This is a genomic window from Streptomyces sp. NRRL F-2580 (assembly GCF_000720115.1).
Taxonomy (GTDB): domain Bacteria; phylum Actinomycetota; class Actinomycetes; order Streptomycetales; family Streptomycetaceae; genus Streptomyces.
The window spans coordinates 55,273-167,614 of the sequence record NZ_JOIR01000001.1 but is presented as its reverse complement, the minus strand read 5'-3'; the positions used below and the strand labels follow the sequence as shown (position 1 = coordinate 167,614).

Genomic DNA, 112,342 nt, shown 5'->3' with positions numbered 1-112,342 from the left:
CTCGCGGAGCTGGAGGAGCCGGTGGCGGCCGGGCTGCTGACAGACACCGGCGGCTCCCTGCGCTTTCGCCACCCGGCGCTGCGGCTGGCGTTGTACGCCGAGACCCCCGGGGCCCTGCGCGCCGCCCTGCACCAGGACGCCGCGCGGGCCTTCGCCGACGCGGGCCTGGATCCGGCCCGGACCGCCGGACAGCTGGTGCGCGGCGGCCGGCTGGCCCCGTGGGCGGTGCGCTGGCTGGCGGACTCGGCGCCGGCGCTGATCGCCGGGGCGCCGGGCGCGGCGGCCGAGCTGCTGGAGCGGGCCATCGCACAGGGCGACCCGCGGAAGCGGGAGACCCGCGACGCGCTGGAGGAGCGGCTGGCGGACGCGGCGCTGATGCTGCGCCGCCCCGGGGCGGTGGACCTCCTCGGCGCGCTCCGCGCCCGGACCACGGACCCGGACCGGCGGGCCGCGGTGGACTTCAAACGGGTCTCCGCGCTGATGATCCAGGGCGACATGGCCCGCTCCCTGGCGGTCACCGAGCGGTCTTGAAGCCCCGCCGGCGATTGGGGCTCGGGGGCCGCGGGCAGGCCCCCCGGGTACGGGCGTGGCCCCCGGGCCGCCCGTGGTGGACGGGCCCGGGGGCCACGGACGACATACGGCCTAGCTCCAGCTGGCGTGCAGCGGCTTGCCCTCGGCGTAGCCGGCCGCGGACTGGATGCCGACGACCGCCTTCTCCTCGAACTCCGCCAGCGAGCCCGCCCCGGCGTACGTGCACGAGGAGCGGACACCGGCGATGATCGAGTCGATCAGGTCCTCGACGCCCGGACGCGCCGGGTCGAGGAACATCCGCGAGGTGGAGATGCCCTCCTCGAACAGGCCCTTGCGGGCACGGTCGTAGGCCGACTCCTCGCTCGTGCGGTTCTGCACCGCACGCGCCGAGGCCATGCCGAACGACTCCTTGTAGAGGCGGCCGTCGGCGGACTGCTGGAGGTCGCCCGGGGACTCGTACGTACCGGCGAACCAGGAGCCGATCATCACATTGGACGCACCGGCGGCCAGCGCCATCGCCACGTCGCGCGGGTGACGGACGCCGCCGTCGGCCCAGACGTGCTTGCCGTGCTTCTTCGCCTCGGCCGCGCACTCCAGCACTGCGGAGAACTGCGGGCGGCCCACGCCGGTCATCATGCGGGTGGTGCACATGGCGCCGGGGCCCACACCGACCTTGATGATGTCGGCGCCGGCGTCGATGAGGTCCTTGACGCCTTCGGCGGCGACGATGTTGCCGGCCACGATCGGGACCTGCGGGTCCAGCGCGCGGACGGCCTTGATCGCGTTGATCATCGATTCCTGGTGGCCGTGCGCCGTGTCGATGACGAGCGTGTCCACGCCCGCGTCGAGCAGCTGCTTGGCCTTGGCCACGAAGTCGCCGTTGATGCCGACGGCGGCCGCGATGCGCAGCTTGCCGTTGGCGTCGGTCGCCGGGGTGTACAGGGTGGCGCGCAGGGCGCCCTTGCGGGTGAGGATGCCGACGAGCTTGCCGTCCTTGTCGACGGCCGGGGCCAGCTTGCGGTGGCCGGCGTCGAGCCTGTTGAAGGCCTCGCGGGGGTCGATGTCGGCGTCGAGGAGGAGCAGCTCCTTCGACATGACCTCGGAGAGCTGGGTGAAGCGGTCGACACCGGTCAGGTCGTGCTCGGTGACGACGCCCACCGGGCGGCCCTCGCCGTCGACGACGACACCGGCGCCGTGGGCGCGCTTGGGCAGCAGGGACAGCGCGTCGGCGACCGTCTGGGTGGGTGCCAGCGTGATCGGGGTGTCGAGCACGTGGTGGCGGGTCTTCACCCAGGAGATGACGTCGGTGACGATCTCGATCGGGATGTCCTGCGGGATGACGACGATGCCGCCGCGGCGGGCGACGGTCTCGGCCATCCGGCGGCCCGCGATGGCGGTCATGTTCGCCACGACCAGCGGAATGGTGGTGCCGGTGCCGTCGGGCGAGGAGAGGTCCACGCCCTGGCGGGAACCGACCGCGGAGCGGCTCGGAACCATGAACACATCGTCGTACGTCAGGTCGTACGGCGGCTTCGAGTCATTGAGGAAACGCACGTGCTGAACATCCCAGTCGATCGGAGGTACCCCGACGGGTCAGCCGAGGAAACGCACGTACTTCATTCTCCCACGACCTGGCGTTCACACGGTCCGGGCCGATCGTCCAGGACATACCGGGCCCCGTCGTTCTTTCCTACGGGACCATGGTCCCGGCCGGCCTGGACGACCCCTCCAGCCGTCTGTCGCGTTCGGCGTGGGTGCGTGTCTGCGTTGGGCATCCGCGACTTCGAGGGCCGCTCCTTCCGCGGCTGGCACCACCACGCCACCCTCGCGAGCGTGGCCCACGCCGCCAGACTGCTCGGCACCCGGCCCCAGCTCCCCGACGGATACCCCGCGCCCGCCCGCCCCGCCGTCACCCGGCCGGCCGCCCCCGCGGCCCGGCCCCGCCCCGGCCCGGCCGGCGACCCCGGCCGTACTGCCGCCGCGCCCGTACCTCCCCGGCCAGACCCCGCGCCGCGAGTACATCCGCTGATGCTTGACATAGCCGACGAGCTACGCGCGTGGTGTGCCGCGCGGCGGGAATTCGCGCTGGCCACCGTGGTGGCGGTCAGCGGGAGCGCCCCGCGCGGCCCCGGCGCCTCCCTCGCCGTCGACGACCGGGGCACCGCCCTCGGCTCGATCTCCGGGGGCTGCGTGGAATCCGCCGCGCACGAGCTGTGCCTCGACGCGATCGCCTCCGGTGAAGGCGGCCTGCACCGCTTCGGCTACAGCGACGACGACGCCTTCGCGGTGGGCCTGACCTGCGGGGGAGTCCTGGACGTGCTGGTCACCCCGGTGCGCGGACTCGACCCCGTGCGGCCCGTGCTCGGCTCGGTGCTCGACGCCGCCGCGGTGGGGAGCCGCGCCGCGCTCGCCCGGGTGGTCTCCGGCCCGCCCCGCCAGCTCGGCCGGGCGCTCGCCGTCCACGCCGACGGCTCCTACGAGGGCGGGCTCGCCGGCGGCCCCGCCCTGGACCGGGCCGCCGCCGGGCGGGTACGGGCCCTGCTGCTGGCCGGGCGCACCGGCACCGGCGAGGACAAGGAGGTCCCGGCCCGGTTCATGTTCACGTTCATCGGCGCCCGCCCGCACACCGACTGGCTCGCCGGCGTCGTGGACCGGGACGAGTACGGCTTCGTCCTCACCGGCTCGGACCTGATCGCGAACGGTGGGGAACTCCCGGCCGAGTGGAGCCTGGAGCGGGCCCCCTACCCGCTGGAGACGAGCGTCCCCGGCGTCTTCGCGGCGGGCGACGTCCGCGCCCACTCGGTCAAGCGGGTCGCCTCGGGCGTGGGCGAGGGCGCGATGGCCGTCTCCCTGATCCACCGCTACCGCTCGATGGGCTGAGAGCGAACGTCCGAGCCCTTGCGATCAAGAAGGTATCGGATGCAACGTTGATTACATGATTACAGCTGAACAGAGCGAACAGCTCCGCGCGTGGTTCGCCGAGCGCCTGCCGGTGGACGTCTACGAGTCCCTCCTCTCGGTCACGGCCGACCGCGAGGAGATCACGGTCGTCGGCGTCATACCGGCGACCGAGTCGGTCAAGGAGTTCCGCGAACGCACCCGCGAACAGCGCATCGAGGTGGCCCGCGAGGCCGAGTCCCTCTACCGCCGCAAGGTCGCCTGGGGCGTACGGGTGGGTGAGGAGACGACGCTCTTCACCCACCTCGCCGTCCCGGTGATGACCCGCCTGCGCCAGTCCGAACGCCAGGTCCTCGACACCCTGGTCGCCGGCGGGGTCGCCCGCAGCCGGGCCGACGCCCTGGCCTGGTGCGTCCGCCTCGTCGGACGCAACACCGACACCTGGCTGACGGAACTGCGCGACTCCCTGGACAAGGTCCGCCAGGTCCGTGAGCAGGGCCCGGACGTCTCCGGCGAGACCGACTCCAGGAAGTCCGGGTCCGAATGACCGATCGGCCCCACTCCGGCGCATGATCGCGTAAGGCTGGCCGAGACCACCACCCAGGGAGAGGCACTCACCCATGACCACCACCGTCGAATACATCCGCTACCGGATCGCATTGGACGACCAGCCGGCCTTCGAGGACGCGTACGCCCGAGCCGCCGAGGCCCTGGCCGCGTCACCCGAGTGCATCGACTACGAACTGGCCCGGTGCGAGGAGGAGAAGGAGCGCTACATCCTGCGCATCCGCTGGACCTCGATCGAGGCCCACCTGGGCGGATTCCGCAAGGGCGAGCACTTCCCGGCGTTCTTCAGCGCGATCCGTCCGTACGTGACGGCCATCGAGGAGATGCAGCACTACCTCGTGACGGGCGTCGTGGGCACGGGAAAGGCCGCCGGATAGCCATGAGCACCACACCCACCATCTACGAGTGGATGGGCGGCGCGGAGGCGATGAACCGTCTCACCGACGCCTTCTACGCCCACGCGCTGCAGGACGAGATCCTGGCCCCGGTCTTCGCCGGCATGGACTCGGAGCACCCGCAGCACGTCGCGATCTGGCTGTCGGAGGTCTTCGGCGGCCCGTCGGACTACACCGCCCACCACGGCGGCCACCGGCACATGGCCACCAAGCACCTGGGCCGCGGGATCACCGAGAAGCAACGCCGCCGCTGGGTGGACCTGCTGATGGACACGGCCGACGAGGTCGGCCTCCCGACGGACCCGGAGTTCCGCGGGGTCTTCGCCTACTACATCGAGTGGGGCACCCGCATGGCCCTGATCTACTCGGGCCCCAACCCACCCCCGGTGGACGCGGCCAAGATCCCGGTCTGGTCCTGGGGCCAGACCCCACCGTGGATCCCGAAGACGGACTGAGCACACCTGAACGAGAAGGAACCGGGGCTCCGCCCGATCCAGCCCCTCCGGCGTTCGAGGCGCGGAGCCCCGATCCTTCAGCCCCGCCGGCGCTTAGGGCCCGGCATCCGCCGAGCCCCGGCAGCCGGGCCGGCCTCGGCCTCGGCCTCGGCCAGCAGCACGGTGAGCCCCGGCCCACCCTCCTGCTCCCGCCAGAAGTCCACGGCCTCCTCCAGCACCTCCACCAACGTCTCCCACTCGCCGGGCCGCGCGGCGGCATAGCCACGCCACGAGGTCACCGCCACCAGCCGCCCCGCGGCTTGCGGCAGCCACGACAGGTCCCGCATCGCGTCGGCCAACGCGTCCCAGTTCCCGCCGACCCACTCCGGCAGCCGCAGCGCGACCCCGCACCGCCGCATCAGCTCCGCCTTGCCCAGTACGCCGTCCAGGTCCAGCCGTACGGTCGTCCAGCCGGCGGCATCGGCCGCCGCGAGCGCGGGGGCGAGCGGCTGCGGGTCCAGGCTCATCGGAGAACCGCCTTGAAGGTGTCGTAGTGGTCGTCCGTGTAGAAGAACTCCCCACCCTCACCCGTCACGATCCGCCGGGCCCCGCGGTCCCGCTCCCCGGGCGTCCGCACCGTGAACTCGTGGTAGTAGCCGCGCTTCTGCCGGGGCAGGGCCTTCTCGAAGTTCCCGAAGACGGTGCCGTCCTGCCGGTACGGATACGGCCCGCCCTTGTCGATGAGCGCGAGCACGTCCCGGGCCTGCTGCGGCAGCGCGTCGGCCCGTACGGTGGCCATCCCCTTCGCCCACGCGGGAGCGGTACTACTGCCGGGACCGACCCCGCGGGCACTGGCGCTGGCGCTGGCCGCGGCGGGCGCGGGCTTCTGCCCGCCACAGCCCACCGCGCCGACCAGCGCGGCACAGAGGAACACGGCCCCAAGCAAACGCAGCAACGATCGGGGCACGTTCCGAAAGATCATGCACCGATCGTGCCAAATATCCGATTCGCTCGCGAATCGCCCGGTGGCCTCAGAGTGCGGCCATCTTGGTGTAGGGACTCAGGATTCGCTTCTGGACCGAACCGAAGTCAACGAGAACAGCGATCCCCTCCTCGATTCCGACGACACGGCCGAGGCCGTGCTCATCGTGAGTGACCCGGTCGCCGACGTTGAACTGCCGGATGGGCTGTTCCACGGGGGCCTTGAACGGGCTGGACGGCAAATGGCGGCGAGGTACTGCTGACTTTGTCATTGGAACCAGTATGCGCCCAGCAGGCCGCCGCGCGGTCCGCCGTTCGGATCTCAATTCCGGCACCATCCGCGCCGGCCGCCGCGACGAAGCGCCGATCCGCCGCTACAGGTCGTCGGGATCGGCCCGCTCCAGCGCGGGCCGCAGTCCGGGGGCCGACTCGGTCAGCAGGTAGTCGGCCACCGCCGTGTCCGTGACCAGGCTGGTCACCAGCCCGGACCGGAGCACCGCCCCGATCGCGGAGGCCTTGCGCAGCCCGCCCGCGATGGCCACGACCTCCGGGATCCGCCGCAGCCGGTCCGCCTCGACGGTGATGCACCGCTCGCCGAGGTCCCGGCCGACCCGCCGACCCTCGGAGTCGAACAGGTGCGCGGACATCTCGGCCGCGACGCCGAGCGAGGCGTAGTGGGCCCGCTCCTCGTCGGTCAGCATGTCGTGGACGGTGGAGATGCCCGTCTCCCACGACCCGATGGAGACGGCCGCGACCGTCACCTTGTCGAAGTACTCGAAGGCGCGCGCGATCCCGGTCTGGCTGCGCAGCGCGGCCGCCGTCGCCGGGTCGGGCAGCAGCATCGGCGCGTAGATCGGGTGCGCGTCGCCCCCCGAGACCTGGGCGGCCCTGCGCACGGCCTCGACCGAACCGCGCTCGGCGGTCCCCGCGTCGTAGACGCCGGTCAGCTGGACCACGGTGCACTGCGGCAGCCGGTGCAGGGAGGCGGCCATGTGAATGGTCGACCGCCCCCACGCCAGGCCCAGTACGTCGCCCTCGTTGACCAGTTCGCCCAGCAGATCGGCGGCGACCGCGCCCAGGTTCTCCGGGTCGGGCGCGTCCTCGGTGGCGTCGGCGGGCGACTCCACCACGACGGCGTGCCGGAGCCCGTACCGGGCCCTGAGCGCGTCCGAACGCTCCGCGTCGAGTTCGGCCGGTACCCGGATCTCGATCCGTACGAGGTCACGCTCCAGGGCGGTCTCCAGGACCCGGGCCACCTTGAAGCGGCTCACGCCGAACTCCTCGGCGATCTGGATCTTGGATTTGCCCTCGAGGTAGAAACGGCGCGCCATGGCCGCCGCCTGCACCAGCTCCGCGGGTCCCATCCGCAGGGCTGACCGTCCCGCCGACATTGCAGACACCGCGTTCTCCTCACTGCTGTTCACACTCTCGTGTTCACACTCTCGACTCGCCGTTCATCCTGTCAGATCCGACGGCCGTTGATCAGCCTGGACAGCTCCCGTTCACCGAGCTGTTCATCAACCCTTGGCTCAGTGGTCGCAAGCCCACGGCGCCGCGGCGATCGCCGCACCCGCCTGCTCACGCAGCGTGCGTACGGCGGCGGCCGGATCGACCGCGCCGTAGACCGCGCTGCCCGCCACGAACACGTCGGCGCCGGCCTCGGCACAGCGTTCGATGGTCGAGGCCGAGACCCCGCCGTCGACCTGCAGCCACAGCTCCAGGCCGTGCTTGGAGATCAGCTCCCGGGTCCGGCGGATCTTGGGGAGCATGATGTCGAGAAAGGGCTGGCCGCCGAAGCCGGGCTCGACCGTCATGATCAGCAGCATGTCGAGCTCGGGGAGGATGTCCTCGTACTGTTCGATGGGCGTCGCGGGCTTGAGCGCCATCGACGCCCGCGCCCCCTTGGCCCGGATCTCCCGCGCGAGGCGCACGGGCGCCGCCGCGGCCTCGGCGTGGAAGGTGACCGAACCCGCACCGGCCTCCACGTACTGCGGGGCCCAGCGGTCCGGGTTCTCGATCATCAGGTGGAGGTCCAGCGGAATGTCCGTGGCCCGGCTCAGGGACTCCACGACGGGCATGCCGAGGGTGAGGTTCGGGACGAAATGGTTGTCCATGACGTCGACATGCAGCCAGTCGGCCCCCTCGACGGCCCTCGCCTCCTCGGCGAGTCGGGCGAAGTCGGCGGACAGGATGCTGGGATAAATCTGCGCGGCCATGCCCCAAGCCTGCCATGCCTACGGCCGGTTCCGGCCACGACCCCGCAAGTCAGGACGAGCGTAGCAACGCTTAACCCATCCCGGAGGATGCTTCACCCGCCCTTAAGGGCCGGCGGGACCGGAACCCGGTCCCGCCGGCTGTCACGCGTCGGCGGAGGCCGGACCGTTGGCGGGTGTCGTCACCGCGACGCGCACCGCTCCGGTGGTCGAGGTCGCGACCTGCGCGACCGTGCGGTCTCCGGGGTGGCCGGCGACGACGGCCGGGGTGCCCTCGACCGTCGGTACCCGGCGCACGGTCCACCCCGCGCTCTGGAAGAACGTCTGCGCGCGCGCGACGGCGGCCACCCTCTCGCCCTCCGGCAGCGGCTCGGTCGACCAGGTGTGGTGGACCGAGGCGCCCGACTCGTCCCGGACCGTGCTGAGGCCTTCCCCGGGCTGCGTGGGCGCCGATCCAGCCTGCAGCGCGTCGTAGATCCGGCTGGAGTGGGCGAGGGCCCGGCGCGTGGCGGGATCGTCGGGCGACGGGGCCTCGTACGCGGCGGGACCGGCCGGGGCCGCCCCCGAGGCCTTGGTCTTGCCCGGCGGGAGGAAGCAGGGCGAGATCACCTTGAGGGTCGCTAGGCCCTCGCCCTTGGCGCGGTCCAGAACCCCGGTGATCCCTTCCATCCAGAAGTCGTCCGGCTCCGTACGCATGCTCACCCAGGGGAAGGGGCCCGACATGTCCTCCTCGTTCGACGAGTTGTACTTGTAGCCCTGCTTCAGCCAGGCGTCCCGCGCCTGCAGCACCAGGTTCTTGGCCTCGGACCCCGGAACACCGGTGAGCTTGTAGAAGAGGGTGACCTGCAGTCGGTCGTCCGGGCCGTGATCGTCCCTGGCGATGCAGGGGCCGACGGTCGCGGGGCCGAAACGCTCCAGCGTCGGCTGGGGCGACATGACGTCCACCGCCTGGTGGATGATCTCTTCCGCCCGGTCGGTCGCTTGCTGCTCGTTCATCGTGACCTGCTTCGCCGTCTCTCCGTCGTCTTCCTGTGTCCCGCACGCGGTCACCGTGACCGTCAAGGCGAGCAGTGCAGCAGCTGAGAATGCCTTGCGTGGATTCACGGCTGTCCTCCTGTGACGATCCTTGCCAGGCTTCTGAGGGGCTTGTCGTCCCAGTACTGGGAGTGCGCCGGCATCATTTCCCAGTCCTCGAGCGGCCACTTGCCGTCGGGGACCTCGAAGACCTGGCCCCCGAAGTCATCGCTGGTCGGGTCGGTTCCGTGGACGATCGTGTGGTCGTCGAAGGAGTCCCACCAAGCCTTCGGGCTGAGCGGGTCCCGGGCCGTCGGCGGGGCGAGGTTGATGAGGTCGTGGTCGGACGTGGCCGCGAAGACCCGGTCCGGTGGGATGTTCAGGTCCTTCGCGTGGTCCACTCCCACGCCCGGACTGCCCACCATGATGGCGTTGTCGACCGGCAGGTCGATGTGCATGCTCATCGTCTCGCCCACCACCAGGGACCCGTAGCTGTGCCCGAGGAGCGTCTGGTTCACGCCGCCCTCGCGGTGGTTGGCTTCCTCGATCCCCTGGATGAAGTTGCCGAGCGGCTCCTTGGCGTTGTCCGCCCACCTGGTCTCCGTCGCATCGGTCGCGATGCCCTGCGGGGCGTCGTAACCGAGCCAGACGATCGAGGCCGTCTTCCGGGAGCCGTCGGTGGCTTCCGCTTGTGCCTGGAGACGCTCGGCCCGGCCGATGTCCCCGTCGATGGACTTCAGCTCGGCGAACGTCCCGGGCACGTACGTCACCACGTTGTCGGCGGTGTCCGGATTTCCGATGGAGACGATGGCGCGCCCCATGTCCTTGCCGTCGAAGCCGAGGAGATAGGGGCGGCTGCTCTCGCTCGTGTAGGTGTCGAATCGTTTCTGTATGGCGTCCATGCCCTTGGTGCCGTCCTCGATCTCCTTCCTCTTCTCCTCCCACTTCTTCCACTCGTCCGTCGGGACCATCGCGCCCTTCACCTCACGGCCCGTGATGGGGCTGATGTAGGGCTTGTAGTGCTCCGGCTCCTTCTTGAGCCAGGCGTCGTACTCCACCTGCTTGGCGCCGCGCTGTTCCGCGAGGACGATGCGGTTCGCGTCGTCGCGTACGGCGGAAGGGAGGCCGTCGAGCGCTCCGATGCTCGCGGGGTGCATGGAGACGTAGGCCTCGCGCTGTTCCTCGGTGAGGCCCTTCCACCAGTTGGCGTTGTCCTGGGGCCAGTCGTTCTTGGGCGGTGGCTTGATCGTGTGGAGGTACCCGTCGGCCGCCCCGCGCACGCCGTCCGTGTCCGACGTGACGTCCTTCCAGTCGCTGCCGGACACGGTCAGGTCGTCGTCGGCCTTGAGGGCCCGTATCTTCGGCTCCCACTTGGCGTCCGCGTCCGTGGCTTCCTTGAGCGCGTCGGCGATGCGGTTCGCGTACCCCATCGCCTTGCCGTAGTTCGGGTTCGGGTGGATGTTCGCCGCCTGGCGTTCCAGGGCGTCGGAGGTCTCGTTCCCTCCCGCGCTCCCGGTCACGGTGCCGCCCTCCGTGGCCTTCTCTGCGCCCGGCTTCTGTCCGGCGGGGAACGCGACCGAGCCGTCGTCGTTCACCTTGCAGCCGTCCGCCTGTGCGTCGGCGATCGCCGCCTCCAGCTTCCGCTTGGCGGCCGCCATGTCGTAAGCGAACCCGTTGAGCGCGGTGCTGATCACACCGCATTCGGTCTGCGCGTAGTGGAAGTTCTTCACCAGGGCCTGGAGCTGTTTCTGCGCGGCGTCCGCCGCCTCGCCCTTCAGCGACTTGCGCATGCCCGTGGCGACCGTGTTCTCGATGTGCTCCCTGGCCGCCTGGGCCGAGTTGCCGAGGGTGCGGTAGCCGTCGGCCGCTTCCTCGAACTCGGACGGCTTGAAGGCCTTGAGGGTGGCGTAGTCCATCGCGCCGTCACCGACCCTTGGCCTGGCCGCCGACGGCGTCCGTGTCCGCGTACGTGTGGTTCAGCCTGTCCATCTCCGCCTGGACGCCCTCGTCGGTCGTCAGCACGTCGCGGCCCACCTGGTCCAGGACACCCTGGAGCGCGCCGCACCGCTCGCTGACGCTCTCGGCGTACTTCTTCCAGGAGTCGTAGACGTCCTTGTGCGCGGCCGCGCTCAGACACCCGGCGGTCGAGCCGATGCCGGTCTGCCCGTTCTCTAGCTTGGTGAGCGCGGTGCCGAGGGTCGGGCGGAGGGAGCCCACGCCCTCGGCGGCCGTGGTCCACGCCTTCTTGCTGGACTGGAGGCCTCCCGTCACGGCGCTCGGGCCGCCGGTGCCGGGATCGGAGGGCACATGGTTGAGCCTCATGCCCACGTGCCCCTCGCCCTCACCGGCCTTGATCTGTTCCCACTCGTCCCACGCCATGCGCGCAGCCCCCGTTGTCCCGTTGATCACACCAGCCGGGAACACTACATCGCACCGAGGCACGGCTCATGAGTACCCGTACCTAGGCGCCCGCCCCTCTCGGGGGTCGGGGAATCGGGGCCCGGCGCTACGCCGTGCGCCTCAGCAGTGCCAGGTACATCGCGTCCGTTCCGTGCAGGTGGGGCCACAGCTGGACGTCCGGGCCGTCGCCCAGACCCGGTACGCCCGACATGAACGGCCGCGCGTCGATCAGCTCCGCCGACACCGGCGAGGCTCCCGCGCCGCGCCCCTTCAGGACGTCGTCCACGACGACCCGGGTCTCGGCCAGGTGCGGCGAGCACGTCGCGTAGCCCACGACGCCGCCCACCCGCACCGCCGACAGCGCTTCGCGCAGCAGTCCGCGCTGGAGCGGCGCGAAGCCCTCCAGGTCCTGCGGGCGGCGGCGCCAGCGGGCCTCCGGGCGACGGCGGAGCGCGCCCAGGCCCGTGCAGGGGACGTCCATCAGGACGCGGTCGAAGGAGCCCGGCCGCCACGGCGGACGGGTGCCGTCCGCCGTGATGACCTGGTAGGGGCCCGGGTTGCCCGCGAGGGCGCGCTCCACGAGCCGCGCCCGGTGCGGCTGCTTCTCCGAGGCGAGCAGGAAGGCTCCGCGCTGCGCGGCGAGCGCGGCGAGCAGCGCCGCCTTGCCGCCGGGGCCCGCGCAGCCGTCGAGCCAGCGCTCGTCGCTGCCTTCGACCGGCACCGCCGCCAGGGCCATCGCCACCAGCTGGCTGCCCTCGTCCTGCACTCCGGCGCGGCCCTCGCGCACCGCCTCCAGCGCGCCGGGCTCGCCGCCCTCGGCCATCCGGACGGCGTACGGCGACCAGCGCCCGGGCAGCGCCGAGTCCTCGCCGACCGCGTCCAGCAGCTCCTGCGGGGTGGACCGGCCGGGGCGGGCGACCAGGGTCACCTCGGGCCGCTCGTTGTCGGCCTCCAGCAGGTCCTCGATGCCGGCGCGGCCGCCGCCCAGCGCGTCCCACAGGGCGCTGACGATCCACCGGGGGTGCGAGTGGTACACCGCGAGGTGTTCCTCGGCGTCGTCCTCGTACGGCGGTGCGACCCGCTCCAGCCAGCCGTCCAGATCGTGCGCGGCGATCTTCCGCAGCACGGCGTTCACGAACTTGGCGCGCCCGTCCCCGAGCACCACCCGGGCCAGCTCCACGCTCGCGGAGACCGCGGCGTGCGTGGGGATGCGGGTGCCGAGCAGCTGGTGCGCGCCGAGCGAGAGCACGTCGAGCACCGGCGGGTCCACCTCCCGCAGCGGCCGGTCGATGCACGCCTTGATGACGGCGTCGTAGGTGCCCTGCCGGCGCAGCGTCCCGTAGACCAGCTCGGTGGCCAGTGCCGCGTCGCGTGCCTGGAAGCTCTCGTCCTGGCGGGCCTTCTTCAGCAGCGGCGGCAGGACGAGGTTCGCGTAGGCGTCGCGCTCGCCCACCGCCCGCAGCACCTCGAAGGCCAGCATCCGGACGGGGTCCTTCTGGGGCCGCCGGTGCGGCTTGGCCTGCCGCTGGCCTGCGGGGTTGCGACGGGGACGGGGCTGTTCGCTCACGTGAAAGGTGCTCCGGGTTTACGAGGTGCTGCGGTCATGAGGTGCTGCGGTCACGAGGTGCTGCGGTCACGGGGTGCAAGGGCGGCGGGCGACCGCCCCGGCGGGGCGTCGGCCCGTACGGTCCCGGGTCCCGCGCCGCCGCGAGGACGGCGCGGCCGGATTCGGCTCGGCTGGATTCAGCCTACGTCGGCCCCGCCGAGCCGCTCGCCGGGCGCGATCCGCACCCCGCGGGCCCAGTCTGCGGCGCGCATCGGCTTCTTGCCCTGGGGCTGCACCCACAGCAGCTCCACGGCGTGCGAGCCGGTGCCCACGTGGACGTGGTTCTTGGCCGGGGCGAGCTCGCCGGGCGCCAGGTCGGTGCGGTCGGCCACCGGGCCCAGCGAGATCAGCTTGAGCCGCTCCCCGCGGAAGACGGTCCAGGCGCCCGGGGCCGGCGTGCAGCCGCGCACCACGCGGTCGGCGCGCATCGCGGGGGCCGTCCAGTCGAGGCGGGCGTCCTCGACGGTGATCTTGGGCGCGAGGGAGATGCCGTCGGCGGGCTGCGCGACGGCGCGCAGGGTGCCGTCCTCGATGCCGTCCATGGTGGCGGCCAGCAGCCCGGAGCCGGCGAAGGCCAGCCGTGTGAGCAGGTCGCCGCTGGTGTCGGTCGGGCGGATCTCCTCGGTGAGGATGCCGTAGACCGGGCCGGAGTCCAGGCCCTCCTCGATGAGGAAGGTGGACGCGCCGGTGACCTGGTCGCCCGCCATGATCGAGTGCTGGACGGGCGCGGCGCCGCGCCAGGCGGGCAGCAGCGAGAAGTGCAGGTTGACCCATCCGTGCTTGGGGATGTCGAGGGCGCTCTTGGGGAGCAGGGCCCCGTAGGCGACCACCGGGCAGCAGTCCGGGGCGATCTCGCGCAGCCGGGCCTGGAAGTCGGGGTCGCGCGGCCGTGCGGGCTTGAGGACCTCGATGCCCGCTTCCTCGGCGCGCTCGGCGACCGGGCTGGCGACGAGCCGGCGGCCGCGGCCGGCCGGTGCGTCGGGCCGGGTGACGACGGCGGCGACCTCGTGCCGCCCGGAGGCGATCAGGGCGTCCAGGGCGGGTACGGCGACCTCGGGGGTGCCTGCGAAGACGAGCTTCACTGGGTCCTACCTCGCTATCTCGGCTGTCAGCAGCGCACCAGTCTATGGGGCGGGCGCCCGGGGGCCGCCCGAAGGTCGTCCGGCTCGGGTCCGCCCGGCGCTCACCATGGATCACCTGCGCCGTGAGGGGGCGTACGCACACGCGCGCGCCTCTCGCATATGCCGACACGCCCCCACAGCGTGACCTGGGCGACGGGTGGCGCGTTGGTCAAGAGAGATTGACCAAAACGGGCCGCGTGTGAACGGTGTCTGCGGCCCGATCCGCCCTTCAGCACCGGTTCGAGAGGCTTCTTCATGGCCGACCACGCCACCCACGACGCCCAAGCCCGGGCCAGCCTGCACCTCCTGGTACGGGACATCGAGCGGGTTCGCCGGCAGGTGGATGCCCTGCGTACGCTCACCGCCCAGCTCGGCAACGTGTACCGCCCGCGCCGCTCCGGTCCCTCCACGGGCTTCGTCGTCTACGGCCGGGCACCCGCGCCCACCGTCCGCCTCGCGCAGGAGCTGCGGGACAGCGTCGAGACACTGGTCACCGCCGCGGTGGACTTCGACCGCTCGCTCGGTTTCTCGTGGGACGCGGTCGGTTCGGCGCTCGGCGTCACCAAGCAGGCCGTGCACCGCCGCTACGGCGCCCGGCGGGCGCAGTCCGCCGAGTCCGCGGAGCCGCTGGCCGAGGGCACGACCACCCGGACCATGGGGCCGCTGCCCACCGTGCCGGCCGCCCGCTCCGTGCCGCCGCAGCCGGTGCGCGAGGAGGCCCAGGCGGCGGCCGGGGGGAACCCGGGCCGGAGCCTCGGGGAGGCCCCGCGCTCCCCCGCCTTCCCCGGTCCGCGCAACGGCTGACCTCGTGTCCTGCCGCCGGGACGCCGACCCCCGACGGCCGGCCGCCGCCGCTCGCCGCGCCTGAATCCGCCCCCGGCGGGACGACCCAGCGTCTCCCGCCGGGGGCTTCCGCGTGTGCTGCCCGTCCGGTCAGCCGATGTCCGGCGGGTCGATCCGGACCCGCACCGCGTCGGCCGCCGCGACGCCCCGTGCCATCCGGGCCGCCTGCGCGGTCTTCAGGGCGGCCGCCAGGGCCGCGCCGCTGCCCGGCGGGACGCGGACCAGCGCCCGCTCGCCCGGGGACCGCTCCCCGCGCCGCCCCGGTATCGGGACCGGGCCCAGGATCTCCGCGTCCGGCGGCAGCCCGGCGCCGGCCAGGAAGGCCTCCACCGCCTCGCCCCGCCCGGCCACGGCCGCCATCCGCGAGACCGGCGGGAAGCCGAGCTGGGCCCGCTCCGCGAGCTCCCGGACGGCGTGGCCCACCGGGTCCCACCGTACGAGCGCCTGGACCGGCCGCAGCGTCGGCTCGGCGACCACCACGACCTGCCCGTCGCCCCGGACGAGCGAGGCGGCCGTGATCCACCGCCGCAGCGCGTCCTCGCCCGCGCGCAGGTCGGGCCGGGTCAGCATGGCCCAGCCGTCGAGGAGCAGCGCGGCCGCGTACCCGGCGCCGGCCGCCACCGGCTCGGCGCCCGGCGTGCACACCACCAGCGCCGGCCGGTCCGGCACCTCGTCGAGCACGTGGTCGCGCCCGGAAGTCCGTACGGGCACGGCCGGGAAGGCCCGGCCCAGCTCCTCGGCCGTCCGCCGGGCGCCGACCACCTGGGCGCGCAGCCGGAACGAGCCGCACTCCTCGCAGTGCCAGGCCGGCTCGGCGCGCCCGCACCACCCGCACTGCAGGTCCCGCTCGTCGGGGGCCTCCAGGGGGCCCGCGCAGACCGAGCAGCGGGCGGGGGTCCGGCAGCGCTCGCACGCCAGTCGCGGGACGTAGCCCCGCCGGGGCACCTGGACGAGCACGGGCCCGGTCTTCAGCCCCTCCCGTACGGTCTCCCACGCCAGGCTCGGCAGTCGCGCGGCGCGGGCGGCCTCGTCGCGGGCGAGCAGCTCGTCGCCCACGGTCCGGATCCGGGGGGCGCAGGCCCGTACCGTCTCGCGGCTCGCGACGAGCGGCCGGGCCCAGCCCGACTCGACCAGCTGCGCCGCCTCCACGGTGCAGCTCGTGCTCCCGGCCAGGAAGGCGCAGCCGTCGCTGACCGCGCGCAGTTCCAGCACCTCCCGGACGTGCGGGAAGGGGGCGTTGTCGTCGCTGTGGCTGGAGTCGCCGTCGTCCCAGACGGCGACCAGTCCGAGGTCCCGTACGGGGGCGAACATCGCCGCCCGGGTCCCGATGACGGCGCGCACCGAGCCCCGGTTCACGGCGAGCCACTGGCGGTAGCGCTTCTCGGGTCCGGACTCGGCGGTCAGCAGCGCGTGCCGTCCCTCGCCGAGCAGGGCGGTCAGCGCCTGGTCGACCCGGGCGGCGGTGCGCCCGTCGGGGACCACGGCGAGGGCGCCGCGCCCGGAGGCGAGGGTGGCGGCCATGGCGCGGGCGAGTTCGTCGGCCCAGCCGGGGCCGGGCAGGGCGGTCCACACGGCGCGGGGGGCGGCTCCGGTGGCCAGGGCCCGCAGGAAGGCGGGCCCGGCGCCGTACCGCTCCCAGCCGGCGGGCTCGGGCGCGGCGGGCGGGGGCAGCGGCTCCGGCGAGGGCTTGGCCTCGGCCTTGGCGCTCCGCGCGGGCAGGGCGAGCTGGAGCACGTCGGCGAGGCTGCCCGCGTACCGGTCGGCGACGGCCCGGGCGAGGGCGAGCATGCGGGGGCTGAGGACCACCTCGGGCGAGACCACCTGGGCGAGCGCGGCGAGCGCCCCGTTGTAGTCGGACTCGGCGCGGCGCTCGACGATGAACCCGTCGATGAGGCTGCCGCCCTCGCGGCGGCCCCCGCGTACGTGGTGGGAGCCGGCGCCGAAGCGGACGCGGACGCGGACGCCGGGCTGGGCGGCCTCGGAGAGCTCGGCGGGCACGGCGTAGTCGAAGGTCCTGTCGAGGTGGAGCACGCCCTTGTTCACGAGGACCCGGGCGACCGGCAGTTCCTCGGCCAGGGCGGCCCCCCGCCAGGTGCGCGGCTTCGCCTTGGGCGCCTTGGCCTTCGCCTCGGCGACCATCTCCCGGATCAGTGCGAGCTGCTCCGGCTGGGAATCGTTCGCGCTGCTCACATCAGCATTCTTACCAAACCCCACCGACAGCCACGGCATGCGAACGGCCCCGGACCAGGAGGTCCGGGGCCGAGCGCCTACGAGCGGTGGTGCTTACAGACCGGCGGCCGTGCGCAGCGCGTCGACGCGGTCGGTGCGCTCCCAGGTGAAGTCCGGCAGCTCACGGCCGAAGTGGCCGTAGGCGGCGGTCTGCGCGTAGATCGGGCGCAGCAGGTCCAGGTCGCGGATGATCGCGGCCGGGCGCAGGTCGAAGACCTCGCCGATCGCGTCCTCGATCTTCTGGACCTCGACCTTGGCGGTGCCGAAGGTCTCGACGAAGAGACCGACGGGCTCTGCCTTGCCGATGGCGTACGCGACCTGGACCTCGCAGCGCGAGGCGAGGCCGGCGGCCACGACGTTCTTGGCGACCCAGCGCATGGCGTAGGCGGCGGAGCGGTCGACCTTGGACGGGTCCTTGCCGGAGAACGCGCCGCCGCCGTGGCGGGCCATGCCGCCGTAGGTGTCGATGATGATCTTGCGGCCGGTCAGGCCGGCGTCGCCCATCGGGCCGCCGATCTCGAAACGGCCGGTCGGGTTGACCAGCAGGCGGTAGCCCTCGGTGTCGAGCTTGATGCCGTCCTCGACGAGCTGGGCCAGCACGTGCTCGACGACGAACTCGCGGATGTCCGGAGCGAGCAGCGAGTCCAGGTCGATGTCCGAGGCGTGCTGCGAGGAGACCACGACGGTGTCCAGGCGCACGGCCTTGTCGCCGTCGTACTCGATGGTGACCTGGGTCTTGCCGTCGGGGCGCAGGTACGGGATGGTCCCGTTCTTGCGGACCTCGGAGAGCCGCTTGGACAGCCGGTGCGCGATGTGGATCGGGAGCGGCATGAGCTCGGGGGTCTCGTCGCAGGCGTAGCCGAACATCAGGCCCTGGTCGCCCGCGCCCTGCTTGTCGAGCTCGTCCTCGTCGCCCTCGACCCGCTTCTCGTAGGCGGTGTCGACGCCCTGCGCGATGTCAGGGGACTGGGCACCGATGGACACCGACACGCCGCACGAGGCGCCGTCGAAGCCCTTCTTCGAGGAGTCGTAGCCGATCTCGAGGATCTTCTCCCGGACGAGCTGCGCGATCGGCGCGTAGGCCTTCGTCGTCACCTCGCCCGCGATGTGCACGAGACCGGTGGTGATGAGGGTCTCCACGGCCACGCGCGAGGTCGGGTCCTCGGAGAGGAGCGCGTCGAGGATCGTGTCGCTGATCTGGTCAGCGATCTTGTCGGGGTGGCCCTCGGTCACGGACTCCGAGGTAAACAGACGACGGGACACAACGCTCCCTGGGGTTGCAGCGGCTGCTGGCTGATCATTTGGCGGAACCACACCGGGGGCTGCGCCCGATCACGTTCCTGGTGCAGTTTATCGGTCGCCACCGTTTCCGGGACCACCCGTCTCGCCTTATGGGAGCCGTGTGACCTGCGGCACCTCATTCTGACCCACGGAGGTGACCAGGAGAAGGGCAATCGGCTCAAGCGCGTCGCGGCGCCAGCCGGACGGACACCTGGTCCCAAATGACCTCGGCCAGGGCTTCCTTCGGTCCATAGGGGACCTGGATCTCCGACCCCTCAGAGGCCAGGATGACGGCTTCGTTCTCCTCGGAACCGAAGGTGCGGGCTTCGCCGACCTCGTTCACGACGAGAAGATCACATCCCTTGCGCAGGAGCTTGGCCCGGCCGTTGGCGAGGACGTCGTCGGTCTCCGCGGCGAACCCCACCACGACCTGCCCGTCCCGGGCCCGGTCGGCCGAGATCTCCGCCAGAACGTCCGGATTGCGCACGAGGGCGACCGGCGCGGGGTCCTGCCCGTCCTTCTTCTTGATCTTCCCGCCCGCGTACTCGGCGGGCCGGAAGTCGGCCACGGCGGCGGCCATCACCACGACGTCGGCGTCCGCCGCCGCCTTGAGCACGGCCTCCCGCAGCTGGACCGCCGTCCCCACCCGTACGACGTCCGCCCCGGCCGGGTCGGCCAGCGCGGTGTTGGCCGCCACCAGGGTGACGCGGGCCCCGCGGGCGACGGCCGTACGGGCGAGCGCGTAGCCCTGCTTGCCGGAGGAGCGGTTGCCGAGGAAGCGGACCGGGTCCAGCGGTTCCCGCGTGCCGCCCGCGCTGATCACCACGTGCCGCCCCACGAGGTCCGGCTCGTCCACCCCGCGCGCCAGGACCCTGCGGCACACCTCGTAGATCTCCGCCGGGTCGGGCAGCCGCCCCTTGCCGGTGTCCTTGCCGGTGAGCCGGCCGACCGCGGGCTCGATGACGAGGGCGCCGCGCCGGCGCAGGGTGGCCACGTTCTCCTGGGTGGCCGGGTGCTCCCACATCTCGGTGTGCATGGCGGGGGCGAAGACCACCGGACATCGGGCGGTCAGCAGCGTGTTCGTGAGGAGGTCGTCGGCGAGCCCGTGGGCGGCCTTGGCCAGCAGGTCGGCGGTCGCCGGGGCGACGACGACGAGGTCGGCGGACTGCCCGATGCGCACGTGCGGCACCTCGTGGACGGACTCCCACACCTCGGTGGAGGCCGGGTTCCCGGACAGGGCGGCCCAGGTCGCCTCGCCGACGAAGTTCAGGGAGGCCGCGGTGGGCACCACCCGCACATCGTGGCCGGACTCTGTCAGCAGGCGGAGCAGCTCGCACGACTTGTAGGCGGCGATCCCGCCGCTGACCCCCAGCACGACCTTCGGCTTACCCACCACGCACTCCCCTTCGAGCCTTGTCCACGTTCACCGTCGCTCCCCATGACACACCACAGGCCCGGCAGATGTTCTGCCGGGCCTGTGGTGAAAGGATTTCTCGCGCCTTACTGGGCCGGGGCCTCGATGGCCTCGGAGGTCAGCAGACCCGCGTTGATCTCGCGCAGCGCGATCGAAAGCGGCTTCTCGTGGACGTGGGTGTCCACCAGCGGGCCGACGTACTCCAGCAGGCCCTCACCGAGCTGCGAGTAGTACGCGTTGATCTGACGCGCGCGCTTGGCCGCGTAGATCACGAGGCTGTACTTCGAGTCGGTAGCCTCGAGCAGCTCGTCGATCGGCGGGTTGATGATGCCCTCGGGCGCAGTGATGGAAGAGGACACGCTCTACCTTCCGAAGAATGTGGGAAAGATCGAATCGATCACGATTCGTTCGATCATGAAAAATCGACCAACGAATCAGACGACTTCCATCAAGGCTAGCAGCTCACGCGCCACGTCCTCGACGGAGGTGTTGACCAGGGTGGTGTCGAACTCCGACTCGGCAGCGAGCTCGATCTTGGCGGAGGCGAGCCGGCGCTCGATCACCTCGGCCGATTCGGTGCCGCGGCCGGTGAGCCGGCGGACCAGTTCGTCCCAGCTCGGCGGGGCCAGGAAGACGAGCTGGGCGTCGGACATGGACTCGCGGACGAGCCGTGCCCCCTGGAGATCGATCTCCAGCAGTACCGGCTCGCCGTTGTCCAGGCGCTCCAGTACCGCGCCGCGCGGTGTGCCGTAGCGGTTGCCCGCGAACTCGGCCCACTCCAGCAGCTCGCCGTTGGCGATCAGCTTGTCGAACTCGTCGTCATTGACGAAGAAGTAGTGGACTCCGTGTCGCTCACCGGGCCGCGGCTTGCGGGTGGTGGCCGACACCGAGAGCCATACCTCGGGGTGAACCTTGCGCATATGCGCGACGACCGTGCTCTTGCCGACCCCTGAGGGGCCGGAGAGCACGGTCAGCCGCGGACGAACCTCTGCTGCCATAGAGCGATTATCCAGGTTCTCGGGACTGCCTGAGAACGCCGGGAGAACTTCAGTCGACGCCTCAGGCGCCGGTGCTGCCGAACTCGCGCTCCAGAGAGGCGATCTGGTTGGAACCGAGACCTCGGACACGCCGGGACTCGGAGATGCCGAGACGCTCCATGATCTGCTTGGCGCGCACCTTGCCCACGCCAGGCAGCGACTCCAGCAGGGCGGAGACCTTCATCTTGCCGATGACGTCGTTCTCCTGGCCCGTCTTGATGACCTCTTGGAGCGAGGCGCCGGAGTGCTTGAGTCGATTCTTGACCTCGGCCCGCTCCCGGCGAGCCGCGGCGGCCTTTTCGAGCGCGGCTGCGCGCTGTTCAGGGGTAAGGGGCGGAAGAGCCACGCCTACGTCACCTCGGATGTCGAACTGTCGGATACGGACCGGTGGGCAGCCCGAAGGCACCACACCTGGCGAGCTCCCGAACAGCGATCGAAACGCGTTCGCTGCACGTTCACTCTGCTCGGAGACTAGCGGCCAACACCGCTCCAGTCAGCGAGAACGGACGAAAAGTCCTGGTCAGCCTCCACTGAACCGTACATCACGGACAAAATACCTCTGTTTTGTCCGATGAAGAGCGTTCGGGTTTCGCCAAGAAGCGCGAGAGGCCGCGCCGCGAGGGACGCGGGCGGCCTCCACGGGCGGACGATTACGCGGAAACGGCCTCGCCGATCTCGTCGGCGAACCGGCGCGCCGAGTCGCGCAGCGCCGTGACGTCCGGACCGTGCTTCAGGACGCCCCGCGACACGTTCGGGACGACGTTGCGCACGGCCTTGCCGAACACCGCCGGAAGGTCCGCCGCCGTCGCCCCCTGCGCGCCGATGCCGGGGGCCAGCAACGGCCCGTTGATGTCCAGGTCGAAGGAGGACAGGTCGCCGAGCGTGGCACCGACCACCGCGCCGAAGGACCCCATCGGGGAGGCGTCCGCGTTCTCCGCCGCCAGGTGCGCCAGCATCGTCGCGCCGATGGTCCGGCCGTCCTCCCGGACCGCCCGCTGGACCTCCGCGCCCTCCGGGTTCGAGGTCAGGGCGAGCACGAACAGGCCGGCGCCCGAGGCGCGGGCCAGTTCCACCGCGGGCTTCAGGGAGCCGTAGCCCAGGTAGGGGGAGACCGTCAGCGCGTCCGAGAACAGCGGCGAGGCCGGGTCCAGGAAGGCCGAGGCGTACGCGGCCATGGTCGAGCCGATGTCGCCCCGCTTGGCGTCCATCACGACCAGGGTCCCGGCCGCCCGGGCGTCCGCGACGGTCCGCTCCAGGACGGCCACGCCCTTCGAGCCGAACCGCTCGAAGAAGGCCGCCTGAGGCTTGAAGACCGCCACCGACTCCGCGAGCGCCTCCACGACGGTGCGGGAGAACCGCTCCAGGCCCGCGATGTCGTCGGACAGGCCCCACTGGGCCAGCAGCTCGGCGTGCGGGTCGATGCCCACGCACAGCGGGCCGCGGGTGTCCATCGCCTGGCGCAGGCGGGTGCCGAACGGGGTCACAGGGCTCACTTCGCGGCCTTTCGGGTCTCGGCGCCCACCGCTTCGGCGAGCGTCGCGTACGGGCTGAGGGCCAGGCGCGCGGCCAGGCCCTTGTGGATGGCGCGGGCGTAGCAGGGGCCCTCGTAGATGAAGGCGCTGTAGCCCTGGATCAGCGTGGCCCCGGCCAGGATCCGCTGCCAGGCGTCCTCGGCGTTCTCGATGCCGCCGACCCCGACCAGGACCAGCCGGTCCCCCACGCGGGCGTACAGGCGGCGCAGGACCTCCAGCGAGCGCTCCTTGACCGGGGCGCCGGACAGTCCGCCCGTCTCCTTCACGAGGGACGGGGAGGACTTCAGACCGAGGCCCTCCCGCGCGATGGTGGTGTTCGTCGCGATGATGCCGTCGAGGCCCAGCTCCAGGGCCAGGTCGGCGACCGCGTCGACGTCCTCGTCGGCCAGGTCGGGGGCGATCTTGACCAGCAACGGGACCCGGCGGTCGGTCACGGTGCGGTCCGCGGCCTCCCGTACGGCCGTGAGCAGCGGGCGCAGCGACTCGGTGGCCTGGAGGTTGCGCAGGCCCGGGGTGTTCGGCGAGGAGACGTTCACGACGAGGTAGTCGGCGTGGCGGGCGAGCCGCTCGGTGGAGGCGACGTAGTCCGCCACCGCCTCCTCCTCCGGCACGACCTTCGTCTTGCCGATGTTGACGCCGACGACCGTCCTGAAGACGGGCCGGCGGGCCGCCAGGCGGTCCGCGACGGCCGCGGAGCCCTCGTTGTTGAAGCCCATCCGGTTGATCAGCGCGCGGTCCGGCACGAGGCGGAACAGCCGCTTCTTGGGGTTGCCGGGCTGCGGCTCGGCCGTGACCGTGCCGATCTCGACGTGGTCGAAGCCGAGCATCGACATGCCGTCGATGGCCACGGCGTTCTTGTCGAAGCCGGCCGCGAGGCCGAAGGGGCCGTGCATGCGCAGGCCGAGGGCCTCGGTGCGGAGCTCCTTGTGGCGGGGGGCGAGGTAGGCCGCGACGAAGGTGCGCAGCACGGGGGTGCGGGCGGCGAGGCGGATCCAGCGGAAGGCCGTGTAGTGGGCCTTCTCCGGGTCCATCCGCTTGAAGACCAGGTTGAAGAAGAGTTCGTACATCGTCGAGAGGATCCCTCTGCGCTCATGGAAAGGGGGACACCCGTCGTGAAACCGGTGTCCCCCCTCCCGTTTCCGGGCTGTACGGGCTGCTTAGTCGCGGGCCGCGGTCAGGTGCTCCGCGTGCTCCTGGAGGGAGCGCACGCCCACGTCGCCGCGGTTGAGCGCGTCGATGCCCTGGACGGCCGCGGCGAGTGCCTGGACCGTGGTGAGGCACGGGACGCTGCGGGCCACGGCCGCCGTGCGGATCTCGTAGCCGTCGAGGCGGCCGCCGGTGCCGTACGGGGTGTTGACGATCAGGTCGACCTGGCCGTCGTGGATCAGCTGGACGATGGTCTTCTCGCCGTTCGGGCCCTCGCCCTCGCTGAGCTTGCGCACCACGGTGGCGTTGATGCCGTTGCGGCGCAGCACCTCGGCGGTGCCGGAGGTGGCCATCAGCTCGAAGCCGTGGGCGACGAGCTCGCGCGCCGGGAAGATCATCGAGCGCTTGTCGCGGTTGGCGACGGAGATGAACGCCCGGCCCTTGGTGGGCAGCGGGCCGTAGGCGCCGGCCTGCGACTTGGCGTAGGCGGTGCCGAAGACGGCGTCGATGCCCATGACCTCGCCGGTGGAGCGCATCTCCGGGCCGAGGACGGTGTCCACGCCGCGGCCGTGGATGTCGCGGAAGCGCGACCACGGCATGACGGCTTCCTTGACGGAGATCGGCGCGTCGATCGGCAGGGTGCCGCCGTCGCCGGTCCTCGGCAGCAGGCCCTCCTCGCGCAGCTCGGCGATGGTGGTGCCGAGCGAGATGCGGGCGGCGGCCTTCGCGAGCGGGACGGCGGTGGCCTTCGAGGTGAAGGGGACGGTCCGGGAGGCGCGCGGGTTGGCCTCCAGGACGTAGAGGATGTCGCCCGCCATCGCGAACTGGATGTTGATCAGGCCGCGGACGCCGACGCCCTTGGCGATGGCCTCCGTGGAGGCGCGCAGGCGCTTGATGTCGTAGCCGCCGAGGGTGATCGGGGGCAGTGCGCAGGCCGAGTCGCCGGAGTGGATGCCGGCTTCCTCGATGTGCTCCATGACGCCGCCGAGGTAGAGCTCGTGGCCGTCGTAGAGGGCGTCGACGTCGATCTCGATCGCGTCGTCGAGGAAGCGGTCGACCAGCACGGGGCGGGTCGGGGAGATCTCGGTGGACTCGGCGATGTACGACTCGAGGCGGGCCTCGTCGTAGACGATCTCCATGCCGCGGCCGCCGAGCACGTAGGACGGGCGGACGAGGACCGGGTAGCCGATCTCGTCGGCGATGGCCTTCGCGCCCGTGAACGTGGTGGCGGTGCCGTGCTTGGGGGCCGGCAGACCGGCCTCGGCGAGGACCTGGCCGAAGGCCCCGCGGTCCTCGGCGGCGTGGATCGCCTCCGGGGAGGTGCCGACGACGGGCACGCCGTTGTCCTTGAGCGCCTGGGCGAGACCCAGGGGGGTCTGGCCGCCGAGCTGGACGATGACACCGGCGATGGGGCCGGCCAGCGACTCCGCGTGGACGATCTCCAGCACGTCTTCGAGCGTCAGAGGCTCGAAGTACAGGCGGTCGGAGGTGTCGTAGTCCGTGGAGACGGTCTCCGGGTTGCAGTTGACCATCACGGTCTCGAAGCCGGCGTCGCTGAGCGCGAAGGAGGCGTGGACGCAGGAGTAGTCGAACTCGATGCCCTGGCCGATGCGGTTCGGGCCGGAGCCCAGGATGATCACCGCGGGCCTGGTGCGGGGCGCGACCTCGGACTCCTCGTCGTACGAGGAGTAGAAGTACGGGGTCTTCGCGGCGAACTCGGCGGCGCAGGTGTCGACCGTCTTGTAGACCGGGCGGACGCCGAGGGCGTGGCGGACCTCGCGGACGACGTCCTCGCGCAGGCCGCGGATCTCGGCGATCTGGGCGTCGGAGAAGCCGTGGCGCTTGGCCTCGGCGAGCAGCTCGGGGTGGAGCTTGTCGGCCGCGGTCAGCTCGTCCGCGATCTCCTTGATGAGGAAGAGCTGGTCGACGAACCAGGGGTCGATCTTCGTGAACTCGAAGACCTCCTCCTGGGTGGCGCCGGCGCGGATGGCCTGCATGACGGTGTTGATGCGGCCGTCGGTCGGGCGGACCGCGGTGCGCAGCAGCTCTTCCTTGTCGCCCGGGTCGCCGACGAAGGTGAACTGCGAGCCCTTCTTCTCCAGGGAGCGCAGGGCCTTCTGGAGCGCCTCGGTGAAGTTGCGGCCGATGGCCATGGCCTCGCCGACCGACTTCATGGTGGTGGTGAGGGTGGCGTCGGCGAGCGGGAACTTCTCGAAGGCGAAGCGCGGGGCCTTGACGACGACGTAGTCGAGGGACGGCTCGAAGGAGGCCGGTGTCTTCTCGGTGATGTCGTTGGGGACCTCGTCGAGCGTGTAGCCGATGGCCAGCTTGGCGGCGATCTTGGCGATCGGGAAGCCGGTGGCCTTGGAGGCGAGCGCCGAGGAGCGCGAGACGCGCGGGTTCATCTCGATGACGATGACGCGGCCGTCGGCCGGGTCGATCGCGAACTGGATGTTGCAGCCGCCGGTGTCGACGCCGACCTCGCGGATGATCGCGATGCCGATGTCGCGCAGCCGCTGGTACTCGCGGTCGGTCAGCGTCATCGCCGGGGCGACGGTGATGGAGTCGCCGGTGTGGACGCCCATCGGGTCGAAGTTCTCGATGGAGCAGACGACGACCACGTTGTCCTTGGTGTCGCGCATCAGCTCCAGCTCGTACTCCTTCCAGCCGAGGATGGACTCCTCCAGGAGCACCTCGGTGGTCGGGGAGAGCGTCAGGCCCTGGCCGGCGATGCGGCGCAGCTCTTCCTCGTCGTGGGCGAAGCCGGAGCCGGCGCCGCCCATGGTGAAGGAGGGGCGGACGACGACGGGGTAGCCGCCGAGGGTCTCGACGCCCGCGATCACGTCGTCCATCGAGTGGCAGATGACCGAGCGGGCGGACTCGCCGTAACCGATCTTGGCCTTGACGGCCTCGACGACGCCCTTGAAGAGGTCGCGGTCCTCGCCCTTGTTGATGGCCTCGACGTTGGCGCCGATGAGCTCGACGCCGTACTTCTCCAGCACACCCTGCTCGTGCATGGAGATCGCGGTGTTGAGCGCGGTCTGGCCGCCGAGGGTCGGGAGCAGCGCGTCGGGGCGCTCCTTCGCGATGATCTTCTCGACGAACTCGGGGGTGATCGGCTCGACGTACGTGGCGTCGGCGATCTCCGGGTCGGTCATGATCGTCGCGGGGTTGGAGTTGACCAGGATGACCCGCAGGCCCTCGGCCTTGAGGATGCGGCAGGCCTGGGTGCCGGAGTAGTCGAACTCGGCGGCCTGTCCGATGACGATCGGGCCGGAGCCGATGACCAGGACGGACTGGATATCGGTGCGCTTAGGCACGCTCGGCCTCCATCAGGGATACGAAACGGTCGAAGAGGTACGCGGCGTCGTGCGGGCCGGCGGCAGCTTCGGGGTGGTACTGGACGGAGAAGGCCGGCTGGTCGAGCAGCTGGAGGCCTTCGACGACCTGGTCGTTCAGGCAGACGTGGGAGACCTCGGCGCGGCCGTAGGCGGTCTCCGAGACCTTGTCGAGGGGCGCGTCAACGGCGAAGCCGTGGTTGTGCGCGGTGACCTCGACCTTGCCGGTGGTGCGGTCCTGCACCGGCTGGTTGATGCCGCGGTGGCCGTACTTCAGCTTGTAGGTGCCGAAGCCGAGCGCGCGGCCCAGGATCTGGTTGCCGAAGCAGATGCCGAAGAGCGGCGTCTTGCGCTCCAGCACGCCCTGCATGACGGCGACGGGGCCGTCGGCGGTGGCCGGGTCGCCCGGGCCGTTGGAGAAGAACACGCCGTCCGGGTCGACCGCGTACACGTCCTCGACGGTGGCGGTGGCGGGCAGCACGTGCACCTCGATGCCGCGCTCGGCCATCCGGTGCGGGGTCATGCCCTTGATGCCGAGGTCGACGGCGGCGACGGTGAACTTCTTCTCGCCGATCGCGGGGACGACGTACGCCTCCTTGGTGGCGACCTCGGCGGAGAGGTTCGCGCCCTTCATCTGCGGCTGGGACTGGACCTTGGCCAGCAGGGCCTCGTCGCGGATGCCCGTCCAGGCGTCGCCGGAGAAGATGCCGACGCGCATGGCGCCGCGCTCGCGCAGGTGGCGGGTCAGGGCGCGGGTGTCGATGCCGGAGATCCCGACGACGCCCTGCTTGACGAGCTCCTCGTCCAGCGAGCGCTGCGAGCGCCAGTTGGAAGGGACGCGGGCGGGGTCGCGGACGACGTAGCCGGCCACCCAGATGCGGGAGGACTCGGGGTCCTCGTCGTTGACGCCGGTGTTGCCCACGTGCGGGGCGGTCATCACGACGACCTGCCGGTGGTACGACGGGTCGGTGAGGGTCTCCTGGTATCCGGTCATGCCGGTGGAGAACACGGCCTCGCCGAAGGTCTCCCCCACAGCGCCGTAGGCACGGCCGCGGAAGATCCGACCGTCCTCCAGGACGAGTACGGCGGGAGCTTTGGCTGCTCCCCTGGTGGAGGTCGTCATCGTTCGGCGCCTTCCGTCGTGATGGATTGGTTCATGAGGTTGATCGCTTCGACCCAGGCGGCGTGTTCGGCCGCACGGTCGGAGCGGAATCCGGAGTCGATCAGCTTGTCGCCGTGCGCCCAGGTGACGACGAGCAGACCGCCCTCGGTGAGTACCTTGCCCGCGATTCCCTTGTCGAGGCGGGCGCCGCGCAGCTGCGCGGCCGGTACGAAGAAGTCGTTCGCCCCCGGCCGGACCACGTCGAGGCCCGCGTCGGTGAGCGTGAGCTCGACCCGGCTGCGCAGGCCCAGACCGTGGGCGACGATCCGGTCGAGCCACTGCCCGGCGGTGGTGGACCCGTGGTACCGGCCGGTCAGGGCCAGCCGGTGCTCGGGGAGTCCGTCGGGGGCGGCGGGCAGCTCCGGCAGGTCGTTCTGCAGAGCGCCGCGCCATTTCCAGCCCTGCCGCATCAGCCAGTACACGAACGCGACGAACACGACCAGGCCGATCACCCACGCGATGCGGGCGCCGAAGCTGGTCACCTCCGCCGACTGTCGCGTCGAGGCCTCGGCGGCCAGTTGGATTACTGCAGGTGTCACGCCAGTTTCCCGTCCACGACCGTTGCCCGGCCCCGCAGGAAGGTGTGAGTGACGCGCCCCGGCAGCTCACGGCCCTCGTAAGGCGTGTTGCGGCTGCGGGAGGCGAAGTGTGCGGGGTCCACGACACCACGGTACGAGGTATCGACCAAGGTCAGGTTCGCGGGTTCACCTGCCGAGACGGGTCGGCCGTGGTTCTCCAGGCTGCCGATGCGCGCCGGGGCGAAGGACATCCGCTCGGCGACGCCCGCCCAGTCGAGCAGTCCGGTCTCCACCATCGTCTGCTGGACGACGGAGAGCGCGGTCTCCAGGCCGACCATGCCCATGGCGGCGGCGGCCCACTCGCAGTCCTTGTCCTCGTGCGGGTGCGGGGCGTGGTCGGTGGCGACGATGTCGATCGTGCCGTCGGCGAGCGCCTCACGCAGGGCCAGCACGTCGCGCTCGGTGCGCAGCGGCGGGTTGACCTTGTAGACCGCGTTGTACGAGCGCACGAGCTCCTCGGTGAGGAGGAGGTGGTGCGGGGTGACCTCGGCGGTGACGTCGATGCCGCGGGACTTGGCCCAGCGGACGATCTCGACGGAGCCGGCGGTGGAGAGGTGGCAGATGTGGACGCGGGAGCCGACGTGCTCGGCGAGGAGGACGTCGCGGGCGATGATCGACTCCTCGGCGACGGCCGGCCAGCCGCCCAGACCGAGCTCGGCGGAGACGACGCCCTCGTTCATCTGGGCGCCCTCGGTGAGGCGGGGCTCCTGGGCGTGCTGGGCGACGACGCCGCCGAAGGCCTTCACGTACTCCAGGGCGCGGCGCATGATCACGGCGTCGTCCACGCACTTGCCGTCGTCGGAGAAGACGGTGACGCGCGCGGCGGAGTCGTGCATGGCACCCAGCTCGGAGAGCTGCTTGCCCTCCAGGCCGACGGTGACGGCGCCGATGGGCTGCACGTCGCAGTAGCCGGACTCCTTGCCCAGGCGCCAGACCTGCTCGACGACGCCGGCGGTGTCGGCGACCGGGAAGGTGTTCGCCATGGCGAACACGGCGGTGTAGCCGCCGGAGGCGGCGGCGCGGGTGCCGGTGAGGACGGTCTCGGAGTCCTCGCGGCCGGGCTCGCGCAGGTGGGTGTGCAGGTCGACGAGGCCCGGGAGGAGGACCTGGCCCCCGGCCTCGATGACCTGGGCACCCTCGGCGGACAGGTCCTGGCCGACCTCGGCGATGGTCTCGCCGTCGATCAGGACGTCCTGCGCTTCGCCGCCGAGTACCTTCGCGCCACGGATAAGGATCTTGCTCATGGTTACTTGCTCTCCTCGGTGCGCGCGGCGGCGGGGGTGGTGGTGACGGCGGGCTCGGAGCCTCCGAGCAGCAGGTACAGGACGGCCATCCGGGTGGAGACGCCGTTGGCGACCTGCTCGACGGCCGTGCAGCGGTCGGAGTCGGCGACCTGGGCGGTGATCTCCATGCCGCGGTTCATCGGGCCGGGGTGCATCACGATGGCGTGTTCGGGCATCTTCGCCATGCGGTCGCCGTCGAGCCCGTACCGGCGGGAGTACTCGCGCTCGGTCGGGAAGAAGGCGGCGTTCATGCGTTCGCGCTGCACACGCAGCATCATGACCGCGTCGGACTTCGGCAGCACGTCGTCGAGGCTGTACGAGACCTCGCACGGCCAGCTCTCGACGCCGATCGGGACGAGCGTGGGCGGGGCCACCAGGGTGACCTCGGCGCCGAGGGTGTGCAGCAGGTGGACGTTGGAGCGGGCCACGCGGCTGTGCAGGATGTCGCCGACGATGGTGATCCGGCGGCCGTTCAGGTCCTTGCCGAGGCCGGCGTCGCGGCCGACCAGGCGGCGGCGCATGGTGAAGGCGTCCAGCAGGGCCTGGGTGGGGTGCTCGTGGGTGCCGTCGCCGGCGTTGACCACGGCGGAGTCGATCCAGCCGGAGGTCGCGAGCCGGTAGGGCGCGCCGGAGGCGTGGTGGCGGATGACGACCGCGTCGGCGCCCATGGCCTCCAGGGTCAGCGCGGTGTCCTTCAGGGATTCGCCCTTGGAAACGGAGGAACCCTTGGCGGAGAAGTTGATGACGTCGGCGGAGAGCCGCTTGGCGGCCGCTTCGAAGGAGATCCGGGTGCGGGTCGAGTCCTCGAAGAAGAGGTTGACGACCGTGAGGCCGCGCAGGGTGGGCAGCTTCTTGATCGGCCGGTCCGCGACGCGGGCCATCTCCTCGGCGGTGTCGAGGATCAGGACGGCGTCGTCGCGCGTGAGGTCGGCGGCCGAGATGAGGTGGCGCTTCATCTGGATGGCTCCGTAGGTCGGGAGGGCAGGCAGGCGGACTGACGGGCAGAGGTGCGGGCGGGCAGGGCAGGCTTCGGCACGGACCCTTCTCGGGGCCCGTCACTCCGTAAGGGCTACAGCCCTGCTGCCTGGGCGGTCCGCTGGCCGAGCAGCACGGCGTCACGGCCGTCCTCCTCCTGGAGCTGGACCTTGACGGTCTCCCGCAGCGACGTGGGGAGGTTCTTGCCGACGTAGTCGGCGCGGATCGGCAGTTCGCGGTGGCCCCTGTCGACGAGGACGGCGAGCTGCACGGCGCGCGGGCGCCCGAGGTCGCCGAGGGCGTCGAGCGCGGCGCGGATCGTGCGGCCGGAGAAGAGCACGTCGTCGACGAGGACGACGAGTCGGCCGTCGAGGTCGTCGCCGGGGATCTCGGTGCGGCCGATGGCGCGGGCGGGCTTCATCCGCAGGTCGTCGCGGTACATGGTGATGTCGAGGGAGCCGACCGGGATCTTCGTGCCGGTGATCTCTTCGAGCTTGGCGGCCAGCCGGCGGGCGAGGTACACACCGCGGGTGGGAATGCCGAGGAGCACCACGTCGTCGGCGCCCTTGGCGCGTTCGACGATCTCGTGGGCGATGCGGGTCAGGACCCGCGCGATGTCCTGCGCTTCGAGTACCGGGCGCATGGAATCGGGCTGCTGCTGAGTGTCCATGAAAAGGACCTCCTTCTCCGCCTCACGGGACGGACCTTAAAGGACGTCTGATGTACGCGTCCCACGGTACCAGGGTGCGGCCGGTCGTCGGGCACCGGCCTGGGACGCAGGGGCTCCCACGAGGCTGCTGGGGCCCCTCGTGAGGGGGCGGCGAAGACCATTCGGCTTGACGCATCCAAGTAACGCTGCGTAACCTCACAGTGAGTTACCAGCCGCGCGGCGGAGCCGCACGTGGTCAATGTCGTCACAGCGTCCATGTCGTCACAGCGTCACAGCGTCCGGGAGCGTTATGTCCAGCGAATACGCCAAACAGCTCGGGGCCAAGCTCCGCGCCATCCGCACCCAGCAGGGCCTTTCCCTCCATGGTGTCGAGGAGAAGTCCCAGGGCCGGTGGAAGGCCGTGGTGGTCGGGTCCTACGAGCGCGGGGACCGCGCCGTGACCGTCCAGCGTCTTGCCGAGCTGGCCGACTTCTACGGGGTTCCGGTGCAGGAACTGCTGCCGGGCACGACTCCCGGCGGAGCGGCCGAGCCGCCGCCGAAGCTGCGTCTCGACCTGGAGCGCCTGGCGGGCGTTCCCGCCGAGAAGGCCGGCCCGCTGCAGCGTTACGCGGCCACGATCCAGAGCCAGCGCGGCGACTACAACGGCAAGGTGCTGTCGATCCGCCAGGACGACCTGCGCACCCTGGCCGTCATCTACGACCAGTCCCCCTCGGTCCTGACCGAACAGCTGATCAGCTGGGGCGTGCTGGACGCGGACGCGCGCCGCGCGGTGGCGCACGAGGACATGTAGTCCCCGGTTCCAGGACCAGCAGAAACGTTACCGGCGGGGGGGGGGGGGGGGGGGGGGGGGGGGGGCGCCCCCCCCCCCCCCCGCCGGTTTTCGTTGTTCCGGCGCCGGTTTTCCTTGTTCCGGAAAAGCGGAGGGGCCGCAGCGCGTGCGCTGCGGCCCCTCCGCTGTGCCGAACCGCCGGAGGCTACTCGCGGCGCAGGCTCGGCTTCAGGTCCTTGAACCGGGCCAGCAGCCCGTTCACGAACGAGGGGGACTCGTCCGTCGAGAACTCCTTGGCCAGCTGGACGGCCTCGTCGATGGCCACGGCATCCGGGGTGTCGTCCACCCAGATCAGCTCGTAGGCACCGAGCCGCACGATGTTCCGGTCCACGACCGGCATGCGGTCGAGCTCCCAGTCCACGGCGTAGGTGACGATCAGGTCGTCGATGCGGTTCACCTTGTCGGCGTACCCCTCGACGAGATCCATCGTGAAGGCGCTGACCGGCGGCTGACGGTCGTCCGACCGCGAGTGGCGGATCCAGTCCGCGAGGACCTCGCGAACGGGCACCCCGCGCTGGTCGGCCTCGAAAAGGATCTGGAAGGCGCGCTTGCGCGCATTGCTCCGAGCAGCCACGGGTTAGTTGCTCTTCCGGCCGAGGTAGTCGCTGGTGCGGGTGTCGACCTTGACCGTCTCGCCGGTGGTGATGAAGAGCGGGACCTGGATCTCGTAGCCGGTCTCCAGCGTGGCGGGCTTGGTGCCGCCGGTGGAGCGGTCGCCCTGGACGCCCGGGTCCGTGTGCTGGATCTTGAGCTCGACCGCGGCCGGGAGCTCGACGTAGAGCACCTCGCCCTCGTGCTGGGCCACGGAGGCGGTGAAGCCCTCGATCAGGAAGTTGGCGGCGTCGCCGACGGCCTTGCGGTCGACCATGAGCTGGTCGTAGGTGTCCATGTCCATGAAGACGAAGTAGTCGCCGTCCATGTACGAGAACTGCATGTCGCGGCGGTCGATGGTGGCGGTGTCGACCTTGACGCCGGCGTTGAAGGTCTTGTCGACGACCTTGCCCGAGAGCACGTTCTTGAGCTTGGTGCGCACGAAGGCCGGGCCCTTGCCGGGCTTGACGTGCTGGAACTCGACGACGGACCAGAGCTGGCCCCCGTCGAGCTTCAGCACCATGCCGTTCTTGAGGTCGTTCGTGGAAGCCACGGTTGCGGAATCTCCTGCACTGGAAGACCACGGGTGCGCGCACAGCCCGGCAGAGCGGGCTAGAGCGCGAGCAGCTCCTTGGTCGTAATGGTGAGTAGCTCTGGACCGCCGTCCGCCTCGGGGCGTACGACGAGCGTGTCATCGATCCGGACACCTCCCCGGCCCGGGAGGTGAACCCCCGGTTCGACGGTGACCGGCACGCAAGCGTCCAGTTTACCCATTGCCGTAGGTGCAAGCTGCGGGTCCTCGTCGATTTCGAGGCCCACGCCGTGTCCGGTCGACGGAGCGAGGGCTTCCGCGTGGCCCGCGGAGTCCAGGACGGAGCGTGCGGCATGGTCCACGTCCCGGTACGCCGCACCGGGCAGCAGGGCCTCGCGGCCGGCGCGCTGGGCGGTGAACACGAGGTCGTACAGCGCGATCTGCCAGTCCGCGGGGCTGGTGCCGATCACGAAGGTCCGGCCGATCTCGCAGCGGTAGCCGCGGTAGTTGGCGCCGAGGCAGACCGAGAGGAAGTCGCCCTCCTCCACCCGTCGGTCGGAGGGCCGGTGGCGGGAGCGGCCCGAGTGCGGGCCGGTGCCGACGGAGGTCGGGAAGGCCGGGCCGTCCGCCCCGTGGTCGACGAGCCGCCGCTCCAGCTCCAGGGCCAGGTGCCGTTCGGTGCGCCCGACGAGGATGGACTCCAGCAGCTCGCCGAGCGCCTGGTCGGCGATCTCGGCGGCGATCCGCAGGCAGGCGATCTCCTCCTCGTCCTTGACGAGGCGCTGCTGCTCCACCGCGGTGCCCAGGTCGGCGAGGCGCAGCTTGGGCGCCACCGAGCGCAGGGCGCGGTGCCGGCCGACCGTGATGTGGTGTTCCTCCACGGCGAGCGAGTCGGCCCGTACTCCGGCGGCCATGTCGGCGGCCGCGACGGCCGGGTCGGCGCCGGGGTTCCCCAGCACGGAGACCCTGAGCTGCTCGTCGAGCCGCCCCTCGTCGGCCTCCCCGGTGGGCGCGCCGGCGCAGAACAGCACGTCATCGGTGGGCCCGACCAGCAGTACGGCACCGAGCGGGGACGCCCCGGAGAGGTAGCGGACGTTCGCCGGACGCGTGATCAGTGCGGCGGCGTTTCCCGCGGCGGCGCATCGGTCGCGAAGCAGGCCCCGGCGGGCGGCGTACACGTCTGACATGTCTTCGAGCGTACGAGCGTGCCACGGATCCGGCCTGGTGAGCGCGTCCGGACGGGGCGTGGACGGGCGGGCCTACGGCCCTGTCAGGGCCCGGGCCAGCGCCTCGTCGAGGGCGCGCGCGGTGCCTTCGACGTCGAGGTGGGAGTTGTCGATGATCGGGAGGCCGGAGCCGTACCAGCCGGCCATCCGGCCGTGGATCCGCGCGACCTCCTCGTCGGAAAGCCGGCGGTTGCCGGAGCGGGCCGCGTTGCGTTCCAGCACGATCTCCAGGCCGGGCAGCAGCACCACGGGCAGCAGAGTGGGGCCCACGTGCCGCTTCCAGCCGCCCAGCCCGACCACGGGCCGGTCCGGGAAGACGGCGTCGTCCAGGATGCACGAGATCCCGTTCGCCAGGTAGTTGCGTGCGGCGAAGCCGCAGGTGCGGCGGGCGAGCCGGTACTGGGCCTCGGAGTGCTCGTTCCAGCCCGCCTGCGGGTCCGCGAAGCCCGAGCACACCCACTCGCGGACGTCGTCGAGGCTGACGTGAGCGGTCGGCACGGACCGGGTGCTCGCCCAGTGCCGGGCCACGGTGGTCTTGCCCGCGCCCGCCGGACCGATCAGGAGCACGGCGAGGACGGCCCCTCCGGTGCCCGCCACCGCGGGCGGCAGCGGGATGTGACCGGTGGCCTCCGACAGGGACGGCATCGGATGCGGCGGGGGCTGGTGCCCGGGCTGCGGCGGGGGCTGGTGCCCGGCCTGGCCCGGCCAGCCCTGCGCCGGGGCTATGGGCGGCTGCGGGGGCGCCGCCGGGTGCGGTCCCGGCTGACCCCAGCCCGCTCCCCCGCCCCCCACTCCTTGCTGCATCCGCTGCCACTCCGTCTCGTTCCGGCGACTGATGCGAGAACGTTATATGACCACGGAGGCCAGACCGTCCACCAGCACCGCCAGGCAGGGTGTCAGGCGGAGATCTCCTCCGCCAGTGCGCGCAGCGCCAGCCGGTACGAACCGATCCCGAAGCCCGCCACCGTGCCGGTCGCCACGGCCGCGATGACCGAGGTGTGCCGGAACTCCTCGCGGGCGTACGGGTTCGAGATGTGCACCTCGATCAGCGGCGCCGTGCGCTGCGCGGCCGCGTCCCGCATGGCGTACGAGTAGTGGGTGAAGGCCCCCGGGTTGATGACCACGGGGATCTTCCCGTCCGCCGCCTCGTGCAGCCAACGCACGAGCTCGCCCTCGTCGTTGGTCTCCCGGACCTCGACGTCGAAGCCGAGCTCCTCGCCCAGCGTGCGGCAGCTCTCGACGAGTCCGGCGTACGAGGTGGCCCCGTACACGTCGGGCTCGCGCGAGCCGAGCCGGCCCAGGTTCGGGCCGTTCAGCACGAGCACCGGGCGCCTCACGCCGACACCTCGCCGTAGGCGGCGATCAGGTGCGCCGGGTCGGGGCCCTCCAGGACGGTCGGCTTGGCCAGTCCGTCGAGGACGATGAAGCGCAGCAGGTTGCCGCGGGACTTCTTGTCGACCTGCATGGTCTGGAGCAGCTTGGGCCACTGGTCGCCGCGGTAGGTGAGCGGCAGCCCGACGGCGGCGAGGATCTCCTTGTGCCGGTCGGCGGTCGCGTCGTCGAGCCGGCCCGCGAGCCGGCCGAGTTCGGCGGCGAAGACCATGCCGACCGAGACGGCCGCGCCGTGCCGCCACTTGTAGCGCTCGTTCTTCTCGATGGCGTGCGCGAGGGTGTGGCCGTAGTTGAGGATCTCCCGCAGGCCCGACTCCTTGAGGTCGCTGGAGACCACGTCGGCCTTGACCTGGATGGAGCGCACGATGAGCTCGGCCGTGTGCGGGCCGTCGGGCGTGCGGGCGGCGGCCGGGTCCGCCTCGATCAGGTCGAGGATCTTCGGGTCGGAGATGAATCCGGCCTTGATGATCTCGGCGAGGCCGCTGACGTAGTCGTTGACCGGCAGCGAGTCCAGTGCCGCGAGGTCGCACAGCACGCCGGCCGGCGGGTGGAAGGCGCCCACCAGGTTCTTGCCCTCGGCGGTGTTGATGCCGGTCTTGCCGCCGACGGCCGCGTCCACCATGGCGAGGACGGTGGTCGGTACGGCGATCCAGCGCACCCCGCGCAGCCAGGAGGCCGCGACGAAGCCCGCGAGGTCCGTGGTGGCTCCGCCGCCGACGCCGACGATGACGTCGGTGCGGGTGAAGCCGGACTGGCCGAGGGCCTTCCAGCAGTAGGCGGCGACCTCGATGGTCTTGGCCTCCTCGGCGTTCGGCACCTGGATGGCGACCGCCTCGTAGCCCTGCTCGGCGAGGTCGTCGCGCAGCGCCTCACCCGTCGAGGCGAGCGCCTCGGGGTGGATCACGGCGACCCGCTGGGCCCTCGTACCGATCAGGGAGCCGAGCTCGCCGAGCAGCTGTCGGCCGACGAGCACGTCGTACGCGTCGTGTCCGGCGCTGGCGCCGACCTGGATCCGCGTCACCTGGTCTGTCATACGTCCTTCAACTCCAGAGCGTCGAGGACCGCCTGGGCGACCTCTTCGGGGGTGCGGTCGTCGGTGGTCACCACGACGCGCGCGACTTCGGTGTACAGGGGGCGCCGCGCGTCCATCAGCTCGCGCCACTGGCGGCGCGGGTTGACGGCGAGCAGCGGGCGCGCGGCGCCGAGGCCCACGCGCCGTACGGCTTCCTCGACGTCCATCGACAGGTAGGCGACGGGCAGGCCGGTAAGCAGCCCGCGGGTGCCCTCGTCGAGGACGGCGCCGCCGCCGAGGGCGAGGACTCCGGTGTGCTCGGCGACGGCGGCGGCGACCGCCTGCCGTTCCAGCTCACGGAAGTACGGCTCGCCCTCGTCGACGAAGAGGTCGGAGATCTCCCGTCCCTCGGCCGCGACGATGTCGGCGTCGGTGTCCCGGTAGGGGACGCCGAGCCGCTCGGCGAGCAGCGCCCCCACCGTGGACTTGCCGGACCCCATGGGGCCGACGAGGACGACCAGTGGTCCGCCCGTCACCGGATCTGCAGGTGGTCGAGGTACGACTGGACGTTGCGGCGGGTCTCCGGGACCGAGTCGCCGCCGAACTTCTCGACGACGGCGTCGGCCAGGACGAGGGCCACCATGGCCTCGGCGACGATGCCGGCGGCCGGCACGGCGCACACGTCGGAGCGCTGGTGGTGGGCCACCGTCGCCTCTCCGGTGGCCACGTCCACGGTCGCCAGGGCGCGCGGGACGGTCGCGATGGGCTTCATCGCGGCGCGTACGCGCAGCAGCTCGCCGGTGGTCAGACCGCCCTCGGTACCTCCGGAGCGGCCGGAGGTGCGCTTGAGGCCCTCCGGGGTGGAGACGATCTCGTCGTGGGCCTTCGAGCCGGGCACGCGGGCGAGCTCGAAGCCGTCGCCGACCTCGACGCCCTTGATGGCCTGGATGCCCATGAGGGCGGCGGCGAGACGGGCGTCGAGCCGGCGGTCCCAGTGGACGTGCGAGCCGAGGCCGACGGGGACGCCGTAGGCGAGCACCTCGACGACGCCCCCGAGGGTGTCGCCGTCCTTGTGGGCCTGGTCGATCTCCGCGACCATCGCCTTGCTCGCGTCGGCGTCGAGGCAGCGCACCGGATCGGCGTCGAGCCTGTCGACGTCGGCCGGGGTCGGGTAGACGCCGTACGGGGCCTTGGCCGCGGCCAGTTCCACCACGTGCGAGACGATCTCGATGCCGGCGACCTCCTTGAGGAAGGAGCGGGCGATCGCGCCGAGGGCGACGCGGGCGGCGGTCTCACGGGCGCTGGCGCGCTCCAGGATCGGCCGGGCCTCGTCGAAGCCGTACTTCTGCATGCCGGCGAGGTCGGCGTGGCCGGGCCGCGGGCGGGTGAGCGGCGCGTTGCGGCCGGTGTCCTTGAGCAGCGAGGGGTCCACCGGGTCGGCCGACATGACCGTCTCCCACTTGGGCCACTCGCTGTTGCCGACCATGACGGCCACGGGAGAACCCAGCGACAGGCCGTGCCGGACGCCGCCCAGGAAGGTGATCTCGTCCTGCTCGAACTTCATCCGGGCACCGCGGCCATAGCCGAGCCGGCGCCGGGCCAGGTGGTCGGCCACCAGTTCGGTGGTGACCGGGACGCCGGCGGGAAGGCCCTCCAGCGTCGCTACCAGCGCCGGTCCGTGCGACTCCCCGGCGGTCAGCCAACGCAACCTGCTCAACGATGCTCCTCATGCTCGCGCCTGGTACAGCGACGGCGCGATCGGGGTGCGCGGCCCGGACCCGCCTCACCCGATCCTCCCATGTCCGGACGGGTTCGCCGGGCCCCGGTCCAGCTGTCGGACGCCTGATCCCCCCGGTTCCCGGCCCGACGCCCGAAATTGACGGTGTCCCGACACGCTGCGAGGATCATCCGCGCTTCGCGAAAGATCATTTTCTTTTGCTCACAGGGGGAATCTTGCGCAACATCACCAGGGCTCTGATCACGGCCGGTGCCGCCGTCCTCACCATGACCGGCACGGCCACGACCGCGTCCGCCGCCGCGAACCCGGCCGACGCCTGCGGCCCGGGCTTCTTCGTCCAGGAGTCCCAGGAACTGGGCCGGTACCAGCCCACCGGTGGACCGCAGGCCACGGTCCACCTGCTCTACAACGCCTCGACCGGCGAGAACTGCGCGGTCACCGTGGTCACGGGCGGCAAGAACCAGGGCACCGTGGGCGCCGGGCTGCGGATCGAGGGCGACGAGGACTTCACCCGCGACGAGGGCGCCTTCAACTCGTACGCGGGCCCCGTGAAGCTGCGGGCCAACGGCAAGTGCGTGCAGTACTACGGCTCGACGCAGTACTGGGGCGGCAGGCTGATGTACGACGAGTACATCAGCCCGTTCGGTCACTGCGGCTGAGGCGGCCGGCCCGGCGCCGCTCGCGGAGCCAGGTGATCCCCGTCCACACGGCGAGGGATCCGACCAGCCCCAGGACGATCGCCTTCGCCCAGAGGGGCAGGTTGCCGAACGCCAACCGGACCATCCCGAACACCACGAAGGGGATGTCCCACTTCGACGCCAGTATCTGGTCCGTGCCCGACTCGCCCATGCCCCCCCTGTGAATACGCGCAGGTGGTAAGCCTAGCGGGCGGCGAGCGCCCGTTCTCCGGCGGCCCTCATGGCGGCGAGCGGGCCCGGGGTGTGCCCCGTCATCTGCTCGACCTGGAGGACCGCCTGGTGCACCAGGAGGTCCAGGCCGCCGAGGAGCTTGCCCCCGCGCCGCGACCAGGCGGCCGCGAGGGCCGTGGGCCAGGGGTCGTACAGGACGTCGAAGAGGGTGCCCGGGGCATCGGGCACGGCGGCGGCCAGTTCGTCGGTGGCTCCGGCCGGGGTGGTGGCGATGACCAGGGGCGCGGACAGCGCCCCGGCCGCCTCGGACCAGTCGGCCGTGCGGACGGGAACACCGAGCCGCTCGCCCCACTGCCGCATCTCGTCGGCGCGCGCCCGCGAGCGGACGTACGCCGTGACCTCGCCGGAGCAGACCCGCGAGAGCGCGGCGAGCGCCGAGGAGGCGGTGGCTCCGGCGCCCAGGACGGCGGCCGAGGACACCTTCTCGACGCCGCGCTCGTGGAGCGCGGCGACGATGCCGGGGATGTCGGTGTTGTCGCCGAGGCGCCGGCCGTCCTTGGTGAGGACGACCGTGTTGACCGCCTCGACGGACGCGGCCGTGTCGCTGATGCCGTCCAGCAGCGGGATGACCGCCCGCTTGAGCGGCATCGTCAGCGACAGCCCGGCCCACTCGGGGCCGAGTCCGGCGACGAACTCCGGGAGCGCGGCCTCGTCGATCTCGAAGCGGTCGTACGACCAGTCGTCGAGGCCGAGCTCCTGGTAGGCGGCGCGGTGCAGCACCGGTGAGAGGGAGTGCTCGATGGGCGAACCCAGCACCGCGGCCCGTATCCGTGACATGTCCTGCTACCCGCCGTTCTTCTGCTTCTGCCGTTCCTGGAACTCGGCGACGAGCTTGAGGTGCTCGTCGTAGGTCTTGGTGAAGGTCGTCGTGTTGCCGTCGACCGACACGAAGAACATCCACCCGCCGTGATCCGGGTTGAGCGTAGCGGTCAGCGCGTCCAGGCCGGGGTTGCCGATCGGGCCGACGGGCAGTCCCTTGATGAAGTGCGTGTTGTACGGGTTGTTGAAGGCCTGGGCTTCCTTGAGGTTGAAGTTGATCTCGCTCTGGCCCTTGGCGTAGTTGTACGTCGAGTCGAACTCGATCTTCTGGTTCGTGACGTCGTTGGTCTTCTTCAGGCGGTTGTAGACCACCTCGGACATCTTCCGGAAGTCGTCGTGGTTCTTGCCCTCGGCGTTGACGAGGCTGGCGACCGTGATCACCTGGAGCGGGTTGTCCAGGCCGAGTTCCTTGGCCTTGCTCTCGACGCCCGCTTCCGCGTACTTGTCGCTCGCGTTCTTGACCATCAGCTTGAGCAGCGACTCGGGGGTGCTGTCCTTGCTGAGGTCGTAGCGCATCGGGTAGAGGAAGCCCTCGAGCGGGTCCATGAGCTTCGGGTTGTTGCCGGCCCAGGCCGGCAGGCCGAGGTTCTTGGCATCGCGCAGGGCGATCTCGCGGGTGGTGCCCTCCGGCTTGCCCAGCTTCTTGTCGATCGCCTCGTACACCTTGGCGTTGCGCATGCCCTCGGTGACGGTGATGACGTTCAGCTTGCTGGGGTCGATCATCAGCGCGACGGCGGCGGCACCCGACATCTTCTTCTTCATCGGGTAGATGCCGGGCTGGATCAACTTGCCCTTGGGGTTGGTGTTCGCGGCGTCGACGAAGGCCTGGGCGCTGGCGACCACGCCGGCGTCCTTGAGGATCCGGCCCATCTGCCCCAGGAGCGCGCCCTTGGGGATCTCCACGTCGACCAGCTCGTCCGTGCCCTCGCCCGCGAAGTCCTCGGCCGCGCCGAACCTCGCCTTGATGTACGAGTAGCCGTAGTAGCCGCCACCGCCGACCACGCCGAGGATGACCACGGCCGCGATCAGGCAGGCCATGCCACTGCGCTTCTTCGGCTTGCCGCTCTTCGAACGGCCGCCCCGGCGGCCGGGCTCGTCCCCGTCGTCGTCGCCGCCTGCGAGGAAGCCGGTCCCGGGCTCCTCCGCCTCCTCCTCGACCGGTTCCGGTTCCAGGTGGCGCCGGCCCGGGGGCTGCGGCGGCGGGTAGGCCTCGGGCGTGGTGTAGAGGTCGGGGGCCTCGCCGGGGTAGCCGGCGACGGTCTGCTGCGCGTACGGGTCCGCGCCCACGTAGGGGTCGGCCTGCACCGCGGCCACGTACTGGCCCTGGCCGGTGTCCCAGCCCTGGTCGTCGTACACCGGCTGCTGGGGCTGGGCCTGCGGGTGTGGCTGCTGCTGCGGCTGCTGCGGCTGCGGCTGCGGCTGCGGCTGCGGCTGCGGCTGCGGCTGCGGCTGCTGAGGCTGCTGAGGGGCGTAGACCTGCTGCTGGGGGGCGTACGCCTGCTGCGGGGCATAGGCCTCCTGCTGCGCGGCGTACTGCTGGTCGGGGTACTGCTGCTGGTACTGCTGCTGCTCGTACTCCGGGTACTGCTGCGGGTACTGCTGGTACTGCTCGGGGTACTGCTGCTGGTACTGGGGCTCCTGCGGGTACTCCTGCTGCGGGGCACCGCCGTAGGGCGCCTGGCCCTGCTGGGTCTGGTGCCCGGTCCACCCCTGGTCCCCGTAAAGGGGATCCTCGGGGTGCCAGGGTTCGGGGCCACGGCCCCGGCCATACTCAGTCATCGGTCCCCTAGAGCCGCGAGACGGAGGCCACGGACTCCGTCGTCCGTGGCACCCGGGTCCGCCTCTTTGACGGTGGGCGACGGCTGTTCGAATGCCGTCTCATCGCGCGGAACGTTACCGTATCGCGATCAGACAACCACTTCGACGCACTCACCAGGCGGATTACCTGATACCCGTTCGGTCTCAAGAGCGTTCTGAAGGATCACCACAGCGGCGGCCTGGTCGATGACCGACCGGCCCTTCTTCGCGTTCTTCCCGGAGGCCCGCAGCCCCTGAGCGGCGGTGACCGTGGTCATCCGCTCGTCCACCAGACGGACCGTCACCGGCTTGATGCCCTTGGCCAGTTCGTTCGCGAAGGCGCGTACCTTGACCGCGGCCGGCCCCTCCCGCCCGCTGAGCGAGCGGGGGAGGCCGACCACGACTTCGAGGGGCTCGTACTCCTCGACGAGCTGCCGCAGCCGCCGGTGGGCGAAGGGGATGTCCCGGCCCGGGACGGTTTCCACCGGAGTGGCGAGCACCCCGTCGGGGTCGCACGAGGCGACCCCGATCCGGGCGTCCCCGACGTCGATGGCGAGCCGGCGGCCGCGGCGCAGCGTCATCGTCAGGCCGTCTCGACGACGAGGCGCTCGACGGCGCTGATGGCCTCCGGGATGGCGGCCGGGTTCTGGCCGCCGCCCTGGGCGACGTCCGGCTTGCCGCCACCGCCGCCACCGAGCGTCTTGGCGGCCGTACGGACCAGGTCGCCGGCCTTGAGGCCGCGCTCGCGGGCCGCCTCGTTGGTGGCGATGACCGTCAGCGGGCGGTCATTGGCCACGGTGAACAGGGCCACGACCGTCGGACGGTCGCCGGGGATCCGGACGCGGACGTCGAGGACCAGCTTGCGCAGGTCGTCGGCGCCGATGCCGTCCGCCACCTGGCCGACGACCAGGGCGACGCCGCGGATGTCCTGGGCGTTCGCGGCGAGACCGGCAGCGGCCTGCAGGACCTTCTCCGCGCGGAACTTCTCGATCTCCTTCTCGGCGTCCTTCAGCTTGCCGAGCATGGAGGCGATCTTCTCCGGCAGCTCCTCCGGACGGCCCTTGACCAGCTCCTGGAGCTGGGCGACGACCGTGTGCTCCTTGGCGAGGAAGTTGTACGCGTCCACGCCGACGAGGGCCTCGACACGGCGCACGCCGGAGCCGATGGAGGACTCGCCGAGCAGCTTCACCAGACCCAGCTGCGAGGTGTTGCCGACGTGCGTGCCGCCGCACAGCTCCTTGGAGAAGTCGCCGATGGTGACGACGCGCACGCGCTCGCCGTACTTCTCGCCGAACTCGGCGATGGCGCCCTGCTTCTTGGCCTCGTCGATGCTCATGATCTCGGCGGTGACGTCCAGCTCGCGCGAGAGCACGTCGTTGATCTTCTGCTCGACGTCGGTGAGGACCGAGCCGGGAACGGCGTTCGGCGAACCGAAGTCGAAGCGGAAGCGGCCCGGCGAGTTCTCCGAACCGGCCTGGGCGGCGGTCGGCCCGAGGGCGTCGCGCAGCGCCTGGTGGGTCAGGTGCGTGGCCGAGTGGGCGCGGGCGATGGCCCGGCGGCGGCTGACGTCGATGGCGGCGTACGCGGAGGCGCCCACCGTCACCTCGCCGACCTGGACGGAGCCCTTGTGCACGGAGACGCCCGGGACCGGCTGCTGCACGTCGCGGACGACGATGACGGCGCCCGAGTCGAGCTTGATGCGGCCCTGGTCGGCGAGCTGGCCGCCGCCCTCGGCGTAGAAGGGGGTGCGGTCGAGGACGACCTCGACGTCGTCGCCCTCGGAGGCGGCGGGCGCGGAGACGCCGTTGACCAGGAGGCCGACGATGGTGGACTCGCCCTGGTTGGTGGCGTAGCCGGTGAACTCGGTGGCCCCGGCGCTGTCCGCGATCTCGCGGTACGAGGAGACGTCGGCGTGACCGGTCTTCTTGGCCTTGGCGTCGGCCTTGGCGCGGTCGCGCTGCTCCTGCATCAGGCGGCGGAAGCCGGGCTCGTCCACGGAGAGGCCCTGCTCGGCGGCCATCTCCAGGGTCAGGTCGATCGGGAAGCCCCAGGTGTCGTGGAGCAGGAACGCCTTGTCACCGGAGAGGACCGTGCCGCCGGCGGCCTTGGTCTCGGTCACGGCGGTGTCGAGGATGTTGGTGCCGCCCTTGACGGCCTTGAGGAAGGCGGCCTCTTCGGCGAGCGCGACGGTCTCGATGCGCTTGCGGTCGGTGACCAGCTCCGGGTACTGCTGCCCCATCGTGTTGATCACGACGTCGACGAGGTCCTGGACGACCGGGCCGGTGGCGCCCATGAGGCGCATGTTGCGGATGGCGCGGCGCATGATGCGGCGCAGCACGTAGCCGCGGCCCTCGTTGCCGGGGGTCACGCCGTCGCCGATGAGCATGACAGAGGTGCGGATGTGGTCGGCGACCACGCGCATCGACACGTCGGTGCCCTGGGCGGCGCCGTACTGGACACCGGTCAGCTCGGTGGCCTTGTCCATGACCACGCGCAGGGTGTCGGTCTCGTACATGTTCTGCACGCCCTGCAGGATCATCGCGAGGCGTTCGAGGCCGAGACCGGTGTCGATGTTCTTCGACGGCAGGTCGCCGAGGATCGGGAAGTCTTCCTTCCCGTCGCCGGCGCCGCGCTCGTACTGCATGAAGACCAGGTTCCAGATCTCCACGTAGCGCTCGTCGTTGACGGCCGGGCCGCCCTCGACGCCGAACTCCGGGCCGCGGTCATAGTTGATCTCCGAGCACGGGCCGCAGGGTCCGGGGACGCCCATGGACCAGAAGTTGTCCTTCTTGCCCAGGCGCTGGATGCGCTCGGCGGGGACGCCGATCTTCTCGCGCCAGATCTGCTCGGCCTCGTCGTCGTCGAGGTAGACGGTGATCCAGAGCTTCTCGGGCTCCAGGCCGTAGCCGCCGTCCGCCACGGAGCTGGTGAGCAGCTCCCAGGCGTACTTGATGGCGCCTTCCTTGAAGTAGTCCCCGAAGGAGAAGTTGCCGCACATCTGGAAGAACGTGCCGTGGCGGGTGGTCTTGCCGACCTCTTCGATGTCCGGCGTACGGACGCACTTCTGCACGCTGGTGGCGCGGGGGGCCGGGGGCTTGGTCTCGCCGAGGAAGTACGGCTTGAAGGGGACCATGCCCGCGTTGACCAGCAGCAGAGTCGGGTCGTCCGCGATGAGCGACGCCGAAGGGACAACGGCGTGACCGCGCTCCTCGAAGAAGCTCAGCCAGCGGCGGCGAATTTCAGCCGACTCCATCAGTGGTCCTCATTCCGGTCGTACGAAAACGTTGGTCGGTGGGTGGTCTGGTCGTTCTCGATGGCCCGCAGCCGCCGCGGCCCGGGGAGGGCGGTGACGTTGTCGGGCCGGTCGGGGTCCTGGTGGAGCCCCAGCGCGTCGTTCAGCTCGTCCTCGCGCTGCGTCATTCCCGCTTTGACGTCGAGGGCGAAGTCCTTGAGGCGGTGGCCCGCCTCGACGGCCTTGTCGGCCGCCTGGGCCGCGAGACTCTCCGGTGTCAGCTTCTTCAGCTGACGGTTGACCTTGGTGGTGGCCCACACGCCGGCGGCTGCGCCTGCGGTGAACCAGAAGGCTCGGCGGAACATCGGCGGTCTCAGCCCTTCTGCTTCCGGCGCCGGGCGGGCGGCACCGTACGGCCAACGATCACGTTACGTCGGGATGTCTTCGGCGGCACGCCGCCCGACGTCGCGGCATCCCCCTTGCCCAGCGCCTTGCGGACGCCGTAGCCGAAGGCCGCGACCTTCACCAGCGGCCCGCCGAAGGCGGTGGCCACGGTGGAGGACAGCGCGGAGGCGTTGGAGGTGACCTCCTGGACGTCCCTCGCGATGGCGTCGACCCGGTCCAGCTGGGTGCGCGCGGAGCGGACGGTGGTGGAGGCTTCGGCCAGCAACGGGACGGCCTGATCGGTCACGTCGGCCACCAGTTTGGTGGTCGCCCTGAGCACCTGGGCCAGCCTCGCCAGCGCCACGGCGAGGAACGAGATCAGAATGGCCCAGAAGACGGCCACGATGATCCCGGCCACCTCTACACCGGACACGTCACACCGCTCTCTGTCTGCGCCTCAACTGCCGGCTGCACCGATTCCCCCCTTGGCCCTCCGACCCTATCGCGCCGGGGATCCCCGGCCGTACCCGAATTGGGGGTCGGGAGCCAACGCCTTGAACGCAGCGCATCCGGACCAGTACCCTCCGTGTCCCATGCGACACAGACCCCTGCGCGACCGGCCCTGGGGCAATCTTCCCTCGGAGCCGGGCCGGTTCATCGGGCGGGGTGCCGAACTCGCCGAGCTGGGGCGGCTCCTGGAGTCCTCCCGGCTCGTCACGGTGACCGGCGTGGGCGGAGTGGGCAAGTCCCGGCCGGCCCTCGCGGCGGCTGATGTGCCGGGAGCGGGCCGGCGAGCTGTGGGAGGCCGAGCGGTACGAGGCCTGCGCGGCCGAGAGGGCGGTAACTGAGCCGCGAGGCCCTGGTCGGGCAGGCTCAGCGCAGCCCCGGTGAGCGCGGGCGCGCGGGCCGGGTGTCCCGGCAGGCGGGACGGGGAGGCGGGGCGGGCGGCCCCCGGGTGTCGCGCCGCGCGGCGGCGGCGGACCAGCCGTAGTGCGCGGGCCGGGCGGGCCCGGGAACGGGAAAACCCGCCGTCCCCCGGAGGGGACGGCGGGCTGACCAGCCAGTGAGACTAGGCCTGCATCAGCGGGCGTAGTACTCGACGACGAGCTGCTCGTCGCAGATGACCGGGATTTCCTTGCGGTTCGGGTCGCGGTCCAGGCGGAAGGCCAGGGCCTTCAGGTTGACCTGCAGGTAGCGCGGGGTCTCGCCCTCGCCTGCGTAGCCACCCTCACGGGCAACCTGGAACGGAACCTTCTCGCGGCTGCGCTCGCGCACGGTGATGACGTCGTCCGGGCGGACACGGAACGACGGCTTGTCGACCTTGTCACCGTTGACCTCGATGTGGCCGTGAACGACCATCTGGCGGGCCTGGTAGATGGTGCGGGCGATGCCCGAACGCAGAACCAGGGCGTCGAGACGACGCTCGAGCTCGACGACAAGCGCCTCGCCCGTCTTGCCTTCGGCCTTCTTGGCGCGGTCGTACGCGCGGGCCATCTGACGCTCAGAGATGTCGTACTGAGCGCGCAGACGCTGCTTCTCCAGCAGACGAACCTTGTAGTCCGAGTTCTGCTTGCGGCCACGGCCGTGCTCGCCCGGCGGGTAGGGGCGGGCCTCGAAGTACTTGACGGCCTTCGGGGTCAGCGCAATGCCGAGGGCACGCGACTTCTTGACCTTGGGTCGCTTCTGGTTCACGTGGAACCTACCTCCATGTAAGTTAGGTGAGGCTTACCTTAGCGAGGAGGACGTAATGTCTCGACCACATGGGATCCCCCTGCCCAGTGCGCGTCGAAGTTCAGATTCCAACGAAACGGAATCTGCTTTCGACGACGATAAGCAAGGTCAGCCGCGTCCCAGGGAAGGCGTTCGGCAGCTCACCGGAGCCGAACGCGTACGAACCCTCGTAGAGTCCAACGCCTCAGTATCCCTCACGCTCATCGGTGCTCGTGACAGTCACGAGCACGAGGAGTTCGGGACAGGGATGCCGGCCGCACGGACCGTCACCCCGGACGGGGACGTGATTCTCCTTGTTTCCGGGGAATCCACGGCTGCCAGAGCAGCCGCTCACGCCCAGGACGACGACCTCACCGCCGTGATCGAGATCACGGATGTGGCGCCGGTGTCCGTCCCACATCGTATCCGAGGTCGCGCCTGGCTGGCCGGGTGGCTGACGCCGGTGCGCGGTGACGACCGCGCGGCCTGCGCCGCGCTGCTCGCGGAGCGCCACCCGGTGGGCGAGCTGCTGGGTCTCTCGGAGGCCTCGGAGCTGCCGTACTCGGCCCGCCCGGCGTGGATGATGCTGCGGCTGGAGGTCGGCGAGATCTCGGTGGACGACCTGTGGGGCGCCGAGCACGTGGACCCGGAGGACCTGGCCGCGGCGGACCCGGACCCGATGGTCGCCCACGAGACGGAGCTGCTGCAGCACCTGCACGCGGCCCACGGGGACCGGATCGGCGAACTGTGCGGCCTGATCGGCCCGCGCGGGGCCCGGGGCACGACCGCCGTCCCGCTCTCCCTGGACCGCCTGGGCCTGCGCGTCCGCTTCACCGGCGGCGCCGCCGGCTCCTTCGACGCCCGCTTCGACTTCCCGGAGCCGGTGGCGGACGTCTGCGGCCTGCGCCGGGCGATGCGCACGCTCTTCTCGGCGGCCTCCCACTGAGGGCAGGCGGCCGGCATCCGCCGGAGCGCGAGCTTCTCGGGCGGGTGATGGAGAGCCCGTACTCGGCCGCGCCTCAAACGCCTGCGGGGCCGGAAGAGGACGGCCCGGCGCCCCGCAGCCGCTCGCGGACCTTTTCCACCACGTCCGCGTACCGCGCCTCCGCTCCGTACCGCGTCGGCTCGTAGTACCGCTTCCCGTGCAGCTCGTCCGGCGCGTACTGCTGCGCCGCGATGGCGCCCGGGACGTCGTGCGGGTACACGTACCCCTGCGCGTGCCCCAGCTTCGCCGCGCCCTTGTAGTGCCCGTCCCGCAGGTGCGGCGGGACCGTGCCCGCCAGCCCGGCCCGTACGTCGGCCAGCGCCGCGCCGATCGCGGTCGTGGCGGTGTTCGACTTCGGGGCCAGCGCCAGCGCGATCGTCGCGTGCGAGAGGGTCAGCGCGGCCTCCGGGAAGCCGATCATCGCCACCGCCTGGGCCGCGGCCACCGCGATCGGCAGGGCCGTTGGATCCGCGAGGCCGATGTCCTCGCTCGCCGAGATCATCAGGCGGCGCGCGATGAACCGGGGGTCCTCCCCCGCGTCGATCATGCGGGCGAGGTAGTGCAGCGCCGCGTCCACGTCCGAGCCCCGGATGGACTTGATCAGCGCGCTGGCCACGTCGTAGTGCTGGTCGCCGTCGCGGTCGTAGCGGACGGCGGCGCGGTCGACCGCCTCCTCGACCGTCTCCAGGGTGATCTCCGCCTCGCCCTTGGCGATGGCCGATCCGGCCCCCGCCTCCAGCGCCGTCAGGGCCCGCCGGGCATCGCCACCGGCGATCCGCAGCAGGTGTGCCTCGGCGTCCGCCGGCAGGGTCACCGCCCCGCCCAGGCCCCGCTCCTCGGCGAGCGCACGCCGCATCAGCGCGCTCAGGTCCTCGTCCGTCAGCGGTTCCAGCGTCAGCAGCAGCGACCGCGACAGTAGCGGGGAGATGATCGAGAAGTACGGGTTCTCGGTGGTGGCCGCGATCAGCGTCACCCAGCGGTTCTCCACGGCCGGGAGCAGCGAGTCCTGCTGGGCCTTGCTGAAGCGGTGGATCTCGTCGAGGAAGAGGACGGTCTCCTTGCCGTAGCCGCCGGCCGCGCGCCGGGCGCCCTCGATGACCGCCCGTACCTCCTTGACGCCCGCGGTGATGGCGGACAGCTCCACGAAACGCTTCTGCGTGGCCTGGCTGACCACGTACGCGAGGGTGGTCTTGCCGATGCCGGGCGGGCCCCAGAGGATCACCGACGAGGCACCGGCCGGGCCGCCGGCCCCTTCCCCGACCAGCCGCCGCAGCGGCGACCCGGGCTTCAGCAGGTGCTGCTGGCCGACGACCTCGTCCAGGGTGCGCGGGCGCATCCGGACGGCGAGCGGGGAACTCGCGGGGTCCTTCTCCTGGCGGTCTTCGGCAGCGGCGGTGAACAGGTCTGGTTCCACACAGGAAGCCTAAGCGAGCCCACCGACAAGGCCGGCGGGACTACGAGGTCCAGAAGTCCCACCAGCGGGTAAGGATCAGCATGCCGATGATCCCGACGTGCAGTACCGGCAGCACCCAGGTGAACTCGTCGAGGAAGCCCTTGAGCCAGCCCGGAGCCGGCAGCAGGCCCTCGCGGACGTTGTGCGAGGTGACGTACCAGAACATGAAGATCGTGGCGACCCAGGCCAGACAGCACCACAGGCAGAGCGAGTTGATGTTGTAGAGCGACTGGTAGGTGAGCCAGGCGCAGAAGACCACGCCGAAGAGGGTGCCCGCGTTCAGCGTCAGCCAGTACCAGGGGCGGAACCGGGCTCCGGCCAGCAGGCTCATGCCGACGCAGATCACGATGCCGTAGGCGACCAGTCCGAGCATGGGGTTCGGGAAGCCGAAGACGGCCGCCTGGTCGCTCTTCATGATGTTGCCGCAGGAGACGACCGGGTTCAGACTGCAGCCCGGCGTGAAGTTCGGGTCCTCCAGCAGCTTGAACTTGTCGATCGTGATCACCCAGGCGGCCAGCAGGCCCGCGGCCCCCGTGATCACCAGCAGCAGGGCCAGCGCCCGGCTGCCGCCGACGGTCCCCCGGGCGGTCTCCGCGTCCGTACCTCGTGTCGTCATACCGCCCGCTCCACATCTGCCAGGTGATCAAGCACGGGCCATTCTGCCGTACCGCGCTGCGGGTTCACCGTTCGATCCGCATAAGGCCGTGGGGCCCGGCGGCAGCGCCGCCGGGCCCCACGGGCCGGGAAGATGTGGCAGCCGGCTCAGGCGAGCTTCGCCCGCAGTACCTCGACCACCTCGGCCGTCGCCACCGGCGCCTGCTCGCCGGACTCCATGTCCTTGACCTGGACGACGCCCTCCGCGAGGTCGCGGTCCCCGGCGACGATGGCGAAGCGCGCGCCGCTGCGGTTCGCGTCCTTCATGGCACCCTTGAGGCCCTTGCCGCCGTACGACATGTCCGCCGCGATGCCCGCCTTGCGCAGCTCCGTCACCAGCCCGAACACCCTCGGCTTTGACGCACCCAGGGCCACCGCGAAGACCGCCGTGGGCGCCGGGATGTCCAGTTCGATGCCCTCGGCCTCCAGGGCTAGCACCGTACGGTCCACGCCGAGAGCCCAGCCCACCGACGGCAGCGCCGGGCCGCCGATCATCTCGGACAGGCCGTCGTAGCGGCCGCCGCCGCCGACCGCGGACTGCGCGCCCAGACCGTCGTGCACGAACTCGAAGGTGGTCCGCGTGTAGTAGTCCAGCCCCCGCACCAGCTTCTCGTCGTCCTCGAAGGCCACTCCGGCGGCCGTGATCAGCTCGCGGACCTCCTCGTGGTACGCCTTGCACGCGTCGCACAGGTAGTCGCGCAGCATCGGCGCGCCGACCAGCTGCTTCTGCACGTCGGTCCGCTTGTCGTCGAGGACACGCAGCGGGTTGATCTCGGCGCGGCGGATGGTCTCCTCGTCGAGGTCCAGCCCGCGCAGGAAGGACTGCAGCGCCTCCCGGTACACCGGGCGGCACTCCTTGTCGCCCAGCGAGTTGAGCAGGATGCGGAAGTTCGACAGACCGAGCGTGCGGTACGCCTGGTCGGCCAGGATGATCAGCTCGGCGTCCAGCGCCGGGTCCTCGGCACCGATGGCCTCGGCACCGACCTGCGAGAAGTGGCGGTAGCGGCCCTTCTGCGGGCGTTCGTAGCGGTAGTACGAGCCCGAGTACCAGAGCTTGGCCGGCAGGTTGCCCTGCTTGTGCAGGCTGGCCTCCAGCGCCGCACGCAGCACGGAGGCGGTGCCCTCCGGGCGCAGGGCGAGGTTGGTGCCGCCCTTCGTGGTGAGGGTGAACATCTCCTTGGTCACGATGTCGGTGGACTCGCCGACACCGCGCGCGAAGAGGTTCACGTCCTCGAAGCCGGGGGTCTCGATGTAGCCGTACCCGGCCTTGCGCAGCGGTGCGGAGATCGCGTCGCGCACCGCGAGGTACTTCGCGGAGAACGGCGGGATCAGGTCGTACGTGCCCTTGGGGGCCTGAAAAGTAGCCACGAAAGTGTCGTCACATTCCTCGTCGTGGAGCGGCTGTCGGGTCCGCTGCCAGGCCGGCCGCGACCTCCCGCAAGTACGGGTTGGTCGCGCGCTCGCGGCCGATGGTGGTCTGGGGACCGTGGCCGGACAGCACCACGGTCGAGTCGTCGAGCGGCAGGCACACGCGGCCCAGCGATTCGAGGATCTCGGCGTGGGAGCCGCCGGGCAGGTCGGTGCGTCCGATGGAGCCGGCGAAGAGCAGGTCGCCCGAGAAGAAGACCGGCGGGATGTCGGCCAGCTCGGGCATCCGGAAGGTCACCGACCCCTTGGTATGCCCCGGTGCGTGCGCCACGGAGAAGTCCATTCCGGCCAATTTCAGCGCGGCGCCGTCGGCCAGTTCACGTACGTCGTCCGGCTCGCCCACGGTCAGCTCGCCCATGAGCGGCATCCCGATGGAGCGGCCGAGGGCCTTCTCCGGGTCGCTCATCATGTAGCGGTCCTCGGGGTGGATCCAGGCCGGTACGTCGTGTGCTCCGCACACCGGGACCACCGAGGCCACATGATCGATGTGGCCATGGGTCAGCACGACCGCGACGGGCTTGAGCCGATGCTTCTTCAGCGTCTCCTCGACACCCCGGGCGGCCTGGTGGCCCGGGTCGATGATGACGCACTCCTCACCGGCGGCGGGGGCGACCACGTAACAGTTGGTCCCCCAGGCCCCGGCAGGGAACCCGGCAATCAGCACGTTCGTCCTCAATCGTCGTCCGGCGGGAGGCTGCAGGTCGGAATCCTGCTGCTCAGAGCCTACCGGCGCCGCTCATTACACAGCGAACCCATATACGGTACGGCCTATCCCAGCCCGGACAGCAGTACCAGACACGCACAAGGAGACGACCCCGTGGTCACGAGCGATCAGCGGCGGCGACAGCTCGCCAGGGAGAAGTTCGAGCGCCAGCAGAAGCGCCGCGCCGAGGCCCGCAGGAAGGCACGCCAGCGTACGGCGGTGATCGGCGCGGCGGTGGCCGTGGTGGTCGCGACGCTGGTCGGCCTGATCGTCGGCGGTGTCTTCGACAAGGACAAGAAGGACCAGGCCGCGGACCCGGCGGCGAACCCGTCGGCCTCGCCGTCGGCGCCCGAGCCCAAGCAGTCCCCCTCGCCGGAGATGGCGATCGACCAGAAGGCGAAGTACACCTTCGCCCTGAAGACGAGCGCGGGCGACATCAACTTCACGATGGACGCGGCGAAGACCCCGCAGACCGTGAACTCCTTCAAGTCGCTGGCCGACAAGAAGTACTTCGACAACACGAAGTGCCACCGGCTGACGGCCGGCGGGATCTTCGTGCTGCAGTGTGGCGACCCCGAGGGCACCGGCCGCGGCGGCCCGGGCTACAACATCCCCGACGAGAACCTGGACTCGCTCGGCAAGGCCAACGAGCAGGGTCAGGTGATCTACCCGGCGGGCACGGTCGCGATGGCCAACACGGGTCAGCCCGGCTCGGGCGGCAGCCAGTTCTTCCTGGTCTACAAGGACAGCCCGCTGGCGCCGTCGTACACCCCGTTCGGCAAGATCGACGCGGCCGGCCTGAAGGTCCTGGAGGACATCGCCAAGGCCGGTACGGTCGACGGCGGCCAGGACGGCGCGCCGAAGACCGAGGTCAAGATCGAGAAGGGCACGGTCACCCAGAACTGACCGGATGCGGCAGCCCCGGGCCTTGCCGGCCCGCCGCCCGTACGTCGATATTCCGTCGTGCGGGATGCGGACAGCCGGCCCGGCGGTCGCCTATGTTGGCGTTGTGCAGGGCGGGCGCTGCCCGCCCCAGGAAACTGTGGACGATGCCCAGGGGGTGAACCCCTCGCAAGGCATCAGGTGGAGGAGGCGCTGTGAGCAGCGACCCGTGGGGCCGAGTCGACGAGACGGGCACCGTGTACGTGCGTACTTCCGAGGGCGAGCAGGTCGTCGGTTCGTGGCAGGCGGGCACCCCTGAGGAGGCCCTGGCCTATTTCGAGCGCAAGTACGAGGGCCTGGTGGTCGAGATCGGCCTCCTCGAAAAGCGGGTGCGGACCACTGATCTGTCCGCCAAGGACGCGCAAACGGCGATCGACCACCTGCGCACGCAGGTCGACGAGCACCACGCCGTGGGCGACCTCGACGCCCTGCGCGTGCGGCTGGACAAGCTGGTCGAGACCGTGGAGTCGCGACGCGAGGAGCGCAAGGCCCAGAAGGCGAAGCAGACGGACGAGGCCCGTGCGGCCAAGGACGCGCTGGTCGTCGAAGCCGAGCAGCTGGCGCAGAGCGACCAGTGGCGCAGCGCCGGCGAGCGGCTGCGCGCCCTGGTGGACATCTGGAAGGGGCTGCCGCGCCTGGACCGCAAGTCGGACGACGAGCTGTGGCACCGGTTCTCGCACGCCCGCTCCGCCTTCTCCAAGCGCCGCAAGGCGCACTTCGCCTCGCTGGACGCGCAGCGCGAGGATGCCCGCAAGGTCAAGGAGAAGCTGGTCGCGGAGGCCGAGGCGCTGTCGAAGTCGACCGACTGGGGTCCGACGGCCGCCCGCTACCGCGAGCTGATGGCGGACTGGAAGGCGGCGGGCCGGGCGCAGCGCGAGTCCGAGGACGACCTGTGGAACCGTTTCCGCGGTGCGCAGGACGTGTTCTTCGCGGCCCGCAGCGAGGTGTTCGCGGAGCGCGACGCCGAGCAGGTGGAGAACCTGAAGCTGAAGGAGGAGCTGGCCGACGAGGCCGAGAAGCTCGTCCCGATCACGGACCTGAAGTCGGCCCGTGCCACGTTCCGCTCCCTCAACGAGCGCTGGGAGGCCATCGGCCACGTGCCGCGGGACGCCCGGCCGAAGGTAGAGGGCCGGATGCACGCGGTGGAGCGGGCGATCCAGGAGGCCGAGGAGGGCGAGTGGCGCCGTACGAACCCGGAGGCGCGGGCGCGTGCGGCCGGTCTGACGGGTCAGCTCCAGGCGGCGGTCGACAAGCTGCGTGAGCAGATCGACGCGGCGCGCGCGGCCGGCAACAACGCGAAGGCCGACAAGCTGGCCCGGGAGCTGGAGGGCCGCCAGGCCCTGCTGGACCAGGCGCTGAAGGGCCTGGAGGAGTTCGGCGGCTGAGCCGACGCCGCACCGACGTACCGGGGCCCGGTGGTGATCTTTCACCGCCGGGCCCCGGCGCGTGGGTCACCGGCCGCGGGTCCGGCCCTCGCGGCCGGTGAAGGCGGCCGCCTCCGTGAGGAGCTTCAGCGCGACGTGCCGCCGCAGCCTGGTGTCCCCCGCCTCGTGCACCACGCCCACGCTGCCGCGGCCCAGTGGCCGCGGCAGCCGGTAGCGTCCGCCCCCTCGGGGGAGCGCCTACGGCCTGCGCGCGGAGGTCACCCGGTAGACGTCGTAGACGCCCTCGACGCCCCGGACGGCCTTCAGGACGTGGCCCAGGTGCTTGGGGTCGCCCATCTCGAAGGTGAACCGGGAGGTGGCCACCCGGTCGCGGGAGGTCTGGACGGCCGCCGAGAGGATGTTGACGTGCTGGTCCGACAGGACCCGGGTGACGTCCGACAGCAGCCGGGACCGGTCCAGCGCCTCGACCTGGATGGCGACGAGGAAGACCGAGGACTGGGTGGGCGCCCACTCGACCTCCAGCATCCGTTCGGGCTGCTGGGAGAGCGAGTCGACGTTGACGCAGTCCGCGCGGTGAACCGATACGCCACTGCCGCGGGTGACGAACCCGATGATCGGGTCGCCCGGCACCGGGGTGCAGCAGCGGGCCAGCTTGACCCACACGTCGTCGACTCCCTTGACGACGACGCCCGGGTCGGCGTTGCTGCGCCGCTTGCCGCGGGCGCGCGCCGGCGGGATCGACTCCTCGATGTCCTCGTTGGCCGCCTCCTCGCCGCCGAGGGCCGCCACCAGCTTCTGTACGACGCCCTGCGCGGCCACGTGGCCCTCGCCGATCGCCGCGTACAGGGAGGAGATGTCGGGGTAGCGCATCTCGTGCGCGAGGGTGACGAGCGAGTCGCCGGTGAGGATGCGCTGGATGGGCAGGTTCTGCTTGCGCATGGCCCGCGCGAGGGCGTCCTTGCCGTGCTCGATGGCCTCGTCGCGGCGCTCCTTGGAGAACCAGCCGCGGATCTTGTTGCGGGCCCGGGGGGACTTGACGAAGCCCAGCCAGTCGCGGGACGGGCCCGCGCCCTCGGCCTTCGAGGTGAAGACCTCGACCAGGTCGCCGTTGTCGAGGGTGGACTCCAGCGGCACCAGGCGGCCGTTGACCCTGGCGCCTATGGTCCGGTGGCCGACCTCGGTGTGGACGGCGTACGCGAAGTCCACGGGGGTGGCACCGGCGGGCAGCGCGATGACGTCGCCCTTGGGGGTGAAGACGAACACCTCGTTGCGGGAGAGGTCGAAGCGCAGCGAGTCGAGGAACTCGCCCGGGTCCTCGGTCTCCTTCTGCCAGTCCAGCAGCTGGCGCAGCCAGGCCATGTCGTTGACCGTGTCCTGGCCGGCGCTGCCCTTGGCGGCCTGCGGGACGTCGGTGCGGACCTTGGAGGTGCCGGCGACGGTCTGCTGCTTGTACTTCCAGTGCGCGGCGATGCCGTACTCGGCGCGGCGGTGCATGTCGAAGGTGCGGATCTGCAGTTCGACGGGCTTGCCGCTGGGCCCGATGACCGTCGTGTGGAGCGACTGGTACATGTTGAACTTGGGCATCGCGATGTAGTCCTTGAACCGGCCGGGGACCGGGTTCCAGCGCGCGTGCACGGTGCCGAGGGCCGCGTAGCAGTCCCGGACGGTGTCGACGAGGACGCGGATGCCCACCAGGTCGTAGATCTCCGCGAAGTCACGGCCGCGGACGATCATCTTCTGGTAGACGCTGTAGTAGTGCTTCGGCCGGCCCGTGACGGTGGCCTTGATCCGGGCGGCCCTGAGGTCGACCATCACCTCGTCGGTGACGAGGGCGAGGTACTCGTCGCGCTTGGGCGCCCGCTCGGCGACCAGGCGGACGATCTCGTCGTACATCTTCGGGTAGAGGATCGCGAAGGAGAGGTCCTCCAGCTCCCACTTGATCGTGTTCATGCCCAGCCGGTGCGCCAGCGGGGCGTAGATCTCGATCGTCTCGCGGGCCTTCTTCTCCTGCTTCTCCCGCTTGAGGTAGCGCATGGTGCGCATGTTGTGCAGCCGGTCGGCGAGCTTGATGACGAGGACGCGCGGGTCCTTGGCCATCGCCACGACCATCTTGCGGACCGTCTCGGCCTGGGCGGCCTCGCCGAACTTCACCCGGTCCAGCTTGGTGACGCCGTCGACGAGGAGGGCCACGGCGTCGCCGAAGTCGCGGCGCAGGTCCTCCAGGCCGTACTCGGTGTCCTCGACGGTGTCGTGCAGCAGACCGGCCATCAGGGTGGCCGGGTCCATGCCGAGCTCGGCGAGGATGGTCGTCACCGCGAGCGGGTGGGTGATGTACGGGTCGCCGCTCTTGCGCTTCTGGCCGCGGTGCCAGCGCTCGGCGACCTGGTAGGCCTGTTCGAGCTGGCGCAGCGTCGACGTCTCGATCTTCGGGTCGTTGCTGCGGACTATGCGGAGCAGGGGCTCCAGCACCGGGTTGTACGGGTTCGAGCGCTGCACGCCGAGCCGGGCGAGACGGGCGCGCACCCGGTTCGAGGAGCCGGCCGACTTCGCCGGCGCGGGCTTGACCGGCGGCGCCGGCGGAGCCGGCGGGGGCGTAGCGGGAACCGCCGTGGCCGGCTCGGCCTTCGGGTCGGGCTGCGCGGCGGAGATTGGCTGGACCTCGTCTGGCAAGAGCGCTCCTCTGGGAGTCCCCCCGGACGAAGTGTGGGGGAGGATCCGGTGCCCGTGTCCGGTCCGGACAACCCATGGTAGCGAGGGTTGCGCCACCCCGTTCCCCGAGCCCGCGCCTCGAACGCTCGGGCGGCCGCGCTTCCGGGGCTCCGCCCCGAGCCCCCGCAGCGGCGCCGCACACGGAAGCGGCGGGCACCCGGTGGAACCGGATGCCCGCCGCTTCGGCACAGCAGAGGTCAGACCACGATCAGCGCGTCCAGCGGAGCCCCGCCCAGCGCCGGGCTCAGCTTGGCCCGCCCCGGCAGGAACGACAGTTCCATGAGGACCGCCACGCCCGCGACCTCGGCCCCGGCCCGCCGGATCAGCGAGAGCGAGGCTTCGGCGGTACCACCGGTGGCCAGCACGTCGTCGATGACCATCACCCGGTCACCCGCCGCCAGGTCCTCGGCGTGGACCTCGATCTCCGCGGTGCCGTACTCCAGCTCGTACGACTGCGCGAGCGTCGCACCCGGCAGCTTCCCGGCCTTGCGCACCGGCACGAAGCCGATGCCGGCCTGCACGGCCACCGGAGCCGCCAGGATGAACCCCCGCGCCTCCAGTCCGACGATCTTCGTCGCCCCGTACCGTCCGGCCAGCTCCACCAGCGTGTCCGTCAGGGCCGCGAACGCCTTCGGGTCGGCCAGCAGCGGGGTGATGTCCTTGAACATCACGCCCGCCTTCGGGTAGTCCGGGACGTCCTTGATCCGTGCGAGCAGCAGGTCCCGTACGTCCTCGGACAGCGGCGCGGTCAACGCCGCCGCCCCGGCCGGCCCTGCGCCACGACCTGCGGCTCGTCCTCGGACGCGTAGCCGTCGTCCGGGGACTCGCCCTTGGCCGCCGCGGCCGCCCGCTTCGCGAGCACCCGCTTCTTCAGGGCCTTCATCCCCGGCTCGCGCTCCTTGAGGTCCACGACCAGGGGGGTCGCGATGAAGATCGAGGAGTACGCGCCGGCCGCGAGGCCGACGAAGAGCGACAGGGAGATGTCGTTCAGCATGCCGGCGCCCAGGAAGCCGCCGCCGATGAACAGCAGCGCGGCGACCGGGAGGAGCGCGACGACCGTGGTGTTGATCGAGCGGACCAGGGTGCCGTTGATGCTGCGGTTGGCGACCTCGCTGTACGTCCAGCGGGTCTGCTTGGTGATGTCCTTCGAGCCCTCCTTGAGACCGTCGAAGACGACGACGGTGTCGTAGAGGGAGTAACCGAGGATCGTCAGCAGACCGATGACCGTACCGGGCGTGACCTCGAAGCCGACGAGCGCGTACACGCCGACGGTGATGGTGAGGTCGTGGATCAGGGCGATCAGCGCGGCGACCGCCATCCGCCACTCGAAGGCGATGGCGAGGTAGATCACCACGAGGACCATGAAGACGCCGAGGCCGGTCCAGGCCTTGTTCGCGATCTGCTCGCCCCAGCTGGGGCCGACCAGGTCGGCGTTGATGTCGGCCTCGGTGACCTTGAGGTCGGTGGCGAGGACCTTCTTGACGTCGGTCGCGGCGTCGGTGTCCAGACCGGAGATCTGGATGCGCAGGCCGCCGGTGCCGAGCTCCTGGACGATCGCGTCGTGGCCCGAGGCCTTCTCCGCGGCTTCCGTCGCCTTGGCGACGGAGACGGTCGTCTTCGGGGTGGTGAAGACGGCACCGCCCTTGAACTCGATGCCCATGTTGAGACCCTGGACCGCCAGGGCGACGATCGCCGTGATGGTGATCAGGATGGAAACGCCGTACCAGAGAAAACGCTTGCCGACGAAGTCGTAGCCGACCTCACCGCGGTACAGCTTGGCGCCGAGATCTCCCAGCTTCGACATCTCTCACGCCTCCTTTGCTTCGACGGGGGCGGGGGCGGAACCGGTACGGCGGGACCGGCGCAGCGGGGGCTTGGCACCCAGCCGCTTCGGGTCCAGCCCGGACCACGGGTGACCGCTGGCGAAGAACTTCGTGCGCGCCAGCAGCGTCATGACGGGCTTGGTGAAGAGGAACACCACGACCACGTCGAGCAGGGTGGTCAGACCCAGGGTGAAGGCGAAGCCCTGCACCTTGCCGACGGTCACGATGAACAGCACCGCGGCGGCGAGGAACGACACGAAGTCGGAGACCAGGATCGTGCGCCGGGCGCGCGGCCAGGCCCGCTCGACGGCCGGACGCAGGGTGCGGCCGTCGCGGATCTCGTCGCGGATGCGCTCGAAGTACACGATGAACGAGTCCGCCGTGATACCGATCGCCACGATCGCGCCGCAGACGGCGGGCAGGTTCAGCGCGAAGCCGATGCCCTTCCCGAGCAGCGCCATGATCGTGTAGGTCAGGATCGCGGAGACCAGGAGGCTCAGGATGGCGACGAACGCCAGGCCCCGGTAGTACACCACCAGGTAGATCACCACGAGCAGCAGACCGATGGCACCGGCGATCAGGCCGGCCCGCAGCTGCTCGCCGCCGAGCGCGGCGGTGACGGTGGTGACGCTGTCCTCGCTGAAGGAGAGCGGCAGGGCGCCGTACGAGAGCATGTTGCCCAGGTCCTGCGCGGACTGCTGGGTGAAGCCACCCGAGATCTGGGCGTTGCCGCCCATGATCGCCTGGCTGACGGACGGGTCGGAGACCACGTCGCCGTCGAGCACGATGGCGAACTGGTTCTGCGGCATCTGCTTGGCCGCCAGCTCGCCGGTGACCTTCGCGAAGGCGTCCGAACCGCGGTCGTTGAAGTCCATCGTGACGATCCACTGACCCGACTGCGGGTCGATGACGCCCTTGGCGCTCTTCACGTCCTTGCCCTCGACCGCGGCCGGGCCCAGGACCCACTTGCCCCAGGCTCCGCCGCGCTGACCGCAGGCGAGCGTCGGGGCGGTGGGCTTGGCGCCCTTGATGGCGGCGCGCTGCTTCTCGTCCGTGCAGTCGAGCGCGGCGAACTTGGCCTGCAGGTCGGCGGCGGCCGCGTCGTCACCCGTCGCGGGAGCGGACGCGGACGGGGACGGGGACGGAGCCTTGGTGTCGTCTGCCTTCTTCGACTCGCTCGCCGAGGGCGAGGGAGTGGCGGTGGCGGCCGGGGCCTTGAGGGCCTCGCTGAGCGCACGGCCCTGGGAAGTGGCGCTGGACGACGGGGTGGCGGAGGGGCTGGCCTTCTTGCCGTCCTCGGGCTTGGGGGCACCGGAGCCGCTCGCGGAGGGGTTCGGGTTCGGGCTCTGGGTGCCCTCGGGCGCGGCGGGGGTGCCGTCCGCGAACGCGATGACCGGGCGGAAGTAGAGCTGGGCGGTGGTGCCGACCTGCTCGCGCGCCTGCTGCTCGTTCGTCCCCTTGGGGATGTTCACGATGATGTGGTCGCGGCCCTGGGTCTGGACCTCCGCCTCGGACACGCCGAGACCGTTGACGCGGCGGTCGATGATGCCGACCGCCGTGTTCATGTTGGTCTCGTTGATGGCGTTCTCTTTGCCGGGCTCGCTCTTGGCCTTGAGCGTGATGCTCGTGCCGCCGGCGAGGTCGATGCCCAGCCGGGGAGTCGTCTGCTTGGAGATGAACATCCCCGCGGTGAGCGCCACCATCGCGATCAGGATGATCGCCAGGGCACGCCCCGGCCTCCCCTGAGCCCCCGTGGGCCGCCGGCCCTTCTTCGGTGCTGCCACCTTGTCGTTTCTCCCTGTCCAACCGCCCCGCGCCGGGTCAGCGCGCGGACGGCCACGAAATGTGTGGTGGGGACCCCTGCCCCCCGCAGAAGTGTCACTGACGGGGACCGCGTCGGCCGCCGGTCCGGCGCCTCCACGGTCCCCCGGCCGCGCGCTACTTCGCGCCGGCCTCGCCGTCGGTCTTGCCGTCCTTGGGCTCTTCGTCGCCCTCGGCCCCGTCCTTCTTGCCCAGGTCGAGCTTGGGAGCCTCGTCCTCGCCCTTGTCCTTGGTGAGGTCCGTCTTCGGCTCCTCGGTGAGGGAGGAGGCGTCGTCCGGGACGACCGGCGTGTCGGTCGTCACGTCATCGCTGATGCCGTGGACGATGCGGTTGTACTCCGCGTCCTCGAGCACGGCGCCGATGGCGTTCTTGGCGAAGATCGCGTGGACGCCGGGAGCCACCTCGAGGGTGACGGTGTCGTCACCGATCTCCTTCACCGTGGCGTACATGCCGCCGATGGTGCGGACCCCGGTGCCGGGCGTCATGTGGTCGCGCATCTGCGCGGCTGCCTGCTGCTTCTTCTTCGCGGAGCGGGTCATCAGGAACATCGCCCCGATGAGCACGATGAACGGGAGGAGTGTCACGAGATTCACGGGACGGAGATCCTTCGCACGACCGCACGCGGACGGCGGCCTTTTCTACGGGGGGTGGGCATACCGACCCGAAGGGTCGGCATCGGCGGAGTCTAGGCGAGTCCGCACCGATGGAACAACGCCCAGCATGGCACCGCAGTTCCTGAGGGGGCGAACCTCCGCGCCGTCAGGCCCCGAACAAGCCCTGTTGTCCGCTTGATCCACTCCCACCGTGCTGCGGCGGGACGAGCCCCAGGTGAGCCCATGCGGCGGGCGTCGCGACCCGTCCCCGTGGGGTGCGCGCGAGCAGGCCCTCGCGGACCAGGAAGGGCTCCGCGACCTCTTCCACGGTCTCCCGCTCCTCGCCCACGGCCACGGCGAGGGTGGACAGCCCGACGGGGCCGCCGCCGAACAGTTTGAGCAGTGCCTCCAGGACGGCGCGGTCCAGCCGGTCGAGCCCGCGCGCGTCCACCTCGTACACCTGGAGGGCGGTACCGGCCACCTCGCGGTTGATCACGCCGTCCGCCCGGACCTGGGCGTAGTCGCGGACGCGGCGCAGCAGCCGGTTGGCGATGCGCGGGGTGCCGCGGGAGCGCCCGGCGATCTCGGCGGCGCCGTCGGTGTCGATCTCCACGTCGAGGAGGCGGGCGGAGCGGTGGATGACGCGCTCCAGCTCCTCGGGGGCGTAGAACTCCATGTGGCCCGTGAAGCCGAAGCGGTCCCGCAGCGGCGGGGGCAGCAGGCCGGCCCGGGTGGTGGCCCCGACCAGGGTGAAGGGCGGCAGCTCCAGCGGGATCGCGGTGGCCCCGGGACCCTTGCCGACGATCACGTCGACGCGGAAGTCCTCCATGGCCATGTAGAGCATCTCCTCGGCGGGCCGGGACATGCGGTGGATCTCGTCGAGGAAGAGGACCTCGCCCTCCTGGAGGGAGGACAGGATGGCGGCGAGGTCGCCGGCGTGCTGGATGGCGGGGCCGGAGGTGATCCGGATGGGCGCGCCCATCTCGGCCGCGATGATCATCGACAGCGTGGTCTTGCCGAGGCCGGGCGCGCCGGAGAGCAGGACGTGGTCGGCGGTGGCCCCGCGCTGCCTGGCCGCCTTCAGGACCAGGTCCAGCTGCTGGCGGACCTTCTCCTGGCCGACGAACTCCCCGAGGTCCTTGGGCCGCAGCGCCGCCTCGACGGCGGTGTCCTCGCCGTCCGCCGAGGCCGCGACGAGTCGCTCGCTCTCGTCTGCGTTGGTCTCGTCGTCCCAGTTCACGGTGTCACTCTGCCTTATCGTTCACGTGCGGGTGGTCGGGCCCCTGCGGGTGCGTTTCCCGGGCGCTGCCCGGACCCGCGCCTCAAACGCCGGCGGGGCTGACATTGCCCTGCGGGCAATCCCCCGCCCACATCCGGCGGCGGGCCGCGGCTAGCGGGCTCGGTTCAGGGACTGCAGGGCGGCGCGCAGGAGCTGCGGGACCGGGGCCGAGCCGCCGGCGGCGATCGCGGCTTCGGCCTGCGGCGTCACGGCCGTGACGGCCTCCTCCGCCTCGCGCGACGCGTAGCCCAGCCCGATCAGCGCGGCGGACAACTGTTCCGTCCACGGGGCGGGCCCACTGGCCACGGCCCGCTGCGCCCCCACCAGCCCGCTCGCGCCCAGCGGTGCGCCCAGCTTGCCCTTCAGCTCCAGCAGCAGCTTCTGCGCGCCCTTCTTGCCGATGCCGGGCACCGCCACCAGCGCTTTCTCGTCCCCCGTGGAGACGGCCAGCCGCAGCGCGTCGGGGCTGTGCACGCCGAGCATCGCCTGCGCCAGCCTCGGCCCGACCCCGCTCGCGCCCTGGAGGAGCTCGAAGACCTGTCGCTCGTCGTCGTCGGCGAAGCCGTACAGGGTGAGCGAGTCCTCCCGTACGACCAGGGAGGTGGCCAGCCGGGCCTGCTCCCCCACCCGCAGGCCGGCGATGGTGGTGGGCGTGCACTGCACGGCCATGCCCACTCCCCCGACCTCGATCACGGCAAGGGTGGGGGCGAGCGCGGCGACGGGGCCGCTGACGAAGGCGATCATCGGGTACGGCCTTTCGAGCCAGAGGCGTGCAGGGCGACCGCCTGCTGGAGACGGTTCTGGGCGGGGGCCCGCCAGATGTGGCAGATGGCGAGGGCGAGGGCGTCGGCGGCGTCCGCCGGCTTGGGCGGTTCGGCCAGCCGCAGCAACCGGGTGACCATCGCGCCGACCTGGGCCTTGTCGGCCCGGCCGCTGCCGGTGACGGCGGCCTTGACCTCGCTCGGGGTGTGCAGGGCGACGGGTATCCCGCGGCGGGCGGCGCACAGCATCGCGACGGCGCTGGCCTGGGCGGTGCCCATCACGGTGCTGACGTTGTGCTGGCTGAACACCCGCTCCACGGCGACGACTTCGGGCCGGTGCGTGTCGAGCCATTCCTCGATGCCCTGTTCGACGGCGACGAGCCGGTGGCCCAACTCCGCGTCAGCGGGGGTGCGTACGACCCCCACGCCGAGCATCGTCAGGGGGCGGCCGGCGACACCTTCGACGACGCCGACACCACATCGCGTCAGCCCCGGGTCCACGCCCAGTACGCGCACCTTCGCCCCCCTCGTTCGCTCATCCGTCCGTGTCGGTGCAGGTTATCGGGCACCACTGACAAAGCAGCGGGCCGACAGGGGTGTGTCCCCGTCGGCCCGCTGCTGCACGGTCTGCCGGTCAGGCGTCGACCTTCTCCATGACCTCGTCCGAGACGTCGAAGTTGGCGAAGACGTTCTGCACGTCGTCGCTGTCCTCCAGCGCGTCGATCAGCTTGAAGATCTTGCGCGCGCCCTCTTCGTCCAGCTCGACCTGCATGGTCGGCAGGAAGTTGGAGTCGGCCGAGTCGTAGTCGATGCCCGCCTCCTGGAGCGCGGTGCGGACCGCGACCATGTCAGTGGCCTCGCTGATGATCTCGAAGCTCTCGCCAAGGTCGTTGACCTCTTCGGCGCCGGCCTCGAGCACCGTCTCCAGGACGTCGTCCTCGGAGAGCTCACCCTTGGGCAGGAGCACGACACCCTTGCGGTTGAACAGGTACGAGACCGAGCCCGGGTCGGCCATCGAGCCGCCGTTGCGGGTCATGGCGACGCGGACGTCGGAGGCGGCGCGGTTGCGGTTGTCGGTGAGGCACTCGATGAGCACCGCGACGCCGTTCGGGCCGTAGCCCTCGTACATGATCGTCTCGTAGTCGGCGCCGCCGGCCTCAAGACCACCGCCGCGCTTGACCGCGGAGTCGATGTTCTTGTTCGGGACCGAGCTCTTCTTGGCCTTCTGGATGGCGTCGAAGAGGGTCGGGTTGCCGTCGATGTCGGCACCGCCCATACGGGCCGCGACCTCGATGTTCTTGATCAGCTTCGCGAAGAGCTTGCCGCGCTTGGCGTCAACCACGGCCTTCTTGTGCTTCGTCGTAGCCCATTTAGAGTGGCCGGACATCTGCCTGTCTCCTTCGCGTCACCAACAATGTTCGCCTCAGATCCTACCGGGACGCCGTTACAGCCCCGCGCGCACCATGTCGACGAAGTACGCGTGAACTCGGTCGTCTCCGGTCAGCTCGGGGTGGAACGAGGTCGCGAGGACGTTGCCCTGGCGCACGGCGACCGTGTGGCCGTCGTAGGTGGCGAGCACCTCGGCGGCGCCGCCGACGGACTCGACCCAGGGGGCGCGGATGAAGACGCCCTCCACCGGGCCGTCCTCGATGCCCGCGAAGTCGATCTTCGCCTCGAAGGACTCGTTCTGGCGGCCGAAGGCGTTGCGGCGGACGATCATGTCGATGCCGCCCAGGGTCTCCTGGTCCTCACGGCCGTCCAGGAGCTTGTCGGCAAGCATGATCATGCCGGCGCAGGTGCCGTACACGGGCATGCCGGCGGCCACGCGCCGGCGCAGCGGCTCCAGCATGCCGAAGAGCACGGCCAGCTTCGACATGGTCGTGGACTCGCCGCCGGGGATCACCAGGGCGTCGATCTCGGAGAGCTCCTCGGGACGCCGGACCGGCCTGGCCACGGCGTCCGCCGCGGCCAGGGCGATCAGGTGTTCCCGTACGTCGCCCTGGAGGGCCAGGACACCAATCACGGGGGTGGTCATGACAGTGACTACCAGCCGCGGTTGGCGTAGCGCTCGGCCTCGGGCAGGGTGTCGCAGTTGATGCCGACCATGGCCTCGCCCAGGTTGCGGGAGGCGTCCGCGATGATCTTCGGGTCGTCGTAGAAGGTGGTGGCCTTCACGATGGCGGCGGCACGCTTGGCCGGGTCGCCCGACTTGAAGATGCCGGAGCCGACGAAGACGCCCTCGGCCCCGAGCTGGCGCATCAGCGCGGCGTCGGCGGGGGTGGCGACGCCACCGGCGGAGAACAGCACGACCGGGAGCTTGCCGAGCTCGGCGACCTCCTTGACGAGCTCGTACGGGGCGCGCAGCTCCTTGGCGGCGGCGAACAGCTCGTTGTTGTCGTAGCCGCGCAGGCGGGCGATCTCGTTCTTGATCTGGCGCAGGTGGCGGACGGCCTCGACGACGTTGCCGGTGCCGGCCTCGCCCTTCGAGCGGATCATGGCCGCGCCCTCGGCGATGCGGCGCAGGGCCTCGCCCAGGTTGGTGGCACCGCAGACGAAGGGGGTGGTGAACGCCCACTTGTCGGAGTGGTTGACCTCGTCGGCCGGGGTCAGGACCTCGGACTCGTCGATGTAGTCGACGCCGAGGGACTGCAGGACCTGGGCCTCGACGAAGTGGCCGATGCGCGACTTGGCCATGACCGGGATGGAGACGGCCTCGATGATCTCTTCGATCATGTTGGGGTCGGACATGCGGGCTACCCCGCCGTCCTTGCGGATGTCGGCCGGGACCCGCTCGAGGGCCATGACGGCGACGGCGCCCGCGTCCTCGGCGATCTTCGCCTGCTCGGCGTTGACCACGTCCATGATCACGCCGCCCTTCAGCTGCTCGGCCATGCCGCGCTTGACGCGCGAGGTGCCGATCGCCGACTCGGCGGACTGGGGGGAGGTGGGAAGCGTGCTCACGGTTGACCTCACTCGAAGGGAACTCGAAAGGAAGACGGGTACTACCTGCCCGAGGAAACCTCACGGGTCAGTCCACTACAAGGGCCAATGTGGAGCCTGTGGCTCCTTCATTTGTCCCTCGCGGCCCTAGGTGGGCCGATCGGCAAGATCCACCGGGGGCTCGTCGTCCATCTCGAAGGCCAGCGGGAACGGGGCGTGCCCGGCCAGTCTGAACCAGCGGACCTTGCGATGGCGGCGCAGCGCGCGGGCGGCCCGTACGGCGTCGTTGTGGAAGCGGCGGGCCATGGGCACCCGGCGGACGGCCGCGGCCAGCTCCTCGGTGGCCTGCACCCCGCCGGGCGCCGCCTTGAGCACCTCGACCTGGTCGGCGTCGGCGAAGACCGCGCGCAGCGCCTGGCTGAGCTCGCTCTCGGCCACCTCCCGGTGCTCCTCCTCGGCCTGCCGGGCGGCGTGCGCGGCCTCGTACAGCACCAGCGAGGAGGCGGGGTCGAGCACCCCGGAGGTGGCCACCTCCAGCACCACGGAGGCCCGCCGTACGAGCTGCGCGTCGAGCGCGGCCCGCGAGGCGTCCATCCGCGAGTGCAGCCGGTCCAGCCGGCCGGCGGTCCAGCTGAGGTAGACCCCGATGACTCCGAGAGCCAGGGCGATCCAGACAAGGGTTTCGATCACGCTGCGCGACCCTACCGCTCCGTGAGGACCCGGCCCCCATCGCCCCTCGCCGGGCCGCCGGTGGGCACGTAGGGTTCGTGATCGCTACCTACCAGGGGGGGACGACGATGGCTGCTTCCCGCAGACCACTGGCATGCGCACTGCTCGGGCTGGCGGCTGCCCTCGTGGCGACCGCCCTGGCCGCCTACCGCTGGGGCGGTTCGCACGGCGGCCTCGTCGTGATGAGCCAGGTGCGCGGCCACGTCGTCGTACTCGGCTGGCTGACGCTGGCCGCCCTGTGCGGGGCGGTCCTGCTGGGTCTGCGCAAGCCGATGACGCGCGTCGCCGTCGGCGTGCCGGTGCTCGGACTCGGCGCCCCGGTCATGTGCCTCGCCACCCTGCTGGCCTTGCTGGACGGCGGGCAGGAGCAGACACGGAGCCTCGCTGCCCCCGGCCGGGACGACCGGAGGCTGGTCGTCGAGGAGGGCTCGGCCATGATCGACCCGCTGTGGTACGTCTACGTCCACGAGGGCGGCTGGCCACGGGAGCGCCGCTGGGCCGTCGGCTACTTCAACGGCGACGACCCCGACAACGAGCTCCGCGAGGCCGTCTGGACGGGCCCCGACCGGATCCGCATGACCACCTCGGGCGGCGCGGTCCACGAGGTGACCGTCGCCGCCGGCGGCCGGCCGGACCGGACCGTCAGCGCCGGGTGGTGAACCCTCAGGAGGGAGAGGTGTCCTTCGAGAAGCCCAGGCGGGTGCGGAGGCCGGTGCCGCGGTCGTCCTCGGCCACCGCCGCCGCGCCGTCGGTGACCGTTTCGTAGACCGCCAGGATGTCCGCTCCGACCGTGGACCAGTCGAAGCGGCGGACGTGCGCCGAGCCGCTGGCGCTGAGCCGCGCGCGGCGGGCCGGGTCGCGCAGGAGGGCGATCGCAGCCGTCGCCAGGGCGTCGGCGTTCTCGTTGGCGAAGAGGTCGCCGGCCCCGCCCTGGTCCAGGACCTGCGCGAAGGCGTCCAGGTCCGAGGCCAGGACCGCGGCGCCCGCCGACAGGGCCTCGACCAGGATGATGCCGAAGCTCTCGCCGCCCGTGTTCGGGGCGACGTACACGTCGACGCTGCGCAGCAGCCGTGCCTTGTCCTCGTCCGAGACCATGCCGAGGAATTCGACCCGCGGACGGAGCTCCGCGGGCAGCGAGGCCACCGCCTCCTCCTCGTCGCCGCGGCCCGCGACCAGCAGCCGTACGTCCGGACAGGCCTCCACGATCTTCGGGAAGGCCGCCATCAGCACCGGCAGGCCCTTGCGCGGTTCGTCGATGCGGCCGATGAAGCCCAGGGTCTGCCCGGACCAGTTGGGGTTCGGGTCGGCCTTGGCGAAGAAGTCCACGTCGACGCCGTTGGGGATGACGACCGCGTCGCCGCCGAGGTGCTCGACCAGCGTGCGCCGCGCGTACTCGCTCACCGCGATCCGCGCGCTGATCTTCTCCAGGGCCGGCTGGAGGATCGGGTACGCCGCGATCATGGCGCGCGAGCGCGGGTTCGAGGTGTGGAACGTGGCCACGATCGGGCCCTGCGCCGCCCAGCAGGACAGCAGCCCCAGCGAGGGCGAGGCCGGCTCGTGGATGTGGATCACGTCGAAGGTGCCGTCGTGCAGCCAGCGCCGGACCCGTGCGGCGGAGAGGAACCCGAAGTTCAGGCGGGCCACGGAGCCGTTGTAGGGCACCGGCACCGCCCGCCCGGCCGAGACCACGTAGGGCGGCAGCGGGGTCTCGTCGTCCGCCGGGGCCAGGACCGACACCTCGTGGCCGAGCCGGATCAGGTGCTCGGCCAGATCCCGGATGTGGAACTGGACGCCACCCGGCACGTCCCACGAGTACGGGCACACGATGCCGATCTTCACTACGCGCGCTCCTCCAGGTCGTCCAGCCACAGTCGCTGCAGCATGTGCCAGTCCTCCGGGTGCTCGGCGATCCCCCAGGCGAAGGCGTCCGCCACCGCCTGCATCATGACGGCGGTCTTCTCGATCCGCGTGCCCGTCTTCGGCACTTCCACCTCGGGGTGGATCCGGCCGTACATCTTCGGCGTGTCGCCGTAGTGCAGGGTGGCCGGGAGCAGGACCGCACCGGTCTGCTGGGCCAGCAGCGCCGGCCCGGCCGGCATCCGCGCCGTGGAGCCGAAGAAGTCCACCTCGACCCCGGAGTGCGACAGGTCCCGGTCCGCGACCAGGCAGACCAGGCCGCCGGAGCGCAGCCGGCGGGCGAGCGTGCCGAAGGAGGCGGCGCCGCTGTGCGGCAGGACCTCCATGCCCAGGCTCTCCCGGTAGGCCACGAAGCGGTCGTAGAGGCTCTCGGGCTTGAGCCGCTCGGCGACCGTCGTGAACGGCACCCCGATGTGGCCGATGGCCCAGGCCCCGGCGAGGTCCCAGTTGGCGAGGTGCGGCAGCGCGACAACAACCCCGCGCCCGGAGGCGAGGGCGTCGCGCAGGATGTGCTCGTCCTGGAACTCGACGTCCGTGCCGAACCGCTCCGGGTCCATGGTCGGCAGCCGGAAGGACTCCATCCAGTACCGCATGTACGAGCGCATGCCCGCCCGGGACAGCTCGCGCAGCCGCTCCGGACCGGCGTCGGGCACCACCCGGGCCAGGTTCGACTCCAGCCGCAGCACGCTCTTGCCGCGCCGCTTCCACGCGAAGTCCGCGATCCGCCGGCCGAGGGCCACCGCGGCAGGTTCGGGCAGCTTCTTGACCCCGGCCCAGCCGAGCCCGTACAGCCCGCTGACCAGCTTGTCCTGTGCGCTGCCCATCAGGCGGCGCCGCCGTCGGCGGCGGCAGCCTCGGCGTCGGCCTCGGCCGACTCGCGGCGTACGGTGACCACCCGCTGGATCAGCGTGACGAGCGAGCCCACGGCCACGATCCACAGCGCGATCGGCAGCAGCACCCCGATCCAGGACGGCACCCCGAAGGTCTGCAGGCCCGACAGACCGGCCGCGACCAGCGAGATCACCAGGCGCTCGGCCCGTTCGACGAGCCCGTTGACGGCCACCGGCAGCCCGATCGACTCGCCGCGCGCCTTGGTGTACGACACCACCTGGCCACTGGCCAGGCAGAAGATCGCCACCGCGCAGAGCACGTTGTCGTTCCCGGATCCCGCGTACCAGAGCGCGAGACCGCCGAAGATCGCCGCGTCCGCCACCCGGTCGAGAGTGGAGTCGAGGAAGGCTCCCCAACGGCTGGAGATCCCGGCCTGGCGGGCCATGTTCCCGTCCACCAGGTCGGAGAAGACGAAGAGGGTGATGGTGATCGTGCCCCAGAAGAACTCGCCCCGGGGGAAGAAGAACAGCGCTCCCGCCACCACTCCGGCCGTGCCGATCAGGGTGACCGCGTCCGGGCTCACCCCCCGCCGGAGCAGAAAAGCGGCGAATGGCGTGAGAACACGCGTGAAGAATGCACGCGCGTACTTGTTCAGCATGGCCTTCCCGGAGGGTCGCTGGGCCGCACGGCCACCACGGCCACCGGCTGGCCCATCGTAGCCAGCACGCCGCCGCCCGAACGCCGCGCACCCACCGGTTCGTGCCGTGTAAGACGTACTTCACGTCACGGACCCACGCCGACGCGCCCCGCGCACGCGCCCGGTACGACGTATGGACGCGGTGTGACACCAGTGCAAAGCTCGAAGAACCCCGTGTTCCTCATCCGAGGAAGCGCGCAAGGAACCGAGCGCGAAACGGATCGCGAAACGGTCGCCAAACCGATCACGAAACCCATCGGGAAACCGATCAAGGAACCCACCCTCCTCACCGTCACCACCGGGAGGTACGAGCATCATGGGAGCCACATCACACCAAGCCGGAGCCGCCGGCAGGGCACTGACGGCCGACCGCCCCTCCTCCATCCGGAACGTCGTGCTGGTCGGCCACAGTGGATCGGGCAAGACCACGCTGGTAGAAGCCCTCGCCCTGACCGCCGGAGCGGTCAACCGGGCCGGCCGCGTCGAGGACGGCGCCACCGTCTCCGACTACGACGAGATCGAGCACCGCCGGCAACGCTCCGTGCAGCTCTCCCTCGTCCCCGTCGAATGGGGCGGGATCAAGATCAATATTTTGGACACCCCCGGATACGCCGACTTCGTCGGGGAACTCAGGGCCGGTCTGCGCGCCGCGGACGCGGCCCTCTTCGTCGTCTCGGCCTCGGACGGCATCGACGGGGCCACCCGCATGGTCTGGGACGAGTGCGAGGCCGTCGGCATGCCCCGCGCCATCGTCGTGACCCACCTGGAGGCCGCCCGCTCCGACTACACGCAGATGACCACCGTCTGCGGCGAGATCTTCGGCGCCGAGGACCCCGACGCGGTCGTCCCCCTCTACCTGCCCCTGCACGGCCCCGCCGGCCCCGACGGCCACGCCCCCGTCACCGGCCTCCTCGGCCTGCTCTCCCAGCGCGTCTACGACTACTCCTCCGGCGAGCGCGTGGAGCGCGACCCGGACCCCGCCGAGCTCGCGCTGATCGCCGACGCCCGCTCCCGCCTCATCGAGGGGATCATCGCGGAGAGCGAGGACGAGAGCCTCATGGACCGCTACCTCGGCGGCGAGGACATCGACGTCAAGACCCTCGTGGACGACCTGGAGCGGGCCGTCGCCCGCGGCACCTTCCACCCCGTCCTGATGGCCGCGCCCGCCGGCGACGGCGCCCGCCAGGGGCTCGGCACGGTGGAACTCCTCGAACTGGTCACCGGCGGCTTCCCCACCCCGCTGGAACGCGCCGCCGTCACCGTCACCCGGCCCGACGGCTCCGCCCGCCCCGAGGTCACCTGCGATCCCGCCGGCCCCCTCGTCGCCGAGGTCGTCAAGACCTCCTCCGACCCCTACGTCGGCCGCGTCTCCCTCGTCCGCGTCTTCTCCGGCACCCTGAAACCCGAGGAGACCGTCCACGTCAGCGGACACGGTCTCGCCGACCGCGGCCACGAGGACCACGACGTCGATGAGCGGATCGGCACCCTCACCGCCCCCTTCGGCAAACAGCAGCGCGCCCTCACCCGGTGCATCGCCGGCGACCTGGCCTGCGTGGCCAAGCTCACCCGCGCGGAGACCGGCGACACCCTCTCCGCCAAGGACGACCCGCTCCTCATGGAGCCCTGGACCATGCCCGACCCGCTGCTCCCCCTCGCCATCGAGGCCCACAGCAAGGCCGACGAGGACAAGCTCTCCCAGGGCCTGGCCCGGCTCGTCGCCGAGGACCCCACCATGCGGCTGGAGCAGAACCCGCACACCCACCAGGTCGTCCTGTGGTGCCTCGGCGAGGCCCACCAGGACGTCGCCCTGGAGCGGCTGCGCACCCGCTACGGCGTCCAGGTCGATCCCGTCCCGCACAAGGTGAGCCTGCGCGAGACCTTCGGCGTCAAGGCCGCCGGCCGCGGCCGGCACGTCAAACAGTCCGGCGGCCACGGCCAGTTCGCCATCTGCGAGATCGAGGTGGAGCCGCTCCCGCCGGGCAGCGGCATCGAGTTCGTCGACAAGGTGGTCGGCGGCGCCGTGCCCCGCCAGTTCATCCCGTCCGTGGAGAAGGGCGTACGCGGCCAGGCCGCCCGCGGCGTCGCGGCCGGCTACCCGCTGGTCGACGTCCGCATCACCCTCCTCGACGGCAAGGCCCACTCGGTGGACTCCTCCGACGCCGCCTTCCAGACGGCCGGCGCCCTCGCACTGCGCGAGGCCGCCGCGGAGGCCCGCATCGACCTGCTCGAACCGGTCGCCGAGCTCGCCGTCCTCATCCCCGACGAGTACGTGGGCCCGGTCATGAGCGACCTCGCGGGCCGCCGCGGCCGCGTCGTCGGCACCGACCAGGCCGGCCCGGGGCGCACCCGGGTCCGCGCCGAGATCCCCGAGATCGAGATCGGCCGCTACGCCGTCGAGCTGCGCTCCGTCTCACACGGCACGGGCCGCTTCGCCCGGGCCTACGCCCGCCACGAGCCCATGCCACCCCAGATCGCGGAAAAGGTGCGCGAACAGGCTGCGAAGGGAAGCTAGTTGACATAGCAGCGGGAAGGCCGCCCACCCAACCAGCTTGCGGTGGGCGGCATTTCCCTGTCCCATGACCATGGGGCGAGATCCGCCGATAGGCTCATCGGCGCACCAAAAGAGCACGAACGCACAGCGATGGGGGCAGCGGTGGCGGACGACGGATTCGACTTCAGGCCCGGAGCGCAGATTCCTCTCCAGGGTGGCGGTGGGCAGACGGCGGCGACCAACGCCCTCGCCTCGGCCGCGTACCGCGACGGCGGCAAGGACAGCAAGCTGGAGAAGATACTCACCGCGAACAGCGAGCTCCACCCGGCCACGGTCAAGCCCCCGAAGATCTCCCTCTTCGAGCCCAGCCTCGGCGAGGCCTTCTGCCGAGCCGTCGAGGCCCGCACCCTCGGCCCGGGCCGCAAGCCGCTGATCCAGTCCTTCGGCGCCGATCCGCAGACGGTGGTGGAGCACTGCCTGGCCGCCTCCCGCATCCGCAAGGAGCGCGACCGCCGGCTCCGGCTGATCACGCTGGTCTGCGGTGTGCTGTTCCTGCCCGGGCTGCTGCTGTGGCTGGGCCTGTTCCAGCTCCGCAAGAGCCTGGCCGGCAAGGGGCGCGGCTCCTGGATCGGCACCGCCCTCCTGGTCGGCGTGGGCGTCGTGGTCGCCGTCCTGATGTTCAGGCTGCCGCTCACCGGCTTCCTCGGGCTCTACGCACGCGGCATGATCATCGCTCCGGCGCTGGGCTGGCTGCTCGCCCGCCGGACCTGCGAGGCCACCGCCCGGGACCTGCGCGCCCGCTGGGACGGGCTGCTCTCCGGCGACGGGATCGGCGCCAAGATCCCCGAGGCCGTGCCGGGCAACCCCGACGAGAAGGCCCGCGAGGACCTGCGCCGCCAGCTCGCCAAGCTCACCGCCGAGGACCGCAGCAACCAGGTCTTCTACGCGGGCCCCAAGGGCATCCTCGGCATGGGCACCCGCTGGGGCAGCTGGCAGATGGCCGAGGAGCTCGCCCCCAAGAGCGAGGGGATGGAGATCCACCCCTTCCGCAGCTGGGACGTCATACGCGGGATCGACGCCCAGCTGCGGAAGCTGGAGCGGGGCCCCCTGCACACCGGCGGCTTCCCGCCCGCCGCGATCCAGCACTGGATCGTCACCCCGATCGGCGAGGGCGCCGGCGAGGTGGCCCGCCCCACCGGCGAGAACGTCGACGCCTTCCTCATCAAGCCGCACGAGATCACCCGGATCTGCAACGAGCAGCAGTTCAGCGCCGGCAACCGGCACTACCTGGGCATCCAGTACCCGCTCTGGGACGGCCAGCTGGTCATCAACATGCTGGTCACGGTCACCGTGCTCTACAAGACCCTGCGCGTGGACGTCACCGCGCACGCCCTGGGACCCGTACACGGCCTGTTCACGACGAAGCCCGCGGCCCCGGTGGTGGAGGTGCCCAAGAGCATCCGCTTCTGGGAGACCGTGGAGCGCCCGCTGCCGCTGGTGGACGCCCAGGAGGTGGTACGGCTGGCCGTGCGGGCCCCGCTGACCTGGCACCCGCCGGTCCTGGACTTCCTTGGCGGCAAGCTGGTCCTGCCCGAGCCCTTCGGCCTGCGGCACGTCTGGGCGAGCTCGATGTGGCGCCACCGGTTCATGGCCGACGACGCCCTGCGCACGGTGGCTCCGGTCCTGCGCTCGATCCACGCCGCCACCTTCAAGGTGCTGGAGGAGAACGGCGTCGACACCGACCGCTTCACCAACCGCTCCTCGATCATGAGCGGCCTCATCCAGGAGCCGGCGCCGCGCAAGGCCGACGTCTACGACGCGTAGGTAGCCTGGGGCCAGGCGGAGGGCTACCCGCAGGAGGGACCATGACCGAGCGCAAACCGCCTGGCGTCAACTTCGAGTCCTTCGTGGACCGGCAGATCAGACAGGCCGCCGAGCGGGGCGAATTCGAGAACCTGCCCGGCTACGGCAAGCCGCTGGCCTCCCTCGACGCGCCGTACGACGAGCTGTGGTGGATCAAGGACAAGCTGCACCGCGAGGGGTTCGCCGTCCTGCCTCCGGCGCTCGCGCTGCGCAAGGAGGCGGAGGACGCCCGGGAGGCCGCCCTCGCGGCCCGCTCCGAGCGTCAGGTACGGGACGTCCTCACGGCGGTCAACGAGAAGATCCGCGCCGCCCTGCGCAGGCCCCCGCCGGGACCACCCCTGGGCCTGACCGAATTCGACGTCGAGGCCGTACTGCGGACGTGGCGCGAGGGCCGCGCGAGCTGCGGGGACCGGCCGACCGACTGATCAGTCGCCGATCAGTCGACGGGCCAGGCGTCGGCGAGCATCTGGCGGGTGTCGGCGAGCAGTTGCGGGAGCACCTTGGTGTGGCCGACGACCGGCATGAAGTTCGTGTCCCCGCCCCAGCGGGGCACGATGTGCTGGTGCAGGTGGGCGGCGATGCCGGCCCCGGCGGCGGTGCCCTGGTTCATGCCGATGTTGAAACCGTGCGCACCCGAGGCCTTGCGCAGCGCGACCATCGCCCGCTTCGTGAGGTCCGCGAGTTCGGCCGTCTCGAGGGCGTCGAGCTCGGTGTAGTCGGCGACGTGCCGGTACGGGACGACCATGAGGTGTCCGCCGTTGTACGGGTAGAGGTTCAGCACGGCGTAGACGTGCCTGCCACGGGCCACGACCAGGCCGTCCTGGTCGGACATCTCCGGAATCCCGCAGAAGGGACAGCCGTCCCCGGCCTCCGGGCCGGTCGGCTTGTTCTCCCCCTGGATGTAGGCCATCCGGTGGGGCGTCCACAGACGCTGGAACGCGTCCTGCGTGCCCACACCGATCTGCTGCTCCGGCTCAATCGTCATGGCGGCAAGCATATGACCTTGCCTTCGCGTACGAGGAAGGCCCCCGGGAAGTGATCACTTCCCGGGGGCCTTCCTGACGGGGACCGGCGCGCGGATCAGACCTGGACGCGGTCGGCGACGACCTTGGCCAGCTTGGCCAGGGCCTCGTCCTTGGCGATGCCGTTCTCCTGCGAACCGTCGCGGTAGCGGAAGGAGACCGTGCCCGCCGCCATGTCCTCGTCACCGACGATGATCATGAAGGGGACCTTGAGCTTCTGGTGGTTGCGGATCTTCTTCTGCATGCGGTCGGAGGAGGCGTCCACCTCGACCCGCAGCCCCTGCTTCTTCGCCGCCGCGGCGAACTCCTGCAGGTACTCGACGTGCCCGTCGCCGATCGGGATGCCGACCGCCTGGACCGGGGCCAGCCACGGCGGCATGGCGCCCGCGTAGTGCTCCAGCAGCACGGCGAAGAACCGCTCGATCGAGCCGAACAGAGCGCGGTGGATCATGACCGGGCGCTGGCGGGAGCCGTCCGGGGCGGTGTACTCCAGGTTGAAGCGCTCCGGCAGGTTGAAGTCCAGCTGCACGGTCGACATCTGCCAGGTGCGGCCGATGGCGTCGCGCGCCTGCACGGAGATCTTCGGGCCGTAGAAGGCCGCGCCGCCCGGGTCGGGGGTGAGGGGCAGGCCCTGCTTCTCGGCCACCTGCTGGAGGACCGCGGTGGCCTCCTCCCAGACCTCGTCCGAGCCGACGAACTTCTCCGGGTCCTTGGTCGACAGCTCCAGGTAGAAGTCGGTCAGACCGTAGTCGCGCAGCAGGTTCAGCACGAAGGTGAGCGTGCGGTCGAGCTCCTCCGCCATCTGCTCACGGGTGCAGTAGATGTGCGCGTCGTCCTGGGTGAAGCCGCGGGCGCGGGTCAGGCCGTGCACCACGCCGGACTTCTCGTACCGGTACACGGTGCCGAACTCGAACAGACGCAGCGGCAGTTCGCGGTAGGAGCGGCCGCGCGCGTCGAAGATCAGGTTGTGCATCGGGCAGTTCATGGGCTTGAGGTAGTAGTCGGTACCACCGTCGAGCTGCATGGGGGGGTACATGCCCTCCGCGTACCAGTCCAGGTGCCCGCTCTTCTCGAAGAGGGCGCCCTTGGTGGCGTGCGGGGAGTAGACGAACTCGTAGCCCTCCTCCTCGTGCCGGCGGCGCGAGTAGTCCTCCATGGTCCGGCGGATGATGCCGCCGCGCGGGTGGAAGACGGCGAGGCCGGAGCCGATCTCGTCCGGGATGGAGAAGAGGTCCAGCTCGTTGCCGAGCTTGCGGTGGTCGCGCTTCTCGGCCTCGGCGAGGAAGTCGAGGTGGGCCTTCAGCTCCTCCTTCGACGGCCACGCGGTGCCGTAGATGCGCTGGAGCATCGGGTTCTTCTCGCTGCCGCGCCAGTAGGCGGCGGCGTTGCGCATGAGCTTGAAGGCCGGGATGTTGCGGGTGGTGGGCAGGTGGGGACCGCGGCAGAGGTCCTTCCAGCACAGCTCTCCGGTCTTCGCGTCCAGGTTGTCGTAGATGGTCAGCTCGCCGCCGCCCACCTCGACGTTCGCGCCGTCGTCGGTCGACGCGGAGCCCTTGATGCCGATGAGCTCCAGCTTGTACGGCTCGTCGGCGAGCTCCTCGCGGGCCGCCTCGTCGGTGACGACGCGGCGGGAGAAGCGCTGGCCGCGCTTCTGGATCTCCTGCATCTTCTTCTCGACGGCCTTCAGGTCCTCCGGGGTGAAGGGCCGGGCCACGTCGAAGTCGTAGTAGAAGCCGTCCCGGACGGGCGGGCCGATGCCCAGCTTGGCCTCGGGGAAGAGCTCCTGCACGGCCTGCGCCATGACGTGCGCGGTCGAGTGGCGCAGGATGTTGAGGCCGTCCTCGGAGGAGATCTCCACCGGCTCGACGGTCTCGCCGTCCTTCACCTCGTACGCGAGGTCCTTCAGCTCACCCGCGATGCGCGCGGCGACGATGGTGCGCTCGCCGGCGAAGAGCTCGGCCGCCGTAGTGCCCGTGGCCACCACGCGCTCGTCCCGCTCGGAATCGCGTTGGATGATCACACGGACGTCTGACACCGGTCTCTCCTGAACTCTGGGGGTGCGCGAGCGAACACTGCGCGCGTGAATCGTACCGAGCGGAGTGGCCGCGCCGCTAAACGGTTACCGCGCGGGCCGGCCCGGGGTGGCTCGGGCCTTCCCCGGCCCGGACCGGCCCGGCACCAGGCGGGTCGTGGGGCGGCGCCCCTCCCGAAGTAGCCTGGGCGGCATGCCGAGCCCACGGATCCACCGACTGGACCTGACCGACGACGCCACCGCGGAGGCCGTGCACCGGATCGGGCGGGCGGCCTACGCGGTGGAGGCGGAGCTGATCGGCTTCGACGGCATCCCTGCGCTGAGCGAGAGCCTCGCGCAGATGCGCGCGCAGGAGCTGGACTGGATCGGCGCCGTCACCGACGGGGGCGGGGAGCTCGCCGGCTTCCTTGCCTGGGAGGAAGAGCCGGGTGGGGACGTCTCCATCGACCGTGTCTGCGTGTCCCCGGCCTGGTTCCGCCGGGGCGTCGCCTCCCTGCTCCTCCGCCACGCCCTGACCGACCTCTTCCCGGGCCGCCCGGTCAAGGTCACCACGGGCGCCGCCAACACCCCCGCGGTCTCCCTCTACGAACACCTGGGCTTCACCCGAGGCCCCGACTTCTCCCCCGCCCAAGACTTGATCATGGCCTCGTTCCGTCTCACCCCTGCCTGACCCTCTCCGCCGCACCATCCGGCTCCGCCGCGGCATCCAGCCCCGCCTGGGGGTCCCCTCGGACGGAGTCTGGGGGAGTTTGAACGCGGGGTCCGGGGCGGAGCCCCGGCGGCGGCGCCGCGCCTATTCGTCGGCCGCGAGCACATCCGCAGGATCGAACGCTCCGTCCAGCGACTTCATCAGCCGGTCCCGCTCGACCTCGTCCAGCGGTACCGGCGCCACCCCCGTCGCGTCCGTCAGCCGACGGAAGCCACCCCGCCGCTGCAGCCGCCCGCCCACGCGGATCGGCAGGCCCACCAGGTGCGCGTGCCCCGCCACCCGGTACGCCTCCTCGTCCAGCGCGACGCGCACGTACGGGACCTCCGCCCCCGCGAGGACCCGCAGCCGGACCGTGCCCCCGCCCCCCGGGGCCGAGCGCCGCATCCGGACCACCGCCCCCGCGATGCGGACCTGGACGGCCGGCTCGTCCCGGGTGTACCGCGCCGCCGCGTCCCGCAGCACCGGCAGGTCGCCCGGGGAGAACTCCACCGGCTCCGGCCGGGCCGCGCAGCCCGCCGGGACCCCCGCCGCCGGCGCCCAGGCCAGGGCGATCCGGGCTCCTTCCGTGCCCCGGACCAGCGCGATCAGCGCCTCGGCGAGTTCCCGGCTGACCCCGGCCCGCACGGCGGCGTCGAAGGCCTCCATGCCGCCGGTGGCCCGCTGGTAGTCCACGGCCTCGCGGGCCGCGTGCAGGGCGTGGTGGAGCCGGGTCACGGTGCCCCGGCCGCCGTCGACCGGCACGTACGCGGTCAGCCGCCGGCCGCCCGGGTGCGGGCCCACCAGCACCCCGTCCAGGGCCCGTTCGGCCTGGGTCCGGTGCCGGGCCCCGTAGTACCCGGCGCGGGCCCGTTCGGCCAGGGCTCCGGCGAGCAGCAGCTGCCGGGCGGCCGAGCGCAGCTGCTCCTGCACCGTCCACGCGGCCTCGCCCTGGAGTCCGTACGCCCCCTGCGGTATCTCCCGGTCCCAGCGGACCTCGTCGCTGGGCACGCTCAGCCCGTAGAGCACCTCCCTCGCGGAGGGCAGGCCGCTGCGGGTGAGCGCGGTGATCGCCTCTTCGAGCAGGTCGGCGCAGTCGGGGAAGCTGCGGCTCTCGGGGACGAGCAGGCTGGTGGCGGCGCGGGCCGTCGGATGCGTGGCGGGCGGGGTCCAGCGGCCGTAGCGTCCGGCGGCCCCGCCCCGGCGCAGCCAGCCGTGCCGGTGCAGCAGCGCGCCGAGCACGGCCGGATCGACCTGTGCGGGATCGGGGGCGGCGGGGTGCGCGGAGTCCGCGAACCCGCCGTAGTCCGGGGACGGCAGCGGTTCCAGGTTCGGCGAGTGCCAGTGCATCAGGGTGTCCCTCCCGACCCGACCCGGGTCATGATCTCGCAGAGCGCCCGGTCGTCGAAGATCCGCGTGGTCGGGATCCGTACGGTGGTCCGGCGCCGGCCGGTCACCGGGTGTCCGGCGAGATTGGTCCAGTAGCAGCAGTGCCGCAGGTCGAGCCGGTCGTGCCCGGCGGCGAGCCACTGGTCGCGCTCCCGCGGGACGAGCATCACGACGAGGATCTTGTGGACGGCGACCGGGGTGCGGGCCAGTTTCACCAGGTGCTCGTTGTCGAGGGTGAAGGCGAAGGTGGGCCCGGCCGGCCGGGGCGGTACCTGGTAGGTCGCCTTCAACTGCACCTTGATGGTGACCTCGTCGTCGACGACGTGCTCGGGGGCGCCGTGGCTGACGTGCCAGTCGATGCCGTTGTCCGGAAAGGGCTGGGAGAGCGAGCAGCCGGCCGCGGCGGCGACGGCGTGCAGGTATCCCACCTGAAGGGTTTCCATGCAGGCGGTGGTGGCGAGTGTGCCGCGCAGCGGTCCGGTCCGCGCGTCGTCCGGTGTTCCGGTGCGCGGATCGATCTGCCCCGCCAGCACCCCGCCCGGTTCGGGCTGCGCGAGCGCCATGGCCGGCTCCCCATGCCTTCCGGGCTCTGCCGTGGGTGGTGGGTGGGGTGACGACCGGTCATGTGTACGGCCCCCCAAGGGTGTTGTTGCCGCACCCGGGTCACCGCAAACGGCGTACGGGGCAAACAGCCCGGGTATCACCGATGCGGGCGAAGGTGTGGCGTGATCCGAGTGCGCCCCATCTGCCGACCGGGGACGAGGAGTTCGCCATGACACGCTGGTACGAGGGCCCGCTGGCCGCATTCGACACGGAGACCACCGGGGTGGACGTCGAGCAGGACCGGATCGTGTCCGCCGCGCTCATCGTGCAGGAGTGTGCGGGGGGCCGGGTCCGCACCACTCGCTGGCTGGTCAATCCCGGCGTTCCGGTGCCCCCGGGGGCGACGGAAGTGCACGGGCTCACCGACGAGCACCTGCAGCGTCACGGACGCTGGCCGGCGCCGGTGGTGGAGGAGATAGCGCGGGCGCTCGGGGAACAGCAGGTGGCCGGCCGGCCGGTGGTGGTGATGAACGCGCCGTTCGATCTGACGCTGCTGGACCGGGAGTTGCGCCGGCACCGGGCCTCCTCGCTGGCCCGGTACCTGGACGACCGGCCGTTGACGGTGCTGGATCCGCGGGTGCTGGACAAGCACCTGGACCGCTACCGCAAGGGGCGGCGGACGCTGACGGACCTGTGCGCGCACTACGGGATCGAGCTGGAGGGCGCGCACGACGCGGCGGCGGACGCGATGGCCTCGCTGGAGCTCGTGCGGGCGGTGGGGCGCCGGTTCGCGGCCCGGCTGGAGCGGCTGTCGCCGGCGGAGCTGCACACGCTGCAGGCGGTCTGGCACGCGGCGCAGGCGCGGGGCCTGCAGGCGTGGTTCGCGCGGCAGGGGACGCCGGAGCCTGTCGATCCGCATTGGCCGCTGCGGCCGGACCTGTCGACGGCGGCGTAGGGCGCGCACGGCCCCGTACATGCGGAAGGCCGGTCCGTCTTGCGACGGACCGGCCTGTCCCGGTGGGCGATACTGGGATCGAACCAGTGACCCCTTCGGTGTGAACGAAGTGCTCTCCCGCTGAGCTAATCGCCCGGGAACGCACTGAACAATACAGAAGGCTCGCGGCTGGTTCAAACCGCTTCCCTCCCTGTGCGTACTCAGTGCGGATCTGAGTACGCACGCCCATGTCCTGACGGCGTGACCGGCGCCACACTCCCGGTATGAACACCCCTCTGCCGCCGGCCGAAGAGCTGGCGCTCATCGACCGTGAGCTGGCACAACTCGATGCCCGGCGGGTCCATTTGCTGGCCCGCCGGGACTGGCTGCTGCGCATCCTCCGGCAGTCCGGACCCGCTCCCGCCGGCTGGGGGCCGGTGCCCGCCGGACCGCCGAAGGAGACCTCGGCCCCGAGCGCGCAGAACGTGCTGCTCACCCTGGGCGCCGTGCTGCTGGCCGTGGCCGCGCTGGCCTTCACGCTGGTCAGCTGGGGGTCGATGGGGATCGCCGGGCGTTCGGCGGTGCTGGCCGCGGTGACGGCGGCGGCGCTGCTCGCGCCCGTGGCGCTGCTGCGCCGGGGGCTGGGGTCGACGGCGGAGTCGGTCGCCGCGGTGGGGCTGCTGCTGACGGTGCTGGACGCGTACGCGCTGTACGCGGTCGGCATGCCGGACGCGAACGGCTTCGGGTACGCGGCGGGGGCGGCCGCGGTGCTGGCGGCGGTGTGGGCCGGGTACGGCTCGGCCCTGCGGAAGCTGCGGCTCCCGCTGCCGGCGGCGGTGCTGGCGGCGCAGTTCCCGCTGCCGCTGGCGGCGCTGGCCGCGCAGGCGGGCCCGCTGGAGCTCGGCTGGGCGCTGCTGGCGACAGCGGCGCTGGACGCGGCACTCGCCCTGCGGGTCCGTGCGGCGGCTGCCCCGGCGGCCGCACTGACCGCGGTGGCGCTGCTGATCGGGGTGGCCGAGTCGTGGTCGGCGGGGTCGGCCGGGCAGGCCCTGGCTCCGGCGGCGCTGCTGCTGGCGGGAGCGGCCCTGGGCATCGCGGCGGCCTGGCGGGAGCCGCGCGCCTGGGTCGCCGCGCTGGTGGGCGGTCTGGCGGCGGTGGTGTCGCTGGGCGGACTGGCCCGGCCGGGCCTGACGGATTCGGTCGGCGACGGTGCGTGGGTGGTCCTGGTGCACCTGCTGGTGGCGCTTCCGCTGCTGACGGCGGTACGCGTCTGCGTGCTGCCGGCGGCAGTACGGCGCGGCCTGGCGCGGGCCGGGGTCGCGGTGACGGCCCTGGCGGCGCTGTCGGCCGGCGCCGCGGTGGTTCCGACCCTGCTGGCGCGGCTCCGGGTGCTGGAGGAAGTCTGGGCGGTGACCGCTCCGACCCCGACGGCGTACGCGCCCGGCGCTGCGGGTGTGCTGGTCCTGCTGACGGCGGCGGGCGCGGCCTGGTGGCTGTCCCGGGTGCTGGCGCGGCCGGAGCCCGGGGTGGTTGCGGTCGTCCTGGCCTGGGCCGGGCTGTTCACGGCCCCGGTGCTGCTCGGCTTCCCGGCGGCGGCGGTGTTCGCCGCCCAGCTGGCGGTCACGGGCGCGGCCGGGGCGCTCGCCCTGCGCTCCCCCGTGCGCGGCGCCGGGATCGCGGCGGCCGTCTGCGCGCTGGTCGGCGCCGCGAACGTGTCCGTGGGCGCGCTGGACGGCCGGGCGGCGACGTTCGCGGTGTGGGGGCTGCTGGGCGCGGCCTGCGCCGTGGGAGCGGCGTACGGGCCCGCTCCGCGCCGGGTGCGCGCCGGGGCCGCGGTGTGCGCCGTCGGGTACGCCACCGGAGTGCTGGTGGCGGCGGCCGCGGTGACGGACCTGGCGGTGGTCTGGTGGGCGCTGCCGGTGCTCGCGGTCCCGGCGCTGGCGGCGGCGCTCGGGCCGCGGCTGGGCGCCGTACGGGTGCCCGTGGAGAGCGCGGCGGCCGTGGCGGGCGCCCTGGCGGTGGCCCTGTCGGCCGGGCGGACGGGGACGCTCGCGCTGGTCCTGGCCCTGGCCGGGGTGGTCTGCGCGGGGGCCGCGGTGCGTCCGGAGCGGCGTGCGGTGGGCTGGGCGGCGGGGGCGCTGTTCGTGGCGGCCACCTGGGTCCGGCTGGCCGACGCCGGGGTCACGACGCCGGAGGCCTACACCCTGCCGGTGACGGTACCGGCCCTGGTGGTGGGCTTCCTGCGGCGCCGCAGGGACGCGGGGGCGTCGTCGTGGACGGCCTACGGCCCGGGTCTGGCGGCGACCCTGCTGCCGAGCCTGCTGGCGGCCCTGGACGACCAGGACTGGGTGCGTCCGCTGCTGCTGGGGCTGGCCGCGCTGACGCTGACCCTGATCGGGGCCTGGCGGCGGCTGCAGGCCCCGCTGCTGCTGGGCGGTGCGGTGCTGGCGGTGGTCGCGGTGCACGAGCTGGCCCCGTACGTGGTGCAGGTCGCGGGGGCGCTGCCGCGCTGGGTGCCGCCGGCCCTGGCGGGCCTGCTGCTGCTGGCGGTGGGAGCGACGTACGAGAAGCGGCTGCGGGACGCCCGGCGGCTGCGGGACGCGATCGGACGGCTGCGGTAACGCCAGAGGCCCGGAGACTGTGAAAAGTCTCCGGGCCTCTGGTCCGGGTGGGCGATACTGGGTTCGAACCAGTGACCCCTTCGGTGTGAACGAAGTGCTCTCCCACTGAGCTAATCGCCCGGACGCACCGCAAACATTACCGCATGTCAGCGGTGCTCCCTGACCATCACTGGTCCTTGAGGTTCCAGGGCAGGACGAGCCCGTACTTCCACAGGTAGAAGCCGATCAGCGCGCCCGCGATGACGAGGCCCACGCTGGTCAGGATGATGTTGCGGCGGCGGACCTTCGGGTCGAGCGCCTTCTGCGCGGCCTCGGTGACCTTGCGCTTGGTCCAGCGAAGCACGAGGTGGGCCCAGGCGAACTCGGTGGCCCAGATCGCCAGGCCCGCGAAGATCGCGACCCAGCCGGGGCCGGGCAGGACGAGCATGGCCACACCGGCGCCGATCACGGCGAGGCCGACGACGAAGACGCCGACCTGCCAGCTGAGGTGCAGGCCCCTGCGGGCCTTGATGAAGGCGGGCGCCTTCGATACGTGCGGCGTCTCGGGCGTCTCGGCCGCGCCTTCCGCGCCCTCGGTGGCTTCCGTGGCGGGCACGGCGGATTCGTCGGCGGCGGACTCGTTGGCTCCGCGGTCACTCCCCGTATTCATGGGGTCGAATCTACCGGAGCCGGAAGCACACGTGAATGGTGGTTTGGATCCGCCGTTCGAGGGACCCAGAGGTCCGCAAAACGGTCAGAGGGGTTTACAACGGCACCGTAGGTGGCATGTCGATTTCGCCGACGTGCGAATCCCCGAGCGCACACTGAGCGAAAGGCCCTGGCGCTTATGAACACCACGGTCAGCTGCGAGCTGCACCTGCGCCTCGTTGTGTCGAGCGAGTCCTCACTGCCTGTTCCCGCGGGCCTGCGGTATGACACGGCCGACCCCTACGCCGTGCACGCCACCTTCCACACCGGCGCCGAGGAGACGGTCGAATGGGTATTCGCCCGCGACCTCCTCGCTGAGGGCCTCCACCGGCCCACCGGTACCGGCGACGTCCGCGTCTGGCCGTCCCGCAGCCACGGTCAGGGCGTCGTCTGCATCGCCCTGAGCTCACCGGAGGGAGAAGCACTGCTCGAAGCACCCGCCCGAGCACTCGAGTCGTTCCTCAAGCGGACGGACGCCGCGGTTCCACCCGGGACCGAGCACCGGCACTTCGACCTCGACAAGGAGCTCTCCCACATCCTGGCCGAAAGCTGAGCCAGGCCTACAGCCGCTCGACACCGTCCGACTCGGGGCGACGGTGCGGGTCGGACAACCACATACGGCAGTGCCGGCGCTGTTCCCGCGGGATCCACCCGCGAGGACGGCGCCGGTGTGCTGTCGGGGGACCCGCTAGAGTCGGGCGGCAGCGGCGGCGCCTCCCGTCGCCGCAGGCCCGGCCCCCTAGGGAGACCCCGTGCAGATCCCCCACGACACCCGTCGCGCGCTCGACGTCGTCGTCGCGCTGGTGAACACCGCGGCCGAGACCGACCAGCCCGACGGACTCTCGGACGTCGGCGCGCTGCGCGCCTTCGTCCAGGAGTACGCGATCAGTGACGTCGGTGAGCTCGGCGCCCGCGACCTGGCCGGCGTACGGACCGTGCGCGCCAAGTTCGCCCAGGTCTTCGCCGCGCCGAACCCGCGTGCGGCCGCCGCACTCGTCAACGAGCTCGTGGCCACCGCGGGCACCACCCCGCAGCTGACCGACCACGACGGCTACGACTGGCACGTCCACTACTTCGCGCCGGGCGCGTCGGTGGACGACCACCTGGCGGCCGACGGCGGCATGGCCTTGGCCTTCATCGTGGTCTCCGGCGAGCACGAACGGCTGCGCCGCTGCGAGGCCCCGGACTGCCGGCGCGCCTTCGTGGACCTGTCGCGCAACCGCTCCCGGCGCTACTGCGACAGCCGGACCTGCGGGAACCGGCTGCACGTCGCGGCGTACCGGGCCCGGCGCAAGGAGGCCGACGCGGGGCTGTCAGAGCATGAAGAGGTCGTGCACGGCGGCGAGCAGCAGAAGGATGCCGATCACCGCTAGGAAGATCATCAGGGGCGGCTGGGAGAGCGCGAAGAGGCAGCCTCGCGGCTCCTCCGCGACGGGGGCGGGTACCGGCACGGGCACCGAGGGCTCACTCTGCGATGTCTCGAGCATGTCGGGGCGATGATGGCGCAGCGAACGGCCGTGCGCCCCTCAACACGCCAACAACCGTGCGGCAGTTCGCCCGATCTCGTGGACCGGGCGCCCGGTGCGGCTGTCCGGGCCGAGCCCGGCGGGGCAGACGCGGGTCAGATGCCGTGCTTCTTGAGGATGGCCTCGATGTCGGAGAAGTCGTCCGCGGGAGCAGTGTCGGCCGGCTTGCGGCCCGGCGCGGGCTCGCGCTGCGCGCCGGTTCCGGCCGCGCCGAGGGAAGGCGCGGAGGCGGCCGGGGCCACGGCCTCCGGGGCCCGGCCCCCCTTGACCTTCTTCTTCGCGGGCTCACCGGACGTGCCGATGCGGCGGCGCTCGACGGCCCGCGTGGTGGCGAAGAGCGCCCAGGACAGCGCCAGCAGCCCGAAGCCGATCCATACGGTCGGATTGAAGACGATGCCGGTCAGCCACTCCACGACGCCAGTCAGGACCAGGCCTATGGGGACGAGTGCGTACGCGGTGATCCGCGCGGCGGCCAGGAAGCGCTTGCGGTAGGCGGTCAGCGCGGCGATGCCCAGGCCCGCCGCGGACACCGCGGAGCAAATGGTCTCGGCAAGCATGCGGTCCTCCGGACTGTCGGCGGCAAGGCGATCTGTCCCTATCCATCCTGCACCGCCCGTCACCACGGCGGCCAGGTCCACGGCCGACCCCGGACGGATCTCCGGGACATCTCCGGGTCGCGCCTCCTCCCCAGGTCCCGGTCGGTGGGCGGGGCCGGGGCTGGGAGACTGTCCGTATGACCGATTCCGTGATCCTCGACGTCTGGTGCGAACTGCAGTGCCCGGACTGTCACCGCGCCCTGGACGACGTACGCGCCCTGCGGGCCCGCTACGGCGACCGGCTGGACATCCGGCTGCGCCACTTCCCCCTGGAGAAGCACAAGCACGCCTTCGCCGCGGCGCAGGCGGCCGAGGAGGCCGTCGAGCAGGGGCAGGGCTGGCCCTACGCGGAGGCCGTCCTGGCGCGCACCGCCGAGCTGGCCGAGCGCGGCGAGCCGGTGCTGCTGGACGTGGCGCGCGAACTGGGCCTGGATGTCGAGGAGTTCGACACCGCGCTGATCGACGGCCGGCACATCCTGATCGTCGACGCCGACCAGGCCGAGGGCAAGGCGATCGGCGTGAGCGGCACCCCGACGTACGTGATCGACGGCGAGCGCCTCGACGGCGGCAAGAGCCAGGACGGCCTGCTCGCCCGCATCGAGGAGATCGCCGACCGCCTGCTCGGCTCTTGAGCCGCTTAGCCGCTGAGCGCCTAGAGCAGCTCTTTGACGGCGTTCACGGTGGTGTCCCGGTAGCCGAGCGACTCGTAGAGCCGCCGGGCCGGGGTGTTGCCCTCGACCACGTACAGCCCCAGGTGCCGGGCGCCGGCGGCCAGTGCGCTGTGCTCGGCCAGCAGCATGAGGGTCCGGCCGTGCCCCCGGCCGCGGTGTCCGGGCTCGACCCGGACGTCGTAGACGTAGGGGACGGTGCCGAGGCCGGACAGTTCGCGCTCCCCCACCCACACGCTGCCCAGGATCTCGCCCTGCGGGCCCTCCACCACGTGGAAGGCCGTGCCGGGGGTCTCCCGCCCGGCCGGCAGCATCCGGGCGTGTTCGGCGCGGGACGCGGCCACGCCCTGCTCCTCGGTCATGCCCGGGGAGACGAGGCGGGGGCCGTACTCCACGATCTCCACCTCCAGCCAGGCGTCGAACTCGGCCCGGGTCATCGGGCGGCCCGTGCTTCCCGCCGGGAGCGCGGGCGGTGCGGCCGGCAGCTCCTTGACCATGACCCGGCCGGTCTCCCGGTAGCCGAGGGCGGTGGCCATCCGCAGCGCCGGCCCGGCGTCGGCGGGCACCGACACGGCGATGCCGGTGCAGCGCCAGGAGCGCAGCACCTCCTCGGCGGCGAGCACGGCGACCGTGCCGCGCCCGCGCCGGCGGTCCGGTTCGTCGATCCACAGGTCCCGGATCACGCCGGTCCCTGGCTGGGCGGCCGACCTGGTGGCCAGTTCGAGGGTGCCCACGTGGCGGCTGTTGACCCGCACCTCGTAGGTCCGCGAGCGGGTGCCGTCACTGTTCTGCTGGAGCGGCTGCGCGGGCCGCAGGGTGGTGGTCATCACTTCGAGTTCTACCTGCCCCGCGGCCCCGCGTCACCAGGGTTCACGGATCGATGTCCGATCCGGCCTTCACCTCGAAGATCCGCATCACCTCGGCCGTGACCGGCCCGGGGCCCGTCCCCAGCTCGCGGCCGTCGATCCGGACGACCGCCTGGGCGTCGCGCAGGGAGGAGGTCACGAAGACCTCCTCGGCCTGTTCCAGTGCCTCGAACGGCAGGTCGGTCTCCTTGGCACCGGCCCAGTCGACGATGAGGGCCCGGGTGATGCCCGCCAGGCAGCCGGAGCTCAGGGGCGGGGTGTGCAGTTCCCCGTCGATGACGACGAAGACGTTGGAGCCGGTGCCCTCGCAGAGCCGGCCGACCGTGTTGGCGAGGAGGGCCTCGGAGGCCCCGGCCCGGTGCGCGGCGGCGAGCGCGACCACGTTCTCGGCGTACGAGGTGGTCTTCAGGCCGGCCACGGCGGAGCGCTCGTTGCGCACCCAGGGGACGGTGACGACGGCGGTGGCGTCCGGGCGGCGGACGGACGGCGCGACGGCGGCGATCAGGGTGGGGCCGGCGTCGCCGCGGTCGGAGCCGAGCGGGGCGACCCCGCCGGTGTAGGTGAGGCGCAGCCGTCCCTGCTCCACCGGGTTGGCCTCCAGTACGGCGGCGCAGGCCCGGCGCACCTCGTCGAGGTCGGGGTCGGGCAGGCCGAGTCCCCGGGCGGAGCGGGTGAGCCGTTCCAGGTGGCGGGTGAGGGCGAAGGCCCGGCCGCGCTCCGCCTTCAGCGTCTCGAAGACGCCGTCGCCGACGGTCAGCCCGTGGTCGAGGACGGACACGTGCGCGCTGCCGACGTCCTTCAGCGCTCCGTCGAGCCAGATTCTCATGGTGCGGTCCTTCCGATCGTTCCGTTCGCCCCCTGGGTGCCGGTGGTCTCGTGGCCCGCCGCGACCCGCAGCAGCCGGGCGGCCTTCAGTTCGGTCTCCGCCCACTCGCGGTCGGGGTCGGAGCCCCAGGTGATGCCGGCGCCGGTGCCGAAGAGCAGGCTGGGGCCGCCGGGGGTCTCGCGGTCGATCCAGAAGGTGCGGATGCCGACGGCGAGCTCGGCGGTGCCCCGGTCTGCGTCGACCCAGCCGATGCCTCCGCAGTAGGGACCGCGCGGGGCGGTCTCCAGGGCCTCGATGATCCGCAGGGCGGAGGACTTGGGCGCGCCGGTGACGGAGCCGGGCGGGAAGGTGGCGGCGAGCAGCTCGGGCCAGCCGGCGCCGTCGGCGAGCTCGCCGCTCACGGTGGAGACGAGGTGGACCAGGCCGGGGTGCTCCTCGACGGCGCACAGTTCGGGGACGGTGACGGAGCCCGTGGCGCAGACCCGGCCGAGGTCGTTGCGTACGAGGTCCACGATCATCACGTTCTCGGCGTGGTCCTTGGGGAGCAGGTCGGCGGCGGTGCGGCCGGTGCCCTTGATGGGTCCGGACTCGATGCGGCGGCCGGTCCGGCGCAGGAAGAGCTCCGGGGAGGCGGTGGCGATCTCCACGCCGTGCGCGGCCAGCCGAATCGTTCCTGCGAAGGGTGCGGGGTTGCCGCGGGCGAGGAGCGCCGTGAGGGCGTCGACGTCGGCGCGGTCCGGGTGGGGAAGCGGCGCGGACATCACGCGGCAGAGGTTGGCCTGGTAGACCTCACCTGCGGCGATGTGCTCGCGGATGCGGCGCACGCCGTCGACGTACGCGGTCCGGTCGAGCGAGGAGGTCCACTGGTCGGCGTCGGGGCCGCGCCAGGCGCCCGGGACCGGCGCGGGGACCGGGTCGGGGCGCACGTCCCCGAAGCGCGCGCAGACGAGCCGCCCTTCGAAGCCGGCGGCCACCGCCCAGAAGCCGGTGGAGTCGAGGGCTGCGGGATCGCTGGTGACGTCCCGGAGGTCGGTCGCGAGGAGGCCGCCGAAGCGGGCCATGGGGGGCAGGTCGTGCACGGCTGCGAGTCTATGACCGGTGACGACGCGGCGCCGGTGGGGTGACGGCGGGGTGACCTGTGGTGATCGAGCGGCAGCACGCTGCGGAAACGCGTTTTTGAGCTGGCCCGGGAATCCGCTAGAGTTCAACTCGTCGCCAGGGAGCGAAGGGGGAAAACCCCGGAGTGAACACGGCGACCTGCGGACGTAGCTCAGTTGGTAGAGCACCACCTTGCCAAGGTGGATGTCGCGAGTTCGAGTCTCGTCGTCCGCTCGAAGTGGGGGATCTTCCCGAGAACCCCTGCAGCTCCATGGTGGAGTGGCCGAGAGGCGAGGCAACGGCCTGCAAAGCCGTCTACACGGGTTCAAATCCCGTCTCCACCTCCAAGGACGATTAGCTCAGCGGGAGAGCGCTTCCCTGACACGGAAGAGGTCACTGGTTCAATCCCAGTATCGTCCACTGGTCCGCAAGGATCCCCGCGCGATTAGCTCAGCGGGAGAGCGCTTCCCTGACACGGAAGAGGTCACTGGTTCAATCCCAGTATCGCGCACGCAGTACCTGGCATCACATGCCTGACCTGCGGCTTCCGAGCCGTGGTTCCCGCGCGATTAGCTCAGCGGGAGAGCGCTTCCCTGACACGGAAGAGGTCACTGGTTCAATCCCAGTATCGCGCACCGACCGAAAGCCCCGGCCGTTTCTTCGGCCGGGGCTTTCGCGTTCCCGTTTTCCCTCCGAGCAGGGCATGAAAAAGGGTGCTGCCCGTCCGACTCCCCAGTCGTACGGGCAGCACCCTTCACCTGCCGTCCGTCCGTCGCTCCCCCGTCCCCACGGGGTTCGACGACCGATGTCCCGGCCCGGACCGCTCTCCCGGGCCCGGGGCGCCGCTCAGCGCCCCGGCATCAGACCCACGGACGACGCCTGTGCCGCCAGCTGATCGAAGCCTCCGAAGAGGAAGAGCAGCAGGGCGGCCAGGGGGAGCACCATGGCCGCGGCCACCAGTGGGTGGCGGGTGCCGGACTCGTGGCCGTTGAACGCGAATGCCTTGCGTCCCTGCCGTGCGATGTCCGCCATGGCCCTCTCCCTGTCGTTTGGCAGCGGCGGGCTTGTGACCTCGGGGGACGAGTGCGCCACCCGCCGCTTGTCTTCAACACTAGGCGGGCGGACGGCCCCTGGCCTCATGCCTTCGTACCCATTGCCGGGCCTCCAGGAGGATGACGGGGCCTCGTCCGTGTACTCCCCTGGGTGGAGGTCGCTCCCCCGCTGTCGGGGTCTTCCCGGAGGGGATGACCGGAGGGTAGTGACTTCTCTCACTTCCGTCACTCCCTGTTGATGCGTGTCCGCCCACCGGCCCTCGGCAAGATCCATTCGCGGGTGGGCGGCATACGGGTGCACCCGGGCGCTCCCGCACCCACCCCCGGGCCTCAATCCCCTTGGCCCAAGGGCCGCTTGGGCGCGCGGAGCACGCGCTCCGCGCTGCTGGCCGGACCTCCTGATGCTCCCTCAAGTGTGCTGTGCCGCACTGACAATCGAATCCCACGGCGAGGGCGCGGCCTCTGAGCACGCATGCCGGATGGTCCGTAAGCTGTGCCACGTCAACAGGACGACCGGTCAGCGGGGTGGACATGGCGATGATGCGGCTCCGGCGCGAGGACCCGCGTGTCGTCGGCTCGTTCAGACTGCACCGGCGGCTCGGTGCCGGCGGCATGGGCGTGGTCTACCTGGGATCGGACCGGCGCGGGCAGCGCGTCGCGCTCAAGGTCATCCGGCCGGACCTGGCCGAGGACCAGGAGTTCCGCTCGCGGTTCGCCCGCGAGGTGTCCGCCGCCCGGCGGATCCGGGGCGGCTGCACGGCGCGACTGGTGGCGGCGGACCTGGAGGCCGAACGGCCGTGGTTCGCCACCCAATACGTGCCCGGACCCTCACTGCACGACAAGGTGGCAGAGGAGGGCCCCCTGACGGCCGCGCAGATCGCCGCCGTCGGCGCCGCGCTCTCCGAGGGGCTGGTCGCCGTGCACGAGGCGGGGGTCGTCCACCGGGACCTCAAGCCCTCGAACATCCTGCTCTCCCCCAAGGGCCCGCGGATCATCGACTTCGGGATCGCCTGGGCCACCGGGGCGAGCACGCTCACCCATGTGGGTACGGCCGTCGGCTCCCCCGGCTTCCTCGCGCCCGAGCAGGTGCGCGGCGCGGCCGTCACCCCCGCCACCGACGTCTTCGCCCTCGGCGCCACCCTCGCCTACGCGGCGACCGCCGACTCGCCCTTCGGGCACGGCAGTTCCGAGGTCATGCTCTACCGCGTGGTGCACGAGGAGCCGCACCTCCAGGGGGTCCCGGACGCGCTGGCACCCCTCGTACGGGCCTGCCTGGCCAAGGATCCCGAGGAGCGGCCCAGCACGCTCCAGCTGTCGATGCGGCTCAAGGAGATCGCGGCCCGCGAGGCACAGGGACTGTCGGAGAGCCGCCCCCCGGCGCAGCGGGCCCGGACCGAGCGGCCGACGGGCCGGCTCCCCGAGGACTACCCGGAGTCGCGCACGGAGCGTCGTACGGGCGGCTCCACCACGCCCGGGGCCGCGGGCGGATCTCCGGGCGGGCCGCACTCGCGGCCCTCGTCCTCCCGCAATCCGCGCCACCCCGGCGGCCCGTCCTCCCGGCCGACCTCGGGCCGTACGGGCGGCCGTCCGGGGCCCAGGACGACGGGGACCGGACGGCGCCCGTCACGGCCGGACCCGCGGCTGATGCGGCAGCGGCTGATCGTGTTCGTCCTGGTGACGCTGATCGTGGCGCTGGGCATCGCCGCGGCCCAGAAGCTCTAGGCGGTGCCTGGCCGCGCCGACTGGCTGCGGCCCGGTGCTGCTCCGGCCTGCCGATGCGGCGTCCGCCGGCGCTGCGTTGGCGGCACCGCCCATGGTCGAGGGCCGGCGGACGGTTCGCCCTGGTCGGAGCGGGCGGGTGCCGCCGCCGTCGGGGCCGGCCGGCATCCACCACAGCGGGGTGGGCGGGTGCTCGTCGCGCAGGTGGTCGAGCACCTGCCGGTCGGTGGGACGCCGCCGGCGGTGCGCCGGCGGCGGCGAACAGCTCGGCTCGTCCCGCGCAGCGCCCAGACGGCCCGTACTCCCACCATGCGACGGGCAGCACGAACAGCGTCACCAGCACCAGGCCCGCCTGGAGCCCCCGCGGCACCGGCGCCCAGCCGCGGGCGTCGGCCACCACGGATGCGAGGGCGGCTCCCGCGAGTACGGCGCCCGCCCCGCTCGTGGCCACGAACCATCGCCGGGCCCGGCGCACCCGAGCGCTGAGCGGGAACTGGACCGCGTCCAATCTCTTCTCCGTTCGATGACCTCCGGTACTCTGCGCAGCCCGCCGGGGAAGCCCGGCGCAGCCGTCCCACCCCGCCCCCCACGGGCTCAGCGGCGCACGCGTGAGAGCTCGCCGTTCATCTCGTTCAGGAACCGGACGATCGTGTGCAGTTCGTCGGGGCTGAAGCGGGCCCGCGCCGCATCGGTGCATCGGGCGAGCGGCCGGAAGTACTCGCGTGCCGCTTCGCGGCCGGCCTGGGCGTAGTGGATGTGCACCACGCGCCGGTCGTCGGCGGCCCGGACCCTGCGGATGTGGCCGGCCTTCTCCAGCCGGTCCAGGCAGGCCGTCGTCGCACCCGAGGTGAGGTTCATGTGCGTGCTCAGCCGCCCGGGGGTCATGGGGCCGGCCGCCTGGTCGCGTTCGGCGTCCAGTACGGCGATCAGCGCCTGCACGTCCGTCAGGTGCAGGCCCTGGGCGTGTGCGAACTCCTGGGCGATCCGGTTGAACTCGGCGTTCATCGCGCGCAGGAGCACGGCGAAGGACTGCAACCCGATCGGGTCGTCGGACGGAAGTTCGGGCGGGGACGTGCCGGCGCTGCGCATGTCCTCAGCATATGATCTCTCGATCATTGAGATACTTTATGGTTGAGTGAATGAAAGGCGCGTGCCCATGAGGAGCTCGTCGCGGTGGTGGCGGTGGCTGGTGCCGGCGGTCCTGCTGGTGATCTGGCTGGGGATCGGCGCAACCCTCGGCCCCTACGCCGGGAAGCTCGGCGAGGTCGCCACCAACGACCAAGCCGCTTTCCTGCCCCGGAGCGCGGAATCCACCAGGGTGCTCGATGAGCGCAAGGCCTTCGAGCGGTCCCAGTCGGTGCCCGCGATCGTCGTCTGGCAGGCGCAGGACGGCGGGGCCGTCACCGAGGCCCAGCAGCAGGACGCCACCACCGCCGTCGCCTCTCTGGCCGGGAAGGCGGGGGTCGGCGGACCGCCGTCGCCCGCCCTGCGCTCGCAGGACGGCCGAGCCCTGCAGGCGGTCGTGCCGTTCGCCCCGGACCTGGGCGACGAGTTGCCCGCCGTCCTGGACGAGGTACGCGCGGCAGCAGACTCCGTACCCGGTCTGAGCGCCCAGATCGCCGGACCCGCCGCCACGCAGGCCGACCTCGCGGACGCCTTCTCCGGCATCGACGGCCTTCTGCTCGGCGTGGCCCTCGGCGCCGTGCTCCTGATCCTGCTGCTCGTCTACCGCAGCCTGCTGCTTCCCCTGGTGATCATCATCAGTGCGGTGTTCGCCCTCGGCCTGGCCTGCGCCGTCGTCTACGCGCTGGCCGACCGCGGCATCGTGCGGGTCGACGGACAGGTACAGGGCATCCTGTCCATCCTGGTCATCGGTGCGGCGACCGACTACGCGCTGCTGCTCGCCGCACGGTACCGGGAGGAACTCGCCGCGCGCGGCGACCGGACGGCCGCGGCCCTGGCCGCCGTCCGGCGCTCGGCAGGCGCGATCACCGCCAGCGGAGCCACGGTGGCCCTGGGGCTGCTCGCCCTGCTGGCCGGCTGCCTGACCAACAACCGGGCCCTCGGGCCGGTCGGCGCCATCGGCATCGCCTGCTCCGTCCTGGCCACCCTCACCTTCCTGCCCGCCGTCCTGGTCCTGCTCGGCCGAGCCGCGTTCTGGCCCGCCACGCCCAAGCCCGGCGACGCCACCGCGGAGGGACACAGGGTGTGGCGCCGCATCGCGGCCGTCATCGACCGGGCGCCCCGTCGCGTCTGGGCATCGACGACCGTGCTCATGCTCGCCCTGGCGGCGTTCGCCCCCGCCCTCTCGTCCAACGGTGTCCCCCTGGACGAGATCTTCGTCAACGACGCCCCCTCCGTCGCCGCCCAGAAGACGCTCGGCCGGCACTTCCCCGGCGGATCCGGCCAGCCGGCCGTGATCATCGCCGACGCCGCCGCAGCCGCCGACGTGCGGGCTCTCGCCAGCGCGACCGACGGCGTCGCCTCGGCGGCACCCGTGACGGCCTCCGGACGGCCCGGCGAGGGTGAACCCCTCGCCGTCGACGGCCGCATCCGCGTCGACGCCACCCTCAAGGCAGCCGCCGACAGCGACACGGCGAAGCGGACCATCGCCGAACTGCGCACCCGCCTGCACGCCGTGCCGGAGGCGGACGCCATCGTCGGGGGCTACAGCGCCCAGCAGTACGACACCGAACGGACCGCGGCCCGCGACCGCACCGTCATCGTCCCGGTCGTCCTCGGCATCATCCTGCTGATCCTCGTCCTTCTGCTGCGCTCGTTCCTGGTGCCGGTCCTGCTCGTCGCGACCGTGGCGCTGAACTTCCTGGCCACCCTGGGCGTATCCGCGCTCGTCTTCGAGCACCTGCTCGGGTTCAGCGGCACGGACGCCTCCGTACCGCTGTACGGATTCGTCTTCCTCGTGGCGCTGGGCGTCGACTACAACATCTTCCTGATGTCCCGCGTCCGGGAGGAGTCCCTCGTCCACGGCGTACGCCAAGGGGTCCTGCGCGGCCTGACGACGACGGGCGGCGTCATCACCTCGGCCGGCGTGGTGCTCGCAGCGACCTTCGCCGCGCTCATGGTCATCCCACTCGCCTTCCTCGTCCAGATCGCCTTCATCGTCGCCTTCGGAGTCCTCCTCGACACCCTTGTCGTGCGGTCCCTGCTGGTTCCGGCACTCGTGATCGACATCGGCCCGCGCAGTTGGTGGCCCAGCGTCCTGGCCCGCGGATCACGCACCGCACCGGCGCCGCGACCCGGTGAACCTTCCCGGTCACAGCGCTAGGCCGTCCCGCGGCCCTGGGCCACCGCGTAGAAGGCGACGGCGGCGGCCGCGCCCACGTTCAGCGAGTCCACGCCGTGCGCCATCGGGATCCGTACCCACTCGTCGGCGGCGACCAGCGCCTGCGTGGAGAGGCCGTCCCCCTCGGCGCCGAGCATCAGCGCGACCCGGTCCAGGGACTGCGGCGCGGCCACGTCGATCGGCGAGGCCTTCTCGTGCGGGGTGAGGGCGAGCAGCTTGAAGCCCGCCTCCCGCACCGAGTCCAGGCTCTTGGGCCAGGCGTCCAGGCGGGCGTACGGGACGGAGAACACGGCGCCCATGGAGACCTTCACCGAGCGGCGGTAGAGCGGGTCCGCGCAGTCGGGGGACAGCAGCACCGCGTCCATGCCGAGGGCGGCGGCGCTGCGGAAGATGGCCCCGATGTTGGTGTGGTCGTTGACCGCTTCCATGACGACCACGCGGCGGGTCGTGGCGAGGAGCTCCTCGGCCGTGGGCAGCGGCTTGCGCTGCATGGAGGCGAGGGCGCCGCGGTGCACGTGGTAGCCGGTGACGCGTTCGGCGAGCTCGGGGCTGACGGCGTAGACCGGAGCCGGGAGTTCGTCGATGACGTCGCGCATGACGTCGACCCACTTGGCCGAGAGCAGCATCGAGCGCATCTCGTAGCCGGCGTCCTTGGCCCGTCTGATGACCTTCTCGCCCTCGGCGATGAAGAGTCCTTCGGCGGGCTCGCGCCTGCGCCGCAGTTCGACGTCGGTCAGGCCCGTGTAGTCGCGCAGGCGCGGGTCTTCGGGGTCCTCGACGGTGATGAGATCAGCCACAGGGTGATACTGCCTTGTCCTGGGTGCGGTGCCAACGGCCTGTCAGGCGCTGGTGCTGGGGGCGCTGGTTCCGGGGGCGTTGACGCGGACGACCTCGCCGATGACGATGACGGCCGGCGGGCGGACCTCCTCGGCGCGGACCCGCTCGCCGACGGTGGCGAGGGTGGCGTCCACCCGGCGCTGGGTGGCGGTGGTGCCCTCCTGGACGACCGCGACGGGGGTATCGGCCGCGCGGCCGTGCCGTACGAGCGCCTCGGCGATCAGGCCGATCTTGTCGACGCCCATGAGGATCACCAGGGTGCCGGTGAGCTGGGCGAGCGCGGCCCAGTCCACGAGGGAGCGCGGGTCGTCGGGCCCGACGTGCCCGCTGACCACGGTGAACTCGTGGGCCACACCACGGTGGGTGACCGGGATGCCGACGGCGCCGGGCACCGAGATGGAGCTGGAGATGCCGGGCACGACGGTGCAGGGGATGCCCTGTTCGGCGAGGGCCTGGAGCTCCTCCATGCCGCGGCCGAAGACGTACGGGTCCCCGCCCTTGAGCCGCACCACGGCCTTGCCGGCCTTGGCGTGCTCGATCAGCGCGTTGTTGATGGCCTCCTGAGCCATGAAACGGCCGTACGGGATCTTCGCGGCGTCGATGACCTCGACGTGCGGGGGGAGCTCGTCGAGCAGGTCACGGGGGCCGAGCCGGTCGGCGATGACCACGTCGGCCTCGGCGAGGAGGCGGCGGCCGCGCACGGTGATGAGGTCGGGGTCGCCGGGCCCGCCGCCGACGAGGGAGACGCCGGGGGTGCGGGGGCGGGCGGCGGTGAGGGTGCCGTCGCGCAGCCCCTCGACGACGGCGTCCCGGACGGCGGCGGAGCGGCGGGGGTCGTTGCCGCTCAGCACGGCGACGGTGACGCCCTCCACGCGGCCGGTGGCGGGGGTCCAGGCGGTGGCGGCCTCGGCGTCGTCGGCGCGCACGCACCAGATCCGCTCGCGCTCGGCCTCGGCGGAGGCGGCGTCGTTCGCGGCCCGGTCCCGGGTGGCGATGAGGGCGTACCAGGCACCGGCCAGGTCGCCGTCCTCGTAGCGGCGGCGCTCCCAGCGGATCTCGCCGGTCTCGGCCATGGCGTCCACGGAGGGGGTGGCGGAGGGCGAGACGAGCAGGACGTCGGCGCCGGCCGCGACGAGCGCGGGGAGGCGGCGCTGGGCGACCTGGCCGCCGCCGATGACGACGACGCGGCGGCCGGCGAGTCGAAGTCCTACGGGGTAGGCGGGGGTGTCGGCCATGGCGGTTGCGGCTCCTGGGGGGCGGCGGTGCGGTGCGATTGCGTGCCGCTGCGGCGTTGGAGCGGCGGGGTACTGACGTGCGGTGATGCGGTGCTGGTCCACCATACGGCGCGGCCCGTCCCGCAGCGCGGACGGGTCCCACGCCAGACCCACCGGGGCCCTGCCCCGCACCCCGCGCCTCAAACGCCGGCGGGGCTTGGTCGCGCGGGGCCGCCACCCTGCCGGGGTCGGATCGGTCGGTTCGGCACCTTACCCGGGGCCTCGGCCGTGAGCCTGTGATCAGGGGAGCGTCGTCGCGGTGGGGCGGTGCCCCTCGTCGGCACCTCGCCCGGCCCTTGCCCGGAGCCGGGGCCGGCGGTGGGGCGGTGCCCCCTCGTCGGCACCTCGCCCGGGCCTTGCCCGGAGCCGGAGCCTCGCCCGGGGCCGGAGCCTCGCCCGGGGCCGGAGCCTCGCCCGGGGCCGGAGCCTCGCCCGGGGCCGGAGCCTCGCCCGGGGCCTCGCCCGGAAGCCCAGGGCCCGGAAGACGGCTCCGAGGTGGGGCCGTGCCGAGGCGGGCCGCGGGGGCCGATGCCTTGACCGGGCTCTGCACCTTGTCCGGGGTCTCGGCCCTGAAGCCGGAGTCAGGGGGGGGCGGCTTCGAGGTGGGGCGGTGCCCCTCCGGGACGTCTCCTCGGCTCGCGAACCCTGAGCCTGACCGGCCCGTTGCCCGGCGATGGGTTCGCTCGACCTGCGGGGACGCCCCGGAGTGTCCCCACCCCACGGCCCCCACCCGACACCATCCGGTCCCGCCGCGCACATCCAGCCCCGCCCCGCCAATCCAGCCCCGCCGGCATTTGACGCGCGGGGGCTGGGGCGGAGCCCCGGTCAGTAAGCCGCACCCCCCACCCGGCAGCACCCGGTTTCGCCTTCCGGCGCGCAGCATCCGGCCACGCCGTGCCCCACCCGCCTCGCGGCGCACCATCCGGCCGCGCCCGGCCAATCCAGCCTCGCCGGCGTTTGAGGCGCGGGGTTCGGGGCGGAGCCCCGGTCAGTAAGCCGCACCCGGCCACCCAGCAGCCGCGTCACCCGCAGGACCCGGTTTCGCCTTCCGCCGCGCACCATCCGGCCGCGCCCGGCCAATCCAGCCCCGCCGGCGTTTGAGGCGCGGGGGCTGGGGCGGAGCCCCGGGCATGGAGCCGCGCCCGACCGCCCAGCCTTCGCCCCGCACCACCCGGGCCCGCGCACCATCCGGCCGCGCCCGGCCAAACCAGCCCCGCCGGCGATTGAGGCGCGGGGGCGGCTTCGGGGCCCGCACGGGCCGGGCTCGCGGCGGGGGTTACTTTTCTGTGACGCCCGCCGAGTCGAAGGTGGCTACCTCGTGCATCGCGCGAGCCGCGCTCTGGACCAGCGGGAGGGCCAGCAGCGCGCCCGTGCCCTCGCCGAGGCGGAGGTCCAGGTCGACCAGGGGGCGCAGGCCGAGCTTGTTCAGGGCCGCCACGTGCCCCGGCTCCGCGCTGCGGTGGCCCGCGATGCACGCCGAGAGGGACTCGGGGGCGATGGCCCGGGCCACCAGGGCGGCCGCGCCGGCGCTGACGCCGTCCAGGATCACGGGAGTGCGCAGGGAGGCTCCGCCCAGGAGCAGGCCGACGATCGCCGCGTGCTCCAGGCCACCGATGGCCGCCAGGACGCCGATCGGGTCCGCCGGGTCCGGCTGGTGGAGTTCCAGGGCGCGGCGGACGACGTCGACCTTGCGGGCGTGCGTCTCGTCGTTGATGCCGGTGCCGCGGCCGGTGACCTCCGCCGGGTCGACGCCCGTGAAGACCGAGATGAGCGCGGCGGAGACCGTGGTGTTCGCGATGCCCATCTCGCCGGTGAGGAGGGCCTTGTTGCCCGCCGCGACCAGGTCGCGGGCCGTCTCGATGCCGACCTCGATGGCCGCGATGGCCTCCTCGCGGGTCATCGCCGGGCCGACCGAGAGGTCGGCCGTGCCCGGGCGCACCTTGCGCGGGAGCAGGCCCGGCGTGGCCGGGAGGTCACCGGCGACGCCGACGTCGATCACGCAGACCTCGGCGCCCACCTGGTTGGCGAACGCGTTGCAGACCGCGCCGCCGCCCAGGAAGTTGGCCACCATCTGCGTGGTGACCTCCTGGGGCCAGGGCGTGACGCCCTGGGCGTGCACGCCGTGGTCGCCGGCGAAGATCGCCACGGCGGCCGGCTCCGGGATCGGCGGCGGGCAGACCCGGGACAGGCCGGCCAGCTGCGCGGAGATGATCTCCAGCATGCCCAGGGCCCCGGCGGGCTTGGTCATGCGCTTCTGCCGCTCCCAGGCCTCGCCGAGCGCCTTCGCGTCGAGCGGGCGGATGCTGGCGACCGTCTCCGAGAGCAGGTCGTGCGGCTCCTCGCCGGGCAGCGCGCGGCGCCCGTACGTCTCCTCGTGTACGACCCAGGAGAGCGGGCGCCGCTGGGACCAGCCGGCCTGGGCCAGCTCGGGCTCCTCCGGGAACTCGTCGACGTACCCGACGCACAGGTACGCGACGACCTCCAGGTGCTCCGGCAGGCCGAGCGCGCGGACCATCTCGCGCTCGTCGAAGAAGCTGACCCAGCCGACGCCGAGGCCTTCGGCGCGCGCGGCGAGCCAGAGGTTCTCGACGGCGAGGGCCGAGGAGTACGGGGCCATCTGCGGCTGGGTGTGCCGGCCGAGGGTGTGGCGGCCGCCGCGGGTGGGGTCGGCGGTGACGACGATGTTCACCGGGGTGTCGAGGATGGCCTCGATCTTGAGTTCCTTGAACTGCTTCGCCCGGCCCTTGGGCAGCGACTTCGCGTAGGCCTCGCGCTGGCGCTGGGCGAGCTCGTGCATCGTCCGGCGGGTCTCGGCGGACTTGATGACGACGAAGTCCCACGGCTGGGAGTGGCCGACGCTGGGCGCGGTGTGGGCCGCTTCCAGGACGCGGAGCAGCACCTCGTGCGGGATGGGGTCGGTACGGAAGCCCTTGCGGATGTCGCGGCGCTCGCGCATGACGCGCAGGACGGCCTCGCGCTCGGCGTCGTCGTAGGCGGGGGCCGGCTCGCCCGCGTGCTCCGCCGGGGCGAGTGCCTCGGGCTGGCCTTCGGCGGGGGCGACCTGCTCGGGCTGGACCGCGACGGGCTCCGGCTGGACCGGCTCGGGGGCGACGGCCTCGGCCGGCGCGACCTCGATCAGCTCCGGCTCGACGGGCTCGGCCTGGGCGACGGGCTCCGGCTGGGCTTCGACCGGCTCCGGCTGGACCGGCTCGGCGACGACGGCCTCGACGGGGGCGACGGGCTCCGGCGCGACCTCGATCGGCTCCGGTGCGACGGCCTCGACGGGTTCGGGCCGGACGGGCTCGGCCGCGACGGCCTCGACGGGGGCGACCGGCTCGGGCTGGGCCGCGACGGGCTCCGGCTGGACCGGCTCGGCGACGACGGCCTCGGCCGGGGCGACGGGCTCCGGCGCGACCTCGACCGGCTCCGGCGTCGCGACGGGCACGACGGGCTCAGGCTGGACGGGCTCGGCTGCCGCGGGCGCCGCCTCGGCCACGACGGCCTCGGGCTGCTGCTCGGGCTGCTCGGGCTGAACCACCGTTTCTGCGGGCACCGCGAGCGGCTCCGGCTCGACGGGCGGCTGCGCCGGCTCGACGGCCTGCGCGGGCGCGGCCTGCGCCTCCGGCTCGACGGGCGGCTGCGCGGGCTCGACCGGCTCCGGCGCGGCCACCGGCTCCGCGGCCCATGGGGCCCCGGCCTGCGGCGGGATCTCGCCCGGCTGCGGGGCGACGGACGCGACGGCCTCCGCGCGCGGGACGTCGAGGTACTCCGGGCCCGTGGTCGGGGGCCCCGCCTGGCGCAGCGGCGCGGGCACCTCCGGGGTGCTCGGCGCGTTGGCCGTCGGGGCGGCCGGAGCGGGGGCCGCGGCCGGGCCGCGGTCCGCGAGGGAACGTACGACTCCGCCGGTGGCCTCGGGCACGGGCGGGCCCATGTGCAGCGGGCGCCGGACGGGGGCCGCGGGGGCCACCGGAGCGGCGGGGGCCGCGGGCGGCGGGACGACGAGGCCTCCGAGGTCGAGCGCGCCGGAGTCACGGCCGCCCGCCTCGTGCGCGCCCGCGCTGTAGCCGGTGTCGGGGAAGGAGGGCTGGGGGAAGCCGGGGTACGCGGCGGGCTCGGGGTACCCGGCCTGCTCGGCGTACGCCGGGGCCTCGGGGTAGCCGGCCCCGGCACCGTAGGACGCGTCGGCGTACACCGGCGGCTCGGGGAGCTGGGGGTCCACGGGGAAGACGGGGGCCGGCGGTACGACCTGCGGGTCGCTCCACGCGCCCTGGCCGCTCGGCATCAGCAGCAGTTCCTCGTCCTCCGGCTCGGCCGGGTTGTCCATGAGGTCCTGGAAGGCGTAGCCGCCGGGAATCGGTGCCGGGATCCCGACCGGAGCGGGGACGCCCTGCTGATCCACCATGCCCGCGCTGTCCGGGAGACCCTCGCCCGGTACCTGGCCGGTGTCAGTCATGCTTACCCCTCGCCCATCGGTTCTGCCTCGTCGGTCGCCCGGTCGCCCACGAGGCCTCCAAGCGGAGTTGCCGTGCGGGGCCGGCGTGCGACGGGTCCGTCTCACATCCGCCTGCACGACAACCACTAAGCATTGTCGCGCCCGTTAGCCATCGTGGCGGCCATAACCGCCGTGGTCCTCTGTGGACTGCGCCACGTCGCGCGTTCCGGCGGTGTCGCGATGCCCGAAACGTCGAGGCAGTACGACGATCGGCCAGCCTACCCCGGCCCTCGTCTCAGCGGGTCACAGGGCGTTCTGCCGACAGGAGGAACACCACGGAACGGTCCTGTTCGGCCCAGGTGCGGGGGTCCAGGGCGACGGACTGGAGCAGCGCGCACTCGACGGCGTACCCGTGTTCGGTGAGGGTGCGGCCGATGGCCTCCGCCTCGTCGCGGGTGGAGGCGTGGCTGACGATCCGTTCGGGGCGGCGGTCGGCGACGGCCGCGACGACCTCGGCTCCGCCGCCGCCGACGCGGACGACGTCGGGCTCGGGCAGGCTCTCCAGTACGTGCGGTGCGCGCCCGGCGACGACCTGGAGCTGCACTCCGCGCTTGCGGGCGGCGGCAGTTACGCGTTCGCAGGCGCGCGGGTCGGCGTCGACGGCGATGACGGCCGCGCCGAGCGCGGCGGCGTCCACGGCCACGCCGCCGGAGCCGGCGCCGATGTCCCAGACGAGGTCGCCGGCGCGCGGGCCGAGCCGGGCGAGCTGGGCGGCGCGGAGCTGCGCCGATTCCCCTTCGCCCGTGTCGGGCTGCGGGCGGGCCCAGCCGCGGTCGGCGGAGTGGGCGGCGCCCTGGCCGAGCAGCCAGCCCGGTTCGGCGGCCGGGGCCTGTCCCGCGCCGCCGATGACGATGACGACGTTCGGGTCGCGCCAGCTGTGGTCGGCGGCCTTGTCGGAGGTGAGGACGCTCACCTGCTCCCGGTCCGTGCCGAGTTCCTCGCAGACGACGAAGGTGCGGTGGACTCCGTCGAGGAGCAGCGCGAGTTCGGCGGGGCCGGCTCCGGGCGAGGTGAGGACGGCGACCTTGGCGTGGGCGCGGCAGACGTTGACGGCTCGGCGGAGGGTACGGGGGTGGGCGACGACGACCTGGGCGTCGTCCCAGGGCATGGCGGCGCGGGCGAAGGCGGCGGCCACGGAGGAGACGGCCGGGACCACCTCGACCTCCAGGCCGTGCTCCGGGGCGCGCAGGGTGCGTACGACGCCGAAGAAGCCCGGGTCCCCGTCGGCGAAGACGACCGCGGTGCCGCGGTGGCCGGCGATGCGGCGGGCGGCGAGTCCGAGGCTGCCGAGGCGGATGCGTTCGGCGGTGGGCGGGACCTCGGGGAGCGCGAGGTGGTGCGCGGCGCCGGCCACGAGGGTGGCGGCGGAGAGCGCGGACCGGGCGGCCGCGGTCAGGGGCGAACCGTCCCAGCCGATCACCGTGACCCGGTCGGCCATCGTCGTCAGTCTCCTGGTGTGGGGGCGGGGCGAAGCTTCGTCGGGGGGCGGGCACGGTGAGACTACCCGGTCATAGGTTCATTTCCAGTCGGCGCCGACGGTGCGGCCGTGCGCGTCGGCCCGCTGCCCGAAGGCGGTGCTGCCCGCGTAGCCGTCGTAGGAGTCGTAGCCCTCGTAGCCGTCGCCGTCGTCGTCGAGGTCCTCGGGGACGAGGCTCCAGACGATGAGGTCGGTGCGGGTGTCGGTCCAGTCGCCGTCGGGGGTCTGGGTGCGCACTATCCACGCGTTGCGCAGGACGCCTTCACTGATGCAGCCGATCTTCTGGGCCACCTGCTGGGAGGCGGTGTTGTCGGCGGCGGTGCGCAGTTCGAGGCGCTCGAACCCCTGGTCGCGGAAGAGCCATTGGGCGACGGCCAGTACGGACTCGCTGGCGTAGCCCTCGCCGCGGGCCCAGGGGGCGGTGACGTAGCCGGCCTCGGTGGCGCGGGTGCGCCAGTTGGTGTTCTGGAGGTGGACGATGCCGACGAGGCGCTGGGTGAGGAACTCGGTGACGGCGAAGACGATGCCGCGGCCCTCGGTGCGTTCGGCGTGGGAGTCCCGGGTGGCCCAGCGGTGCGCGTCGGCGTGGGTGTAGGGGTGCGCCGCGGTGGTCCAGGCGGTGACGTACTCGTCGTTCATCATCTCGGTGAGCGCGGTGACGTCCTCTTCCTCGAAGGGGCGCAGCACCAGCCGGTCCGTGCTGATGGTGACGTCCGGGAAGGTGGTAGTCATGCGCAGCTCCATGCCTGAGAGAACGTGGTGCGACCGTGGTGCGATGCGACCGTGGTGAGGGACCGTTCATGCGGGACCGCCTCTACGGGTCGTAGGCCACAGCATGCAGCATCGACCGGGGGATGTGCAGGGCCGGGTTGCCCGGAAGCGGGCAGAGCTCGGCCCCGCGCGCCGTCAGGGGCATGCGGGGCCGAGATTCCTGACCGCGGAGCCGGGCCCGGGGGGCTGCCGGCCCGCCGGCTCAGGAGGCCGGGGTGCCGAAGGCCGGGATGACCGAGCCCTGGTACTTCTCCTCGATGAACTTCTTGACCTCGTCGGAGTTCAGGAGCTTGGCGAGCTTCTGGATCCGCGGGTCGTTCTGGTTGCCGTCCTTGACCGCGAGGAAGTTGGCGTAGGGGTTGCCCTCGGCCTTCTCCAGGATCAGCGCGTCCTTGGCGGGCGACAGCTTGGCCTCGATGGCGTAGTTGCCGTTGATGACGGCGGCGTCCACGTCGTTCAGGGCGCGCGGGACCGTGGCGGCCTCCAGCTCCTTGAACTCCAGGCCCTTCTTGTCGGTGATGTCGGACAGCTTGGCGCTGGTGCCGACACCCTCCTTGAGGGTGATCAGGTTGTTCGCGGCGAGCAGCTGGAGCGCGCGGCCCTCGTTGGTGGTGTCGTTGGGGACGGCCACGGTCTGGCCGGCCTTGATGTCGGCGATCGCCTTGACCTTCTTGGAGTAGAGGCCGAGGGGCTCCAGGTGCACGTTCACGACGGGCACGATGTGGGTGCCGTTCTTCTTGTTGAAGTCGTCGAGGTACGGCTTGTGCTGGAAGAAGTTGCCGTTGACCTGGCCCTGCTCGGTGGCGGTGTTCGGCAGGACGTAGTCCGTGAACTCCTTGACGTCGAGCTTGAGGCCTTCCTTCGCCGCGAGGTTGTCCTTGACGAAGTTCAGGATGTCGGCGTGCGGGCTCGGGGAGGCCGCGATGACGAGCGGCTTGCTCTCGTCGGTCTTGCCGCCGTCGGCCTTGGTGGAGGACGGGTCCGAGGAGCTGCCGCAGGCCGTGAGGCCGAGGGTGAGCGCGGTGGCCGTGGCGGCGAGGGCGGTGAGCTTGATGTTCTTACGCACGAAGAGTGCCTTTCTTGCTGAACAAGTACCGAGGACTTGCTGGTGGTGGCCCAAGCACGACAAGTGCGGGCTCTGCGGGGTGGGAAAGCCGGGGCGGCCCGTGGGCCGGTCAGGCGGTGCGGCCGCGGCGGGCCAGCAGGCGGACCACGCCGTCACCGATCAGCTGGATCACCGTGACGAGGACGATGAGGACCGCGACGGTGGCGAACATGAAGCCGGTCTCGAAGCGCTGGAAGCCGTACGTGATGGCCTTGGAGCCGAGTCCTTCGCCGCCGACGGCTCCGGCCATGGCGGAGTAGCCGACGAGGGTGATGACGGTGGTGGTGACACCGGCGACCAGCGAGGGCAGGGCCTGCGGCAGGAGCACCTTGCCGACGAGGGTGGGGATCCCGCCGCCCATGGACTCGACGGCCTCGATCAGGCCGTGGTCCACCTCGCGGACGGCCGTCTCGACGAGCCGGGCGAAGAAGGGGACGGCGCCGATGGCCAGCGGGACGATCATGGCGGTGGGACCGATGAAGGTGCCGACGACCGCGGTGGTGACCGGGATCAGGAAGATCAGCAGGATGATGAACGGCAGCGAGCGGCCCATGTTCACGATCACGCCGAGGACCTTGTTGAGCGGCTGGTTCTGCAGCAGGCCGCCCTTGTCGGTGAGCACGAGCAGGATGCCGATGGGCAGTCCGCCGAGCACGGTCACCAGGGTGGACCACAGCACCATGTAGAGGGTGTCGTAGGTGCCCTGGGTGAGCAGGGGCTGCATCTCGGACCAGGTCACTTCGCACCATCCTTGACCAGTGCGGCCAGTTCGTCGTCGATCTCGTCGATCTGCTCGGCCCCGTCGATCACGTCGACCTGGAGGCCCTGTTCGCGCAGGAAGCCCACCGGGACGACGTTGTCCTCGTAGCGGCCGGGCAGTTCGATGCGCATGCGGCCGATCAGGCGTCCGGCGACGGTGTCCATCGCGGCGCCGAGGATCGAGATGTCGATGTTGTACGTGCGCGAGAGCTGCGAGATGACCGGCTGGGCGGCGGCCTCGCCGTGGAAGGTGACGTCGACGACCGTGCGGTCGGGGCCGGTGGCGGCGCCGGTGACCGGGAAGAGCTCGCCGGCGAGCTCGGAGCCGGGGGTGGCGAGCAGTTCGGCGACCGTGCCGGATTCGACGACGCGGCCGTTCTTCATCAGGGCGGCCGAGTCGCAGACGGTCTTGACGACGTCCATCTCGTGCGTGATGAGCAGCACGGTGAGGCCGAGCTGCTGGTTGAGGTCGCGCAGCAGCCCCAGGATGGAGCGGGTGGTCTCGGGGTCGAGGGCGCTCGTGGCCTCGTCGGAGAGCAGCACCTTGGGGTCGCCGGCCAGGGCGCGGGCGATGCCGACGCGCTGCTTCTGGCCGCCGGAGAGCTGGGTGGGGTACGCCTTGGCCTTGTCGGCGAGGCCGACCAGGTCGAGGAGTTCGAGGGCCTTGCGGGAGCGCTCGCGGCCGGAGACGCCGAGGATCTCCAGGGGCAGCTCGATGTTGCCCTGGACGGTGCGCGAGGACAGCAGGTTGAAGTGCTGGAAGACCATGCCGATGCGGCTGCGGGCCTCGCGGAGCTCCTTGCCGGCGCGCCGGCCGCGGCCGGCGAGCGCGGTGAGGTCGACTCCGTCGACGCTCACGGTGCCGGTGGTGGGGCGCTCCAGCAGGTTCACGCAGCGGATCAGAGAGGACTTCCCGGCGCCGCTCTGGCCGATGACTCCGTAGACCTCGCCCTCGCGGACGTGGAGATCGACGCCGTCCAGGGCGGTGACCTCACGGCCACGGGACTGGTAGACCTTCGTGAGGCCCGATGTGGTGATCACAGGATTTCCGTCGCTGTCGAGTGCACCGGGCAGCGGGGTGCCGGGCACGGGGCGAACATCTGGGGACGCGATACGGGACGAACCATCAGAAAACGATGACTTGGACGCATGCGCGGGGCAGGAGTGAGCCGTGCTGTTCATCAGCGGGTGACGCTCTGGCGCGGCTGGTCTCGCTTCGGGGCGCGAGGCTCAGGAAGGGGCCCTCAGAAGGCGCACATTCGACACATACAACGAGCACCGGGCGTCATCGTCGCCTCGGTCGCAAGGGTGCGGCTGCTCGTCGTGGTCATGGGCCCAAGTAAAGCAGACGTCTCCCCTGACCGATCAACACTGTCCGAATAGCGGACGAATTCCGCCCGCATACCGGACGGCTTCGGTCCGCACCCGTCACCCCGCCGGCCCCCCTGACCTGCGTCGACGCGGCCTGCGAACCCCGTACGGACGCACGGGTCCGCAGTCCGGGGGAGCGGGCGTTGTGGTCAAGACCACGGTCCGCGCACCGCACGGGCGCGGGCGCGCGGCGCCGGCCGGAAGGGGCGCGCGCATCGGGTCTTTCGGCCCGTAATACCCTCGCTGCATGCTCGACGCCCTGACGGTCGCCCTCGGCGTGGCCGCACTCGCCCTCGCCGCCTGGTGCGGCCACGCCGCATGGCGGGACCAGCCGACCAAGGACTGGCATTTCATCGGCATGGCCGTCGTGACCGTGCTGGTCCTGGCCCAGCTGGTGATCGGCCTGGTCAAGCTGGGGCAGGGCGACAAGCCCGACGAGGGCACGGTGATCTTCGTGTCCTACCTGCTGGGCGCCTTCGCGGCGGTGCCGGCGGCCGGCATGCTCTCGCTGACCGAGCGGACCAGGTGGGGATCGGTGACGGTGGCCGCCGGCGCGGTCGTCCTCGCCGTCCTCGAAGTACGGCTCTACGACATCTGGGGAACCACCGGTGCCTGACGCTGAGACGAAGACCGCCACTCCCGCCGGGCGCAAGCGGCTGGTCTCCGGGCCCGGGCTGCTGCTGGTGTGGCTCTACGGGGTGATGGTGGTGGGCGCGGTCTCGCGCTCGGCCTTCCAGATCTCCACCGAGTTCGACAAGGCACCGCTCGCCTACTCGCTGTCCGCGGTGGCGGCGCTGGCCTACGCCTTCATCACGTACTCGTTGGTGCGCGGCGGGGAGACGGCCCGCAAGGCGGCGCTGGTCTGCTGCGCCGCCGAGCTCGCCGGTGTACTGGCCGTGGGCACCTGGACCCTGGTGGACCCCGACGCCTTCCCCGACACGACCGTGTGGTCGGCCTTCGGGATGGGCTACCTGTTCATCCCGGTGATCCTGCCGGTCACCGGGATGCTCTGGCTGCGCACCAAGCGCTGAGCGGCCGGGCGCCGGGCGTACCGGCGCGGGGCGAACGGGCACCGGGCGAACGGGCGCCGGCCGGCCGCGCGCCGGACGACTACGCGCTGACCGCGAAGTCGGTCGGGTCCTTGGCCTCCTTCTCCAGGATCACCAGCTGGACCCCGTCGGAAGCCGTGCGGCCGCCGACCTTGACGTAGCCGGCCTTGCGGTAGAGGCGCAGGTTGGACTCGCTCTTGTGGCCGGTGTGCAGACGGAAGCGGGTGGTGGTGCCGTGGCCCGCGAGGGCCTCCTCGACCGCGCGCAGCAGGCGCGCGCCGAGCCCGTGGCCCTGCAAGCGCGGGTGGACGCACAGCTTGGCGATCTTGCCCGTGCCGTCCTCGTCCACGCTGCCGCGGACGGTGCCGACGATCTCGTCGCCGAGCCGGGCCACCAGGACGGTGTCCGTGGCGAGCTCCCCCTTGAGGGAGTCCAGGGACTGGGTGAGCGGCTGGATGAGGTAGTTGCCGTACAGCTCGGCCTCGCGCTGGAAGGCCAGGTACTGCAGTTTGAAGATCTGCTCAGCGTCCTCGGCAGCCGCCGCCGAAATGGTCACGCTCATGCCCATGTGCGCATGCCTCCAGCTCACCTGGTAGCCCGTTGGTCTACCGCTCCTTTCCCCGAAGGCCAGGAGCCGCAACCTCTGCAGCCAGCATTCTGCGCAGACATCCCAGGCAACGGGAACGGACCGGCCCCAAACTTCCTTGTGAGATACCCAACTCTCCTGCGATTTCACGGTAAGTGAGGTCTCTGGGCGAAAGAAGTGCCTTCATCAGCTCGGGACAGCGTCCGGGCAACCGGGCGACCGCCGATCGGAGTGCGCGGTTCACCTCCCGGTCCAGAAGGGCGTCTTCCGGTGCGGCCCCGGCGGCCGGTTCGCGCCCGATGGCCGGTTCGCCTCCCGCGCTGTCGCCGGCCGGCGGCCCGTCGTACGAGATCTCCCGCCTGGCCCGGCGCCGGGCCAGGCGGGCCTCCGCCCGTACCGCCCGGCGGAGCCAGCGCGCCGGCTCCGCCGGCTCGGCCGGATCGGGGGCGCGCCGGCCGCTCTCCAGCAGCCTGACCCAGACGGCTTGTTCCAGGTCGGCCGCGTCCACTCCGGTGCCCGCGGCCTCCGCCGCCGCCTCCGCGGAGAGCAGCGGCCCGAGCTTCTCAAAGAGGTCAGCCTTCAGCAGGTCCATGCCGGGCGGGACGAGTGGGCCGGGCCCGGCGGTTTCCCCGCCGGGCCCGGCCCACTCGTTCGGGAAGCCCCGCTCAGCCGTTGACGGGGCGTCGGCCCGGGCGGAAGGCCTCGGCTGCGAGCAGTCCGGTGTCCGGGTTGTCGGTGAAGATTCCGTCGATGCCCTGTTCGAAGTAGGTCCGGAAGGCGGCGAGGGCGTCGCCGTAGGCGGCCGGATCCGTGCCCTTGCGGTACTCGGCCGGCAGGAAGCTGTTCTCGTTGCGCGCGGTGTAGGGGTGCAGCACCAGCCCGCGCGCGCGTGCGTCCTTCACCAGGGTGGTCGGGGTCCCGAGCCGGCCGTCCGCCGTGCGCGGCAGGATCAGGTCCATGGTGGGTCCGATGCCCTGGGCGAAGCCGGAGATCCACTTCAGGCCCTCGGGCTCGACCAGGTCGGCGACCGTCCGCGGGTCCTTGGCCTGTTCGAAGTCCCAGGGACGCGTGTTCGCCGCGGAGAGCAGCACCACGCGGGGTGCGGAAACCAGCCGGGAGAGCCGCTGGATGCTGGAGGGCTCGAAGGACTGGAGGAAGACGGCCGCACCCCGCCCGTCGCGCCCGTAGCGGCGCAGGAGCTTCGCGAGG

108 protein-coding genes, 7 tRNA genes and 1 pseudogene (2 of these 116 running past the window's edge) are annotated in these 112,342 nt (G+C 71.9%); 31 read left to right on the top strand and 85 right to left on the bottom strand.

Going from position 1 to position 112,342, the window contains the following annotated elements:
- Positions 1–531, top strand: partial view of a hypothetical protein gene (locus tag IF88_RS0100845; protein ID WP_030706387.1) — the end only. 693 nt of this gene lie to the left of the window's left edge; 531 of the gene's 1,224 nt are visible here — the last part of the coding sequence; the start codon falls outside the window, past its left edge; the stop codon is at positions 529–531.
- Between the two features lie 111 nt (positions 532–642).
- On the opposite strand, the gene IF88_RS0100840 is transcribed toward IF88_RS0100845, so the two are convergent.
- On the bottom strand, positions 643–2,085 hold the full coding sequence (locus IF88_RS0100840) for a GuaB1 family IMP dehydrogenase-related protein (protein ID WP_030706385.1): 1,443 nt from the start codon (positions 2,083–2,085) through the stop codon (positions 643–645).
- 474 nt (positions 2,086–2,559) lie between these two features.
- Here IF88_RS0100840 and IF88_RS47565 point away from each other — a divergent pair.
- From IF88_RS47565 to IF88_RS49265, 4 genes and pseudogenes are all read left to right on the top strand, one after another.
- Positions 2,560–3,093: pseudogene (locus IF88_RS47565) on the top strand (XdhC family protein); the annotation flags it as partial.
- Between the two features lie 373 nt (positions 3,094–3,466).
- Positions 3,467–3,976, top strand: coding sequence for a hypothetical protein (locus IF88_RS0100830; RefSeq protein WP_030706381.1), 510 nt, complete (start codon positions 3,467–3,469; stop codon positions 3,974–3,976).
- A gap of 73 nt (positions 3,977–4,049) precedes the next feature.
- Positions 4,050–4,373: a putative quinol monooxygenase gene (locus IF88_RS49270; RefSeq protein ID WP_030706380.1), complete on the top strand. Its 324-nt coding sequence runs from the start codon at positions 4,050–4,052 to the stop codon at positions 4,371–4,373.
- Between the two features lie 2 nt (positions 4,374–4,375).
- Positions 4,376–4,846 (top strand): group II truncated hemoglobin, encoded by a 471-nt coding sequence (locus IF88_RS49265; RefSeq protein ID WP_030706378.1) that lies wholly within the window; start codon positions 4,376–4,378, stop codon positions 4,844–4,846.
- 77 nt (positions 4,847–4,923) lie between these two features.
- Here the strand turns inward: IF88_RS49265 and IF88_RS0100815 are convergent, their stop codons facing one another.
- The 10 genes from IF88_RS0100815 to fmt form a co-directional block, all read right to left on the bottom strand.
- Positions 4,924–5,352: a barstar family protein gene (locus IF88_RS0100815; protein WP_078892618.1), complete on the bottom strand. Its 429-nt coding sequence runs from the start codon at positions 5,350–5,352 to the stop codon at positions 4,924–4,926.
- A complete protein-coding gene (locus IF88_RS0100810) occupies positions 5,349–5,807 on the bottom strand; it encodes a ribonuclease domain-containing protein (RefSeq protein ID WP_030706376.1) in 459 nt (152 codons plus the stop codon). The genes IF88_RS0100815 and IF88_RS0100810 overlap by 4 nt, the downstream gene beginning before the upstream one ends.
- Before the next feature lie 49 nt (positions 5,808–5,856).
- Positions 5,857–6,078 carry a CarD family transcriptional regulator gene (locus tag IF88_RS0100805; protein ID WP_030012151.1) on the bottom strand — a complete coding sequence of 74 codons (222 nt, stop codon included), beginning with the start codon at positions 6,076–6,078 and terminating at the stop codon, positions 5,857–5,859.
- Between the two features lie 102 nt (positions 6,079–6,180).
- Positions 6,181–7,230 carry a sugar-binding transcriptional regulator gene (locus tag IF88_RS0100800; protein ID WP_199808010.1) on the bottom strand — a complete coding sequence of 350 codons (1,050 nt, stop codon included), beginning with the start codon at positions 7,228–7,230 and terminating at the stop codon, positions 6,181–6,183.
- A 105-nt stretch (positions 7,231–7,335) separates the two neighbouring features.
- Positions 7,336–8,022: a ribulose-phosphate 3-epimerase gene (gene rpe / locus IF88_RS0100795; protein WP_030706368.1), complete on the bottom strand. Its 687-nt coding sequence runs from the start codon at positions 8,020–8,022 to the stop codon at positions 7,336–7,338.
- 141 nt (positions 8,023–8,163) lie between these two features.
- A complete protein-coding gene (locus IF88_RS39890) occupies positions 8,164–9,015 on the bottom strand; it encodes a hypothetical protein (RefSeq protein WP_234323401.1) in 852 nt (283 codons plus the stop codon).
- A gap of 104 nt (positions 9,016–9,119) precedes the next feature.
- The gene (locus tag IF88_RS0100785; protein WP_037805400.1) at positions 9,120–10,949 is read right to left on the bottom strand and encodes an alpha/beta hydrolase; all 1,830 of its coding nucleotides are present in this window, start codon (positions 10,947–10,949) and stop codon (positions 9,120–9,122) included.
- 7 nt (positions 10,950–10,956) lie between these two features.
- The gene (locus IF88_RS0100780) at positions 10,957–11,412 is read right to left on the bottom strand and encodes a hypothetical protein (protein WP_030706362.1); all 456 of its coding nucleotides are present in this window, start codon (positions 11,410–11,412) and stop codon (positions 10,957–10,959) included.
- Between the two features lie 127 nt (positions 11,413–11,539).
- A complete protein-coding gene (locus IF88_RS0100775; protein ID WP_030706360.1) occupies positions 11,540–13,000 on the bottom strand; it encodes an RsmB/NOP family class I SAM-dependent RNA methyltransferase in 1,461 nt (486 codons plus the stop codon).
- Between the two features lie 176 nt (positions 13,001–13,176).
- Entirely contained in the window at positions 13,177–14,121 is a 945-nt protein-coding gene (gene fmt, locus IF88_RS0100770) for a methionyl-tRNA formyltransferase (RefSeq protein WP_030706358.1), read from the bottom strand.
- A 294-nt stretch (positions 14,122–14,415) separates the two neighbouring features.
- Between fmt and IF88_RS0100765 the strand changes: the two genes are divergently transcribed.
- The gene (locus tag IF88_RS0100765) at positions 14,416–14,964 is read left to right on the top strand and encodes a hypothetical protein (RefSeq protein WP_030706353.1); all 549 of its coding nucleotides are present in this window, start codon (positions 14,416–14,418) and stop codon (positions 14,962–14,964) included.
- 129 nt (positions 14,965–15,093) lie between these two features.
- On the opposite strand, the gene IF88_RS0100760 is transcribed toward IF88_RS0100765, so the two are convergent.
- The 14 genes from IF88_RS0100760 to pyrR form a co-directional block, all read right to left on the bottom strand.
- A complete protein-coding gene (locus tag IF88_RS0100760) occupies positions 15,094–17,232 on the bottom strand; it encodes a primosomal protein N' (protein ID WP_267884474.1) in 2,139 nt (712 codons plus the stop codon).
- 54 nt (positions 17,233–17,286) lie between these two features.
- The gene (gene metK / locus IF88_RS0100755) at positions 17,287–18,495 is read right to left on the bottom strand and encodes a methionine adenosyltransferase (RefSeq protein ID WP_030706350.1); all 1,209 of its coding nucleotides are present in this window, start codon (positions 18,493–18,495) and stop codon (positions 17,287–17,289) included.
- 196 nt (positions 18,496–18,691) lie between these two features.
- Positions 18,692–19,906: a bifunctional phosphopantothenoylcysteine decarboxylase/phosphopantothenate--cysteine ligase CoaBC gene (coaBC, locus tag IF88_RS0100750; protein ID WP_030706349.1), complete on the bottom strand. Its 1,215-nt coding sequence runs from the start codon at positions 19,904–19,906 to the stop codon at positions 18,692–18,694.
- Positions 19,907–20,013: 107 nt separating this feature from the next.
- Positions 20,014–20,286 (bottom strand): DNA-directed RNA polymerase subunit omega, encoded by a 273-nt coding sequence (gene rpoZ, locus IF88_RS0100745; RefSeq protein ID WP_004948662.1) that lies wholly within the window; start codon positions 20,284–20,286, stop codon positions 20,014–20,016.
- A gap of 75 nt (positions 20,287–20,361) precedes the next feature.
- Positions 20,362–20,925 (bottom strand): guanylate kinase, encoded by a 564-nt coding sequence (gene gmk / locus IF88_RS0100740; protein WP_030706348.1) that lies wholly within the window; start codon positions 20,923–20,925, stop codon positions 20,362–20,364.
- 61 nt (positions 20,926–20,986) lie between these two features.
- Positions 20,987–21,310 carry an integration host factor gene (locus tag IF88_RS0100735; protein WP_030008746.1) on the bottom strand — a complete coding sequence of 108 codons (324 nt, stop codon included), beginning with the start codon at positions 21,308–21,310 and terminating at the stop codon, positions 20,987–20,989.
- Between the two features lie 304 nt (positions 21,311–21,614).
- Positions 21,615–22,457, bottom strand: a complete 843-nt coding sequence (gene pyrF / locus IF88_RS0100730; RefSeq protein ID WP_078892617.1) for an orotidine-5'-phosphate decarboxylase — start codon at positions 22,455–22,457, stop codon at positions 21,615–21,617.
- A complete protein-coding gene (locus tag IF88_RS0100725) occupies positions 22,454–23,563 on the bottom strand; it encodes a quinone-dependent dihydroorotate dehydrogenase (RefSeq protein ID WP_030706346.1) in 1,110 nt (369 codons plus the stop codon). The genes pyrF and IF88_RS0100725 overlap by 4 nt, the downstream gene beginning before the upstream one ends.
- A 90-nt stretch (positions 23,564–23,653) precedes the next feature.
- Positions 23,654–26,962 (bottom strand): carbamoyl-phosphate synthase large subunit, encoded by a 3,309-nt coding sequence (gene carB, locus IF88_RS0100720; RefSeq protein ID WP_030706344.1) that lies wholly within the window; start codon positions 26,960–26,962, stop codon positions 23,654–23,656.
- A complete protein-coding gene (carA, locus tag IF88_RS0100715) occupies positions 26,955–28,103 on the bottom strand; it encodes a glutamine-hydrolyzing carbamoyl-phosphate synthase small subunit (RefSeq protein WP_030706342.1) in 1,149 nt (382 codons plus the stop codon). The genes carB and carA overlap by 8 nt, the downstream gene beginning before the upstream one ends.
- Positions 28,100–28,681, bottom strand: a complete 582-nt coding sequence (locus IF88_RS0100710; RefSeq protein WP_030706340.1) for a hypothetical protein — start codon at positions 28,679–28,681, stop codon at positions 28,100–28,102. Before IF88_RS0100710 ends, carA begins: the two co-directional genes overlap by 4 nt.
- On the bottom strand, positions 28,678–29,964 hold the full coding sequence (locus tag IF88_RS0100705) for a dihydroorotase (RefSeq protein WP_030706338.1): 1,287 nt from the start codon (positions 29,962–29,964) through the stop codon (positions 28,678–28,680). The genes IF88_RS0100710 and IF88_RS0100705 overlap by 4 nt, the downstream gene beginning before the upstream one ends.
- A gap of 2 nt (positions 29,965–29,966) precedes the next feature.
- Entirely contained in the window at positions 29,967–30,959 is a 993-nt protein-coding gene (locus IF88_RS0100700; protein ID WP_030706336.1) for an aspartate carbamoyltransferase catalytic subunit, read from the bottom strand.
- A gap of 113 nt (positions 30,960–31,072) precedes the next feature.
- Positions 31,073–31,648 carry a bifunctional pyr operon transcriptional regulator/uracil phosphoribosyltransferase PyrR gene (pyrR, locus tag IF88_RS0100695; RefSeq protein ID WP_030706334.1) on the bottom strand — a complete coding sequence of 192 codons (576 nt, stop codon included), beginning with the start codon at positions 31,646–31,648 and terminating at the stop codon, positions 31,073–31,075.
- 289 nt (positions 31,649–31,937) lie between these two features.
- Between pyrR and bldD the strand changes: the two genes are divergently transcribed.
- Positions 31,938–32,438, top strand: a complete 501-nt coding sequence (gene bldD / locus IF88_RS0100690; RefSeq protein WP_030706332.1) for a transcriptional regulator BldD — start codon at positions 31,938–31,940, stop codon at positions 32,436–32,438.
- 184 nt (positions 32,439–32,622) lie between these two features.
- Here the strand turns inward: bldD and nusB are convergent, their stop codons facing one another.
- From nusB to aroC, 8 genes are all read right to left on the bottom strand, one after another.
- Positions 32,623–33,051 (bottom strand): transcription antitermination factor NusB, encoded by a 429-nt coding sequence (gene nusB, locus IF88_RS0100685; RefSeq protein ID WP_030706330.1) that lies wholly within the window; start codon positions 33,049–33,051, stop codon positions 32,623–32,625.
- 3 nt (positions 33,052–33,054) lie between these two features.
- Positions 33,055–33,621, bottom strand: a complete 567-nt coding sequence (efp, locus tag IF88_RS0100680) for an elongation factor P (RefSeq protein WP_030706328.1) — start codon at positions 33,619–33,621, stop codon at positions 33,055–33,057.
- 59 nt (positions 33,622–33,680) lie between these two features.
- The gene (locus IF88_RS0100675) at positions 33,681–34,787 is read right to left on the bottom strand and encodes an aminopeptidase P family protein (protein WP_030706326.1); all 1,107 of its coding nucleotides are present in this window, start codon (positions 34,785–34,787) and stop codon (positions 33,681–33,683) included.
- A gap of 72 nt (positions 34,788–34,859) precedes the next feature.
- Positions 34,860–35,630: an AAA family ATPase gene (locus tag IF88_RS0100670; protein WP_030706324.1), complete on the bottom strand. Its 771-nt coding sequence runs from the start codon at positions 35,628–35,630 to the stop codon at positions 34,860–34,862.
- 92 nt (positions 35,631–35,722) lie between these two features.
- On the bottom strand, positions 35,723–36,163 hold the full coding sequence (gene aroQ, locus IF88_RS0100665) for a type II 3-dehydroquinate dehydratase (RefSeq protein WP_030706322.1): 441 nt from the start codon (positions 36,161–36,163) through the stop codon (positions 35,723–35,725).
- Entirely contained in the window at positions 36,160–37,251 is a 1,092-nt protein-coding gene (aroB, locus tag IF88_RS0100660) for a 3-dehydroquinate synthase (RefSeq protein WP_030706320.1), read from the bottom strand. Before aroB ends, aroQ begins: the two co-directional genes overlap by 4 nt.
- Complete coding sequence (locus IF88_RS0100655; RefSeq protein ID WP_030706318.1) at positions 37,248–37,766, bottom strand: shikimate kinase; 519 nt, start codon at positions 37,764–37,766, stop codon at positions 37,248–37,250. Before IF88_RS0100655 ends, aroB begins: the two co-directional genes overlap by 4 nt.
- Positions 37,763–38,947, bottom strand: a complete 1,185-nt coding sequence (aroC, locus tag IF88_RS0100650) for a chorismate synthase (RefSeq protein WP_030706316.1) — start codon at positions 38,945–38,947, stop codon at positions 37,763–37,765. Before aroC ends, IF88_RS0100655 begins: the two co-directional genes overlap by 4 nt.
- A 236-nt stretch (positions 38,948–39,183) precedes the next feature.
- Between aroC and IF88_RS39885 the strand changes: the two genes are divergently transcribed.
- A complete protein-coding gene (locus IF88_RS39885; RefSeq protein ID WP_051836221.1) occupies positions 39,184–39,627 on the top strand; it encodes a hypothetical protein in 444 nt (147 codons plus the stop codon).
- Here IF88_RS39885 and IF88_RS0100640 read toward each other — a convergent pair.
- The 7 genes from IF88_RS0100640 to IF88_RS0100610 all read right to left on the bottom strand — a co-directional run bounded on the left by IF88_RS0100640 (position 39,602) and on the right by IF88_RS0100610 (position 46,562).
- On the bottom strand, positions 39,602–39,817 hold the full coding sequence (locus IF88_RS0100640; protein ID WP_030706313.1) for a hypothetical protein: 216 nt from the start codon (positions 39,815–39,817) through the stop codon (positions 39,602–39,604). The genes IF88_RS39885 and IF88_RS0100640 overlap by 26 nt on opposite strands.
- Before the next feature lie 32 nt (positions 39,818–39,849).
- The gene (locus IF88_RS0100635) at positions 39,850–40,674 is read right to left on the bottom strand and encodes a shikimate dehydrogenase (RefSeq protein WP_030706308.1); all 825 of its coding nucleotides are present in this window, start codon (positions 40,672–40,674) and stop codon (positions 39,850–39,852) included.
- A 6-nt stretch (positions 40,675–40,680) separates the two neighbouring features.
- Positions 40,681–42,495: an endolytic transglycosylase MltG gene (mltG, locus tag IF88_RS0100630; RefSeq protein WP_030706306.1), complete on the bottom strand. Its 1,815-nt coding sequence runs from the start codon at positions 42,493–42,495 to the stop codon at positions 40,681–40,683.
- 128 nt (positions 42,496–42,623) lie between these two features.
- Positions 42,624–43,094: a Holliday junction resolvase RuvX gene (ruvX, locus tag IF88_RS0100625; RefSeq protein WP_030009552.1), complete on the bottom strand. Its 471-nt coding sequence runs from the start codon at positions 43,092–43,094 to the stop codon at positions 42,624–42,626.
- Between the two features lie 2 nt (positions 43,095–43,096).
- Entirely contained in the window at positions 43,097–45,766 is a 2,670-nt protein-coding gene (alaS, locus tag IF88_RS0100620) for an alanine--tRNA ligase (protein ID WP_030706305.1), read from the bottom strand.
- Positions 45,766–46,110, bottom strand: a complete 345-nt coding sequence (locus IF88_RS0100615) for a DUF6167 family protein (protein ID WP_030706304.1) — start codon at positions 46,108–46,110, stop codon at positions 45,766–45,768. Before IF88_RS0100615 ends, alaS begins: the two co-directional genes overlap by 1 nt.
- Positions 46,111–46,118: 8 nt before the next feature.
- A complete protein-coding gene (locus IF88_RS0100610; RefSeq protein ID WP_078892616.1) occupies positions 46,119–46,562 on the bottom strand; it encodes a DUF948 domain-containing protein in 444 nt (147 codons plus the stop codon).
- 160 nt (positions 46,563–46,722) lie between these two features.
- On the opposite strand from IF88_RS0100610, the gene IF88_RS43020 reads away from it, so the two are divergent.
- Complete coding sequence (locus IF88_RS43020) at positions 46,723–46,977, top strand: hypothetical protein (RefSeq protein ID WP_078892615.1); 255 nt, start codon at positions 46,723–46,725, stop codon at positions 46,975–46,977.
- A gap of 232 nt (positions 46,978–47,209) precedes the next feature.
- Here the strand turns inward: IF88_RS43020 and rpsD are convergent, their stop codons facing one another.
- Complete coding sequence (gene rpsD, locus IF88_RS0100605) at positions 47,210–47,821, bottom strand: 30S ribosomal protein S4 (RefSeq protein WP_008740451.1); 612 nt, start codon at positions 47,819–47,821, stop codon at positions 47,210–47,212.
- Positions 47,822–48,107: 286 nt separating this feature from the next.
- Between rpsD and IF88_RS39880 the strand changes: the two genes are divergently transcribed.
- Positions 48,108–48,785 (top strand): DUF2470 domain-containing protein, encoded by a 678-nt coding sequence (locus IF88_RS39880; RefSeq protein ID WP_051836219.1) that lies wholly within the window; start codon positions 48,108–48,110, stop codon positions 48,783–48,785.
- 73 nt (positions 48,786–48,858) lie between these two features.
- On the opposite strand, the gene IF88_RS0100595 is transcribed toward IF88_RS39880, so the two are convergent.
- From IF88_RS0100595 to IF88_RS0100580, 4 genes are all read right to left on the bottom strand, one after another.
- Positions 48,859–50,238, bottom strand: a complete 1,380-nt coding sequence (locus IF88_RS0100595) for a replication-associated recombination protein A (RefSeq protein WP_030706296.1) — start codon at positions 50,236–50,238, stop codon at positions 48,859–48,861.
- Between the two features lie 40 nt (positions 50,239–50,278).
- The gene (locus IF88_RS0100590) at positions 50,279–50,893 is read right to left on the bottom strand and encodes a vitamin K epoxide reductase family protein (protein ID WP_030706294.1); all 615 of its coding nucleotides are present in this window, start codon (positions 50,891–50,893) and stop codon (positions 50,279–50,281) included.
- A gap of 146 nt (positions 50,894–51,039) precedes the next feature.
- Positions 51,040–52,299, bottom strand: coding sequence for a histidine--tRNA ligase (gene hisS / locus IF88_RS0100585; protein ID WP_030706292.1), 1,260 nt, complete (start codon positions 52,297–52,299; stop codon positions 51,040–51,042).
- Positions 52,300–52,309: 10 nt separating this feature from the next.
- A complete protein-coding gene (locus IF88_RS0100580; RefSeq protein WP_030706290.1) occupies positions 52,310–53,023 on the bottom strand; it encodes an MBL fold metallo-hydrolase in 714 nt (237 codons plus the stop codon).
- Between the two features lie 153 nt (positions 53,024–53,176).
- Here IF88_RS0100580 and IF88_RS0100575 point away from each other — a divergent pair, with 153 nt between their 5' ends.
- A complete protein-coding gene (locus IF88_RS0100575; RefSeq protein WP_030706288.1) occupies positions 53,177–53,968 on the top strand; it encodes a peptidylprolyl isomerase in 792 nt (263 codons plus the stop codon).
- Between the two features lie 191 nt (positions 53,969–54,159).
- Positions 54,160–55,389 carry a DUF349 domain-containing protein gene (locus IF88_RS0100570; protein ID WP_030706286.1) on the top strand — a complete coding sequence of 410 codons (1,230 nt, stop codon included), beginning with the start codon at positions 54,160–54,162 and terminating at the stop codon, positions 55,387–55,389.
- Positions 55,390–55,626: 237 nt separating this feature from the next.
- Here the strand turns inward: IF88_RS0100570 and IF88_RS0100560 are convergent, their stop codons facing one another.
- From IF88_RS0100560 to IF88_RS0100505, 12 genes are all read right to left on the bottom strand, one after another.
- Entirely contained in the window at positions 55,627–58,059 is a 2,433-nt protein-coding gene (locus IF88_RS0100560; RefSeq protein ID WP_030706284.1) for a RelA/SpoT family protein, read from the bottom strand.
- A 236-nt stretch (positions 58,060–58,295) separates the two neighbouring features.
- Positions 58,296–58,850 (bottom strand): adenine phosphoribosyltransferase, encoded by a 555-nt coding sequence (locus IF88_RS0100555; RefSeq protein WP_037805397.1) that lies wholly within the window; start codon positions 58,848–58,850, stop codon positions 58,296–58,298.
- Positions 58,847–59,902, bottom strand: coding sequence for a protein translocase subunit SecF (secF, locus tag IF88_RS0100550; RefSeq protein ID WP_030706279.1), 1,056 nt, complete (start codon positions 59,900–59,902; stop codon positions 58,847–58,849). The genes IF88_RS0100555 and secF overlap by 4 nt, the downstream gene beginning before the upstream one ends.
- A 3-nt stretch (positions 59,903–59,905) precedes the next feature.
- Entirely contained in the window at positions 59,906–61,705 is a 1,800-nt protein-coding gene (secD, locus tag IF88_RS0100545) for a protein translocase subunit SecD (RefSeq protein ID WP_030706277.1), read from the bottom strand.
- Between the two features lie 154 nt (positions 61,706–61,859).
- Positions 61,860–62,336: a preprotein translocase subunit YajC gene (gene yajC / locus IF88_RS0100540; RefSeq protein WP_030706275.1), complete on the bottom strand. Its 477-nt coding sequence runs from the start codon at positions 62,334–62,336 to the stop codon at positions 61,860–61,862.
- A gap of 166 nt (positions 62,337–62,502) precedes the next feature.
- On the bottom strand, positions 62,503–63,576 hold the full coding sequence (gene ruvB / locus IF88_RS0100535; RefSeq protein ID WP_030706273.1) for a Holliday junction branch migration DNA helicase RuvB: 1,074 nt from the start codon (positions 63,574–63,576) through the stop codon (positions 62,503–62,505).
- Positions 63,577–63,726: 150 nt separating this feature from the next.
- Positions 63,727–64,359 (bottom strand): Holliday junction branch migration protein RuvA, encoded by a 633-nt coding sequence (gene ruvA / locus IF88_RS0100530; RefSeq protein ID WP_030706272.1) that lies wholly within the window; start codon positions 64,357–64,359, stop codon positions 63,727–63,729.
- Positions 64,356–64,892: a crossover junction endodeoxyribonuclease RuvC gene (ruvC, locus tag IF88_RS0100525; protein WP_030706270.1), complete on the bottom strand. Its 537-nt coding sequence runs from the start codon at positions 64,890–64,892 to the stop codon at positions 64,356–64,358. Before ruvC ends, ruvA begins: the two co-directional genes overlap by 4 nt.
- Positions 64,893–65,010: 118 nt before the next feature.
- Positions 65,011–65,763, bottom strand: a complete 753-nt coding sequence (locus IF88_RS0100520) for a YebC/PmpR family DNA-binding transcriptional regulator (protein WP_008740481.1) — start codon at positions 65,761–65,763, stop codon at positions 65,011–65,013.
- Between the two features lie 57 nt (positions 65,764–65,820).
- Entirely contained in the window at positions 65,821–66,411 is a 591-nt protein-coding gene (pdxT, locus tag IF88_RS0100515) for a pyridoxal 5'-phosphate synthase glutaminase subunit PdxT (protein ID WP_030706268.1), read from the bottom strand.
- 8 nt (positions 66,412–66,419) lie between these two features.
- Positions 66,420–67,337, bottom strand: coding sequence for a pyridoxal 5'-phosphate synthase lyase subunit PdxS (pdxS, locus tag IF88_RS0100510; RefSeq protein ID WP_030706266.1), 918 nt, complete (start codon positions 67,335–67,337; stop codon positions 66,420–66,422).
- Positions 67,338–67,463: 126 nt separating this feature from the next.
- Positions 67,464–68,006 (bottom strand): membrane protein, encoded by a 543-nt coding sequence (locus tag IF88_RS0100505; RefSeq protein ID WP_030706265.1) that lies wholly within the window; start codon positions 68,004–68,006, stop codon positions 67,464–67,466.
- Between the two features lie 107 nt (positions 68,007–68,113).
- Here IF88_RS0100505 and IF88_RS0100500 point away from each other — a divergent pair, with 107 nt between their 5' ends.
- A complete protein-coding gene (locus tag IF88_RS0100500; protein WP_158754241.1) occupies positions 68,114–68,704 on the top strand; it encodes a hypothetical protein in 591 nt (196 codons plus the stop codon).
- A 4-nt stretch (positions 68,705–68,708) separates the two neighbouring features.
- Here IF88_RS0100500 and IF88_RS0100495 read toward each other — a convergent pair whose 3' ends face one another.
- Genes IF88_RS0100495 through pgsA form a run of 3 tightly spaced genes read right to left on the bottom strand, consistent with a single transcriptional unit; the run spans position 68,709 to position 71,451 of the window.
- Positions 68,709–69,884: a glycosyltransferase family 4 protein gene (locus IF88_RS0100495; RefSeq protein WP_030706263.1), complete on the bottom strand. Its 1,176-nt coding sequence runs from the start codon at positions 69,882–69,884 to the stop codon at positions 68,709–68,711.
- Positions 69,884–70,786, bottom strand: a complete 903-nt coding sequence (locus IF88_RS0100490; RefSeq protein WP_030706262.1) for a phosphatidylinositol mannoside acyltransferase — start codon at positions 70,784–70,786, stop codon at positions 69,884–69,886. Before IF88_RS0100490 ends, IF88_RS0100495 begins: the two co-directional genes overlap by 1 nt.
- Complete coding sequence (pgsA, locus tag IF88_RS0100485; protein ID WP_030706261.1) at positions 70,786–71,451, bottom strand: phosphatidylinositol phosphate synthase; 666 nt, start codon at positions 71,449–71,451, stop codon at positions 70,786–70,788. The genes IF88_RS0100490 and pgsA overlap by 1 nt, the downstream gene beginning before the upstream one ends.
- 355 nt (positions 71,452–71,806) lie before the next feature.
- Here pgsA and IF88_RS0100480 point away from each other — a divergent pair, with 355 nt between their 5' ends.
- The 3 genes from IF88_RS0100480 (at position 71,807) to IF88_RS0100470 (ending at position 76,269) form a co-directional block, all read left to right on the top strand.
- On the top strand, positions 71,807–74,002 hold the full coding sequence (locus tag IF88_RS0100480) for an elongation factor G-like protein EF-G2 (protein ID WP_030706259.1): 2,196 nt from the start codon (positions 71,807–71,809) through the stop codon (positions 74,000–74,002).
- 141 nt (positions 74,003–74,143) lie between these two features.
- A complete protein-coding gene (locus IF88_RS0100475) occupies positions 74,144–75,805 on the top strand; it encodes a hypothetical protein (RefSeq protein ID WP_030706258.1) in 1,662 nt (553 codons plus the stop codon).
- Between the two features lie 41 nt (positions 75,806–75,846).
- Complete coding sequence (locus IF88_RS0100470; protein ID WP_030706256.1) at positions 75,847–76,269, top strand: DUF1992 domain-containing protein; 423 nt, start codon at positions 75,847–75,849, stop codon at positions 76,267–76,269.
- Between the two features lie 11 nt (positions 76,270–76,280).
- On the opposite strand, the gene IF88_RS0100465 is transcribed toward IF88_RS0100470, so the two are convergent.
- Both IF88_RS0100465 and thrS read right to left on the bottom strand, forming a co-directional pair.
- The gene (locus IF88_RS0100465) at positions 76,281–76,841 is read right to left on the bottom strand and encodes an HIT family protein (RefSeq protein WP_030706255.1); all 561 of its coding nucleotides are present in this window, start codon (positions 76,839–76,841) and stop codon (positions 76,281–76,283) included.
- 83 nt (positions 76,842–76,924) lie between these two features.
- Positions 76,925–78,901: a threonine--tRNA ligase gene (gene thrS / locus IF88_RS0100460; protein WP_030706252.1), complete on the bottom strand. Its 1,977-nt coding sequence runs from the start codon at positions 78,899–78,901 to the stop codon at positions 76,925–76,927.
- Positions 78,902–79,091: 190 nt separating this feature from the next.
- On the opposite strand from thrS, the gene IF88_RS0100455 reads away from it, so the two are divergent.
- The gene (locus IF88_RS0100455) at positions 79,092–79,568 is read left to right on the top strand and encodes a GNAT family N-acetyltransferase (protein WP_030706251.1); all 477 of its coding nucleotides are present in this window, start codon (positions 79,092–79,094) and stop codon (positions 79,566–79,568) included.
- Between the two features lie 123 nt (positions 79,569–79,691).
- Here the strand turns inward: IF88_RS0100455 and IF88_RS0100450 are convergent, their stop codons facing one another.
- The gene (locus tag IF88_RS0100450) at positions 79,692–80,933 is read right to left on the bottom strand and encodes a hypothetical protein (protein WP_051836217.1); all 1,242 of its coding nucleotides are present in this window, start codon (positions 80,931–80,933) and stop codon (positions 79,692–79,694) included.
- Positions 80,933–81,535 (bottom strand): DUF4365 domain-containing protein, encoded by a 603-nt coding sequence (locus tag IF88_RS0100445; RefSeq protein WP_030706244.1) that lies wholly within the window; start codon positions 81,533–81,535, stop codon positions 80,933–80,935. The genes IF88_RS0100450 and IF88_RS0100445 overlap by 1 nt, the downstream gene beginning before the upstream one ends.
- 209 nt (positions 81,536–81,744) lie before the next feature.
- Between IF88_RS0100445 and IF88_RS0100440 the strand changes: the two genes are divergently transcribed.
- Positions 81,745–82,470, top strand: a complete 726-nt coding sequence (locus tag IF88_RS0100440; protein WP_030706243.1) for a 3'-5' exonuclease — start codon at positions 81,745–81,747, stop codon at positions 82,468–82,470.
- Positions 82,471–82,533: 63 nt separating this feature from the next.
- On the opposite strand, the gene IF88_RS0100435 is transcribed toward IF88_RS0100440, so the two are convergent.
- A tRNA-Val gene (locus tag IF88_RS0100435) sits at positions 82,534–82,605 on the bottom strand.
- Between the two features lie 128 nt (positions 82,606–82,733).
- On the opposite strand from IF88_RS0100435, the gene IF88_RS0100430 reads away from it, so the two are divergent.
- Complete coding sequence (locus IF88_RS0100430; protein ID WP_030706241.1) at positions 82,734–85,070, top strand: SCO7613 C-terminal domain-containing membrane protein; 2,337 nt, start codon at positions 82,734–82,736, stop codon at positions 85,068–85,070.
- Between the two features lie 48 nt (positions 85,071–85,118).
- Here IF88_RS0100430 and IF88_RS0100425 read toward each other — a convergent pair.
- Together IF88_RS0100425 and IF88_RS0100420 are read right to left on the bottom strand one after the other, a co-directional pair.
- A tRNA-Val gene (locus IF88_RS0100425) sits at positions 85,119–85,190 on the bottom strand.
- A 46-nt stretch (positions 85,191–85,236) separates the two neighbouring features.
- A complete protein-coding gene (locus tag IF88_RS0100420; protein WP_030706240.1) occupies positions 85,237–85,719 on the bottom strand; it encodes a TIGR02611 family protein in 483 nt (160 codons plus the stop codon).
- A 177-nt stretch (positions 85,720–85,896) separates the two neighbouring features.
- Here IF88_RS0100420 and IF88_RS0100415 point away from each other — a divergent pair, with 177 nt between their 5' ends.
- Positions 85,897–86,310 (top strand): SsgA family sporulation/cell division regulator, encoded by a 414-nt coding sequence (locus IF88_RS0100415; RefSeq protein WP_030011909.1) that lies wholly within the window; start codon positions 85,897–85,899, stop codon positions 86,308–86,310.
- A 199-nt stretch (positions 86,311–86,509) separates the two neighbouring features.
- Positions 86,510–87,130 carry a CGNR zinc finger domain-containing protein gene (locus IF88_RS0100410; RefSeq protein ID WP_030706238.1) on the top strand — a complete coding sequence of 207 codons (621 nt, stop codon included), beginning with the start codon at positions 86,510–86,512 and terminating at the stop codon, positions 87,128–87,130.
- Here the strand turns inward: IF88_RS0100410 and IF88_RS47110 are convergent.
- Together IF88_RS47110 and IF88_RS0100405 are read right to left on the bottom strand one after the other, a co-directional pair.
- Positions 87,071–87,244, bottom strand: a complete 174-nt coding sequence (locus IF88_RS47110; RefSeq protein ID WP_199808009.1) for a hypothetical protein — start codon at positions 87,242–87,244, stop codon at positions 87,071–87,073. The two genes, IF88_RS0100410 and IF88_RS47110, sit on opposite strands and share 60 nt — an antisense overlap.
- 134 nt (positions 87,245–87,378) lie before the next feature.
- Complete coding sequence (locus tag IF88_RS0100405; RefSeq protein WP_030706236.1) at positions 87,379–87,840, bottom strand: hypothetical protein; 462 nt, start codon at positions 87,838–87,840, stop codon at positions 87,379–87,381.
- A 176-nt stretch (positions 87,841–88,016) separates the two neighbouring features.
- On the opposite strand from IF88_RS0100405, the gene IF88_RS0100400 reads away from it, so the two are divergent.
- On the top strand, positions 88,017–88,511 hold the full coding sequence (locus IF88_RS0100400; RefSeq protein WP_030706234.1) for a DsbA family protein: 495 nt from the start codon (positions 88,017–88,019) through the stop codon (positions 88,509–88,511).
- A gap of 20 nt (positions 88,512–88,531) precedes the next feature.
- On the opposite strand, the gene IF88_RS0100395 is transcribed toward IF88_RS0100400, so the two are convergent.
- From IF88_RS0100395 to IF88_RS0100385, 3 genes are read right to left on the bottom strand one after another with little or no spacing between them, the layout of a single operon-like run.
- A complete protein-coding gene (locus IF88_RS0100395; RefSeq protein ID WP_030706232.1) occupies positions 88,532–89,374 on the bottom strand; it encodes a GNAT family N-acetyltransferase in 843 nt (280 codons plus the stop codon).
- A gap of 43 nt (positions 89,375–89,417) precedes the next feature.
- Positions 89,418–90,239 (bottom strand): aminotransferase class IV, encoded by an 822-nt coding sequence (locus IF88_RS0100390; RefSeq protein ID WP_030706230.1) that lies wholly within the window; start codon positions 90,237–90,239, stop codon positions 89,418–89,420.
- Positions 90,236–91,318 carry a chorismate-binding protein gene (locus IF88_RS0100385; RefSeq protein WP_037805395.1) on the bottom strand — a complete coding sequence of 361 codons (1,083 nt, stop codon included), beginning with the start codon at positions 91,316–91,318 and terminating at the stop codon, positions 90,236–90,238. The genes IF88_RS0100390 and IF88_RS0100385 overlap by 4 nt, the downstream gene beginning before the upstream one ends.
- 180 nt (positions 91,319–91,498) lie before the next feature.
- Between IF88_RS0100385 and IF88_RS0100380 the strand changes: the two genes are divergently transcribed.
- The 5 genes from IF88_RS0100380 (at position 91,499) to IF88_RS0100360 (ending at position 91,972) form a co-directional block, all read left to right on the top strand.
- Positions 91,499–91,571: transfer RNA gene (locus IF88_RS0100380), tRNA-Gly, on the top strand.
- 39 nt (positions 91,572–91,610) lie between these two features.
- Positions 91,611–91,684: transfer RNA gene (locus tag IF88_RS0100375), tRNA-Cys, on the top strand.
- Position 91,685: 1 nt separating this feature from the next.
- Positions 91,686–91,757 (top strand) — tRNA-Val (locus IF88_RS0100370).
- Positions 91,758–91,776: 19 nt separating this feature from the next.
- A tRNA-Val gene (locus IF88_RS0100365) sits at positions 91,777–91,848 on the top strand.
- 52 nt (positions 91,849–91,900) lie between these two features.
- Positions 91,901–91,972, top strand: a tRNA-Val gene (locus IF88_RS0100360).
- 211 nt (positions 91,973–92,183) lie between these two features.
- Here the strand turns inward: IF88_RS0100360 and IF88_RS0100355 are convergent.
- Positions 92,184–92,369, bottom strand: coding sequence for a hypothetical protein (locus IF88_RS0100355; RefSeq protein ID WP_030706226.1), 186 nt, complete (start codon positions 92,367–92,369; stop codon positions 92,184–92,186).
- Between the two features lie 551 nt (positions 92,370–92,920).
- On the opposite strand from IF88_RS0100355, the gene IF88_RS0100350 reads away from it, so the two are divergent.
- Positions 92,921–94,111 (top strand): serine/threonine-protein kinase, encoded by a 1,191-nt coding sequence (locus IF88_RS0100350; RefSeq protein WP_078892643.1) that lies wholly within the window; start codon positions 92,921–92,923, stop codon positions 94,109–94,111.
- Positions 94,112–94,702: 591 nt separating this feature from the next.
- Here the strand turns inward: IF88_RS0100350 and IF88_RS0100345 are convergent.
- The gene (locus IF88_RS0100345) at positions 94,703–95,197 is read right to left on the bottom strand and encodes a MarR family winged helix-turn-helix transcriptional regulator (protein ID WP_030706221.1); all 495 of its coding nucleotides are present in this window, start codon (positions 95,195–95,197) and stop codon (positions 94,703–94,705) included.
- Between the two features lie 67 nt (positions 95,198–95,264).
- Here IF88_RS0100345 and IF88_RS0100340 point away from each other — a divergent pair, with 67 nt between their 5' ends.
- Complete coding sequence (locus tag IF88_RS0100340) at positions 95,265–97,394, top strand: MMPL family transporter (protein ID WP_030706220.1); 2,130 nt, start codon at positions 95,265–95,267, stop codon at positions 97,392–97,394.
- Here the strand turns inward: IF88_RS0100340 and IF88_RS0100335 are convergent.
- From IF88_RS0100335 to IF88_RS0100295, 8 genes are all read right to left on the bottom strand, one after another.
- Positions 97,391–98,209, bottom strand: a complete 819-nt coding sequence (locus tag IF88_RS0100335; protein ID WP_030706219.1) for a TrmH family RNA methyltransferase — start codon at positions 98,207–98,209, stop codon at positions 97,391–97,393. The genes IF88_RS0100340 and IF88_RS0100335 overlap by 4 nt on opposite strands.
- Before the next feature lie 42 nt (positions 98,210–98,251).
- On the bottom strand, positions 98,252–99,484 hold the full coding sequence (cobA, locus tag IF88_RS0100330) for a uroporphyrinogen-III C-methyltransferase (RefSeq protein WP_030706218.1): 1,233 nt from the start codon (positions 99,482–99,484) through the stop codon (positions 98,252–98,254).
- A 1,315-nt stretch (positions 99,485–100,799) separates the two neighbouring features.
- Positions 100,800–103,976, bottom strand: a complete 3,177-nt coding sequence (gene cobT / locus IF88_RS0100325) for a nicotinate-nucleotide--dimethylbenzimidazole phosphoribosyltransferase (RefSeq protein WP_030706212.1) — start codon at positions 103,974–103,976, stop codon at positions 100,800–100,802.
- A gap of 274 nt (positions 103,977–104,250) precedes the next feature.
- On the bottom strand, positions 104,251–105,453 hold the full coding sequence (gene cbiE, locus IF88_RS0100320) for a precorrin-6y C5,15-methyltransferase (decarboxylating) subunit CbiE (RefSeq protein ID WP_030706210.1): 1,203 nt from the start codon (positions 105,451–105,453) through the stop codon (positions 104,251–104,253).
- A gap of 78 nt (positions 105,454–105,531) precedes the next feature.
- Entirely contained in the window at positions 105,532–106,224 is a 693-nt protein-coding gene (locus IF88_RS0100315) for a GNAT family N-acetyltransferase (RefSeq protein WP_037805394.1), read from the bottom strand.
- A 241-nt stretch (positions 106,225–106,465) separates the two neighbouring features.
- A complete protein-coding gene (locus tag IF88_RS0100305) occupies positions 106,466–107,329 on the bottom strand; it encodes a MetQ/NlpA family ABC transporter substrate-binding protein (protein ID WP_030706207.1) in 864 nt (287 codons plus the stop codon).
- Positions 107,330–107,438: 109 nt separating this feature from the next.
- On the bottom strand, positions 107,439–108,107 hold the full coding sequence (locus IF88_RS0100300; RefSeq protein ID WP_030706206.1) for a methionine ABC transporter permease: 669 nt from the start codon (positions 108,105–108,107) through the stop codon (positions 107,439–107,441).
- Complete coding sequence (locus IF88_RS0100295) at positions 108,104–109,168, bottom strand: methionine ABC transporter ATP-binding protein (protein ID WP_030706205.1); 1,065 nt, start codon at positions 109,166–109,168, stop codon at positions 108,104–108,106. The genes IF88_RS0100300 and IF88_RS0100295 overlap by 4 nt, the downstream gene beginning before the upstream one ends.
- 577 nt (positions 109,169–109,745) lie before the next feature.
- On the opposite strand from IF88_RS0100295, the gene IF88_RS0100290 reads away from it, so the two are divergent.
- A complete protein-coding gene (locus IF88_RS0100290; RefSeq protein ID WP_030706204.1) occupies positions 109,746–110,114 on the top strand; it encodes a hypothetical protein in 369 nt (122 codons plus the stop codon).
- On the top strand, positions 110,107–110,529 hold the full coding sequence (locus IF88_RS0100285; RefSeq protein WP_030706202.1) for a hypothetical protein: 423 nt from the start codon (positions 110,107–110,109) through the stop codon (positions 110,527–110,529). Before IF88_RS0100290 ends, IF88_RS0100285 begins: the two co-directional genes overlap by 8 nt.
- Before the next feature lie 79 nt (positions 110,530–110,608).
- On the opposite strand, the gene IF88_RS0100280 is transcribed toward IF88_RS0100285, so the two are convergent.
- From IF88_RS0100280 to IF88_RS0100270, 3 genes are all read right to left on the bottom strand, one after another.
- Positions 110,609–111,115, bottom strand: a complete 507-nt coding sequence (locus tag IF88_RS0100280; protein ID WP_030706200.1) for a GNAT family N-acetyltransferase — start codon at positions 111,113–111,115, stop codon at positions 110,609–110,611.
- Positions 111,116–111,152: 37 nt separating this feature from the next.
- Positions 111,153–111,725, bottom strand: a complete 573-nt coding sequence (locus IF88_RS0100275) for an RNA polymerase sigma factor (RefSeq protein ID WP_030706198.1) — start codon at positions 111,723–111,725, stop codon at positions 111,153–111,155.
- 73 nt (positions 111,726–111,798) lie between these two features.
- Positions 111,799–112,342: the 3' end of a glycerophosphodiester phosphodiesterase gene (locus tag IF88_RS0100270; protein WP_030706196.1), read on the bottom strand. The gene runs 620 nt beyond the window's last position; the window shows 544 of its 1,164 coding nt (coding positions 621–1,164); the start codon falls outside the window, past its right edge; it ends in the stop codon at positions 111,799–111,801.

Bases quoted from the DNA above. Each gene is read 5' to 3' on its own strand.
- IF88_RS0100415 (WP_030011909.1), top strand. From the start codon at position 85,897: ATGAACACCACGGTCAGCTGCGAGCTGCACCTGCGCCTCGTTGTGTCG.
- IF88_RS0100440 (WP_030706243.1), top strand. From the start codon at position 81,745: ATGACACGCTGGTACGAGGGCCCGCTGGCCGCATTCGACACGGAGACC.
- IF88_RS0100670 (WP_030706324.1), bottom strand. From the start codon at position 35,630: ATGCAGCAAGGAGTGGGGGGCGGGGGAGCGGGCTGGGGTCAGCCGGGA.
- ruvX (WP_030009552.1), bottom strand. From the start codon at position 43,094: ATGACGCTGCGCCGCGGCCGCCGGCTCGCCATCGACGTCGGGGACGCC.
- IF88_RS0100705 (WP_030706338.1), bottom strand. From the start codon at position 29,964: ATGAGCAAGATCCTTATCCGTGGCGCGAAGGTACTCGGCGGCGAAGCG.
- IF88_RS0100615 (WP_030706304.1), bottom strand. From the start codon at position 46,110: ATGTTCCGCCGAGCCTTCTGGTTCACCGCAGGCGCAGCCGCCGGCGTG.
- IF88_RS39880 (WP_051836219.1), top strand. From the start codon at position 48,108: ATGCCGGCCGCACGGACCGTCACCCCGGACGGGGACGTGATTCTCCTT.
- IF88_RS0100400 (WP_030706234.1), top strand. From the start codon at position 88,017: ATGACCGATTCCGTGATCCTCGACGTCTGGTGCGAACTGCAGTGCCCG.
- mltG (WP_030706306.1), bottom strand. From the start codon at position 42,495: ATGACTGAGTATGGCCGGGGCCGTGGCCCCGAACCCTGGCACCCCGAG.
- IF88_RS0100280 (WP_030706200.1), bottom strand. From the start codon at position 111,115: ATGGGCATGAGCGTGACCATTTCGGCGGCGGCTGCCGAGGACGCTGAG.
- carA (WP_030706342.1), bottom strand. From the start codon at position 28,103: ATGACGACCTCCACCAGGGGAGCAGCCAAAGCTCCCGCCGTACTCGTC.
- alaS (WP_030706305.1), bottom strand. From the start codon at position 45,766: ATGGAGTCGGCTGAAATTCGCCGCCGCTGGCTGAGCTTCTTCGAGGAG.
- IF88_RS0100315 (WP_037805394.1), bottom strand. From the start codon at position 106,224: ATGACTACCACCTTCCCGGACGTCACCATCAGCACGGACCGGCTGGTG.
- aroB (WP_030706320.1), bottom strand. From the start codon at position 37,251: ATGACAGACCAGGTGACGCGGATCCAGGTCGGCGCCAGCGCCGGACAC.
- gmk (WP_030706348.1), bottom strand. From the start codon at position 20,925: ATGGCAGCAGAGGTTCGTCCGCGGCTGACCGTGCTCTCCGGCCCCTCA.
- pdxT (WP_030706268.1), bottom strand. From the start codon at position 66,411: ATGACCACCCCCGTGATTGGTGTCCTGGCCCTCCAGGGCGACGTACGG.
- IF88_RS0100635 (WP_030706308.1), bottom strand. From the start codon at position 40,674: ATGTCACGGATACGGGCCGCGGTGCTGGGTTCGCCCATCGAGCACTCC.
- IF88_RS0100390 (WP_030706230.1), bottom strand. From the start codon at position 90,239: ATGAGAATCTGGCTCGACGGAGCGCTGAAGGACGTCGGCAGCGCGCAC.
- IF88_RS0100640 (WP_030706313.1), bottom strand. From the start codon at position 39,817: ATGGGCGAGTCGGGCACGGACCAGATACTGGCGTCGAAGTGGGACATC.
- cobT (WP_030706212.1), bottom strand. From the start codon at position 103,976: ATGACTGACACCGGCCAGGTACCGGGCGAGGGTCTCCCGGACAGCGCG.
- IF88_RS43020 (WP_078892615.1), top strand. From the start codon at position 46,723: ATGCGACACAGACCCCTGCGCGACCGGCCCTGGGGCAATCTTCCCTCG.
- IF88_RS0100430 (WP_030706241.1), top strand. From the start codon at position 82,734: ATGAACACCCCTCTGCCGCCGGCCGAAGAGCTGGCGCTCATCGACCGT.
- IF88_RS0100405 (WP_030706236.1), bottom strand. From the start codon at position 87,840: ATGCTTGCCGAGACCATTTGCTCCGCGGTGTCCGCGGCGGGCCTGGGC.
- IF88_RS39890 (WP_234323401.1), bottom strand. From the start codon at position 9,015: ATGAACGAGCAGCAAGCGACCGACCGGGCGGAAGAGATCATCCACCAG.
- IF88_RS0100290 (WP_030706204.1), top strand. From the start codon at position 109,746: ATGCTCGACGCCCTGACGGTCGCCCTCGGCGTGGCCGCACTCGCCCTC.
- IF88_RS0100395 (WP_030706232.1), bottom strand. From the start codon at position 89,374: ATGACCACCACCCTGCGGCCCGCGCAGCCGCTCCAGCAGAACAGTGAC.
- rpe (WP_030706368.1), bottom strand. From the start codon at position 8,022: ATGGCCGCGCAGATTTATCCCAGCATCCTGTCCGCCGACTTCGCCCGA.
- IF88_RS0100765 (WP_030706353.1), top strand. From the start codon at position 14,416: ATGGCCGACCACGCCACCCACGACGCCCAAGCCCGGGCCAGCCTGCAC.
- IF88_RS0100725 (WP_030706346.1), bottom strand. From the start codon at position 23,563: ATGTACGAACTCTTCTTCAACCTGGTCTTCAAGCGGATGGACCCGGAG.
- IF88_RS0100785 (WP_037805400.1), bottom strand. From the start codon at position 10,949: ATGGACTACGCCACCCTCAAGGCCTTCAAGCCGTCCGAGTTCGAGGAA.
- IF88_RS0100275 (WP_030706198.1), bottom strand. From the start codon at position 111,725: ATGGACCTGCTGAAGGCTGACCTCTTTGAGAAGCTCGGGCCGCTGCTC.
- ruvA (WP_030706272.1), bottom strand. From the start codon at position 64,359: ATGATCGCCTTCGTCAGCGGCCCCGTCGCCGCGCTCGCCCCCACCCTT.
- IF88_RS0100760 (WP_267884474.1), bottom strand. From the start codon at position 17,232: ATGCCGTGGCTGTCGGTGGGGTTTGGTAAGAATGCTGATGTGAGCAGC.
- IF88_RS0100480 (WP_030706259.1), top strand. From the start codon at position 71,807: ATGGGAGCCACATCACACCAAGCCGGAGCCGCCGGCAGGGCACTGACG.
- IF88_RS49270 (WP_030706380.1), top strand. From the start codon at position 4,050: ATGACCACCACCGTCGAATACATCCGCTACCGGATCGCATTGGACGAC.
- IF88_RS0100455 (WP_030706251.1), top strand. From the start codon at position 79,092: ATGCCGAGCCCACGGATCCACCGACTGGACCTGACCGACGACGCCACC.
- IF88_RS0100500 (WP_158754241.1), top strand. From the start codon at position 68,114: ATGGCTGCTTCCCGCAGACCACTGGCATGCGCACTGCTCGGGCTGGCG.
- IF88_RS0100805 (WP_030012151.1), bottom strand. From the start codon at position 6,078: ATGACAAAGTCAGCAGTACCTCGCCGCCATTTGCCGTCCAGCCCGTTC.
- secF (WP_030706279.1), bottom strand. From the start codon at position 59,902: ATGTCGAAGCTGGGAGATCTCGGCGCCAAGCTGTACCGCGGTGAGGTC.
- IF88_RS0100340 (WP_030706220.1), top strand. From the start codon at position 95,265: ATGAGGAGCTCGTCGCGGTGGTGGCGGTGGCTGGTGCCGGCGGTCCTG.
- IF88_RS0100470 (WP_030706256.1), top strand. From the start codon at position 75,847: ATGACCGAGCGCAAACCGCCTGGCGTCAACTTCGAGTCCTTCGTGGAC.
- cbiE (WP_030706210.1), bottom strand. From the start codon at position 105,453: ATGGCCGACCGGGTCACGGTGATCGGCTGGGACGGTTCGCCCCTGACC.
- IF88_RS0100465 (WP_030706255.1), bottom strand. From the start codon at position 76,841: ATGCTTGCCGCCATGACGATTGAGCCGGAGCAGCAGATCGGTGTGGGC.
- IF88_RS49265 (WP_030706378.1), top strand. From the start codon at position 4,376: ATGAGCACCACACCCACCATCTACGAGTGGATGGGCGGCGCGGAGGCG.
- IF88_RS0100780 (WP_030706362.1), bottom strand. From the start codon at position 11,412: ATGGCGTGGGACGAGTGGGAACAGATCAAGGCCGGTGAGGGCGAGGGG.
- IF88_RS0100350 (WP_078892643.1), top strand. From the start codon at position 92,921: ATGGCGATGATGCGGCTCCGGCGCGAGGACCCGCGTGTCGTCGGCTCG.
- IF88_RS0100450 (WP_051836217.1), bottom strand. From the start codon at position 80,933: ATGCACTGGCACTCGCCGAACCTGGAACCGCTGCCGTCCCCGGACTAC.
- IF88_RS47110 (WP_199808009.1), bottom strand. From the start codon at position 87,244: ATGCTCGAGACATCGCAGAGTGAGCCCTCGGTGCCCGTGCCGGTACCC.
- cobA (WP_030706218.1), bottom strand. From the start codon at position 99,484: ATGGCCGACACCCCCGCCTACCCCGTAGGACTTCGACTCGCCGGCCGC.
- pyrR (WP_030706334.1), bottom strand. From the start codon at position 31,648: ATGGACACTCAGCAGCAGCCCGATTCCATGCGCCCGGTACTCGAAGCG.
- IF88_RS0100445 (WP_030706244.1), bottom strand. From the start codon at position 81,535: ATGGCGCTCGCGCAGCCCGAACCGGGCGGGGTGCTGGCGGGGCAGATC.
- IF88_RS0100520 (WP_008740481.1), bottom strand. From the start codon at position 65,763: ATGTCCGGCCACTCTAAATGGGCTACGACGAAGCACAAGAAGGCCGTG.
- IF88_RS0100675 (WP_030706326.1), bottom strand. From the start codon at position 34,787: ATGTCAGACGTGTACGCCGCCCGCCGGGGCCTGCTTCGCGACCGATGC.
- IF88_RS0100830 (WP_030706381.1), top strand. From the start codon at position 3,467: ATGATTACAGCTGAACAGAGCGAACAGCTCCGCGCGTGGTTCGCCGAG.
- IF88_RS0100810 (WP_030706376.1), bottom strand. From the start codon at position 5,807: ATGATCTTTCGGAACGTGCCCCGATCGTTGCTGCGTTTGCTTGGGGCC.
- IF88_RS0100345 (WP_030706221.1), bottom strand. From the start codon at position 95,197: ATGCGCAGCGCCGGCACGTCCCCGCCCGAACTTCCGTCCGACGACCCG.
- IF88_RS0100815 (WP_078892618.1), bottom strand. From the start codon at position 5,352: ATGAGCCTGGACCCGCAGCCGCTCGCCCCCGCGCTCGCGGCGGCCGAT.
- IF88_RS0100490 (WP_030706262.1), bottom strand. From the start codon at position 70,786: ATGGGCAGCGCACAGGACAAGCTGGTCAGCGGGCTGTACGGGCTCGGC.
- IF88_RS0100700 (WP_030706336.1), bottom strand. From the start codon at position 30,959: ATGAAGCGCCACCTCATCTCGGCCGCCGACCTCACGCGCGACGACGCC.
- IF88_RS0100590 (WP_030706294.1), bottom strand. From the start codon at position 50,893: ATGACGACACGAGGTACGGACGCGGAGACCGCCCGGGGGACCGTCGGC.
- IF88_RS0100420 (WP_030706240.1), bottom strand. From the start codon at position 85,719: ATGAATACGGGGAGTGACCGCGGAGCCAACGAGTCCGCCGCCGACGAA.
- IF88_RS0100355 (WP_030706226.1), bottom strand. From the start codon at position 92,369: ATGGCGGACATCGCACGGCAGGGACGCAAGGCATTCGCGTTCAACGGC.
- bldD (WP_030706332.1), top strand. From the start codon at position 31,938: ATGTCCAGCGAATACGCCAAACAGCTCGGGGCCAAGCTCCGCGCCATC.
- pgsA (WP_030706261.1), bottom strand. From the start codon at position 71,451: ATGCTGAACAAGTACGCGCGTGCATTCTTCACGCGTGTTCTCACGCCA.